The following is a 103,993-nucleotide window of genomic DNA, read 5'->3' as shown; positions in this document are numbered from 1 at the left end:
GCGCCGCAATACAAGCTGGGCGACCTGACCTATGCGCCGAACGTTGATTCGTCGATCACCGCCACCCAGAACCTGTTCCAGGACCAGAGCGTCCTGACCGCCACCGCCAACGATTCGGCCTTCGTCAAGGGCGTGCACGTGAACAGCCACGTGGATCAGAACGGCCAGAACAAGATCATCGGCTAGGCATCGCCGCCGCTGCGCGGTGCTTCAATCCACCGCGCAGCGTCCCACCATCATTCATTCAGGAGAACACCATGTCGTCCATCGCAATCCAAGACCTGGCGCACAGCGCCCCCCTCGACCACCAGGCCATGTCGTCCGTCCGGGGCGGCCATGCCTTCGGCAAGGACGTGAACGTCAATGTCAACGTGAACCAGCAGATCGGCCAGTTCCAGCAAATCGGCATCAACGTGCTCAACAACAATGGCGTGATCGGCGCCGGCTTCAAGGGCCCGGACATCGACCTGGACGCCTCGCTGTGGGCCCGCAACCAGGCCGTATTCTAAGCCAGACACCCTCATCCCCATCCATTCATTCAGGAGCAGCACATGAAAACCTTGATCATCAGCGACCTCTCGCGCAACGAACACCTCGACCGTCCGACCCTTGCCGCCGTGCGCGGCGGCTGGAAGATGGGTTCGCCTTCCTACCAGTTGGGCGACCTGGTTTATGCACCGCGCCACGACTCCTCGATCACCGCGGTCCAGAACCTGGGCCAGGCGCAGGAAGTCCTGACCGCCACCGCCAACGGTTCGGCCTTCGTGGGCGGCGTGCACGTGAACAGCCACGTGTCGCAAGACGGCGAAAACAAGATCGTCCAGCGCTGAGCGCAAAAAAGGCCCGGACGACCGCGCATTCTTGGTCTACACTGGGGAGACAGGCCTCCTGTCTCCCTCCCTCTCACGGAGATGCACCATGGCTAGCATTACCATCAAGGACCTTCCCGTCAGCACGCCGCTGGACCGCGAAGCGATGTCGGCCATTCGCGGCGCCGGCGCTCCCTGGGTATTCGGCTGGATCAGGCCTTTCGTGGACCGCTTGCCCTCCCAGGCCCCTGTCATCAACTTCTACCAGATCAACAATTTCGCCGACCAGATGATCAACCAGTTCCAGACGGTGTCGGTGATCAATTCCGGCGCGGGCGCCACGCTCGATGTCGTCGTGGATGAAAGCAGCGTGAACAACGCGCTGCGCTAGACCCGGAGGAAAGGAAAACCGGCGATGCGATGAGCTGCGACAGCGCCTTCCACTGGACCTCTGCCGCGCGCACGGACGTCGGCCCGGTCCGCAGCCGCAACGAGGATGCCTACCTCGTTCAGCCCGAGCGCGGACTGTGGGCGGTCGCGGACGGCATGGGCGGACACGCTTTCGGCGACCTGGCCAGCCGCGCCGTCGTGGATGCGCTCGCCGCCTTGCCCCCTCCCCTCGACATGGCGGATTTCATTGCCTCCGCCCGCGCCAGCCTGAGCCATGTGAACCAGGCCTTGCGCAGCAGCGCGCACGAACGCCACGTTCCCGTCATCGGCAGCACCGTGGTCGCCCTGCTCGCTTGCGGGCGGGACACGGCCAGCCTCTGGGCGGGCGACAGCCGCATCTACCTGTACCGCCAGGGCCGCCTGCAGCAGCTGACCCGCGACCACAGCCAGGCCGAGGAGCTCAGGGCGCGCGGCGCGGATGCCGCCGCCGCCGCGGTCGGCTCCAACATGATCACGCGCGCGATCGGCGCCTCCGATACGATCGAGATCGATGTCGCCCCGCTGGCGGTGCGCGACGGGGACGTGTTCCTGCTCTGCAGCGATGGCCTCAGCAACCCTGTCGACGAGCAATCCATCGCGACGGTCCTGGCGAATGCTGACTGCGAGCGCGCGGCCCAGGAGCTGATCGCGATGGCCCTGGCCAACGGCGGACGCGACAACGTCACCGCCGTCGTGGTGCGGGCCGAGGACTTGTCGGCGGACAGGACCGTCATCAACCCCGCCCTGTGAGCCGGGCTTCAGGACCCCTTGCGGAAATCCTTTGAGTGCAGGCCGTGCTTCTTCAGCAGGATCTGCAGGTGCGAACGGTTCATGTCCCAGCGCCGGGCGAGCTCCGCCACCGTGCCTCCCACCTCCTGCAGGCCGCGCTCCAGGCAATCGCGTTCCGCCTCGTCGCTGGCGGCACGCTTCGCCTCGGCCAGCGAGATCCCGGCCGCGGGTACGCCTGGCGCCGCGCTTGGGCGGGCCACGCTGGGACGGATGTCCTCCGGCAGGTGCGCCAGGTCGGCCGTTTCCCCGGCCAGGCAGGATAAGCGGTAGAGCAGATTGCGCAGTTCGCGAATATTGCCGGGATAGGAATAGCGCAGCAGGAAGCTGCGCAGGCGCGGCGTCAGCGCCACCGGCCGCCGCTTGAGCGCCTCGGCGGCTTCGTCGCCGTAATAGGCGATCAGCAAGGGAATCTCGTCCTTGCGGTCGCGCAGCGGCGGCAGGGTCACGTGGATCACGCTCAGCCGGTAGAACAGGTCTTCGCGGAAGCTCCCCTGCTCGATCAGCTTGCGCAGGTTCTTGTTGGTGGCGGCCACGATGCGCGCATCGACGGCGATGGTCTCGTCCGAGCCGACGCGCTGGATTTCGTGCGATTGCAGCACCCGCAGCAGCTTGACCTGTCCCGGCAGCGGCAGCTCGCCGATCTCGTCCAGGAAGATCGTGCCCTTGTGGGCGCTTTCGAACTTGCCCTTGCGGTCGTTGGCGGCGCCGGTGAAGGCGCCCTTCTTGTGGCCGAACAGTTCCGATTCGAGCAGGCTGTCGGGGATCGCGCCGCAGTTGACGGAGATATACGGCTTGTCGGCGCGCGAACCATTGGCGTGGATCACCTTGGCCATCAGCTCCTTGCCGGTCCCGCTTTCGCCGTCCACCAGCACCGGCAGGTCGGTGGGGGCGGCTTTCTCGGCGATCTCGAGCGCGTCGAGCAGCTTGGGATTGTCGCCGAAGGTGCCCTCGAACACGAAGCTGCGCGCCAGCAGCGCCTGGCGGCGTTCGCCGGTCGACAACTCGGCCGGCGCTTCGGCCGCTTCGCCGTCCCCCGTCCCTTTGCTGACGGCCTGCACGAAGCGCTCCTTGTGCGAGAGCTGCATGACCTCGTCGCGCAAGGTATTGGCCTGGCGCAGCAGCTTCTCGATATCGGGGCGTTCGATCCTGGTGGCCCAGCGCAAGGTCGAGCGCATGATCTCGATCTTTTCCAGCAGGCCGGCATACGACATCGCTGAGCCGCGCTCCCCTCCCGGATTGAACAGTTTCATGCCGCACCCAGCTGCTTCTGCACCAGCTCGTAGTACATGCCGCGCCGCGCCAGGAGCTCTTCGTGGCGGCCTTGCTCGACGACCTTCCCTTCGTAGAGCACCACGATCTTGTCGGCCCGCATGATGGTGCTGAGGCGGTGGGCGATGATGACGGCCGTGCGGCCCGCCAGGATCGCCTCCATGTTCGCCATGATATTGCTTTCGGACTGGGTGTCGAGGGCCGAGGTCGCTTCGTCGAAGACCAGCAGGCGCGGGTCGTGGTAAAGGGCGCGGGCGATGCAAAGGCGCTGCACCTGCCCGCCGGACAAACCCAGGCCGCGCTCGCCGACGACTTGCTCGTAGCCCAGCGGCATCTTGCTGATGAAGGCATGCGCGTCGGCCATCTTCGCCACTTCCTCGATGCGGCGCCGGTCCGGGCTCTCGTCGCCGCTGGCGATGTTTTCCGCAATCGTGCCGGAGAACAGCAGGTTGGTCTGCATCACATAGCCGACCTGGGCGCGGTAGTAGTCCTTGTCGATCACGGCCATGTCGTAGCCGTCCACGAAGAGCTTGCCCTCGCTGGGCGGGTAAAAGCCCACCAGCAGCTTGGCCAGGGTGGTCTTGCCGGAGCCGCTGCGCCCGACGATGGCCACCAGCTCGCCCGGCTTGATGTCGATGCTGATGTCTTCGAGCACATAGGGCGCGTCGTCGGCGCCGTAGCGGAAATACATGCGATCGAGCTTGAGCTCGCCCTGCAGGTCGGGGAGGACCACGCGCGAGCCGAGGTCGGCCGGTTTCTGCTCGGGCTCGATGTCGAGCACGTCGCCCAGGCGCTCCATGGCGACGGTGGCGTCCGCCATGCGGCTCCACAGCCCGACCAGGCCCATCAGCGGCCCCAGCACGCTGGCCATCAGGGCATTGAAGGCCATCAGCTGGCCGATGGTCAGTTCCCGGCTCAGCACCAGGGTGGCGCCCACCCACAGGATCACGATGGTGGTGGCGGCGTTGAGCAGCTGGCTCGCCAGCCCGACCAGGATGTTGAAGGACTGTGCGCGGTACTGCGTCTCCAGGGCCTTGACGTATTTCTTTTCCCACTTCAGGCGCACCGGGCGCTCGCTGCCCATGCCCTTGATGGTCTCGATGCCGCCCAGCGCTTCCATCAGGAAGGACTGGGCGTCGGTGGACGCGGCGAAGACTTCGCGCGCATACTCCTTGACCCGCGGCGTGGCCACGACGGTCAGCGCGATGATGGGGATCACGAAGGCGATCAGGAGCAGGGTCAGCTTCACGTTGTAGAAGAACAGGATCGTGAAGTAGATGAAGACCATCAGGAGGTTGAGCAGGGTCGTCACCGTCGATTCGGTGAGGAAGGCGCGGATGGTCTGGTTCTCGGAAAAGCGCGCGAGGATGTCGCCCGTCTTGCGCTTGGCGAAGAAGGAATAAGGCAAGGACATCGTGTGCTTGAAGAACTGCGCCATCATCGAGAAGTCGAGGTTGCGCACCATGTAGTTGGACAGGTAGGCGCGCACCGTCGTCATGATCTGGCTGAAGGCGGTGGCGATGACCAGGCCCAGGATCAGCAGGTGCAGCAGCCCGATGTTCTGGTGCACCAGCACCCCGTCGAGGATGTTCTGGATGATGATGGGCGGGACGATGCCCAGCATCTGGATCACGAAGGTGGCCAGGAACAGGTGCAGCAGGATCTTGCGGAAGGGCTGCAGGTAGCCGACGAAACGCAGCCAGGGAGAACGGGCCGCCTCCATGTGGACCATCTGCTGGCCCGGCGTGAACACCAGGCAGGTGCCGCTCCAGCCGCGCTCGAATTCCTCGACGCTCATCTTGCGGAAGCCTACGGCCGGGTCCGCTACCCATACCTGCTCCCGCGACACGCCGTAGACCACCACGTAGTGGTAGCCCTCCCAGTGCACGATGAAAGGGAGCTCGAAGCCGAGCAGCGCGTCGTAGGTGCATTGCACGCCACGGGTGCCGAAGCCGAGGGCCTCGCCGGCCCTGGCCAGGCTGTCCAGGGTCGCGCCTTGCGCGGTGACATTGGCCAGTTCGCGCAGCTTACCCAGCGTCATGTTGATGCCGTAGTGGCGGCACAGCATCGCCAGGCAGGCGGCGCCGCAGTCCATCTCCTCGGCCTGCTCGACCCAGGCGAAGCGCTTGATCACTTTTTCGCCGGACTTCGGTTGAGAAGCCAGGTCGAGCACGACGGGACGCTTGCGGCGCTCGGCCAGCTTCTTCTGGCGATGCAGTTCGCGCTCGAAGAAACGGACGCGGTCCTCGATCACCTCGCGGAAACGGGCGTTGCGTTCGAGGATGAAATGGGCGGACTTTTCCGGGATCACCAGCAGGGTCGCCTCGGACCCGGCCACCACCGAGGCCGGCTGTTCCTGGCGCATCAAACACGCCTTTTCGCCGAAGATCTCGCCCGGCCCCAGGGTTGCCAGCACGTACTCGTCGTTGGCGTCCTCGACCACGACCCGCACCTCGCCCTGGCGCACCACATAGAGGCGGCGCTCGTCGCGCGCGCCCTGCTTGAGGATTTCCTTGCCGGCGGCGACGCGCTTGACGCCGACGCTGTGCACGAACTCGTCGAGCTCCGGCTTGCTTACTTTCCCGCGCAGGTCGAACAGGCGCGCGACCAGCCCGCCGGCCGAGCTGATCGCCACCGCCTTGTTGATGAAGTCGAGGGCGGCCGGATCGCGCGCGACCACCAGCTCGATCGCGGTGCGCGGGATGAACCACAGCTCGGTCTTCAGGGCGGCGCGCGCCGACATCTCGTGGCGGCTGCTGCGCAGCATGGCGATCTCGGCGAAGACCTCGCCCGCCTTGCGCACCCCCATGCTGATTTCCTTGCCGTGCTCTTCGGTGAACACGCGCACCGAGCCGGACTTGATGATGTACAGCCCGTCGGCCGGATCGCCGGCCTTGCAGATGGTGTCGCCGAAGGCATAGGACCGTGTTTCGATCGCGGCGGCAAGCTGCTCCAGCTCCTCAGGCTTGAAGACGGACAGGATCTCGACCGTCGACAGGAACTCCGCGGAGGATTGCTGTTGGGGCGCAATGGATTCCATGTTTGTGCCTGCCGGGAGTCCCCGTCAATTGCGTGGTGCGCCTGGCCGGCGGGACGTGCGGCATCCAGCCGGTTCAGCGCGTGGAACAAGCCTCGATAATGTGCTCCTGCGCCCTTGCCACCAGCCACTCCTCACGCAGCAGGCGGCGCACTTCGACCGCGGTGTCCTCGTCCAGGGCCGCGGGGTGTTTTGCGTTGACCATATAGATTTCGTACAGTTCCCGGTCCTGCGAGGGAAACGGCCCCAGCAGTTCGCCGACGGCGGCGTTGAACACGCGCGCCTCGATGTGGGCCGGCAGCGAGCCGCGCAAGACCTTGCCGATCACGCCGTCGTTCTCGCGCGCGTTGCCGACGCCATACTCGCGCACCATCTCCGCGAAGCTGTCGGGGTCTTCTTCCAGCACCGACATCATCTCCTTGGCCTTGCCCTCGGAGTCGACCACGATGTGGCTGACTTCGACGCTGTCGAACTTGGGGGAGTTCAGCTTGAAATATTGTTCGACGGCCTGCTCGCTGCACACCTGGGCCATCATGCGCTCGTGGTACAGGCCTTCGGTGATGAAGTCCTCGAATTCGTCCAGGCTGACGCCGAGGGCGTCGAGGTAGTTGTTCATGTCGGCCGCGCGGTGCAGCCCCTGGATGCGGCGGAACTGGTCGGCGCGCTCCTGGATGTCGTCCGGCGCCAGGGCCAGCCCGGCCTTTTTCGCGGCGCGCACGGTCAGCTTCTCGCGCACCAGCTGTTCGACCAGGCCTTCGAACTGGCCGGTGAGCTTCAATGTCCTGATGAAGTAGTCGGTATCGATCACTTCGTCGTCGATACGCACGATTCCTGCCATGACGTCTCCTCGAGGTCCTCGCGTCGCACGGAAAGACAGCCGGGATCGCTCGACGATTGCCCCGAGCGTAAGCCCGCTTGGCAAGCAGCGACCAACGGCGTCACCTTTCAGTTTTAGCAGCTCGATCGGCGAAATACAATGCCGCCGCTGCCGGCGCGTGGAAATTGTTGGTATGCCGGTGGGAAGCCCGCGGTGGACCGCCGGCTTCCCCGTGGTGTGAATGCCTGCTAAGCCGCCTCAGACCACCCGGACGCCGATGTCGCCCTTGAAGATCGCCATCTGCAGCTGGAAGTCGTCGACCACGCCGCCGGGGCGGCCGTCGACGAGGACCGAGATGGCGCGTCCGCCTTGAACCAGCTTCATTTCCTTGCGCGACAGCGAACGGGCGGCGCCGCGCTGGCCGCGCTCCGTGATGGCGAGATCTTTGATGACTAGGGTTTCCATGATATTGCTCCTCAATGTGGGTTTGGGTGGGTGAGCTGGTGAGAGGCGCTCGCTCCTAGCAATGCATGGAATGTGCCAGCGCTATGAATTCGCGATGAACGAAGGCCGCAACCGGGGCCGCGGTTTTTCACTGGCGGAGGTACGGCGATAAGGGTGTTGGGTGGGAACCGACACTGGGCGGCGGGGGTGTTGCCTCTCTCCCGACTTTGCAGCGAGGGCCGAGACGTCGATCAATCCCCTTTTTCCCTCTGGCGAGCCGCATTCCGGGCGAAGCTGGCACGCCAAATGCTGTACGGACGTCGTGGGCCAATAAGTCGCTCCGCACTTTCCGAAACCAGCCAATGAAGGGGAACATCATGAACATCCACAAGCACATGGAAGCCATTTTCGTCGTCACGCTCGCCACCCTGGGAGCCGGCAAGTTCGCGCTCGACAGCCTGCCGGAAGCCAAGGCAAAGCCGTCGGTTCCAGTGGCGCGCAACGTGGCGAGCGGCGCGACGATGGCCGTCGTCATCGTGCGCGCACCGCGGCTCCCGCGTCAGCCGTGAATGCGGTGCGGGCGGCAGCGCTTGCGCTGCCGCCGCGCTGGCCTTACTTCTCCCGACGGGAGGTGGCTGCGAATGCGGCCCGTACCTTGTGCAGCTTCCGGTAGCTGTCGATCAGACGGTGGTGCCGGTCGAGGCCTTCCAGCTTCATGCTGGTCGGGGTCAAGCCGTGGAAGCGCACGCTGCCGTCCACCGAGCCCAGCACCGCATCCATGCGCGGATTGCCATACATGCGGCGGAAATTGACCACATAGTCGTCCAGTTCCAGCTCGTCGTCGAGCACGACCGACAGCACCGCATCCATCGCCTGGTAGAACAGACGGCGCTCGACGGTATTATCGTTGTACTGGAGGAAAGCGCCGACCAGCTCGTGGGCCGCCTCGAACTCCTGCAGGGCGAGGTTGATCAGCAGTTTCAGCTCGAGCACCGTCAGCTGACCCCAATCGGTGTTTTCGTCGAACTCAATGCCGATCAGGGTGGCGATGTCGGAGTACTCGTCCAACTCATTGTTTTCCAGGCGATCGAGCAGCGCCTCCAGGCTGTCCTCGTCCAGGCGATGCAGGTTGAGGATGTCTTCGCGGAACAGCAGCGACTTGTTGGTGTTATCCCAGACCAGGTCTTCCACCGGATAGATTTCGGAATACCCCGGCACCAGGATCCGGCAGGCGACCGAACCGAGCTGGTCGTACTCCGCCATGTAGACCTGCTTGCCCATGTCTTCGAGAATGCCGAGCAGGGTCGCGGCTTCCTCGGCATTGGAATTCTTGCCCTCGGCGCTGAAATCCCACTCGACGAACTCGGCATCCGCCTTGGCGCTGAAGAAGCGCCACGACACCACGCCGCTCGAATCGATAAAGTGCTCGACGAAATTATTCGGCTCGGTCACGGCATGGCTGGCGAAGGTGGGCGGCGGCAGGTCGTTCAAGCCCTCGAAACTACGTCCCTGCAGCAATTCGGTCAGGCTGCGCTCCAGCGCCACTTCGAAACTCGGGTGCGCGCCGAACGAGGCGAAGACACCGCCGGTGCGCGGGTTCATCAGCGTGACGCACATCACTGGATACGTCCCGCCCAGCGAGGCGTCCTTGACCAATACCGGGAAGCCCTGCTCTTCCAGCCCCTTGATGCCGGCCACAATGCGGGGGTACTTTTCCAGCACCTCCTGCGGCACGTCCGGCAAGGCCAGTTCGCCCTCCAGGATCTCGCGCTTGACCGCGCGCTCGAAAATCTCCGACAAGCACTGCACCTGGGCCTCGGCCAGCGTGTTACCGGCGCTCATGCCGTTACTGGCGTACAGGTTTTCGACAAGGTTGGACGGGAAATACACCACCTCGCCATCCGAGTGGCGCACGAAGGGAAGCGAAACGATGCCGCGCTCCACATTGCCGGAGTTGGTGTCGATCAGGTGCGAAGCGCGCAGTTCGCCATCCGGATCGTAGATTTCCACGCAATACTCGTCGAGGATACCGGCCGGCAGCGCATCGTCGGGACCGGGCTGGAACCAGCGCTCGTTCGGGTAATGGACAAAGTCCGCATTGGCGATATCCTCGCCCCAGAACGCGCCGGCATAGAAGTGGTTGCAATTCAGGCGCTCGATGTACTCGCCCAGGGCCGATGCCAGCGCGCTTTCCTTGGTCGAACCCTTGCCGTTGGTGAAGCACATCGGCGAATGCGCATCGCGGATATGCAACGACCACACGTTGGGAACGATATTGCGCCACGAAGCGATCTCGATCTTGATGCCCCAGCTCGCCAGCATGCTGGACATGTTGGCGATGGTTTGTTCCAGCGGCAAGTCCTTGCCTGGAATATAGGTGCGCGATTCTGCGCCCGGCTGCAAGGTCAGCAAGGCCTGCGCATCCGCGTCCAGGTTGTCCACCTCTTCGATGACGAACTCGGGTCCTTCCTGCACCACTTTCTTCACGGTGCAGCGCTCGATCGAGCGCAGGATGCCCTGGCGGTCCTTGTCGGAGATATCCGTTGGCAGCTCGACCTGGATCTTGAAGATCTGCTTGTAGCGGTTTTCCGGGTCGACGATGTTGTTTTGCGAGAGGCGGATATTTTCCGTCGGGATATCGCGCGTATTGCAGTACAACTTCACGAAGTAAGCCGCGCACAAGGCCGACGAAGCCAGGAAATAATCGAAGGGACCGGGCGCCGAACCGTCGCCTTTGTAGCGAATAGGCTGGTCGGCAATGACCGTGAAGTCGTCGAATTTGGCTTCAAGACGCAGCTTGTCGAGGAAGTTGACCTTAATTTCCATGGGGAATCCCGAATCTATATTCAAAATATAAAGCCCTGTCGGAACAGGGCTCTATGTGTGCATCAGTTACAGCTAGAACTATCTAGGCGGGGGCGTTAGGCGCCGATCCGGTGACGAACGGAGGAACTGACGATTGCATATGGTGCGCGCGCACGATGCCGCGCGCCAGCACTGTATCACGGACTGGCCCTTCGATGGCGGCAATCGCCTTCCTGCTGTGGTGCAAACGAGAACGCCTCTAAGCGAGATTCGATGCTGGCGACCGGCCCTCTCCTGCCGGTCCGATCGAAGGCCGCGACGCGGATCGTGCCGCGCTCCGCGATCGGCCCCGTCACCGGCGTGCTCGCCGCGGTCGGCTCGCTGCCGTCGCTGGTATAGCGCAGCATCATCCCCGGCAACACGTGGTTCGCGAGGACCTTGCCGCTGTCGAGCACCAACCCCGGTGGAGCAATGCGGTAAGCCAGAGCGCCCCCTTCCAGGTCGAGACGCGGCAGTACCCGCTGGCCAAGTGCGTTGACGAAGCCCGACCATGCGCTGCGGTGCAGGACCGCCGCCTTGACCGGATCGGCGGCGCCAGCCCATTCCGGATCGGCCGCCCAGGCACGCTCGGCCAGGGCCGCAAGGCGCGGCATCACCAGGTAATCGATGCGGGCGGGATCGCGCGCCGTCTCCGAGAACAGGTTGGCCTGGATGCCGCGCACACGGCGCTTGCCGTAGTCGGTCAGGCGGTCCTTCCCGACCCGTGCAGCCTCCGGCGCATCCTTCATGATGTCGAAGGGGATGAAGTCGTACACCGTGTCCAGTTCGACGTAGCCGCCCCAGTTGACGCCGTGCTCTTCGGGGTTGGCATTGCGCGCCATGTCGAAGTACATGCGGGTCACCGGCGTGAGCACGATGTCGTAGCCGGCGTTGGCCAGGCGGTAGGCCAGGTCTTCGGCGCCCACCGTGTTGTTCCATACGTAGGCGATGAAACCGTTGCGGGTAAAGCGGGGATTCGGGATCAGCTTCGATCCGCCATCGAGGGTCGTCTTGCGCGCGGCCAGTTCTTCCCAGCCCGAAGTGACCATGCCATGCTTGCGCACGATGGCGTCGACGCGATCATAAAAGTAGTCCCAGAGGTCGGCGCTGGTCTCGAGCCCGTGCCTGCGCATCATGGCATGGCTGGCGGGCGACTGTTCCCAGGCCCCGTTGGCCAGCTCGTCGCCGCCCATGTGGATGGTCTTCAAGGGCGCGCCGGCCTCGCGGTGCAGGGCCGCGATCTCCTTCACCACGCGCTCGATAAAGGTGTAGCTGGACTCGAGGCCCGGGTTGATCACATTGTCGTTGAACAGCTGGGCCGACACATACTCGGAGCGGTCATCCAGGTCGTTGAGCAGGTAGCGCGCGGCGTCGCGGCTGCCGGCCGCCTTCAGGCGTCGATAGCGCGCCTCCATCGCCTGCACGGCGGCGCGCGCGTGGCCCGGCATCTCGATCTCGGGAATCACCTCGATGTGGCGCGCCTGCGCATAGCGCACGATTTCCATGTAGTCCTCGCGGGTGTAATGGCCGCTGCCGTGGGGGTCGCGCGGATCGGGGCCGGAGCCATAGGCAGGATCCAGGCGCACGCCGGGCTTGGCGCTGTGGCCGCGCACGGCGCCGATCGTGGTCAGTTCCGGCAGGCCTGCGATCTCGATGCGCCAGCCCTCGTCGTCGGTCAGGTGGAAATGGAATTTGTTCAGCTTGAAGCGCGCCATCAGGTCGAGCCACTTGAACACCGTTTCCTTGCCGTGGAAATTGCGCGCCACGTCCAGCATGAAGCCCCGGTAGCCGAAGCGCGGTGCGTCGACGATCGTCAGCTCGGGCAAGTCCGGCGCCACGGCGCCGGGCAGCGGCATCAGGTCGCGCAGGGTCTGCAACCCGTAAGCAACGCCGGCTGCGCTGTTGCCGACGATGTCGATGCCGCCCGAGGTGCTGATCGCCAGGCGGTAGGCCTCGAGCGAGGCCTGGCCTTCGACCGCTCCCACGCGCAGGCGCAGCTGCGGCCCACCGCCGGCAGCCAGCGTCGCAGGGAACAGCGAGCGCGCCAGCGCGGCCTCGCTGGCCAGCGCCGCCGAGGCGTTGATGGTGGGACGGCCCGCCAATGGCAGCCGGCCGGCGCCGGGCTCCAGGCGCAGTGGCGTCGGCAGGACTGGCGGCAGCTTGGCCGCCGGCAGCAGCTCGGCACGCGCATTGCGCCAGTAAGTGTCTTCCGGCGTCACCTCCGAATGCGGGCTGCCGGTCTTGCCGCGCTGGGCAGGCTCGGTCAACGTGGCGACCGTGTACGGTAGCGGTACGCCGGCATCCGGCGCGGCGTCGTACACGAGGTAGGGTCCGCTCGGCGATCGCGACGGCATGAACACCGCATCGCGGTGGCGGTAGGCGAATTCCAGGGTCTGTCCCGGCGCCAGGCCCTTGAACTCCGCGGCAGGGCGCAGGCGGAACAGGCCGCCGGCCACCTGCTCCAGCACCAGCCCGTTCGACCGGACGCCGACCGGCATGCGGTCGATGCCGGTGAAGTACAGCGACCAGCCGGCCGCCGGAAGGGGCTGGCGGTCGCTATTGGTGAGGATGAAGCGCGCCGGGCTGCCGCCCTGCGGCAGTTGCTGGTCCGCCGGCTTGCGTTGCATTTCCCAGCGCAGTTGCATGCGGGCGCCGTTGGCCGGGGATACGACAGCCGGGACGGCCGGTTCCGCCAGGTCAGCCAAAGCCGCCGGCGCTGCCAGCAAGGCCAGCGCGATCGCAGCGCCACCAGTCCACATCTTCTTGCTCACGTGTTTCCCCCTGCCTTTACTCTGCCACCTGCCGCCCCACCGGACCACCCGAGCGGGCGAACAAGCGCTCGATCTCTTCCAAGGACTTGCCCTTGGTCTCGGGCAGGAAGAAGGCCGCCGTAATGAAATACACGGCGGTGCATCCGGCCCAGAACAGGAACATCATGTGGAAGCCGTAGTTGCCGACAATCGGCAGGAAGGCGCCGGCGATCAAGGTGCCGGTGCCCTGGTTGATCAGGAGCGCCACGCCCATCCCGACCGAACGGATTCGTGTCGGCATCAGTTCGGACAGCGCCAGCCAGACGCACACGCCCGGACCGATCGAATACGCGGCGATAAAGCCGGCGATGCAGAGCGCCGCCAGCAGGCCGCTGTCCTTGTCCGGGATCGGTCCGACGCTGGCGCGCACGATCTCGAGCGGGGCGCCATTGTCGGAGCGGATGGCGATGCGCTGGGCCATGTGGACGCGGCGGGCGGCGTCGATGGCCGCGCGCGCTTCCGGCGCCAGGCTTGCGATCAGCTGCTGCGCAGCTTCCGGCACCTCCTCGGCGCGCCCGCTCCACGCGGCCTGCGCCTGGGCCAGCAGCGCACGCTGATCGTCCGGCAGCGTGCGCACCAGCGCCTGCTCGCGCGCCAGCACGGCCTGCGCCTCTGGCGTCGGGGTGTAGGCTTCGGCCACCTGCTCCTTGTCGCCGTACTGGTACAGGACAGTCAGTTGCACCGGCCCGGCTGCGGACTGGGCGAAGCGGGCATCCAGCAGATTCAGGTCGAGCGCATTGCCGCGGACCAGCGCTGCCACCTCGGTGCGCACGTCGACGCGCTGCGATTCGAAGCGGTGGAACAGCAGCGCAAGCAGGCAGAGCGAAACCATGATGCCGGCGGTGCCGATCTTCAGCAGGAACACCCTGCCCTTGCGCTCGACCAGCATGATGGCGGCGACCGTCATCACCGAATTCAGAATCTTGATCGCCGTGCCATAGCTGGCCGTGCTCACCGGATCGAGCCCGGCGTGCTGCAGGATGGTCGACATGAATTGCAGCACCGAGTTGATGCCGGTGGCCTGGGTGCAGCCCAGGATCACGCAGGCCAGCACGAAGGGCAGCACATAGCGCCGCTCGGTCAGCATCTCCGCCAGCGCCGCTCCGCGGCTCAGCTTGGGACGCGCCCTCTCCTCGGCCAGCGCGGCGCCGATCTCGGCTACCTCGGCTTCGCATTGCGCCGCCGGGCGCAGGCGCGCCAGCACGCCCGCGGCTTGCTCGGCACGTCCCTTGCGCATCAGCCAGCGCGGCGATTCGCTCACGAACAGGCAACCGAGCAGGAACAAGGCGCCCGGATACAGCACCGTCAGGAACATGCCGCGCCAGGCGGTGTCGGCCGCGGCGGTGCTTGCTGCGGTATCGCTGCCGGCGGCCTGGATCGCCAGCTCGGCGTTGCTCAGGTAATAGTTGCCGATGAAGGCGGCCAGCACGATGCCGACCGTGAGCGCGAACTGGAACAAGGCAGTGCCGCGTCCGCGGAGGTTGGCGGGCAGGCATTCGGCCAGGTAAAGCGGCACCACGACGGCGATCACCCCGCCGCTCAGGCCCTGCAGCAGGCGCCCCAGCAGCAATGGGACGAAGGACTGCGACAGGTAGATCACGGCGACGCTGCCGACGAACAGCAGCGCACTGACGATCATCATCGGCCGGCGGCCCAGCCAGTCGGCCAGCATGCCAGCCACGACCGAGCCAAGGATCGAACCGGCCATCACGGCCGCCACTACGAGCGACAACTGTCCTTCGGTGAGACTTGTGGCGCGGTGCAGGTAGGGTAAGGCGGGATCGATGATGCCGATATCGATCCCGTACAGGAGTCCGCCCAGGCCGCAGATCGCGGTCAGGAACAGCAGGTGGATGCGTTGCTGGTTGTGTGTCGACATTGCTCGTCTCGGAAGCGCAGGTTGGCCGTCATCTAGGCCGGGATGATCGGCTCGTATCTTAATCGCAATAGTCAGCCTGGAGACGGTTTTGCCTTTCCGGAGGCGCAGTTTCGTGGAGGGCGCGCAAACGGCCCTCACCTGTCCTCATGAAATCGATCATCGGCAGTGGTAGGACAAGGATTCCTGGCGCCTGCACGAACTATTACAAATGCTTGCGTTTGAAACGATTTCTCACTTTCTCGTGCGCGGCCTTGCCTTTAGTCTTATGGGCTCGACAGTTGCCGGCGCTTGTTGCGGCTGGAATGCGGCCACGGCGCCGCACGCCGGCAGTCATCTTTTCCAAACGGAGTGTTCCTTGTCCGAATCAATATTTTCCCAACCGACAACGGTCATCAAGGTGATCGGTGTGGGCGGCGCAGGCGGCAATGCCGTCAGCCACATGGCGTCGGCTGGACTGGCCGACTTCGAATTCATCTGCGCCAACACCGATGCCCAGGCGCTGTCGAACACCAAGACCGAAAAGCGCATCCAGCTCGGCGAGGGCGGCCTTGGCGCCGGCAGCGATCCGGTCGTCGGACGCGAAAGCGCGCTGCGCGAGCGCGCCGCCATCGCCGATGCGCTCAAGGGCGCCGACATGGTCTTCCTCACCGCCGGCATGGGCGGCGGCACCGGTACCGGTGCGGCGCCGGTGGTCGCCGAAGTGGCGCGCGAGCTCGGCATCCTGACCGTCGGCATCGTGTCGAAACCCTTCGAGTTCGAAGGACCGCGGCGCATGCGCGTTGCCGAAGAAGGCATCGCGGCCCTGGCGCGCTGCGTGGATTCGCTGGTCATCGTCCTCAACAGCCGTCTCGAGGAAGTGCTGGGCGAAGACATCACGCAAAAGCGCGCGTTCGCCGCCGCCGACGAGGTGTTGAGCAAGGCGGTCACCGGCATCGCGGAAATCATCACCGTGCCCGGCATGGTCAACGTCGATTTCGAGGACGTGCGCACCGTGACGCGCCAGACCGGCATGGCGATGATGGGGTCGGCCCAGCACGCCGGCGAGGACCGCGCGGTCAAGGCGGCCGAGGAGGCGATCGCCTGTCCGCTGCTCGACGGCTCCAACCTGCGCGCCGCGCGCGGGGTCCTGGTCAACATCGCCGCTTCCGAAGAGACCCTACGGCTGCGCGAAACCAAGCTGGTGATGAACACGATCTGCGCACAGACCAGCGACGAGGCCATCATCAAGTTCGGCGCGGTGTTCGACGACAGCCTGGGCGACGCCATGCGCGTCACGGTGGTGGCCACCGGCCTGAACCGCCCCAGCGACTTTGGCGTCGGAAGGCGAACGCCGGGGACGCGCGCCGCGGCGCACGTGCAGCCCATCCTGCGCCAGGGTGGCGCTGCGGGCTTGCTCAGGCCAGCGCCGGCCCAAGCTCCGCCTCAGGGCTGAGCGCCAAGGTCCTGCTTTGCAGCGAGCACGCGTGCGAGGGCCGTCTCGGGGTCCAGGCCGGCCATCATCTGGTTGATGATCTCCTGCTTGTCCTCGGCGTTCAAGCTTTCGCAGGCGGACCGGTGCGAGCAGAAGTAAGCGTACCAGGCCACGTCCGCCGGCCGTTCCTTGCGCGGCTTGAACCGGGCCGGCACCCTGGCGCGCATTGTATCCACGTAGGCTGCCAGTTGCGTATCGGCCGCGCTCCAATCGAAGCCGGCGACGGCGCGCCGGTCGGCTTCCCAGTCGCCCTGGTAGCCAAGCCGGGGCCGCAGTATCTCCTTGCTCACCGCAAGGCATGCCAGATTGGGATAGCCGTGCTGGGCGCAGAAGGCTTCCACGAACAGCAGCTTGGGGCCGATGCCCACCGTTACCGCGCGGCCGAGGACCTCGTCCTTCGGATGCAGGGAACGCGCCAGCGTAAGCAGGTCGCCGTAGGTGATCGGCATGCCGCGCAGGGCGGCCGCCTGACGAACCAGGGCTTCGGCCAGGCGCGCGCCTATCTCGATGTCGTTGAAGGTGAAGGGAATCATATGACGAACTCCGCGGCACATAAAAACGCCGCCGACCGTTCGCGGAGAACGATCGGCGGCTTGCCTGATTTTCTGTACAAATCAGTTAGCTGTTTTACTCAAGTCATTCCCACTCGATCGTCGCCGGCGGCTTGCCCGAAATGTCGTACACCACGCGGTTGATGCCGCGCACTTCATTGATGATACGGTTCGACACCTTGCCCAGCAGCGAGTGCGGCAGGTGCGCCCACTGCGCCGTCATGAAGTCCAGGGTCTGCACCGCGCGCAGCGCCACCACGTATTCGTAGGTACGGCCGTCGCCCATCACGCCCACCGACTTCACCGGCAGGAACACGGCGAAGGCCTGGCTGGTCGCTTCATACCAGTTCACCGGCGCCTTGCCCGCGTCGATACCCGGCACGTGCGGCACTTCGAACGGGGTGTTGCGCAGCTCTTCGATGAAGATGGCATCCGCTTCGCGCAGCAGGTCGGCGAACTCTTTCTTGACTTCGCCCAGGATGCGCACACCCAGGCCCGGACCCGGGAACGGGTGACGGTAGACCATGTCGTGCGGCAGGCCGAGCGCAACGCCCAGCTTGCGCACCTCGTCCTTGAAGAGCTCGCGCAGCGGCTCCAGCAGCTTCAGGTTCAGGGTCTCCGGCAGGCCGCCCACGTTGTGGTGGCTCTTGATGGTCTGGCCCTTCTTGCCCTTGCCAGCCGATTCGATCACGTCCGGATAGATGGTGCCCTGTGCCAGCCAGCGCGCGCTGGTCAGCTGCTTGGCCTGTTCCTGGAACACTTCCACGAACTCGCGGCCGATGATCTTGCGCTTCTGCTCAGGGTCGCTCACGCCGGCCAGGTGGCCCATGAACTGGGCTTCCGCGTCGATGCGCAGCACCTTCACGCCCAGGTTCTTGGCGAACATGTCCATGACCATCTTGCCTTCGTCCTTGCGCAGCAGGCCGTGGTCGACGAACACACAGGTCAGCTGGTCGCCAATGGCGCGGTGGATCAGGGCCGCCGCCACGCTCGAATCGACGCCGCCGGACAGGCCCAGGATCACCTCGTCGGTGCCGACCTGCTCACGGATCTTGGCGACGGCTTCGCCGATGTAGTCCGGCATGTTCCAGTCCGACTTGCAGCCGCAGATCTCGTGCACGAAGCGGCCGATGATGGCCTCGCCCTGCGTGGTGTGAGTCACTTCCGGGTGGAACTGCAGCGCGTAGAAGCGGCGCTCTTCGTCGGCCATGGCGGCGATCGGGCAGCTGTCGGTCGAACCCATCAGCTTGAAGCCCGGCGGCATGTCCAGCACCTTGTCGCCGTGGCTCATCCACACCTTCAGCATGCCGTGGCCTTCGCTTGTCACGAAGTCGTTGATGCCGTTCAGCAGGGCCGTATGGCCGCGGGCGCGCACTTCGGCGTAGCCGAATTCGCGCACCTTGCCGTTCTCGACCTTGCCGCCCAGCTGGGCCGCCATGGTCTGCATGCCGTAGCAGATGCCGAGCACCGGCACGCCGGCCTCGAAGGCGGCCTGCGGCGCGCGCGGCGAGTCGCCTTCCAGGGTGGAGTTATGGCTGCCCGAGAGGATGATGCCCGAGGCGCCGTAGTTGCGCACGAACTCGTCGCTGACGTCGTAGGGGAAGACTTCGGAGAACACGCCGGCATCGCGCACGCGGCGCGCGATCAGCTGGGTAACCTGGGAACCGAAGTCGAGAATGAGGATTTTGGAATGCATGGAATGCGTCTTGTAATAGGAATTCGGTGATACAAAGCCTGCAACGGGATGCAGGCGTCACGCGTGGACGGCACAGCCGTCCACCCTACGAAAAGCGGCGCCACAGCGCCGCCTCGTCAGCCGGTTACTCGGAACGGTAGTTCGGAGCTTCCTTGGTGATCTGCACGTCGTGCACGTGCGATTCGCGCATGCCCGCCGAGGTGATCTCGACGAACTCGGCGCGCTCGCGCAGTTCGTCGATGGTGGCGCAGCCGCAGTAGCCCATCGACTGGCGCACGCCGCCGATCAGCTGGAAGATGATCGCGAGCACGCTGCCCTTGTAAGCGACGCGGCCTTCGATGCCTTCCGGCACGAACTTGTCGGCCTTGGCCGAGGCTTCCTGGAAGTAGCGGTCGGCCGAACCTTCGGCCATCGCGCCCAGGCTTCCCATGCCGCGGTAGGATTTGTAGCTGCGGCCCTGGTACAGGATCACTTCGCCCGGCGCTTCCTCGGTGCCGGCGAACATGCTGCCCATCATGACGGTGTGCGCGCCCGCTGCCAGCGCCTTCGAGATGTCGCCCGAGAAGCGGATGCCGCCGTCGGCGATGCAAGGCACGCCGGTGCCCTTCAGGGCTTCGGCCACATTCGAGATCGCGGTGATCTGCGGCACGCCCACGCCGGCCACGATACGGGTGGTGCAGATCGAGCCAGGGCCGATGCCGACCTTGACCGCATCCGCGCCGTGCTCGACCAGCGCCTTGGCGGCCGCCGCGGTGGCGATGTTGCCGCCGATGACGTCAACGTGCGGATAGCGTTCCTTGATCCATTTCACGCGGTCCAGGATGCCTTGCGAGTGGCCGTGGGCGGTGTCGACCACCAGCACGTCCACGCCAGCCGCGACCAGCAGTTCGATGCGCTCCTCGTCGCGCTGGCCCACGCCCACGGCCGCGCCGACCAGCAGCTTGCCCTGCGAATCCTTCGATGCCAGCGGGTGCTCGTGCGACTTCTGGATGTCCTTCACGGTGATCAGGCCGCGCAGCTCGAAGTTGTCGTTGACCACCAGCACGCGCTCCAGGCGGTGCTTGTTCATCAGGCGCTTGGCTTCGGCGGTGTCCGCGTCCTCCTTGACGGTCACCAGCTTCTCGCGCGGGGTCATCTTGGCGCGCGCTTCCGCTTCCAGGTCCTCTTCGAAACGCAGGTCCCGGTTGGTGATGATGCCCACCACCTGGTTGCCCTCGACCACAGGGAAGCCGCTGATGCCGTGCTGTTGCGACAGCGCCAGCACTTCGCGGATCTTCATGGTCGGCGGGATCGTGATCGGGTCGCGCAGGACGCCTGCCTCGAAACGCTTGACGCGGGCTACTTCGCGGGCCTGGTCGGCCGGGCGCAGGTTCTTGTGGATGATGCCGATACCGCCTTCCTGGGCCATCGCGATCGCGAGACGCGATTCGGTGACGGTGTCCATGGCTGCCGACAGCAACGGAATGTTCAGCGTGATATTCCGGGTCAGCTTGGTGCGGAGGGAGGTTTGGGCCGGAAGAACGTTGGAGTAGGCCGGGACGAGCAGCACGTCATCGAAGGTGAGTGCTTTTTGGAGGAGACGCATAGTATTTCCTATAGGCGCAAAAGTGAATTATACAGAAAGCTGCAAATTTCGTCGCAGGGGTGCCCAAAAATTTCTCTCGACGGTGCGTTTTGGAATTGACATCCTCTTTGCATCATGGCGAAATCGATAGCTCATTCAGGAAACAAACCATGCCTACCAGCACTTTTTTCCGCCTCCTTGGCGCTACCCTACTCTTCCTCGCCGCCCAGCTCGCCCATGCGCAGTACGTGTGGATCGATGCGAACGGCACGCGGCAATATTCGGACCGCCCGCCGCCGCCAGGCACGCCGCCGCACAAGATCCTGAAAGCACCGGGCCGGCTCGCCACCGCTCCAACACCGGAAGCCAGCCTCGACGCCGCCGCACCCGTAGCGCCGGCTGCCAAGCCAGCCGTTCCGAAAGGACCGCCCACCCTGGCCGAACGCGAGCAAGCCTTCCGCGAGCGCGCCAAGGAGCGAGCCGAGCAGGAACGCAAGGAGGCAACGGAAGCGGAACGCCGGCGCGAACTGGCCGAACGCTGCGAGGCTGCACGCGATGCCCAGGCGCAACTGGCCTCGGGCATCCGCATCGCCCGTTTCGACAAGGACGGCGAGCGCAGCTATATGTCGGATGAAGAAAAGGCCGCGAAAGCGGCCCAGGTGAATCGTGTATTGAAGGACTGCCGCTAGGCAGCAGCTCCCGGCGCGGCGGCTTCCTTCTTGGCCGCCCGCTTGCGGCGCGAATCCTTCGGGTCCGCCACGAGCGGACGGTAGATCTCGATGCGGTCGCGCTCGCGCAGCACGGTGTCCAGCGTTTTTTTCTTGGCATAGATGCCAACCGGCTGGGTAGCCAGGTTAATCTCGGGGAAATCCTGCAGCACCCCGCTCTGCTCGATGGCTTCGCCGATGGTCGTGCCCGGTTTTACCTGCATCGGGCGTATCCATTCCTGCTTCGCGTGGGCGTAGCAGACATAGACCTGTACCAGCTCGGTCACCTCAGTCATACAGGGCCTCCGCCCGCTTGCAGAAAGAGTCGACCATGCTGTTGGCGATCATCCCGAACACCGGCCCCACGATCTGCTCGAGGATAATGCTCGAGAATTCGTAATGCATGTCGAAGTCGATCTTGCAGGCGTCGGCGCGCAGGGCCTTGAAGGTCCAGGTGCCTTCGAGCATCTTGAACGGGCCGTCGACCAGGTGCATCTTCATCTGGGTCGGGCGCTGGTTGTGGTTGGACGTGGTGAAGCTCTGCTTCACGCCGTGGAAGTTGATCGACAGCGAAGCCACCAGTTTCTCGTCGGTGCGTTCGAGGATGTTGACCCCCCCGCACCAGGGAAGAAACTTCGGATAATCTTCCACCTTCGCCACCAGGTCGAACATCTGTTCTGCGCTATACCCGAGGAAAACTGATTTGTGTACTACTGCCATTGGTCAACCGTTTGTTATGATGTTAGATAAGTTGCATGTTGCGCCATAAAAGCGCGATAAGCAGTAGTTTAACCGACACGCGAATTTTCGCTATTTCATGAGTATCGCTGACAATAAAAAAGCATTTTTCGACTACTTCATCGAGGACCGCTACGAAGCCGGCCTGGTGCTGGAAGGTTGGGAAGTCAAGGCCATCCGGGAAGGCCGGGTGCAGATCAAGGAAGCCTATGTGATGGTGCGCAATGGCGAGCTGTTCCTGTTCGGCGCCCACGTGAGTTCGCTCCCGACGGCCTCGGCCTGGAGCCATCCGGAAGCCCTGCGCACCCGCAAGCTGCTGCTGCACCGCGCCGAAATCGACAAGCTGATTGGCAAGGTCGAGCGTTCGGGCTACACGCTCGTGCCGCTCAACCTGCATTTCAAGAAGGGACGCGTGAAGTGCGAGATCGGCCTTGCCAAGGGCAAGAAGCAGCACGACAAGCGCAACACCGAGAAGGACCGCGACGCCAAGCGCGAAGTCGCGTCGGCGATGAAGCAGCACCGCCGCTGATTCCCGACGGCCGGCAGCCCCGCCGCCGGCCGCGCGAAACTTATACGGCCGGCGTGGCGGCGCGCACCGACGCGCGCCATGCGATAAAGCTCAGCACCAGCCCCACGGCCACACCCAGCGCCAGCTTGAACGCGCTCTCGAACAGCAGCGGCGCCACCAGGCCCGACACCAGGGCGAAGGACATCATCTGGATGAAGCCCACCATCGAGGCGGCCAGCCCGCGGTTGTCCGGGAACAGGCCCATGGCCGTCAGCTGGATCGCCGGCATCGCCACCGCCAGGCCGAAGGTGTAGACGAACAGCGGCAGGACGGCCCAGGGCACCGCGGCCGGGAACAGCGCGTTGTAGCCGACGTTCAGCACGGCCGCCAGGCCCATCACGGCATAACCGATCCACATCAGACGCGCCGGCGGCAGCCAGGACGCGCGCTTGCCGCCCCAGGCGGAACCGATCACCATGCCGCCGATCAGCGGGATGAACATCCAGGCGAAGGCCGTCTCCGGCAGGCCCAGGATCTCCATGACGAAATTGGCTGCCGAGCCGATATAGAGCGACAGGCCGCCGAAGGCCATGCCCACCGCCAGCGACAGCAGCACGAATTGCGGACGGCGCAGCACCATCAGGTAGTTGCGGCCGATGGTCACCGGATGGAAGACCTGGCGCTTCTCGCGCGGCAGGCTCTCGGGCAGCAGGCGCAGGCAGAGCAGGATCATGGCCGTGCCGAAGATCGCCAGGAAGATGAAGGTGGAGCGCCAGCCGAAGCTCACGTGCAGCCAGCCGCCCAGCACCGGCGCAATGGCCGGCGCCAGCCCGAACACCATCATGATGTGGGACATGATCTTCTGCGCCTGCGGACCGGCGAAGCGGTCCTGGACGATGGCCTGGCCGATCACCGAGCCGGCGCCGGCCGAAAGGCCCTGCAGCGCGCGGCAGGCCAGCAGCGCGCCGAAGGTCGGCGCAAAGGCGGCGCCGATCGACGCCAGGGTGTACACCGTGAGCGCGGCCAGGATCACCGGCCGGCGTCCGAAGGAATCGGACAGGGTGCCGTAGAACAGCATCATGAAGGCGAAGCAGAACAGGAAGACGCTCAGGGTCTGCTGCACCGCCACCGGGCCGACGCCGAATTCGACGCCGATCGCGGGCATCGAGGGCAGATAGGTGTCGATCGCCAGCGCCCCGATCATGCCGAGGCAGGCGAGGATGACGGTCATGAGTCGCTGCATGTGCCATGCCTTTCCAAACAAATCCGGCACTGCACCATGCAGACATCCCGGGGACGGGATTTTACTTTATTTCAAAGAATTAATTTTCCGCGCCCTCGTTCCGCAGCGACATGCCGAAGCGGCTGGTGCGCGGCATCCAGTTGCCCTGGTAGTCGGCCGATACCAGGATGCGCTCGGCGCGGCCGATCAGCTTTTTGCGCGGGACCAGGCCAATGACGCGCGAGTCGCCGCTGTCGTCGCGGTTATCGCCCAGCATCAGGTAATGGTCGGCGGGAATGCGCACCGGGCCGAAGTTGCGCAGCGCCAGCTTTTGCGGCAGCACCTGGATGCGCTGGCGGGCGCCGCCGACGGTTTCCTCCATGCGGATGGCCTGCTGTTCAGTCCCGTGGGAACGCTCGCGGGTGACCTCCGACACCTGGTACCGGGCCGGCACGCCGTTGACGACCAGGCGCTCGTCGCGCATCTCGATCACGTCGCCCGGCAGCGCCAGCACGCGCTTGATCAGGCGGGTGCCGTCCGGCTGCGGCGAGGTGAAGGTGACCACGTCTCCCCGGCTCGGTTCGCCAAGGCGCGCCACGATCACATCGGTCAATGGTATCTTGAGGTCGAAGGCCAGCCGGTTGACGAAGACCACGTCGCCCTCCAGCAGGTTGGGCCGCATCGATGCCGATGGAATCGGATTCCAGTCGGCGACCGCGGTGCGGAACACGCCGAACAGGCACAGGAAAAGAATGAAGCCTTTGTTGGCGCGCAGCAGGTCTTTCACGGTCAGCCCCTGGTAGTCATGGTAGAGCTGTCTTTATACGCCGGCATTCTTTAACGATGCTTAAGTGTCAACTGAGGGTTAACACACCCGCCTGGAGCCGAGTCGAACGTGGATGTCACCAAGTTGTCATATTATCCATCTACACTGCCTGCGCGACTACTTCGACGCAGACATATGGACATGAAAACCAAGGCCATCGAGGCTGAGCTCAAACAGCTTCCGGACGGCGGGGCCTTCCTCAACCGCGAGCTGTCGCTGCTGGAATTCAACCGCCGGGTGCTGGCCCAGGCGGAGGATCCTTCGATTCCCTTGCTCGAACGCCTGCGCTTCCTGTGCATCGTGTGCAGCAACCTGGATGAGTTCTTCGAGGTGCGGGTCGCCAGCCTGCTCGCCCAGCACCAGTTCGATCGCGCCCAGGGCGGCCTGCCCGACCACCTTGCGGCCACCCTGGAACGCGCCAGCGCCGAATGCCGCCACCTGATCGCGCGCCAGTACAGCCTGTTGAACAACGAGATTCATCCCCAGCTGGCGGAAAACGGCATCCACCTGCTGCGGCGGGGCGACCGCAATGCCGCCCAGCGTGCATGGGTCAAGCAGTTCTTCGACCGCGAAGTGCGCCCGCTCCTGACGCCGATCGGCCTGGACCCGGCCCACCCCTTCCCGCGCGTGATCAACAAGAGCCTGAACTTCATCGTCGAACTGGAAGGCAAGGACGCCTTCGGGCGCGGCACCGGCATCGCCATCATGAAGGCGCCGCGCGTGCTGCCGCGCGTGATCCGCCTGCCGGACGAACTCTCGGACAAGAAAGGCGCCTCCTACTGCCTGCTATCCTCGGTGATCCAGGCCCACATGGCGGACCTGTTCACGGGCCGCGAGGTGGTGTCCTATTCCCAGTTCCGGGTCACGCGCAACAGCGACCTGTGGGTGGACGAGGAAGAGGTCAAGAACCTGCGCCAGGCCTTGCAGAGCGAACTCCACAGCCGCAACTATGGCTTCGCGGTGCGCCTGGAAGTGGGACGCGCCTGCCCCGAACACCTGTCGGCCTTCCTGCTCGACCAGTTCAACCTCGACCGCTCGCGCCTGTTCACGGTCGACGGCCCGGTCAACCTGGGGCGCCTGCTGGAAGTCGTCAACACCAACAACCAGCCGGAACTCAAGTTCCCGCCCTTCGTCGCGGGCTATCCACCCAAGCTGGCAGCGCCGGACATCTTCGCCACCCTGCGCAAGCAGGACGTGCTGCTGCACCATCCCTACGAGACCTTCCAGCCGGTCATCGACTTCATCCAGTGCGCGGCGAACGATCCCTGCGTGGTGGCGATCAAGCAGACCATCTACCGCGCCGGCATGAACTCGGAGCTGATGGAAGCCCTGATCGCCGCCGCGCGGCGCGGCAAGGAAGTGACGGTCATCGTCGAACTGATGGCGCGCTTCGACGAGGAAGCCAACATCAACTGGGCCGAGAAGCTCGAACAGGCCGGTGCCCAGGTGGTGTACGGCGTGGTGGGCCTGAAGACCCATGCCAAGATGGCGCTGGTGCTGCGCCGCGAGCCGCAGGGCCTGCGCCGCTACGCCCACCTCGGCACCGGCAACTACAACCCGACCACGGCCAAGTTCTATACCGACTTCGGCCTGCTCACGGCCGATGCCGACCTGACGGCCGACGTCAACGAGGTGTTCATCCACCTCACCAGCATGACCCGCCCCAAGCAGCTCACCAGCATCTGGCTGGCGCCCTTCTCGCTGCAGAAGGAGCTGGTGCGGGCGATCCGCAACGAAGCCGAGCTGGCGCGCCACGGCAAGCCGGGACGCATCGTGGCGAAGATGAATTCGCTCACGGACGAATCGGTGATCAAGGCTTTGTACGAGGCCTCCGAGGCCGGCGTGCGCATCGACCTGGTCGTGCGCGGCGCCTGCTCGCTGCGTCCCGGCGTGCCCGGCTTGTCGGAGAACATCAAGGTGCGGTCGATCGTCGGGCGCTTCCTGGAGCACACGCGGGTCTTCTATTTCCGGAACAATCTCAAGCACGACATCTGGCTCAGCAGCGCGGACTGGATGAACCGCAACCTGTTCCGGCGCGTGGAGATCGCTTTCCCGATCCGCTCGCCGGCGCTGAAGCGCCGCGTGATGCGCGAAGGCCTGCATCCCTACCTGAAGGACAACGTCAATGCCTGGGAGCTGGCCAGCGACGGCCGCTACCGCCGCCGCAAGCCGCGCGGCAAGCAGAAACCCCTGAGCGCCCAGCAGACCTTGATGGACATGCTGGGTGGCGCCAACCATCCGGCCAAGGAGAACGAGCATGGAACTGATCCTGTGGCGCCACGCTGAGGCCGAGCCGGGGGAGCCGGATGGCGACGACAATGCGCGTGCGCTGACCTCCAGGGGAAAACGCCACGCTGCGCGCGTGGGGGCATGGCTCGAGCGCACCCTGCCGGATGACTGCCGCATCCTTACCAGCCCGGCCAAGCGCTGCGTCCAGACGGTCAAGGCGCTTGGACGGCGCTACGAAGTGGTCGAGGCGCTGGGTACGGATTCGAGCGCCGAGGCGATCATCCAGGCGGCGGGCTGGCCGGGAACCCGGCAGCCGGTGCTGGTGGTCGGGCATCAGCCGCTGCTGGGCGAGGTGGCGTCCTCGGTGCTGTCCGGGCGCAAGCAGGACTGGCGGATTCGCAAGGCGGGAGTGTTCTGGATCGAGCACAAAGGCAGTGATGGTCTTCCCTACATCCGACTGGTCGTCGGACCGGACCTGATCGGAAAACTGCGCTAAAGCCAATAGGATCAGTAACCTCAGCACGTCATTCCGGCGAAGGCCGGAATCCAAGTTCTGCCAGCGTTATCGTGACGCTAAACTTGGGTTCCGGCCGAGGGGGACGCCGAGTCCCGGAACGACGGGTATGGGCTAACTGAGCGCTTTCAGCGCTGAGGCGTCTTGTCGCCATACTCCCAACGCCATGGCATGTCGTTCTCACCCAGCACCATGCGCACCAGCTCCGGAAAGATACGCTCGGCCCGCACGTCGTTCGCCAGCAGCACCACGCAACGCCTGCGCGCCTCCAGGCACACCACCATATTCCCGGTACTGTCATTGTGCCCGCCCTTGAACCACCCCAGCCCGCTGCGGTCCTGGAAGCTCACCAGCCCCAGTCCCGCCGCGATCCCCTCGTGCGGCGCCCCTGCCTCCGGAACCAGGGTCGGAAACTGGCTGCGCGACCGGATAGGCAGCTGCGGCCGCACCAGCTCCGCCCGCATACGCGCGCTCAAGCCTTCGCCGCGCTGGACGGCCGCCCAGAAGCGCGCCTGGTCGGCGATCGTCGTGTCCATCGACCCCGCCGCGCTCACCTTGCTGCGCTCGTCGTGCGGCTCCATCTTCCCGTCGATCGTATACCCATCCGCCAGGTTCGCCGCGAAGTCCGGCCGCCAGCGCATGCTGGTGTTGGCCATGCCGAAGCGGTCGAAAATCCGTCTCTGCATCTCCTGCGCCACGTCCAGCCCGAGCCCCTCCTCGAGGATGTACTGGAGCAGGTAAATGCCCTCGCCCGAATAGGCATAGCGGCTACCCGGATCGAAATGGATGCGGATCTTCTCGTCGGGCTCGAGCCAGCTGAAGTTGGCGAAGCCGCCGCTGTGGGTGAGCAGGATGCGCGGCGTGAGCTTGCGCCAGCGTTCGTCGCCGGCGAGGGGCGCGTAGTCGGTGCGCTGGTTGCGGTACTCGGGCAAAGGTTTCGGCAGCAGCCGGGTAACCGGCGTGTCGAGGTCCAGCCGTCCCTCGTCGACCAGCTGCAGCACCATGTAGGCGAACGCACTCTTGGTGAGCGAGGCGCCGTACATGATCGTGCCGGTTTCAAGCGGCAGATTGCGTTCGACATTGCGCTTGCCGTAGCTGGCGAGCTTCACGACCTTGCCGTCCTCGATGACGGCAAGCGCGAGACCCTGGATCTGTTCGCGCCGCATCAGGGCCGCTACCGCGTCGTCCGAAACCGCCGGTGCCGACGCACAGCCGCCCAGCGCGAGGGAAACGAGGAAGGCTGCGATCCATTTCATGGCTGCCTCCTCGCCCTGCTCACCGCACCTGGAACGGCAAGCCGATCTCGTTCCAGAACCCCTCTTCCTTCTCGAACCAGGGCGCCAGGGTCGGATGCTTCGCCAGCAGGTCCGGCGGCAGCTCGATCTCGACCCGCCCCTTCAGCCGCAGCCTCAGGCCCGCCAGGTCCTCGTCCGCGCGCGCATGCATGAACACCACGGCCAGGCGCAGCGCCAGCACCGCCTTGGCCAGGTCGGGTTCGCCGAGCGATTCGCGGATCTTGCGCAGGTTGCCCTTCTGCCCCAGCACCAGGGTGCTCATCAGGCGCTGTTCGCGGGTGGTGAAGCCCGCCAGGTCCGCGTTCTCGACAATGTAGGCGCCATGCTTGTGCGCCCCAGTCATCGACACGGCCAGGCCCACCTCATGCAGCATGCTGCTCCAGGCCAGGTAGTGATGCAGGTTGTCGCCCTGCGGCTGCAGCCGCTCGTACATCGCCGCAGCGATGCCTGCGGTGCGCATCGCGCGCTGGGGATCGACGTCGAAGCGGCGCAGGCAGGCGCGGATGGCGGCGTCGCGCCGGTCGCGGTGATTGGCGCGCAGCTCCAGGTCGGACAGCACGCCCAGGCGCAGGCCGGCGTTGATAGCGGTCAGGCGTGGAATCTTCAGTTCCTGCATCACGCCGATCAGCACCGTCAGCCCTCCGACCATGACGGGCACCCGTTCTTTTTTTACGCCCGGCAGGCTGAAGGCGTCGACGTGGCCCAGTTCAAGCAGGATGTCGCGCAGCGCATGCAGGCTGGCCTGCGACACCGTGCCGTCGCCGATGGTGTTGCGGTCGATGACCTCGGAGATCGCGCGCATGGTGCCGGAGGAGCCGTAGGCGGCGTCCCAGCCCTGGGCGTGGTACTGGGCGGCGGCGTCCTCGAAGCGGGCCCGCGCGGCCGTGACGGCGGCATCGAACGCGCGCGCGTTGATGCGGCCGTCGGCGAAATAGGCCGCCGTCTGGGGATGGGTGCCGATACCGAAAGACTCGACCAGGGTGATCTCGGCGCCGGTGCCGGTAATGACTTCGGTGGAGCCGCCGCCGATGTCCACCACGATGCGGCGCTCGTCCGGCTTGTCGATGGCGCGCGACACGCCCATGTAGATCAGGCGGCCCTCTTCCTCGCCGGAGATGATCTCGATCGGATAGCCGATGGCCTGCTCGGCCAGCGGCAGCAGCACGTCGGCGTTGCGCGCCACGCGCATGGTGTTGGTGGCAACCACGCGCACGGCGTCCAGGTGGTATTCGCCGAGGATCTTGCGGAAGTCTTCCAGGCAGCGGATGGCGGTGCGCATGGCCGCCTCGCTCAGCATGTTGTCGCTGTCGAGGCCCGCCGCCAGGCGGATCGGATCGCGCGCCGTGCGCACGATGTGCATGCGGCCGCCCGCCGGCTCGCCGATATGCAGGCGGAAGCTGTTGGAGCCGAGATCGACTGCTGCGAACATGGCGCCCTTTCGGATGAAAACGGGCGCATCCCAATGTGCGCCCTGCCGGGCCGAGTATACAGCTTAGCAGGGACCCCGGCCAACGTGCGCACGCTCCGGCGCGCGTTCCGGCTTACGCGCGGGAACGAGGGCGGCGCAGGCTGTACCAGGCGCCTGCCGCGACCGGCGCGCCAAGTGCGACGGCCGACACCAGGTCCCAGACGCCGTCGCCGAGCAAGGCCGCGATCAGGCCGACGATGGTGAGGACGGCGAGCAGCAGCGGCGCGCCCCAGATCTGCATGGTGCTGCGGGTCATGAAACCTCCTTGCGTACGAGCGCGGGCAGCTCGCGTTCCGGCGCCTTGACTGCTTGGCGGGCGGCCGCTTTGGCGGCGCGGCCCCGCTTGAGCCACAGGTACAGGCCCGTGACGAGGATGACGATGGTGGCGATGTCCAGCATCGCCCAGAAGAATTTCATCCACTGGCCGCCGTAGTCGCCGAAATGCAGCGGCTGCGACAGCAGCAGCGCGGTCAGGTACCACGGCAGCTCGCGGCGGTCGGTGATCTCGCCGGTCTCGGCATCGATCAGCACCGGCTTGTACAGGCGCGAGCTGAAGGCCTCGTCCCCGCGCATGTAGATGCCGTAATGGTGCGAGCTGGTGAAGGGCGTGCCCGGGAAGGCCACGAAGCCGACCTTCATGCCCGGCTCGGCCGCCTCGGCGCGGTGGATGGCGTCGTGGATCGACGCCATCCTGGTGGGCGGCGGACTGCCCTCGTAGGGTTTGAGCATCTCGGCGATCTCGGTGGTCTGCCAGACCTTGAGCAGCACGTCGGCCCAGGTGTTGACCATGCCGGTCGCGCCGACCACGAAGGCCCAGACCAGGGTCACGATGCCGAGCAGGTTGTGGATGTCCAGCCACTTGAGGCGCGGGGTGCGCCCGCGCCGCACGTCGCCGAAATCGAGCTTGCGCATGAAGGGCGAATACAGCACCGCGCCGCTCACGATGGCCACCAGCAGGAGCAGGCCCATGAGCCCCAGGAACAGCTTGCCGTACAGGCCTGCGAACAGGTCCACGTGCAGGCGGAACATGGTCGACATGAAGGCGCCGCCCTCGAAGGCCGGCTCGGTGATCACCTTCGTGGTGCGCGCGTCCACCGCGATCGGCCTGTAGTGCTCGTCATTCGCGTGGTCGCCCAGCGTGACGTTCCAGATCGCGGGCTCGTCGGCTTCCTGCGACATATACATCGCGATCTTGTTGGGATACAACTCCTTGGCCGAGGCGAGCACCGCGTCGATGTTGCCGCGCGGGGTGCCCGCCGGCATGGCCGGGGCTTCGACGTCGGTGCCGAGCAGGTGGCCGATTTCGTGGTGATAGATCAGCGGCAGGCCGGTAAGGCACAGCAGCAGCATGAACACGGTGCAAACCAGGCTGCTCCACTTGTGGATCCAGCTCCAGCGGCGCAGGGAAACGGAGGACATGAATATTCGGTCGGATGAGGTCGACAAATAATAATGGTTCTCATTTACAGAAGCAAGCGTTAGCGCTAAAATGATAAGCATTCTCATTTAGAAAAAGAGCAACACTCATGCGTTCGCACCGCTTCAGCCTCACTCCGGTGGCATTTGCCGCCGCCCTCCTCGCCATCTCCACCGCGCACGGCCAGGAATCCACCGATCAGCCGATCGCCACCGTGGTGGTGAGCGCATCGGCCGACGCCTCGGCCCAGGGCCTGCCCTCCGCCTACGCAGGCGGCCAGGTGGCGCGCGGCGGCCGCCTCGGCCTGCTGGGCAACGTGGACATCATGGATGCGCCGTTCAACGCCACCAACTACACCCAGGAACTGATCCAGGACCAGCAGGCGCGCGGCGTTGCCGACGTGCTGCAGAACGATCCATCGGTGCGCGTGGCGCGCGGCTTCGGCAACTACCAGGAGCTGTACATGATCCGCGGCTTTCAGGTGAACTCGGACGACCTGGCCTACAACGGCCTGTTCGGCCTGCTGCCGCGCCAGTTCGTGGCTTCCGAGCTGCTCGAGCGCGTGGAAGTGCTGCGCGGCGCGAACAGCTTCATCAACGGCGCCGCGCCGGGCGGCGGCGGCATCGGCGGCGCGGTCAACCTGCTGCCCAAGCGCGCGCCCAACGCACCGCTGTCGCGCGTTACCGCGGGCGTGGAAAGCGGCGGCCAGGCCTATGTGGCCGCCGACGTGGCGCGCCGCTTCGGCGCCGAGAACCGCTCCGGCATCCGCGTCAATGCCGTGCGCCGCGACGGCGACACCGCGGTCGACCGCGAGAACCGCGAGCTGAGCGTGTACTCGATCGGCATGGATTACCGCGGCCGCGGCTACCGCCTGTCGGCCGACGTCGGCCACCAGGACCATACCCTCACCGCCGCACGCCCCAGCGTGACCCTGGCTGCGGGTGTGCCGATGATCGCGGCGCCCGAGGCCGACCGCAACTTCGCGCAGCCCTGGACCACCTCCGAAGAGCGCGACACCTTCGGCACCGTGCGCGGCGAAGTCGACCTGCCGGGCGGCGCGACCGCCTGGGCGGCCTTCGGCATGCGCAAGGGCGACGAATTCAACATCATCTCCTCGCCGACAGTCACCGCCGCCGACGGCAACGGCACCATGAGCCGCTTCGACAACGTACGCGAAGACAAGGTGCGCACCGGCGAGGCCGGCGTGCGCGCAGAGCTGCGCACCGGCGGCATCAAGCACAGCCTGAGCGCGGCCGCATCCGGCTTCCATTCGGCATCGAAGAACGCCTATGGCATGAGCGACTTCGCGGGCTTCGCCGCCAATATCTATCGCCCCACCGAAGCCGTGGCGCCCTCCTCGCGCTTCTTCACCGGCGGCGACATGGGCAATCCGCTGCTGACCGCCAAGACCATCCTGTCGAGCTACGCGCTGGCCGATACGCTGTCCTTCGCCAACGATACCGTGCTGCTGAGCGTCGGCCTGCGCCACCAGAAGATCGAGGACTTCGGCTACGACTACAACAGCGGCGTCCAGTATTCGGCCTACGAGGCGAGCGAGAACACGCCGCTGGCGGGCCTGGTCTTCAAGCCGGCCAAGAACCTGTCGCTGTACGCGAACTACAGCGAGGCGCTGCAAAAGGGGCCGGTGGCCTCGGGCATCGACATCGTCAACGTCGGTGAAGTGTTCGCGCCCTTCGTCTCGCGCCAGAAGGAAGTCGGGGTCAAATACGACGGCGGCCGCCTGGGCCTGAGCGCGGCCCTGTTCAGCACCAGCCAGCCTTCGGCCTACATCGAGAACCGCCGCTTCGGCGTGTATGGCGAGCAGCGCAACCGCGGCCTGGAAGTGTCGGTGTTCGGCAGCCCGCTGCGCGGCCTGCGCCTGCTGGGCGGCCTGACCCTGCTGGACGCGGAACAGCGCCGCACCGCCGGCGGCGTCAACGAGGGCAAGGATGCGATCGGCGTGCCGAAGACCCAGCTGAACCTGGGCGTGGATTGGGACGTGCCTGGCGTGCAGGGCCTGGCGCTGAATGCGCGCACGGTCTATACCTCGGGCCAGTATGCGGATGCGGCGAACACCCAGAAGCTGCCGTCCTGGGCCCGCCTCGACATCGGCGCCAACTATACCGCCCGCCTGTTCGATCGCGACGTCACCCTGCGTGCGCGTGTCGACAACGTCACCGACAAGAACTACTGGGCGTCGGCAGGCGGCTACCCGGGCTACGGCTACCTGGTGTTGGGCGCGCCGCGCAGCGTCGTGGTGTCGGGATCGGTCGACTTCTGAGTTAGCGTTTGCCGCATCAGTGCGGGCGCTGTTCGTCTTTCACGGCGGCCAGCGCCATTTTTTCGACCAGGCCCGGGGCCAGCAGCTTGAGTAGGCGCCCCAGCTTGCCTTTCGTGGTCATCACGACCTCGCGCCGGCGGCCTTCCATGCCGTCGATGATCAGGCGCGCACACTCTTCCACCGGCATGGCGTCTTCCTCTTTCAGGCCGCTGACACCGGCCGCCTCTCCCTTGGCGTTGTAGCCGCGATAGCGAATCTGCGTCGCCACCACGCCCGGATAGGCGGTCGTGACGCTCACACAGGCGCCCTTGAGTTCCAGGCGCAGCGCTTCGAAGAAGCCGGTCATCGCAAATTTGGACGCGCTGTAGGCCGTGCGTCCCGGCACGCCGACCAGGCCCGCCAGCGAGGACACGGCCACGATGCTGCCGCGCGCCGCCTTCAGGTGCGGCAGCGCCGCCTGCGTGCACCACACGCTGCCCCACAGGTTCACGCGCATCAGGTCCTCGTACCAGCCCAGGTCCTCGACCTGCTCGAACAAGGCGTGCGCCGAGCGGCCCGCGTTATTGACGAGGACGTCGATGCGGCCGAAGCGGGCCACGGCCTGCTCGACCAGGGCACGGCAGTCTTCCTGCCGGCCCACGTCGGCCGGCACCGCCAGCGTCTGGGCGCCAAGCGCCTGGCATTGCCCGGCCACGGTCTCCAGCTGCGGGGCGCCGCGCGCCGCCAGCACCAGGGCCAGGCCCGCGCCCTCCTTCGCCGCCAGCTGGCGCGCCATCTCGGCGCCGATGCCGTCGGAAGCCCCGGTGATGACGACCACGCGCGTCATTTTTGCGCCTTCACGATCTGCAGGGCGCTGGCGATCACGCTGCTCATGTCGCCCATATTGGCCGGCACGATCAGCGAGTTGTTGGTCTTGGCCAGATTGCCGAAGGCGTCGACGTAGTGCTCGGCCACGCGCAGGCTGACGGCGTCCATGCCGCCCGGCTCGCGGATCGCCGCGCCCACCTGGCGCAGCGCCGAGGCGCTCGCCTCCGCCAGCGCGACGATGGCGCTGGCATCGCCCTGGGCGCGGTTGATGGCGGCCTGGCGCTCGCCTTCCGAACGGGCAATGGCCGCCTCGCGCTCGCCGCTGGCGATGTTGATCTGCTCCTGGCGGCGTCCTTCCGACGCCGCGATCAGGGCGCGCTTCTCGCGTTCGGCCGTGATCTGGCGCTGCATCGCGTGCAGGATCTCGGCCGGCGGGGTCAGGTCCTTGATCTCGTAGCGCAGGACCTTCACGCCCCAGTTGGCGGCCGATTCGTCGATCGCGTTGACGATGGTGGTGTTGATGTGGTCGCGCTCCTCGAAGGTCTTGTCCAGCTCCATCTTGCCGATCACCGAACGCAAGGTGGTCTGGGCCAGCTGGGTGATGGCCTGGATGTAGTTCGAGGAACCGTAGGAGGCGCGCATGGCGTCGGTCACCTGGAAGTACAGGATGCCATCGACCTGCAGCTGGGTGTTGTCGCGCGTGATGCAGACCTGGGGCGGCACGTCGAGCGGAATCTCCTTCAGGCTGTGCTTGTAGGCGATGCGGTCGATGAAGGGCACGACGATATTCAGGCCCGGCGCCAGGGTGGCGTGGTACTTGCCCAGGCGTTCCACCACCCAAGCGTGCTGCTGGGGCACGACGTTGATCGTCTTGAAGACGAAGACCAGGGCGATCCCGAAGACCACCAGCGCAACCATGCTGAACATTTCCATTGGCATCCCTTATTGTTGTGTGTGATGTATTCGCTCGTCTTATGCGTCCGCGACGATCAGGCGGTTACCGTGCACCTCGACGATGCGGAAGTCGCCCGGCTGGTCCGAGGCGCCGGGGCGCAGCTCGACGTCCCACAGCGCGCCGCGGTACATCACGCGCGCGCGCCTTCCCTGCCACTGCGGCACGCTGACGCGCTGGCCGATGTCGAGGTTCATGTTGGGGTCATTGGCTGCCTGGTCCCCCTTGCGTGCGGCCTTGCCGAAGCGGCTGCGGCGCAGCACCAGGGTGGCCGCGACGCCGACGGCGGCCGCAACCAGCGTCTGCAACGGACCGCTCAGGCCGGCCAGCGCCGCCAGCGCGCCGGCGCACAGGCCCAGCGCGATCATGAGCAGGTAGAAGGTCCCGGTGAAAAGCTCGGCAATCACCAGGATGCCGGCGCCAATCAGCCAGATCGTCCAGTCGGACATGTGCGTCTCCTCGTTCCAGGGCTGTAAATGAAAAAACCCCCGTCACCCGAAACGGGTAGCGAGGGTTTTGCGAATTCGTGCGAGTCGTTTTGATAGTGGTCTAAGCGGCAACGAAATCATTCTCCCCAGTGTAGCACCTGCAGCCACGACTGGGGAAGACTTGCCTTACTTAGAAGCAATACACCTGCGATCGCACGGCCTCGATTACATCGACGCCAGCTTCTGCCAGGTATCGATCACCGAGTCCGGGTTCAGCGACATCGACTCGATGCCCTGCTCCATCAGCCAGACCGCGAAGTCCGGATTGTCCGAAGGGCCCTGGCCGCAGATGCCGATGTACTTGCCTTGCTCCCGGCAAGCCTTGATCGCCATCGACAGCATGGCTTTCACGGCCGGATCGCGCTCGTCGAAGTCCTTGGCCAGCAGTTCCATGCCCGAGTCGCGGTCCAGGCCCAGGGTCAGCTGGGTCAGGTCGTTCGAGCCGATCGAGAAGCCGTCGAAGTACTGCAGGAACTGCTCGGCCAGGATGGCGTTGGACGGCACCTCGCACATCATGATCAGGCGCAGGCCGTTCTCGCCGCGCTTCAGGCCGTACTTGGCCAGCAGGTTCACGACCGCCTCGGCCTGGCCCAGGGTACGCACGAACGGGACCATCAGTTCGACGTTGGTCAGGCCCATCTCTTCGCGCACGCGCTTCATGGCCATGCATTCCATCTCGAAGGACTCGGCGAAGTCCTCGGCCAGGTAGCGCGCGGCGCCGCGGAAGCCCAGCATCGGGTTTTCTTCGTCCGGCTCGTAGCGCGAACCGCCGATCAGCTTCTTGTACTCGTTCGACTTGAAGTCCGACAGACGCACGATGACCGGCTTCGGCCAGAAGGCGGCGGCGATGGTCGCCACGCCTTCAGCCAGCTTGTCGACGTAGAAGGCGCGCGGCGAAGCGTGGCCGCGGGCCACCGACTCCACCGCCTTCTTCAGGTCGGCGTCGATGTTCGGGTACTCGAGGATGGCCTTCGGGTGCACGCCGATGTTGTTGTTGATGATGAACTCAAGGCGCGCCAGGCCGACGCCGCCGTTCGGCACCGACTGGAAGTCGAAGGCCAGCTGCGGATTGCCGACGTTGAGCATGATCTTGGTCTTGAGCGGCGGCAGCGCGCCGCGCGAGACTTCGGTCACTTCGGTTTCGAGGATGCCGTCGTAGATGCGGCCTTCGTCGCCTTCGGCGCAGGACACGGTCACGAAGGTGCCGTCCTTCAGCGCCTCGGTGGCGTCGCCGCAGCCCACGACCGCCGGCACGCCCAGTTCACGGGCGATGATCGCCGCGTGGCAGGTACGTCCGCCGCGGTTGGTGACGATGGCGGCGGCGCGCTTCATGACCGGTTCCCAGTTCGGGTCGGTCATGTCGGCCACCAGCACGTCGCCCGGCTGCACGCGTTCCATCTCCGACGGGTCGGTGATGACGCGCACCGGGCCGGCGCCGATCTTCTGGCCGATCGCGCGGCCGGAAGTCAGCACGGTGCCCGAGCCCTTGAGCTTGAAACGCTGCTGGGCGTCGCTCGCCTTTTCCTGCGACTTCACGGTTTCCGGACGCGCCTGCAGGATGTACAGCTGGCCGTCGCGGCCGTCCTTGCCCCACTCGATGTCCATCGGACGGCCGTAGTGGTTCTCGATGATGACGGCGTACTTCGCCAGCTCGACGACTTCGGAGTCGAGCAGCGAGTAGCGGTTGCGCAGTTCGATCGGTACGTCCACGGTCTTGACCGAGCGGCCGGCCTTGGCCTCGCTGGTGAACTCCATCTTGATCAGCTTGGAGCCGATGTTGCGGCGGATGACCGGCGACTTGCCCTGCGCGAGCATCGGCTTGTGCACGTAGAATTCGTCCGGATTGACGGCGCCCTGCACCACGGTCTCGCCCAGGCCGTAGCTCGAGGTCACGAATACCACGTCCTTGAAGCCCGATTCGGTGTCGATGGTGAACATCACGCCCGATGAGCCCAGGTCCGAACGGACCATGCGCTGCACGCCGGCCGACAGCGCGACTTCGGCGTGGGTGAAGCCCTTGTGCACGCGGTAGGAGATCGCGCGGTCGTTGTACAGCGAGGCGAAGACGTGCTTCATCGCTTCCAGCACGTTGTCGATGCCGACCACGTTCAGGAAGCTCTCCTGCTGGCCTGCGAACGAGGCGTCCGGCAGGTCTTCGGCGGTCGCCGAGGAACGCACGGCGAACGAGACTTCGGTACTCGAACCGGCCACCAGGCGCTCGTAGAAGGCGCGGATCTCCTGCTCCAGGCGCGGCTGGAACGGGGTGTCGATGATCCACTGGCGGATCTCGGCGCCGGCTGCGGCCAGCGCGCGCACGTCGTCGACGTCGAGCGTTTCGAGGCGGGTGGCGATGCGGTCGGCGAGCGACGGTCCGCCATTGACGCTATGGCTGAGGAAGTCGCGGAAGGCGTCCGCCGTGGTGGCGAAGCCGCCCGGCACGCGCACGCCGGCGCCGGCCAGCTGGCTGATCATCTCGCCGAGCGAGGCGTTCTTGCCGCCGACCGACTCGACGTCGGTCATGCGCAGGTTCTCGAACGACGCCACGTAGACCTTGTCCGCGCGGCCCGCCTGGTCAGGCTCCTTCAACACTCCAGTTGCTAGGTTAGTCATGGTAAAACACCCTTACTTGATGATAGAAACCTGTTGGCGCAAGTGCGGGGCAGCGGAGATGTGTTCTTGTTATTCTGTCCGCCGTGCAGCACAATGCATGTCCGTTGCCAAGCATTTTAACCTGTGACCGGATGATGTACAGCACATAAGCTTATATGCTTGTCACCTGGTTAGTCATTTCCACCTGCGTTCCGACCCATGACCGAAGAAATCCGCTCCTCCCTGACCCCTTCGTCGCGCACCGTGTTCTTCGTCTCCGACGGCACCGGCATCACGGCGGAGACCTTCGGCCATGCCGTGCTGAGCCAGTTCGAGATGCGTTTCCGCCAGATCCGCATTCCCTTCATCGACTCGATCGACAAGGCCTACGACGCAGCGCGCCGCATCAACGAAAGCTTCGCGCGCGACGGCCAGCGGCCGATCGTGTTCTCGACCCTGGTGAAGCACGACCTGTCGAGCGTGATCCGGGCCGCGAACGGCATGCACATGGACCTGTTCCAGACCTTCGTCTCGCCGCTCGAGCAGGAACTGGGCGTCAAGTCGACCCATACCATCGGGCGTATCCACAACGCGGTGGATACCGAGGAATACAAGAACCGCATCGAGGCGATCAACTTCTCGCTGGCGCACGACGACGGCCAGTCGCACAAGAACCTGGCCGAGGCGGACGTGATCCTGGTGGGCGTGTCGCGCTCGGGCAAGACCCCGACCAGCCTCTATCTGGCGATGCAGTACGGCCTGAAGGCGGCCAACTATCCCCTGATTCCGGACGACTTCGAACGCGGCAAGCTGCCTTCCTCGCTGCCGCCGTTCAAGAGCAAGCTGTTCGGGCTGACCATCACGCCCGAGCGCCTGTCGCAGATCCGGAACGAGCGCCGCGCCGGCAGCAAATATGCGTCGATCGAGAACTGCCGCTACGAGGTCAACGAGGCCGAAGCGATGATGAAGCGCGAAGGCATCCGCTGGCTGTCCTCGACCACCAAGTCGATCGAGGAAATCGCCACCACGATCCTGCAAGAGATCAAGCCCGACCGCCGGGAATACTGATCGATTGACAACAGGTGTGGTCGGAATGCCACGTGTTCCGGTTTTGAACCTGTGCCGGTTCGCCGAATTGGTGTTGCCTCTGAGATATAAAAGCAATCTACGTGTAAAATTCGTGCACGTATTGATTTAGAGGCATCCCATGAAAGGCATCGTTTTCAATCTCCTCGAGGAAGCGGTCACGACCGAGTTCGGCGAGGCCACCTGGGATCGCCTGCTCGACGACGCCGGGCTCGATGGCGCGTATACATCGCTCGGCAGCTACGACGACGCCGAGGTGTTCCGCCTGGTCGAAGTGGCCTCGGCGGCGCTGAACATTCCGCCCCAGGACGTGCTGCGCTGGTTCGGACGGCGCGCCATGCCCATCCTGGTGCAGCGCTATCCGGGCTTCTTCGCGCCGCACACCAGCGCGCGCAGCTTCCTGCTGACCCTCAACAACCTGATCCACCCGGAAGTGCGCAAGCTCTATCCGGGCGCCACGCCGCCGGTATTCGACTTCGACACCAGCAGCAACGAGACCCTGGTCATCGGCTACAACTCGCAGCGCAAGCTGTGCGCGCTGGCCGAGGGCTTCATGCAGGGCGCGGCTTCGCACTTCGGCGAGCAGGCCGACGTGCACCAGTCCCAGTGCATGCACGAACACGCCGACAAGTGCGTGTTCCACGTGCGCTTCGCCAAGTGAACGCAGCCATGTCCGGCGCCGGCGGCGCATCCGAGGTCGACGCGGCCGCCGAGATCGCGCGCCTGCAGCGGCGCCTGAAGCGCGAGGTCGCGGCGCGCCAGGAAGCGGAAGCCATCGCCGAGCGCGGCCTGCGCGACCTGTTCCAGCGCCAGCAGGAGATCGCCCTGCTGGAGAGCATCGCGGTCGCATCCAACGAAGCCGCCAGCGTGGAAGACGCGATGCGCCACGCGCTGGAGGCGGTGTGCCGCTATACCGGCTGGCCGCTGGGGCACCTGCTGCTGGTGACCACCCACGACGCGGCGCTCGATTCGACGGCCGTCTGGCACGACGACGGCGGCGGACGTTTCGACCGCTTGCGCGCGGAGACCGAAGCCAGTGTCTTCACGAGCGGGGTCGGTTTGCCGGGCAAGGTGCTGGCCACGGCGGCGCCGGCCACGGTCAACGTCGGCGAAGCGACGCTCGCCGACCTGCCGCGCCTGCCGGTGCTGGTGAACGTCGGCATGGCCTCGCTGTTCGCCTTCCCGGTGGTGATCGGGACCGAGGTGGTGGCCGTGCTCGAATTCTTCGGGCTCGAGCGCCAGACGCCGGCGGATGGCATGCTGCGCCTGATGGCCCAGGTAGGCACCCAGCTGGGACGCGTGATCGAACGGCGGCGCGCCCAGGAACGCCTGCTGCACGACGCCCTGCACGATCCGCTGACGGAGCTGGGCAACCGCAAGCTCTTCCTCGACCGGCTCGAGCACTTCCTGATGCGCTCCAAACGCATGCCCGAGTACCAGTTCGCCGTACTGTTCGTGGACCTGGACCGGTTCAAGGCGATCAACGACGGCCTGGGGCACAGCGCGGGCGACCAGGTGATCGTCGCCACGGCGCGGCGCCTGACGGCCTGCCTGCGCGAGACGGATATGGTCATGCGCGACATGGTGATGCGCGACGCGCTTGGCGGCGACCACCACGTCGTGTCGCGCCTGGGCGGCGACGAATTCACCATCCTGATCGACAGCGTCAGCGACGCCGCCACGCCGATCCGCATCGCCGAGCGCCTCCTGAAGGCCCTGGCGGCGCCGCTGCAGATCGGGCAGCACCAGGTGTATGTGACGGCCAGCATCGGCATCGCCATGAGTTCGAGCGGCTACAGCGACGTGCAGGTGATGCTGCGCGACGCCGACATCGCGATGTACCACGCCAAGCAGAACGGGCGCGCGCGCTGGATGATGTTCGACCAGACCATGCAGGAAGGCGCGCTGCGGCGCCTGACCCTGGAGGCGGAACTGCGCCTGGCGCTGCCGGGCCAGCAGTTCTTCCTGCAGTACCAGCCGATCGTCTCGCCGCAGGATGGCATGATCCGCGGCTTCGAAGCGCTGCTGCGCTGGCGCCATCCGGTGCTCGGCATGATCTCGCCGGTCGAATTCATTCCGGTGGCCGAGGAAGTGGGCCTGATCGGCCAGATCGGCGGCTGGGTGCTGGAGCAGGCCTGCCGCCAACTGCGCGCCTGGCAGGACGCCGGTTCAAGCTCGCTGAGCATGAGCGTGAACGTGTCCGCGATCCAGCTGACCGACGGCGAACTGGTGGACATGGTCACGCGCGTGCTGGCCGACACCGGCATTGCGCATGGCAGCCTGAAACTGGAGCTGACGGAAAGCGCGGTGATGGCCGACCCGGAGCATGCGCTGGCCATCTTCCAGCAGCTGAAGGCCCTGGGCGTGCGCCTGAGCCTGGACGACTTCGGCACCGGCTATTCGTCGCTGAGCCATTTGCGGCGCCTGCCGATCGACACCCTGAAGATCGACCGTTCCTTCGTGAGCGCGATGGACAGCCACGCCGACAAGCGCGAGATCGCCGGCGTGGTGGTCATGCTGGCGCGCGCGCTGGGGCTGGACGTGGTGGCGGAAGGCGTCGAAACGAACGCCGAGGTCGACATCCTGCGCGAGATGGGGAGCGACTTCGTGCAAGGCTACTACTTCTTCCGCCCCCTCGACCACGAAGCCGCGAGCCTCGCCCTCTCCCAGCAACTCCCTCCCCAGCCGCTCCGCGCCTGAACAGCGGGGAACACCGGGGTCAGAGTCGAATTGTTGAGCAATTACCCGAAGTTGCCAAACAATTCGACTCCGACCCTGCTTGTTGATGAGAAAAGCGAAGCCTGAACAAAGAGGGTCGGAGTCGAATTCTTTGGCAATTCTGAGAAATTTCCCAATAATTCGACTCTGACCCTAATTTATTTCGGCTGGTCTTAGCGCGATAAGCGCCCTTGAGCTTGGCTTATATTCCGGCTAGGAATTTTCCAGCCTGACGAGACTGCTTTAATGCGGCAAAAATAAATAGGGTCAGAGTCGAATTGTTGGGAAATTCCCCAATGTTGTCATTTAATTCGACTCTGACCCTGATTTATTGTCGGGGTAATGGAGTATGGGCAAATGGGGTCGGAGTCGGATTGTTTGGCAATTCTGGAGAATTTCCCAACAATTCGACTCTGACCCTATTTAGAAGAAGTGGCGCCAGTCTTCGAGCCAGCCGGGGAAGGCGGCGGCTTCCATGGGGTTGGCGATGTGGTAGCCCTGGGCGTAGGTGCAGCCCAGGTCTTGCAGGAAGTCCCAGTCCTGGCGCGTCTCGACGCCGACCGCGACCGACATGCGGTCCAGGCTGTGCGCCAGGCCCAGGCAGGAGCGCAGGACCGTACCCAGCGGGCGGCGCTTGGAGGCGCCGTCGACGAAGCTGCGGTCGATCTTCAATTCCGAGAAGGGGATGCGCGCCAGCAGCTGCAGGTTGGAACGGCCCGTGCCGTAGTCGTCGATCGCCAGGCCGAAACCCATCATCCGCAGACGCACCAGGCGCTCGATGAAGTGCGGGTCGGTGTTCAGCACCGAGGATTCGCTCATCTCGAAAGTCACGTAGTCCGGCATCACCTTGTGACGGCTCAGGCAACCCGTGATCTGGCGCACGAAGTTGGGATGGCCCAGCGTCTCGGGGGCAATGTTCAGCGAGATCGAGATCGGGATGCCCTTGTCGTGGAACACGCGGCACTGCTGCACCGACATCTCGATCATGCTCCAGTCCAGGAAGTCCACCCGCCCGCTTTCGACCAGCGCGTCGATGAAGGAAGTCGGCCCCAGCACGCCGTGCTCGGGATGGCGCCAGCGCGCAAAGGCTTCCAGGCCTTTCACCTGGCCGGTGGCGAGCTCGATCTTGGGCTGGAAGAAGGGTTCGAACTGGCGCTTCTGCAGGCCGATGCCGATCTCCTGGAAGGAAAAACGCGGCCCTTCGGCGCGCGCATCGTGCTTCGGCAGCGGCGCGTAGTTGTCGAGCAGGGGCTTGAGCTTGGCCGCCGTGACCGGCTTGGAGATCGTGCCCAGCAGGTCCACGCCATAGGCCTGGGCCAGGGTCTCCACCGAGAACAGCAGGCCGGCCGGCTGGGCCCCGGTGACAACCAGGCGCACCGGCGAGCCGGCCGTGCCCAGGTTGCGGATCAGCTCCAGCCCATCCATCCCGGGCAAGGCCAGGTCGACGACGGCGATGTGCACCGCCGGGCCCAGGGCCGGATCCAGGCTCTGCATGGCGATGTGCCCGTCGGGCACGTCCGTCACCTGACTGGCCCCCAGCTGCCCGAGCAGCTCCACCAGCGTCCGGCGCTGCGCCGTGTCGGCTTCCGCCACCAGAAAATGCAAATGCGCGATGTCCATCCTTACTCCAGTTCAGCTCGGTTCCACCCTCAGGTGCAACATTACCCCGAGCGCGCGCCGCCGTCTATGCCTGTCTGCCGTGCCGGCGCTGCCGCAGCTGCTCGAAGAAGCACACCGCGGCGCAGGCGGCCACGTTCAGCGATTCCACCTGGCCGTCGTGCGGAATGGCGACCCGGTGCGTGGCCAGCTCCAGCAGCTCGCCCGAGACGCCCTGCCCTTCATGCCCCAGCACCCAGGCCACCGGCGCCGCGAGGTCCATCGTGTACAGCGATTCGCTGGCGTAGCCGCTGGTGGCCAGCACCGGTACCTTCGCCTCCTTCACCAGCGCCGCGAGCTCGACGTTCTCGAAGATGTCGAGCACGAAGTGGGCGCCCATGGCCGCGCGCAGCACCTTGGGCGACCAGCAGAAGGCCGTGCCGGGGCTGCAGTACACCTGCTTGATGCCGCTCGCCGCCGCGCTGCGCAGGATCGAGCCGACATTGCCGGGATCCTGCACGCCGTCCAGCAGCACGCTGGCGTCCACAAGGCCGGCCGGCTTGGACGGGCGCGGGGTGGCGACCACGAACACCAGGTGCACGCCGTGCTCCACCTGGCTGACCGCTTTGAACAGCGCGTCCGGCAGCGCCGTCACCGGCGCGCGCAGGTCGTCGCAGCGGGCCACGATAGCGGCCACTTCCGGGTTGCCCAGCGCGGCTTCCGAGACCACGCAGTGGTCGGGTGCGCCCCGCAGGTCGAGCCAGGTCTGGCACAGGTGCACGCCGTCCAGCAGGCTCTGGCCGACCTTGCGGCGGGCCTGGGAGCTGGTGGCGAGCTGCTTGAGGTCCTTGTAGAAGGCGTTGTCGCGTGAAGTGATCGTCTTCATGCAGGAAAGCCTTCGGGCTCGGCGAAGAAATCCGCCTGCAGCAGAGAGCGCACCGGCGCAAACGAGCGGCGGTGCACCGGCGACGGACCATGGGCGCGCAGCTGCTGCAGGTGCAGCGGGGTCGAGTAGCCCTTGTGCTGGTCGAAGCCGTACTGCGGATACAGCGCATGCAGGCGCACCAGCTCGGCGTCGCGCGCGGTCTTGGCCAGGATCGAGGCGGCCGAGATGGCGTGCACTTTGTCGTCGCCTTCCACCACCGCGTGCGCGCGCACATCCATTGTCGGACAGCGGTTGCCGTCGATCAGGGCGATGGTCGGCAGGGTCTGCAGCGCTTCCACCGCGCGGCGCATCGCCAGCATGGTCGCGTGCAGGATGTTCAGGCTGTCGATCTCTTCGCACGAGCACTCGGCGATCGCCCAGGCCAGCGCATGCTCCTTGATCAGGGGCGCGAGCTCGTCGCGGCGCGCCTCGGTCAGCTTCTTGGAGTCGCGCAGGCCGTCGATCGGGCGCCTGGGGTCGAGAATGACCGCGGCCGCATACACGGGGCCGGCCAGCGGGCCGCGCCCGGCCTCGTCCACGCCGCAGACGATGTCCGCGTCGGTGAAGGGGCGCAGCCGCGGCGGCAGGCCGGGATACAGGTTGACTTTCTTTCTACTCATCGCTTTCTACTCAGCGTCTTGCGCTCAGCGCATGCCGATCACCCGGAGCACCGCTTCCGCACTCTCCTGCGCACTGTTGCGCAGCAGGCTGTGGTGCATGTCGGTAAAGCGCCGCGCCAGCCGCTCGCAGCCCGCCGGGTCGTCGAGCTGGCGCCAGACGGCGTCGGCCAGCGCTTCCGGCGTGGCGGCGTGCTGCAGGTATTCCGGCACCACGAATTCGCGCGCCAGGATGTTCGGCAGGCCGATCCAGGGCTGGTAGCCCATGTGCCGCATGATTTCCCACGAGGCGCGCATGACCTTGTAGGCAATCACCATCGGCTTCTTGAACAGCGCCACTTCCAGGGTCGCTGTCCCCGATGCTACCAGCACCGCATCGCCGGCCGCAATCGCCGCGTGCGACTCGCCGTCGACGAGTTGCAGCGGCACATCGCCCAGCCCGGCCTTGTTCACGATCTCGGTGAAATAGGCGCGCTGGCGCTCGCCCGCCATCGGGACGACAAAGACCAGCTTGGGGTCGCGCGCGTGCAGCAGCCCGGCCGCGCGCACGAAAGGCTCGGCCAGGTACTTCAGCTCGGCCATGCGGCTGCCCGGCATGACGGTGACCATGCGCGCATCCTCGGCGATCCCGAGCTGGCGGCGCGCCGCCGCGACATCCGGCTTCAAGGGGATCATCTCGGCCAGCGGATGGCCGATGTAGGTGGCCGGCACCCCGGCCTGGCGGTAGATCGCTTCCTCGAAGGGGAAGATCAGGAGCATGTGCGAGACCGCGCGCTTGATCTTCTTGATCCGCCCGCCGCGCCAGGCCCAGATCTGGGGACTGATGAAGTGGATGGTCGGGATGCCGCCCGCGCGCAGCTGCTCTTCCAGGCCGAGGTTAAAGCCCGGATAGTCGGCGCCGATGAAGGCGGCCGGCGGCTCCGCCAGCAGGCGGTCGCGCAGGGTGTTCTGGATGCGCTTGAGTTCGCGATAGCGCGGAATCACCTCGAACAGGCCGCGCACCGTCAGGGTCTCCATCGGCACGTCGCTCACCATTCCCTGCTCGATCATGCGCGGCCCGCCGATGCCCTGGAAACGGGCGTTCGGCAGGTGCGGACGCAGGCCGGCCAGCAGGCGCGCCGCCAGCATGTCGCCGGAAGCCTCGCCGGCGACCAGGGCCAGCGAACAGTTAGCGGACGATGCCACGGGTGGCGGTGTCGAGGAATTCGCGCATGGCGCGGATGTCGCCGGCGGCGCCGGTTGCCGCCGATTCTTCGGCGAGCAGCGCGGCCTTGGCTTCTTCCAGGGTCAGGTTGGAACGATAAATCAGCTTGTAGGAGGTGCGGATGCCGTCGATCTGCTCGCGGGTGAAGCCGCGGCGCTTCAGGCCTTCGATATTGACGCCGCGCGCGCCGGCCGGGTTGCCCGAGACCAGCACGAAGGGCGGCACGTCCTGGGTCAGGCTGGTGTACATGCCGACGAAAGCGTGGGCGCCGATCTTGCAGAACTGGTGCACGCCCGCATAGCCCGACAGGATGGCGTGGTCGCCCACGTGCACGTGGCCGGCCAGCTGGGCGTTGTTCGAGAAGATCGTGTGGCTGCCGACCTGGCAGTCGTGCGCCAGGTGGACATAGGCCGAGATCCAGTTGTCGTCGCCCAGGCGGGTCACGCCTTCATCCTGGGCGGTGCCCAGGTTCATGGTGACGAATTCGCGGATGGTGTTGCCGTCGCCGATTTCCAGGCGGGTCGGCTCGCCCTTCCACTTCTTGTCCTGCGGCGCGCCGCCGATGGAGCAGAACTGGAAGAACTTGTTGTCCTTGCCGACCGTCGTGTGGCCTTCGATGACCACGTGCGGGCCCACCACCGTGCCTGCGCCGATGCGCACATTGGGGCCGATGATCGAATACGGGCCGACCTCGACCGAGCTGTCCAGCTCGGCCTTGGGATCGACGATCGCGCTTGGATGGATCTTGCTCATCTTACTGTCCTGCAGATTCGTTGGCGCGGATGGTGCACATCAGTTCCGCTTCCACGGCCACCTTGCCGTCGACGCTGGCCACCGCCTTGTACTTCCAGATGCCGCGCGAGGTGCGCAGGATCTCGACGTCCATCTTGAGCTGGTCGCCCGGCTCGACCGGACGCTTGAAGCGCACGCCGTCGATGCCGACGAAGTAGACCACCGAATTCTCGTCCGGCTTCACGCCCATGGTCATGAAGGACAGGATCGCCGCGGTCTGGGCCAGCGCCTCGACCATCAGCACGCCCGGCATCACCGGCTTGTGCGGGAAGTGGCCGTTGAAGAATTCTTCGTTGACGGTCACGTTCTTGATGGCGGTGATGGTCTTGCCCAGTTCGTAGTCCACGACACGGTCGACCAGCAGCAGCGGATAGCGGTGCGGCAGGTATTCCTTGATCTGGGTGATGTCGAGGATTTTGGATTCAGTCGTCATTTTTGTTCTGTCAGGGTTTTGATTGTTTTTTCAAGCGAACGGATTTTCTCGCGCATCGCGCCCAGGTTGCGCACGATGGCGGCGCTGCGTTCCCATTCCGCGTTCTTGGCCAGCGGGTAGAAGCCGGTGTACTGGCCAGGTTCGAGCACCGAGCGCGACACCATGCTGCCCGAGGAGATATGGACGTTGTCCACGATCTCAAGGTGGCCGAGCACCATGGCGGCGCCGCCGAAGGTGCAGTGCTTGCCGATCTTCGCGCTGCCGGCCACGCCCACGCAGCCCGCCATCGCGGTATGCGCGCCGATGTGGCAGTTGTGGCCGATCTGGATCTGGTTGTCGAGCTTGACGCCGTCTTCGATGATGGTGTCGGCCAGCGCGCCGCGGTCGATGCAGGTATTGGCGCCGATGTCGACGTCGTCGCCGATCAGCACGCGCCCGGTCTGCGGGATCTTGATGTAGACGCCGCCTTCGACGGCGAAGCCGAAGCCGTCGGTGCCGATCACGGCGCCCGAATGCACGATGCCGCGCTTGCCGATGCGGCAGTGCGCATGGAAAGTCACGTTGGCGAAGAAGTGGGTGCCCTCACCGATCGCGGCTTCGCGCCCGATGTAGCAGCCGGCGTCGATCACCGCATGGGCGCCGATCACAGCGCCCTCCTCGATCGTCACGTTGGCGCCGACATGGGCCGTGGGATCGACCACGGCGCCCGGAGCCACCACGGCGCTCGGATGCACGCCCGGGCTTGGTGCGGCTTCGCTCAGCGAGACGAAGTACTGCGCGGTGCGCGCGAAGTAGGCGTAGGGGTTGGTGGTGACGATGCGCGCGCCTTCATAGGTCGCGGCCACGGCCGGGTCGTCCAGCGGCGACAGGATCAGGGCCGCCGCCTGGCTCTGCGCGGCCAGTGCGCGCAGCTTGCTGTTGCTGAGGAAGCTGATGTGCGAAGCGCCGGCGCTGTCCAGGGGAGCGATCGCTTGAACCTCGAGGTTCGGGTCGCCCGCCAGTTGTCCGCCGAAGCGCTCGACCAAATCGCCTAGTCGAATGCCCATCTCGGTCTTTCCTGTCTTAGTCAAACAAATTCAAATCGGTGCGCAGCCCGGCATCACTTCGAAGCGTCGAGCAGCTTGAGGATCTTGTCCGTGATGTCGATGCGCGGGCTGACCCAGGCCGCCTCGGCCAGCACGGCGTCCAGCCTTTCCTCGGCCGCGACCTGCTCCAGCAGCTTGTAGGCCCGCTGGGCGATCGCCGCGCGCTCTTCGTTCTTGCGCTGCATGAGGTCTTCCTGGAACAGGTTGTGCATCCGCTTCCAGTCGGCTTCCATGTTGATCAGGTCGCGCGTACGGCGGTTGCGTTCGCCCTCGCTCAGGTTGTTCGCCTCGGACTCGAACTTCTTGCGCGCCGCATTGAAGCGCTCCGCCGCTTCCTCGACCGTCTTCTGGCGGCTGGAGAACTCGGCGGCCAGCTTGGCGTCGGCCGCCTTGGCCATCTTCGATTCCGTCATCAGGCGCTCGGTGAACACGAAGCCGATGCGGCCGGTGGAGCCGTAGGCCTGCCCCTGGGCCTGCGCCTGGACCAGCGGCGCGGCGCACAGCGCGGCGATCACGAGTCCGCGCGGCAGCGAGGCAATCAGATTTTTCAGCATAAGTCTCTCGCAATCCTGGTTTTCGGTACGCCCTTGCGCCTCTTGGTCAGAAGCCGGTGCCCATCTGGAACTGGAAGCGTTCCAGGCGGTCGCCCGGCAGGGCGTTCAAAGGCTTAGCATAACTCAACTTGAGCGGGCCCACCGGGGAAATCCAGGACAGGCCGATACCGGCCGAGTAGCGGAATTCCGATGGACGGATCTTGGCCTCTTCCTGGAACACCTGGCCGCCGTCGAGGAAGGTGAACCAGCGCAGGCTGCGGTCGGTGCCGCTGCCCGGGAACGGGAACTGCAGTTCCGCGTTGCCGATCACGCGCTTGGAACCGCCGACCGCGTCGTAGAAGGTCGGGTCGACCACGCCCAGCGACGAGCTTTCGTAGCCGCGCACCGAGCCGATGCCGCCGGCGTAGAAGTTCTTGAAGACCGGGTAGCTGTTGCCGCCGATGCCCTTGCCGTAGTCGAATTCGCCGCGCAGGGCCAGGGTCATCCAGCGGGTCAGCGGACGGTACCACTGATGCTCATAGACCACCCTGTAGTACTTGGCGTCGCCCAGGGCGTCGATCTCGAGGTTGGCGCGCTGGAAGCGGCCGCGGGTCGGGGTCACCGCGCTGTCGCGGGTGTCGCGGCCCCAGGCGGCGGTCAGCGGGATCGCATTGGTGGTGGCCTTGCCGACACCGGTCGACGGGCCGCCGTTCTGCGCCACGAAGGTGCGGTACAGGACCGGCGAGGTGGTATCGGTCTCGATCTGGGTGCGCTCCAGGCCCGCGCCGAAGTAGACGGTGTCCGATTCCGAGAACGGCACGCCGAAGGTCAGGTTGCCGCCGGTCTGGCGCACGGTGTAGGAGCCGATGTTCAGCGCCGGCGGACGCGAGGTGCGCAGGTAGAGCTGGAAGGCGCGCGAAATGCCGTCGTCGGTGAAGTACGGGTTGGTCTGCGAGAACGCGATCGTGCGGTTGTACTTGCTGGTGTTCAGTTCCAGGCCGACGGTGTTGCCCGAACCGGCGAAGTTGGCCTGCGAGATCGAGGCCGTGAAGGTGAACTTCTCGGCCTGCGAGAACGCGCCGCCGATCATGAAGTTACCGGTCGGCTTTTCTTCGACCACGATGTTGACGTCCACCTGGTCCGAGGTGCCCGGCGACTCCGGCGTCTCGACCTTCACTTCCTTGAAGTAGCCGAGGCGGTCGACGCGGTCGCGCGAGAGCTTGACGCGGTTGGCGTCGTACCACGAGCTTTCGAACTGGCGGAATTCGCGGCGGATCACTTCGTCGCGGGTCACGGTGTTGCCCGAGATGTTCATGTGACGCACATAGGCGCGCTTGCCCGGATCGACGAAGAAGGTGAAGGCCACTTCGCGCTTCTCGCGGTCGATCTCCGGGTTGGCCGTCACGTTGGCGAAGGCGTAGCCGAAGGTGCCGAGGCGGTCGGCGATCAGCTTGTTGGTGTTTTCCTGCAGGTCGCCCGAATAGGTCTTGCCCGGCTGGAGCAGGATCAGCTGCTTGAGCTCTTCCTCGCGGCCGAACATCTCGCCTTCCAGCTTCACGCTCTTGACGGTGTACTTCTCGCCTTCGGTGATGTTGATGGTGAGGTAGATGTCCTTCTTGTCCGGGGTGATCGACACCTGGGTCGATTCCACGTTGGCTTCCAGGTAGCCGTGGTTCAGGTACCAGGACTTGATGGTCTCCAGGTCGCCGGTCAGCTTCTGCTTGGAGTACTGGTCGGCCTTGGAGTACCAGGTGAACCAGCCCGAGGTCGACAGCTGCAGCTGCTCGCGCAGTTCCTTGTCGCTGAAGGCCTTGTTGCCGACGATGTTGATGCCCTTGATCTTGGCGACGTCGCCCTCGTCGACGTTGAACATGATCGTCACGCGGTTGCGTTCGATCGGGGTGACGGTGGTGGTGATCTTGACGCCGTACAGGCCGTGCGACAGGTACTGGCGCTTGAGCTCCTGCTCCGCGCGGTCGACCGACGCCTTGTCGAAGATCTTGGTCTCGCCGACGCCGATTTCCTTCAGCGCCTTGACCAGCATGTCCTTTTCGAATTCCTTGGTGCCGGTGAAATCGACGGTGGAGATCGCCGGACGTTCCTCGACCAGCACCACCAGCACGCCGTTTTCTTCTTCCAGGCGGATGTCCTTGAAGAAGCCGGTCGCATACAGGGCCTTGATCGCCGCGGTCGCCTTGCCGTCGTCGAAGGTCTCGCCCACGCGCACCGGCAGGTAGCTGAACACGGTGCCCGCTTCCGTACGCTGGATGCCCTCGACCCGGATGTCCTTGACGACGAACGGGTTGACGGCCAGCGCGTTACCGGCGCACAGGGCCAGCACGGCTGCGCCGATCAGGCTGCGACGGATGAACGGCAGGGCGAAACGATCTGGTTGTGATTTCATTGGCTGGATCAAAGGGTCAGTCATTAATACATATTCCTTGGCGCAGTAAGCGCAGGGTGGACGGCTATGCCGTCCACGCGGTGATAGCTGGCGGCCAGATCATCGCGCATGGCGACGGAGCCGATAACGATCACCGCGTGGGCGGGGAACCCGCCCACCCTACGAATACCGCGGTAACAGCATTCTTTATTTTGCCGGTGGATTCAGCGTGCATGGGAGCTTCGCTAGAACAGCCGCACCAGGTCATTGAAGACGGCGAGCGCCATCAGCATGAGCAGCAGGCCGACCCCGGCGCGCTGTGCGAACTCGCCGACTCGCGCTGGAAGGGGACGCCCGGTCAAAACTTCCAGCGAATAATACAGTAAATGGCCACCATCCAGAACTGGAATTGGTAACAAATTCATTACTCCTAAGCTGATACTAATAAATGCAATGAACTGCAAATAGCTCACCAGGCCGATGCGCGCGGTCTGTCCCGCATAGTCGGCAATGGTGATCGGCCCGGTCACGTTCTTCCACGAGGCTTCGCCCGTGATCATCTTGCCGATCATCTTGAGGGTCATGACGCTGGTCTCCCAGGTGCGCTCGGCGCCCTTGGCCACGGCCTCGAAGGGACCGGAGGACACCGTCACCATCTCGGGCGCCTGGGCCACCATGACCTTGATCATGCCGCGGCCGTCGGGGCCGCGTTCCGGCGTGAGCGCGAGCTTCACAACGCCGGACCCGCGCTGGACTTCCAGCTGCAGCGCGCGGCCGGGCGCGGCGCGCACCGCTTCGATGAAGGCGATGCCGTCGTCCATGGCCTTGCCGTCGGCGCGCAGGACCAGGTCGCCCGCCAGCAGGCCGGCGCGCTCCCCTGCCCCGCCAGGCAGCACCTTGTCGACGCGCGGCTGCGGGCGCCACAGGTCGAGGCCCAGGCCGCCCAGCACGTCGCCTTCGACGTCGAGCCTGGCCACGGCCTCCTTCGGGATGGTGGCGCTGTAGGCGCCGCCATGCTTGCCGCGCATTTCCAGGCGCGCTTCGCGCTTCTCGATGGCGGCCTGCAGCACCTGCCAGCGCAGGTCGGGCCAGGAGCCGACCTGAGAACCATTCACCGCGACCACCGTATCGCCGCCGCGCACGCCCGCCTGGTAGGCGACCGAATTCTCCGGCAGCGCGCGCAGGCGCGCCGAGGGTTCCTCGACGCCGTGCATGAACAGCACCGCCATCAGGCCGATGGCGAGCAGGAAGTTGGCGATCGGTCCGGCGGCGACGATGGCGATGCGGCGCCACACGCTCTGGCGCGTGAACTCGCGGTCCCATTCGGTTTCGTCCTTGGGCGCGGTCTCGGGATCGCGGCTGTCGAGCATCTTGACGTAGCCGCCCAGCGGCAGCGCCGACACCGCCCATTCGGTCTGGTCGCGGCCGAAGCGGCGCGACCACACCACCTTGCCCATGCCGACCGAGAAGCGCAGCACCTTGACGCCGCACCAGCGCGCGACCAGGTAGTGGCCGAGCTCATGGATGATGATGAGCGGGCCGAGGGCCAGCACGAAGGCCAGCACCGTCCACAGCAGGTTCATGGCTTATCCCCGCAGGCGAGCAATGGCGGCGGCGGCGGCCGCGCGGGCGCGCGTGTCCTGGTCCAGCACCGCCTCGATCGAGGGCGCCGGGCCGTGCTCCACCTCGTCCATCACCTGGCGGATGACGCGGTCGATGTCGCGGAAGCCGATGGCGCGGTCGAGGAAGGCTTGCACCGCCACTTCGTTGGCGGCGTTCAGCAGGGCCGGCGCGGTGCCGCCCGCACGCAGGGCGTCGAACGCAAGGGCCAGGCAGGGGAAGCGCTCGAAGTCCGGCTTGTGGAACTGCAGTGCCGCCATCGTGGTCAGGTCGAGCTGGGCCACGCCGGATGCGATCCGCTCCGGGAAGGCCAGCGCGTGCGCGATCGGCGTGCGCATGTCCGGATTGCCCAGCTGGGCCAGCACCGAACCGTCGACGTAGGAGACCATCGAATGGATCACGCTCTGCGGATGGATCACGACCTCGATCAGGTCGGCCGGCGCGCCGAACAGCCAGTGGGCCTCGATCACTTCCAGGCCCTTGTTCATCATGGTGGCCGAGTCGACCGAGATCTTGCGGCCCATGACCCAGTTCGGGTGCTTGCAGGCCTCTTCCGGGGTCACGCCGCCGAGGGTCTCGACGGCGCGATTCAGGAAGGGGCCGCCCGAGGCGGTCAGCAGGATCTTGGCCACGCCCGCGGCGCCCGGCGCGCGCGCGTAGTGCTGCGGCAGCGACTGGAAGATGGCGTTGTGTTCGCTGTCGATCGGCAGCAGGGTCGCCTTGTGCTCCTTGACCGCGTCCATGAACAGCTGGCCCGACATGACCAGGGCTTCCTTGTTGGCCAGCAGGACCTTCTTGCCCGCGCGCGCGGCGGCCAGCGTGGGCGCCAGGCCGGCGGCGCCGACGATGGCGGCCATCACGGTGTCGGTGTCGTCGCTGGAAGCGATGTCGCACAGGGCCTGTTCGCCGTGTTCGACCGCGATGCCGAGGTCCGCGACCAGTGCCGACAGCCGGGCCGCCGCTTCCGGCGTGCCGACCACGGCGCGCTGCGGGCGGTGGACGCGGCAGGCCTGCGCCAGTTCCTCGACGCGGCTGTGCGCGCTGAGGGCGTAGACACGGTAGCGCTCCGGATGGCGGGCGAGCACGTCGAGGGTCGAGGCGCCGATCGAGCCGGTGGCGCCCAGGATGGTAATGCGTTGCATGATCTGCTTCCTTCTAGAGCCAGGCGCCGATCAGGGCAGCCAGTGGCAGGACCGGGACGAGCGCGTCGATCCGGTCCAGTACGCCGCCGTGGCCAGGCAGCAGGTTGCTGCTGTCCTTCATGCCGGCGCGGCGCTTGAGCTGGGATTCGAACAGGTCGCCGACGATGCTGGCGGCGACGATGAGGATGAGTACGGCGAACATGCCGAGCCAGCCGAGGCCGGCCTGCACGCGCACCGCGAAAGTATTGGCCAAGGCTTCCCCGCCGAACAGCACGGTGAGCGCGGCGATGATCAGGACGGCGATGCAGCCGCCGATCGCCCCTTCCCAGGACTTGCCGGGCGAGATGGACGGCGCCAGCTTGCGCTTGCCGAAGGCCTTGCCGGAGAAGTAGGCGAAGACGTCGGCGGCCCAGACGATGGCCATCACCGACAGCAGGTAGAGCGCCGAGTGCTGGAACATGGTGACGATGGCGGCGAAGCAGGACACCACCGAGATCGCGTAGATCAGGCTGAGCATGGTGTTGGCCGTGCTCTCGAGCGGCGGCAGGCCCAGCTTCAGCGAGGGCGCGAAGCGCAGAGCCCACAGCAGCACGCCGATGGCGAACCAGAAGGTCGAGGCACCGGTCGAGGGCGCCAGGAAGAAGGCGTAGGCGAAAGCTGCGGTCCAGAACAGCGCGATCGGCAGCGCGCGGCCGGAGCCCGGATTGAACAGGCGGAAGGATTCCCAGATCGCCGCCCCGAAGAACAGCGAAGCCACCACCGCGAACGCCGTGAAATTGTTGGAATACAGTACCGGCAGCAGGACTGCCAGCAGGACGAGCGCGGTGAGGATCCGGGTTTTCAGCATCAGTTGGTCTTCTTCGCTACTTGGTCGCCGGTCTGGCCGAAGCGGCGCTCGCGCTTCTGGAAGGATGCGATCGCCTCGTCCAGCGCTTCAGGCGAGAAATCGGGCCAGAAGGTCTGGGTAAAGTACAGCTCGGAATACGCGAGCTGCCAGAGCAGGAAATTCGAGATGCGCTCCTCGCCGCCGGTGCGGATGAAGAGGTCGGGCTCGGGGGCATAGGCCATGGCCAGGTGCGGGGCCAGCATGTCTTCGGTGAATTCGGTCACCCCGGGGTTGGCCTGCACCATCTTGCTCGTTGCCTGCATGATATCCCAGCGTCCGCCATAGTTGGCGCACACGCTGACCGTGAGGCGGGTGTTGTTGGCGGTGCGGCGCTCGGCGGCGGCGATCATCTCCTGCAGCTTGGGGTCGAAACGGCTCAGGTCGCCCACGACTTTCAGGCGAATATTGTTGGCGTGCATCTTCGAGACTTCGCGCTCGAGGGCGGTGACGAACAGGCGCATCAGCAGCGAGACTTCCTCGGCCGGACGGCGCCAGTTCTCGGACGAGAAGGCGAACAGGGTGACGTACTCGACGCCGAGTTCGACGCAGCGCTCGACGACGCCGCGCACGGCTTCCACGCCCTTGACGTGGCCGGCGACGCGCGGCAGGAAGCGCTTGGTGGCCCAGCGGCCGTTGCCGTCCATGATGATCGCGATGTGGCGCGGCACACTAGGCGTTTCGGGGACAGCGGTGGTCGAACTTTTGAATATCATGACTTCCAGTGGGCTGCGGCCGGCAACACATGTCGCCGGCAAGGAAAATGGTCAATCATAAGGTACACGGACCGGCCGCGGCAAGCTGCCGGGGCCGGTCCGCGAGAACTACCATCAAGCCGTATTTACACGGTCATGATGTCCTTCTCTTTTTCCGCCAGCAGTTTGTCGATCTCGGCGACGAACTTGTCGGTCAGCTTCTGGACTTCGTCCGATGCGCGGCGCTCTTCGTCTTCCGAAGCGGTCTTGTCCTTGACCATCTTCTTCAGCGCTTCGTTGGCGTCGCGGCGGATGTTGCGCACGGCGATCTTGGCGTCTTCGCCTTCGGTCTTGGTCAGCTTGACCATTTCCTTGCGGCGCTCTTCGGTCAGCGGCGGGGTCGGCACGCGGATGGTGTCGCCCTGGCTCGAGGGATTGAGGCCCAGGTCGGAGTCGCGGATCGCCTTCTCGATGGTGCTGGCCATCTTCTTTTCGAACGGGGTCACGCCGATGGTGCGCGCGTCGATCAGGGTCAGGTTCGCCACCTGCGACAGCGGGGTCGGCGAGCCGTAGTATTCGACCATGACGGAGTCGAGGATGCCGGCGTGGGCGCGGCCGGTACGGACCTTGGCGAGGTTGGCCTTCAGGGTCTCGATGGACTTGGTCATGCGATCCTGGGCGTTCTTTTTGACGTCAGCTAAGGACATGCTGCTCTCCTGTTCTTCTTTCGGATTGTTCAACTAAAACTTAAACGTGTACCAGTGTACCTTCGTCTTCGCCCATGATCACGGCTTTCAGCGCGCCCGGCTTGACGATGGAAAACACCTTGATCGGCAGCTTCTGGTCGCGGCACAGCGCGAAGGCGGTGGCGTCCATCACCTGCAGGTGCTTGGCGATCGCTTCGTCGAAGGAAATCGACTCGTAGCGGGTGGCGTGCGGATCCTTCTTGGGGTCGGCGCTGTAGACGCCGTCGACCTTGGTGGCCTTGAGGACGATCTCGGCCGAGATTTCCGAGCCGCGCAGGGCGGCGGCGGTGTCGGTGGTGAAGAAGGGGTTGCCGGTGCCGGCGGCGAACACGACGACCTTGCCCTCTTCCAGGTACTGCAGGGCTTTCGGGCGCACGTAGGGCTCGACCACCTGTTCGATGCTGATCGCGGACATGACGCGCGCGGTGATGCCGACATGGCGCATGGCGTCGGCCAGGGCCAGGGCGTTCATGACGGTGGCGAGCATGCCCATGTAGTCCGCGGTGGCGCGGTCCATGCCCTGGGCGCCCGGGGCCACGCCGCGGAAGATGTTGCCGCCGCCGATCACGACCGCCACCTGCACGCCCAGATTCGCCACTTCCGCCACGTCGGCCACCATGCGGTCGATGGTCGCACGGTTGATGCCGAACGCATCGTCGCCCATCAGCGCTTCGCCAGACAGTTTCAGAAGGACTCGTTGGTAGGCTGGTTTTGTCATGATGAAGCGGCTCCTATGTGATGTTGCTTACGAATTCGGTTCTGACGCGCGGCCTCGTGGGCTGCGGTCTCATCTGCGCTTGTTGCCAGATGGGGTGCTGCTCACGGGGCGCTGCGCGTGAGGCGCTGCCGGGTTGCCGCGAACTTGGGTTCCGGCCTTCGCCGGAACGACGTTGTTTGAGGTCACCGTTATCTCCTGCGCCGTCGTCCCGGCGCAGGCCGGGACCCAAGTTTGCCAGCGCAGCCACTAACCCAACCACGGCCACGCAACAAACCTTTCCCCTTAAAAAAACGGGCCTTGCGGCCCGCTTTTCAATTACTGCTTGCTAGCAGCCATCTGTGCTGCAACTTCAGCTGCGAAGTCGTCAACCTTCTTCTCGATGCCTTCGCCCACGACGTACATGGTGAACGCCTTCACGGTGGTGTTGGCGGCCTTCAGCATCTGCTCGATCGACTGCTTGTCGTTCTTCACGAACGCCTGGTTCAGCAGCGACACTTCTTTCAGGTACTTCTGCACCGAACCGTCGATACGCTTGGCGACGATCTCGGCCGACTGCGGCTGCTTGCCTTCGGCGACGGCCTTGTCGGCGTCTTCCTGGGCTTTCAGCTGGGCAACCGAACGCTCTTTTTCGATCAGTTCAGCAGGCACTTGCTCCGACGACAGTGCGACCGGCTTCATGGCAGCGATGTGCATCGCCACGTCCTTGCCGACTTGCTCGTCGCCGCCTTCGAACTCGACCATCACGCCGATGCGCGCGCCGTGCAGGTAGGAAGCCAGCTTGCCGGTGGTTTCGAAACGCTGGAAGCGGCGAACGGTCATATTCTCGCCGATTTTACCGATCAGTGCCGTACGCACGTCGTCGAAGGTCTTGCCTTCGTGTTCGATCTTCGCCAGGGCGTCGACATCAAGCGGGTTCTTTTCGGCGACCAGGCGTGCAGCCAGGTTGGCCATGGCCAGGAAGTCGTCGTTCTTGGCGACGAAGTCGGTTTCGCTGTTGATCTCGACCAGCGCGCCGACGTTGCCGGCGATGTAAGCCGCCACCACGCCTTCGGCGGTGATGCGCGAAGCTGCCTTCGATGCCTTGCCGCCCAGCTTGACGCGCAGGATCTCTTCCGCGCGGCCCATGTCGCCATCGGCCTCGGTCAGTGCTTTCTTGCATTCCATCATCGGTGCGTCGGTCTTGGAGCGCAGTTCGCCCACCATCGCTGCAGTAATCGCTGCCATGTGTATTCTCCTAAATGTTGGTTCAGGTGCCCGGCTGTCCGGCGGACAGTCGAACGATATATTTCTGCTAAATCTTGTGCTTAAAAAAAGGGGGGCACGTGGTACGGCTCCCCCTTTCTACTGCAGGCAGGCCGTGCGGCCTGCCGTCAAATTATGCCTGCTCGGAAACTTCGACGAAGTCGTCGCCGCCGGCCTTAACCATCTCAACGACTTCGTTGGTGGCGTTGGCGCGGCCTTCCAGGATCGCATCGGCGACGCCGCGCGCGTACAGGGTGATGGCCTTCGACGAGTCGTCGTTACCCGGGATGATGTGGGTAACGCCTTCCGGCGAGTGGTTGGTGTCGACCACGCCGATGACCGGGATGCCCAGCTTGCCGGCTTCGGTCACGGTGCCCTTGTGGTAGCCGACGTCGACGACGAAGATCGCGTCCGGCACGCCGCCCAGGTCCTTGATGCCGCCGATCGACTTCTGCAGCTTGACCAGTTCGCGCGAGAACATCAGCGCTTCTTTCTTCGACATCTTCTCGACCGAACCGTCTTCGATCGCGGCTTCCATGTCCTTCAGGCGCTTGATCGAGGTCTTGATGGTCTTGAAGTTGGTCAGCATGCCGCCCAGCCAGCGCTGGTCGACGTAAGGCACGCCTGCGCGCTGGGCCTCAGCGGCGATGATGTCGCGCGCCTGGCGCTTGGTGCCCACCATCAGGATGGTGCCGCGGTTGGCGGCGATCTGCTTGATCGTCTTCATCGCGTCCTGGTACATACCCATGGTCTTTTCCAGGTTGATGATGTGGATCTTGTTGCGGTGACCGAAGATGAACGGAGCCATTTTCGGGTTCCAGAAACGGGTCTGGTGGCCGAAGTGAACACCGGCTTCCAGCATTTCGCGCATAGTAACGGACATGTAATTCTCCAGGGTTGGGTCTTGAATGCGGCCAGTCACCTTATCGGCACCCTTTGGCGGCCACACTCGCGATTTCTATAAAAATTCAGTAAAAACGAGGCTGTTTTTACAACATTGCTCGATGCGAACACGAGCAACCCGAGATTCTAGCGGGATTCGGCCCATTTTTCAAGCGTGCACGCCTCCCCTCCCGTCCGCCGCCCCCTGGAGGCCATGCCACGGGGCTCGGCGACATCCTTTATAATGGAACGATATCGCCTGGACACGTTCCGGGCTTCACCGTTTTCAGAGTACGACACCCCTATTTATGTCCATTTCCATCAAGACCCCGGAAGAGATCGAAGGCATGCGCCTGGCCGGCCGCCTCGGCGCCGAAGTGCTGGACTACCTCACCCCCTTCGTCAAGCCGGGCGTGAGCACCGGCGAGCTGGACCGCCTGGCCCACGAATACATGCTCAACGTCCAGGGCACCACCCCGGCCCCGCTGAACTACGCCCCGCCGGGCTATACCCCGTTCCCGAAGTCGATCTGCACCTCGGTCAACGACGTGATCTGCCACGGCATCCCGGGCGACAAGGTGCTCAAGAACGGCGACGTGCTGAACATCGACGTCACCGTCATCAAGGATGGCTTCCACGGCGACAACAGCCGCATGTTCTACGTGGGCGAACCGTCGATCCTGGCGCGCCGCCTGTCGGAAGTGACCTATGAATGCATGTGGCTGGGCATCGCCAAAGTCAGGCCGGGCGCCCACCTGGGCGACATCGGCCACGTGATCCAGCAGCACGCCGAAAAGCACGGCTACAGCGTGGTGCGCGAGTTCTGCGGCCACGGCATCGGCCGCGTGTTCCACGAGGAGCCGCAGGTGCTGCACTACGGCCGTCCGGGCACCCTGGACAAGCTGGAAGCCGGCATGATCTTCACCATCGAGCCGATGATCAACGCGGGCCGCCGCGAGATCAAGGAAATGCAGGACGGCTGGACCATCAAGACCAAGGACCGCAGCCTGTCGGCCCAGTGGGAGCACACCATCCTGGTCACCGAGACCGGCTTCGAGATCCTGACCCAGTCGGCCGGCACCCCGCCGCCGCCAGGCATCGTGCTGCCGCTGCTGGAGCAGGCCGCCGCCCCGGCCGCCGCCTGAGGATCGCCCATGGGACAGGCCGCCCTCCTGGATTCCGCGCGCAGCGCGCTGCGCCAGCGCCTCAAGGCCGAACGCCAGGAGGTGTTCCAGGCCTTCCATGAAGACGGCAAGCCCGAAAAACTGCTGCGCAACCTGCGCCACTGCGTGGACGGCGTGCTGGCCGACGCCTGGCGCGCGGCCGGCCTGCCGGCCCATACCGCCCTGGTGGGCGTGGGCGGCTACGGGCGCGGCGAGCTTTTCCCGTATTCGGACGTCGACCTGCTGATCCTCCTGGCGGACCCGCCGGACGCCATCACCCAGGCGCGCCTGGAGTCCCTGGTCCAGCTGCTGTGGGACCTGGGCCTGGAGATCGGCCACAGCATCCGCACCGTGGACGAGTGCCTGGTGGAGTCCGCCGCCGACATCACGGTGCAGACCAGCCTGCTGGAAGCGCGCCTGGTGTGCGGCGACGAAGCGCTGTTCGGGGAACTGCAGCGGCGCTACCGCGAGACCATGGACCCGCAAGCCTTCTTCCAGGCCAAGACGGCCGAGATGCGCCTGCGCCACGCCAAGTACGAATTCACCGCCTTCGCGCTCGAGCCGAACGTCAAGGAGAGCCCGGGCGCGCTGCGCGACCTGCAGGTGATCCTGTGGGTGGCCAAGGCGGCGGGACTGGCCGAATCCTGGGGCCAGCTGGCCACGCGCGGCCTGATCACGCGCATGGAAGCGCGCCAGCTGATGGAAAAGGAACGCGCCTTCAAGGACATCCGCATCCGCCTGCACCTGCACACCAGGCGGCGCGAAGACCGCCTGGTGTTCGATGTCCAGACCGCGATCGCCAAGACCTTCGGCCTGTCCTCGAACGGCGACGGCCCCAACGCGCGCCGGGCCAGCGAATACCTGATGCAGCGCTACTACTGGGCGGCCAAGACGGTCACCCAGCTCAACACCATCCTGCTGCAGGACATCGAGGCCCAGCTGTTCCCGCACCCGGTGGCCGCCGTGCCGATCAACGCCCGCTTCAACGAGGTGGGCGGGCTGATCGACATCGCCGCCGACGACACCTTCGAGCGCACGCCCTCGAGCGTGCTCGAGATCTTCGTGGCCATGACCGAGCGCCCCGACATCAAGGGCATGACGGCGCGCACGACGCGCGCCCTCTGGCACGCGCGCACCCGCATCGACACGGGCTTCCGCGCGGATCCGGCCAACAAGGCCCTGTTCCTGCGCATCCTGCAGGCGCCCGTGGGCCTGGTGCACGCCCTGCGCCGCATGAACGAATTCGGCATCCTGGGCCGCTACCTGCCGGCCTTCCGCAAGATTGTCGGCCAGATGCAGCACGACCTGTTCCACGTCTACACGGTGGACCAGCACATCATGATGGTGGTGCGCAACCTGCGCCGCTTCACCATGCCGGAGCACGCCCACGAATACCCCTTCTGCAGCCAGCTGATCGCCGACTTCCGCGACCGCTGGCTGCTGTACGTGGCCGCCCTCTTCCACGACATCGCCAAGGGCCGCGGCGGCGACCATTCCAAGCTCGGCATGGATGACGCCCGCCACTTCTGCCGCGAACACGGGCTGTCGGAGGAAGACACCGAGCTGGTGGTGTTCCTGGTCGAGCAGCACCTGAGCATGTCCACGGTCGCCCAGAAGCAGGACCTGTCCGACCCGGACGTGATCGCGGCCTTCGCGGTCCAGGTACGCGACGAGCGCCACCTGACTGCGCTCTACCTGCTGACGGTGGCCGACATCCGCGGCACCAGCCCCAAGGTGTGGAACGCCTGGAAGGGCAAGCTGCTGGAAGACCTGTACCGCGTGACCCTGCGCGTGCTGGGCGGCGAACCGCATTCCGCCGACCGCGAGCTGCGCACGCGCCAGAAGGAGGCGCTGGCGACCCTGCGCCTGTTCGGCCTGCCCCAGGATGCGCACGAGCCCTTGTGGCAGCAGCTGGACGTCGCCTACTTCCTGCGCCACGACGCGTCCGACATCGCCTGGCAGACCCGCGCCCTGCACGACAAGGTCGACAGCGCAAAGCCCGTGGTGCGGGCGCGCCTGGCGCCGATCGGCGAAGGCCTGCAGGTGGCGGTGTACCTGAAGGACCACCCCGACCTGTTCGCGCGCATCTGCAGCTACTTCGACCGCAAGAACTTCAGCATCCTGGACGCCAAGATCCACACCACGCGCCACGGCTATGCGCTGGACAGCTTCCTGATCACGGCCGAAGGCTTCGAAGGCAGCTACCGCGACATCATCAGCCTGATCGAACACGAGCTGTGCGCCCTGCTGCTGTCGCAGGAACCGCTGCCGCCGCCGATGCGCGGCCGCCTGTCGCGCATGTCGCGCAGCTTCCCGATCACGCCCACCGTGGACGTGCGCCCCGACGAACGCGGCCAGTTCCACGTGCTGTCGGTGGCCGCCAACGACCGCGTCGGCCTGCTGTATGCAATCGCCAGCGTGCTGCAGCGCTACCGCATCAACCTGCACACGGCCAAGATCATGACCCTGGGCGAGCGTGTCGAGGACGTGTTCCTGATCGACGGCGCCGCCCTGAACAACCCGCGCGTCCAGGTCCAGCTCGAGACCGACCTGCTGGACGCCCTTAAAATCTGACTTTTTCCCTGTTTTTACCGATGACCGAACCGCTCCGCCTCTCCAAACGTATGTCCGAACTCGGCCTGTGCTCGCGCCGCGAAGCCGATGAATGGATCGCCAAAGGCTGGGTGCGGGTGGACGGCAAGGTGGTTTCCGAACTGGGAAGCAAGGTGCTGCCCACCCAGCGCATCACGGTCGAGCGCCAGGCCGCGGCCGAGCAATCGAAGCGCGTCACGGTCCTGATCAACAAGCCAGTCGGCTACGTCAGCGGCCAGGCCGAGGACGGCTACCAGCCGGCGGTCACCCTGATCAAGCCGGAGAACCGCTGGGCCGACGATCCGTCGACCGAACAATTCCACCCCACCCAGCTGCGCAGCCTGGTGCCGGCGGGACGCCTGGACATCGACTCGGTCGGCCTGCTGGTGCTGACCCAGGACGGCCGCATCGCCAAGCAGCTGATCGGCCAGGACACCTCGATCGAGAAGGAATACCTGGTGCGGGTGCAATACACCAGGCCGGGCAAGCTGCCGGACGCCGATCTCAAGAAACTGAACCATGGCCTGTGGATGGACGGGAAACCGCTGCTGCCGGCCAAGGTGCGCTGGCAGAACGATGACCAGCTCAGCTTTACCCTGAAGGAAGGCCGCAAGCGCCAGATCCGCCGCATGTGCGACATGGTTGGCCTGAAGGTCATCGGCCTGAAGCGGGTGCGGATCGGCAAGGTCAAGCTGGGCGATCTGCCGCAGGGGCAGTGGCGCTATTTGCGGCCGGACGAGCAGTTCTAAGGCTGTCGCCGGGAGCGCGCAGAATTCATTTTCCAGGTCAATATCGGCCAGAGCCGAACCTCGTGGAGCTTCGCCAATGAAAAGAATGTCTCGCCTGATAACGCGATCGCTGGTGCTCGCCGCGTCAATCGCTCCGGCCATCGCCGTGGATGCAGCCAATCCCATCGTTCCGGGCTGGTACGCCGATCCAGAGATCCGCATCTACGGCAAGACTTACTGGATCTACCCGACCTACTCGGACCATTTCGGCAAGCCGGAGCAGTCCAAATCCTTCACACCCGAGCAGATGCGGATGCGCGCGCAATCGAAGCTGATCTGGGAACCCTATCTGAAGCAAACCTTCATCAACGCGTTTTCCTCCCCGGACCTGGTGAACTGGACCAAGCACGAGCACGTGCTCGATGTCGAGAACGTCAGCTGGGCAGCGTATGCGGTCTGGGCGCCCTCCAGCATCGAGCACAACGGCAAGTACTACCTGTTCTTCGGGGCCAACGACATCAAGAGCGACGGACAGACCGGCGGCATCGGCGTGGCGGTCAGCGACCGGCCCCAGGGGCCGTTCAAGGATGCCCTCGGACGTCCCTTGATCGACAAGATCCACCACGGCGCCCAGCCGATCGACCAGATGGTCTTCAAGGACGACGATGGCCAGGTCTACCTGTATTACGGCGGCTGGAAGCACGCCAATGTCGTCAAGCTCTCTCCCGACCTGCTGAGCCTCGTCCCTTTCCCGGACGGCGTCACCTTCAAGGAAATCACGCCCGATCCCGAATACGTGGAAGGCTCGTTCATGGTCAAGCGCAAGGGCGTGTACTACCTCATGTGGTCGGAAGGCGGATGGACCGGACCGGACTACCGCGTCGCCTACGCCATGGGCAAGTCGCCTACGGGTCCTTTCAAGCGGGCCGGAACGATCCTGGCCCAGGACCGCACGGTGGCGAAAGGCGCGGGTCATCACTCGGTGATCAACATCCCGGGCAGCGACGACTGGTATATCGCCTACCACCGCCGCCCTCTCGGCACCGACAACGGCCACCATCGCGAGATGGCGATCGAGCACCTGGTCTTCAACGACGACGGCAGCATCCGGCCAGTCGTCATGACGAAGGAAGGCGTGGCGCGGCGCCCCCTGCCTCAAGGCGGCGCGCAATAAAAAAATGGCGCCCGAGGGCGCCATTCTTGTTGCTGCTGCCTTGACGATCAGCGCACGGTCACGCTGATGGTGCGGGTGGTCGTGTTGCCGGCACGGTCGCGCGAGGTGGCGGTGATGCTGTGGGTGCCCTTGCTCGACTTCTTGCTGTTCCAGCTGTAGGCCAGCGAACCGCCGGTGCCGGTCGCCTTGACGGCGCCATCGATGGCGATGCTGTTGGTGATGCCAGCCGCGCCGGCGTTGTCCGAGGCGCTGACGCTCACCGTCACCGAGCCGCTCACGCTGCCGCCGTTGACCGGGTTGTTGATGGCCAGGGTCGGGGCGGTGGTGTCCGCAGTCACCGTGGTGCTGGTGGTGCTGTTGGCGACGTTGACCGAGACGGTCGAGGAGCTGCCGGCGTTACCGGCGGCGTCGTAGGCAACGGCGACCAGGCTGGCCATGCCGTTGGCCACGCCGGCCGAGTTCCAGCTGAAGCTGTACGGAGCGGCGTTGTCGCTGGCGACCACGGTGCCGTTCACCTTCAGGTCGACGCGGGCCACGCCCACGTTGTCGCTGGCGCTGACGTTGACCGGCACCAGGCCCGACACCGAGCTGCTGCCCAGCGGCGCCGAGATGGCGGCGCTCGGTGCGGTGCTGTCGACAGCCGAGGCGTAGCCGCGCGCGGCGGTCATGGCGGCGGCGGCGTTCACACGGCCGTAGCCGAAGATCGGGTCGCGGCCGGCGGCGCCGAGGTCGACCGCGGTCTTGAAGATCAGCGATTCGATCTGGGCGGAGCTCAGGTCCGGACGGGCAGCCATCAGCAGGCCGGCCACGCCGGCGCTGATCGGGCTGGAGAACGAGGTGCCGCTCTTGGTGGTGTAGCCCAGGGTGCTGGTGGTGGTCCAGATGCCGGTGCCCGGCGCCGCCAGCGAAACGAAGCTGCCCCAGCTCGAGAAGCTTGCGCGGTTGTCGTAGTTGTCGGTCGCCGACACGATGATGTAGCCGGTGTCCGGAGCCACGCCCTCGTCGCGGTTGTTGTTACCCGCCGAGATGAACACCAGGCCGCCCTTGTTCTTCATGTAGTTCGACGCGCTGCGCACCGACGAGCTGTTGGCGATGCCGACGAAGCTGACGTTGGCGACGCGCGCGCCGTGGTCGGCGGCCCAGGTGATGCCCTTGGCGATGGTGCTGGCGTAGGCGTGGCAGCCGGTGCTGTCCTTGTAGGAGATCTGGATCGGCATGATGCGGGCCGCGCCTGCGATACCGGCAACGCCCAGGCCGTTGTTGGTGGTCGCGGCGGCGGCGCCGGCGGCGGCCGTACCGTGGCCGCACAGGTCGGTGACGTCGGTGCCGCCGTTGACGGCGTTGTAACCGGCGACCATGCGGTCCTTCAGGTCAGGGTGAGTGACGGCGACACCGGTGTCCAGGATCGCAATGGTCACGCCCGTGCCCTGGGAGCTGTCCCAGGCGGACGTGGCGCCGATCTTGCCGATGTGCCAGGCGCTGCCGATGTACGGATCGGTGACCGCCAGGGCGACCGTGGCTTTATAGTCGAGTTCGGCGAACTTGAATTCCGGACGGCGCGAGAACTTCTCGACGGCGTCTTCTTCCGACAGGCCCGGCGGCAGCATGACCACGTGCAGGTTGCTCTGGCCCAGCTTTTCAGCCGACTTGCCGCCGTGCGCCTTGACAGCTTTGTCGAGCTCGCCTGCCGACACGCCGGCGCGGGTTTCGACGATGATGCGGCCGCGCGCGAATTCACCCTTCGGTGCGGCGTGGGCGTTCGACGCGCCGATCAGGGAAACGAGGCCCGCTGCGAAAGCGATGGAGGTCTTGCGGAAGGTGGCGGAGGTAAATTGCATGACTAGCTAATCCTGTAAGTTGGCGACATCCAGGATTGCTAGCAAGCGAAGTGCATGTGAACCGGAGGGTTCACGGGTTGCACGGATCGACACTGGCAGTCCTGCCGTCATCGAGCCCGAAGGCTCATTAGACCGTTGACTTTGCGTCCTCCGCTTTCGCGGAGTTTGCCCTTTTCAGACACTGACCCGAGTATAAGCACGTTTTTTCCCAGTGACAATCGGTTTCAAACAAATGTTGTTGCGGATCGGCGATTTTTTGCTTTTCCTTGGGACAAAGATGTCTCCCTCGCTCTAGAGCTGGTGAGCTCATCAGCAAGCTTGTCGATTCGATCATGAGTAGTTCAATAATGGAAATGCTCTTGACCTGCAGTTACTATTGGTTAACTCATTGACATGCGGATTGCATAGACCGGGATACCGAAAAGTGCATCGCACACGCGATTAATTTCATTGGTGGCGCACCCTGCCCGCGCCTACCCTGGCTGGGCAGTACATACACAACCACAAGAACGGAGACCTCTATGAAAAACCTGCTGGCGGCCCTGTGCCTGCTGGTCTGCGCCGCTTCCGCGTCGAGCATCGAGCTGGCTGGGCTCAAGAACGCCCACGACCCGGGGACGATCACCAAGGACGGCGACACCTATTTCAACTTCACGACCGGTACCGGCATCTGGTATTCGACCTCGAAGGATCTGGTGACCTGGAGCGGCGGACCGGGACCGGTGTTCACCACCTATCCCGCCTGGATCAAGAACAAGATTCCGAACTTCAGCGGCTCGTTCTGGGCGCCGGACCTGATCAGGATGAACGGCTACTACTATCTGTACTATTCGGTATCGACCTTCGGCAGCTCGAACTCGGCCATCGGGGTGGCGCGCAGCGCTTCGCTCAAGAATCCCGCCTGGACCGACCTCGGCATCGTAGTCGAGTCGTTTGGCGGCAGCGGCGAGATCAACGCCATCGACCCCGCCCTGTTCCGCGACCACGACGGCAAGGTCTACATGTCCTGGGGTTCCTTCTTCGGCGGGATCGGACTGGCCGAGATCAACCAGGCCACCGGCAAGCTCGCCGGCAGCGTCAGCACGATATGGGGCGGCGGCCACCGCGACATCGAGGCGCCCTATATCACCCGCAACGGCAACGACTATTACCTCTTCGTCAACCGCGGCAGCTGCTGCAAGGGCGCCGACAGCACGTATTACGTCGAAGTCCAGCGCGCCACCAACATCCGCGGACCCTATTCCGGCACGCGCACGGTGCTGCCGGTCACCGATGGCAAATACCGCGGACCGGGCCACGTGGGTCTGCTGAAACAGGACGGTTGCCACTTCGTGTCGACCCATTACTACGACCTGAACGACGGCGGCAATGCCAAACTGGACATCCTGCGCATGAGCTATGCGAACGGCTGGCCGACCCTGTCCCGCAATTTCAGCAACTTCGCCGGCTGCGGCGGCATCAGCGATGGCCTGTACGCCTTCAGGTCGCGCCTGAGCGGCAAGGTCCTGGGCGTGGCGGGCGCCTCGAAGGCGGATGGGGCGCTGGTGCAGCAGGCCAGCGACGCCAACGGCAGGCACCAGCAGTGGTACCTGATCGGCCAGGGCGACGGTTACTACAGCATCATCAATGCCAACAGCCTGCGCAGCCTGGACAACTACGGGAACTCGACGACGGCGGGAACGAATATCGCCCAATGGGGCTACTGGGCGGGTGCAGGCCAGCGCTGGCACTTCGCCAGCCCGGCGGCCGGGTATTTCACGGTGGCGAACCAGCTGAGCGGGATGGTGCTGGACGTGCAGAACAAGAGCACGGCGGAGAATGCGCAGATCATCCAGTGGCCGGTGAATAACGGCAGTAACCAGCAGTGGTCGCTGGTGGTCAAATAGGGCCTGCGACCCGACTCCGAGTCCCGGAACGACGATGCTGTTTAACGGAGAACGTCAGCCAGGAACTGCTGCGCGCGCGGATGCTGCGGGTTGGTGAAGAACTCCTCCGGCTTGGCCTGCTCGAGGAGCTTCCCCTCGCTCATGAACCACACGCGGTCCGACACCTCGCGCGCAAAACCCATCTCGTGGGTGACGCACACCATGGTCATGCCCTGCCTGGCGAGCGAACGCATCACCTGCAGCACCTCGCCCACCATCTCCGGATCGAGCGCGCTGGTCGGCTCGTCGAACAGCATGATCGGCGGACGCATGGCCAGCGCCCGGGCGATCGCCACGCGCTGCTGCTGGCCGCCCGACAATTCGTTCGGGTAGGCGCCGTGCTTGTGCGCCAGCCCCACCTGGTCCAGCAGCTGCATGGCGTACTCGCGCGCTTCCTTCGCGGTGGCGCGCTTGAGCTGCACCGGCGCCAGGGTGCAGTTCTCCAGCACCGTCAGGTGCGGGAACAGGTTGAAGTGCTGGAACACGAAGCCGATCCCTGCGCGCAGGCTGTTGACGTCCAGGCCGCGCGCATGGATGTCGCGCCCGTCGATTTCGATGCGGCCGCCGTCGATTTCCTCGAGCCGGTTGAGGGTGCGGATCAGGGTCGACTTGCCCGAACCCGAGGGTCCGCACACGACCACCACCTCGTTCTTCTCGACCCTTTCGCTCACGTCGACCAGGGCGTGATAGTCGCCGTACCACTTGTTGACTTTATCGAGAACGATCATCGTTCACACATCCTTTTACAAAACCCGCAACGGCCGGCGCTGCAGGCGCCGCTCGAGCAGGAAGGCCAGCCGCGACAGGCCGAAACAGAGTACGAAATACGTCAGCGCCAGGATCAGGTAGACCTCGACCGCCTGGGTGAACACCAGGGTGTTGACCTGGGTGGCGATGAAGGACACTTCCGACAGGCCGATGATGTAGCCGAGCGAGGTCGCCTTGATGGTCGACACCAGCTGGCTCACCAGGGACGGCAGGCCGTTGCGCACGGTCTGGGGCAGCACCACGTGGCGCAGCGCCTGGCCATAGCCCAGGCCCAGCGAGCGGGCGCTTTCCAGCTGGCCCTTGGGCAGCGCACGGATGCCCGCCGCCACGATCTCGGCCAGGTAGATGCCGTCGAAGAGCACCAGCACCATCAGCATGGTGGTGGCCTGGCCGGTCTTCACCCCGGTGACGGCAGGCAGGAAGAAGTAGACCCAGAACACGACCAGCAGCAGCGGCACGCCGCGCACCAGCTGCACCAGGGCGGCCACCGGCCAGCGCAGCGCGCCATAGGGGCTGACGCGCGCGATGCCCAGCAACAGGCCGAGCGGCATTGCCAGCACCAGGGCCGCGCCGGACAGCAGCACGGTGAGCGCCAGGCCGCCCAGCGGGCCGTCGGGGTATTGGCCGACCAGGAAGTACAGCCAGTAGGTATCGATCAGTTCGAGCATCGCGAAGCTTCCATGTAGCTCAAGCCGGACGGACCGGATAGCGGCGCTGGTAGAGGTGGGCCGCCAGCGAGATCAGCAGCGACACGCTCAGGTAGGCCAGGGTCGCGAAGGTGAAGGCCTCGACGCTGCGGAAACTCGCGGTTTCCACGCGCGCAGCCTGGTACATCATCTCGGCGGCGCCGATCACGGTGGCCACGCTGGTGTCCTTCCACAGGTTGACGGTCTGCGACAGCAGCGGCGGCACCGAAGCGCGCAGCGCCTGCGGCAGCAGGACCAGGCGCACCGCGGCCACCCGGCCCAGGCCGAGCGAACGCGCCGCCTCCAGCTGGGTCGGCGGCACCGAGCGGATGCCGCTGCGGATGTCCTCGGCCATGTGCACGCCGCTGTACAGCGAGAGCGCGATCACGGCGCACACCGCTTCCGGATTGTGCGCATACAGGAAGTCGCGCGCGGCTTCCGGCAGCAGCTCGGGAAAGGCGAAGTACCAGAACAGCAGGTGGGCCAGCAGCGGCACGTTGCGGATGCCCTCGACAATGGCCGCGCCCGCGGCGCGCGCCAGCGCGAACGAGGACGTGCGCATCACGGCCACCAGCGCACCAAGGGGCAGCGCAAAGGCGAAGCTGATCACGGTCAGCTGGAGCGACAGGACCAGGCCCTGCACCAGCCAGTCATGGTACTGGCCGGATTGCAGGATGGATGGATCGAAGAACTGCAAGATTTAAATCTTGTCGGTGGCGATCTTGAACTGGCGCTTGGCGATGTTGGCGCGGGTGCCCGGACCGTACCACTTGTTGAACAGCTGTTCGGCCGCGCCGCTGGCTTCCAGCTCGCGCAGGGTCTGGTCGACCACCGCCTTCAGGCTCTTCTCGCCCTTGCGCAGGCCCATCGCGATCGACTCGTTGCCGATCGAGGTCGGCAGGATCGAGAAGCCCTTGGCGGCCGGGCCCAGCTTGCCGTAGTCGGCCAGCAGCGAGGATTCGTCGTTGACGTAGGCAACGCCTTTACCCTGGCGCAGTGCCTGGAAGGCTTGCTGGGTGTTCTCGAAGGTGACCACGTCGGCGGTCGGGACGGCCTTGCGGATATTGGTTTCCTGGGTGCCGCCGCGCACGGTGACAACCTTCTTGCCGGCCAGCTGGCCCAGCTGATTGATGCCGCTGGCGGCGCGCACCATCACCTTGGAGCCGGTGACGAAATGGGTCAGGGCGAAATCGACCTGCGATTCGCGTTCCTTGTTGTGGGTGAGCGTGGCGGCCAGGATGTCCACGTGGCCTTGCTGCAGTTCGGGGATGCGGGCCGAGACGGCCATCTGCTTGAACACCGGCTTGACGCCCAGCTTCCTGGCGACGGCGGTGGCCAGGTCGATCTCGTAGCCCACCAGCTGGCGGGTCTTCGGTTCGATGAAGCTGTTCGGCTCGTCGGTGCCGAGCACGCCGAAGACGATCTCGCCCTTCTTTTTGATGTCCGCCAGCTGGTCGGCCTGGGCGGCGCCGCTTAGCAGCAGAGACAAGGCGGTGGCGCTGATGACAAAATGACGGCGGCTGAGCATGGGTTACTCCAAAGCTAAAAATATTCGATCCCAGCAGTATATGACAAACGCATATATGCCAAAACGAATAAATAACCATAAGAAAATGCTCGTTTCGCTATAAAGGCCGTGTTTCACTCGGCAATGCGTGCGACGAAAGCGGCGCGGCACAGGCAAAATCCAACTCAACCACTCTTCCGGAAGACACCATGCTCGTCGTCACCTACAACGTCAACGGCATCTCCAGCCGCCTATCCGCCCTGCTCCAGTACTTGGAAGAACGCCAGCCAGACGTTGTCTGCCTGCAGGAACTGAAGGCCGTGCACGAAAAGTTTCCAGAGACGGCAATCCGGGACGCCGGCTACCACGCGCTCTGGATCGGCCAGAAAAGCTGGAACGGCGTGGCCATCCTCACGCGCGACGGCCCGGCCCAGGAAGTGCAGCGCGGCCTGCCGGGAGATCCGGCGGACGAGCAGAGCCGCTACCTGGAGGCCGCCTACCAAGGCATCCTGGTTGGTTGCCTGTACCTGCCGAACGGGAACCCGGCGCCGGGCCCCAAGTTCGACTACAAGCTGGCCTGGTTCGAGCGCCTGATCCAGCGCGCCCAGGGCCTGCTGGATACCGGCGTGCCGGTGGTGCTGGCGGGCGACTACAACGTCATGCCCACCGAACTGGACGTCTACAAGCCGGAACGCTGGCTGACCGACGCCCTGTTCCGTCCCGAGACCCGCGAAGCCTTCCACCGGCTGGTGGCCCAAGGCTGGACCGACTCTCTGCGCGAACGGCATCCGGGCGAAACGATCTATACCTTCTGGGACTACTTCCGCGACGCCTTCGGGCGCAACGCCGGGCTGCGCATCGACCACCTGCTGCTCAGCCCCGCGCTCGCGCCGGCCCTCAAGGCGGCCGGGGTCGACAAGTTCGTGCGGGCGCGCGAGAAGCCCAGCGACCACGCGCCCACCTGGGTCGAGCTCGACCTGGACGCGATCTCCTGAGCAAGGCCGGGAGTGCACGGAAAGGCAAAGCTGCGTTATCCTGTTTGCCCTTTTGTTAATTTCCCTGCCCGATGCTGTCGCCTGAACAATTTGCCGGCTTCCTGGCCGCCGCCGTCCTGATCACCCTGTCCCCGGGTCCCGACAATCTGATGGTGCTGAGCCTCGGCATCGCCAAGGGCCGCGCGCGCGGCATCGCCTTTGGCCTGGGCTGCGCGCTCGGCTGCCTCAATCACACGATCCTCGCAGTCATTGGCGTGAGCGCCCTGATCGCGGCCTCGCCGGCAGCGTTCACGGCGCTCAAGGTCGCGGGCGGCTTGTACCTGATCTGGATGGGGTGGCAGGCGATTCGCAGCCGAGGGGGCGCGAGGGTCGGTGCGGCCGGTGCAGGTGCGGACGAGACGCCGGGCAAGCTGTTCGTGAAAGGGCTGGTTGCGAACTCGATCAATCCGAAGGTGGTACTGTTCTTCCTGTCTTTCCTGCCGCAGTTCGTGGTGGCTTCGCGCGGCGATGCGAACTGGCAGACGGCGGCGCTGGGGGTGACCTTCACCTTGCAGGCGGCACTGCTGTTCGGGATGCTGGGGTATTTTTCGGGGGCGATCGGGCAGTGGCTGAATCGCACGCCGACGGCGGGAATGTGGCTGGATCGGGTGGCGGGGGCGATCTTTATCGGGTTGGGACTTCGGCTGATCGTGTCGCGGTAATTCCTTTCCCCACTATCATCAGCCCGTCGTTCCGGGACTCGGTGGCCGGATGAACGTTAGCTAGCTGCGCGCAGCCGGCTCGTGGATCGGGCACCGATTAAACTCCGACCGCAACTGCCTCGACGTCGCCATCACCTCCTTGCGCGCCCGATTGATCGCTCCAAGCGGCCGATGCGCGCGCAGGCAGTTCCACGGATCGAAGGCCATCCCATCCTCCTGGCGCGGCGACGCAGCCTCGTCCCAGCTGGCCTGCGGCTCCACGCGCAAGCGCGCCACCGCCACATAAGGACTCAGCTCCTCCGGCCACGCCACCGACGCATCCTCGACCGGCATCTTCTCCAGATCCGTGCACAGCTGCACCCGCAGTTCCCACTCCCCGCCATCGCGCAGGAAGTGCGCCGCAATGGCGTCGCGCTGTGCATCCGCATCGTTCGGCAGGCTTGAACCATCGAGCGCAAGCAGCCCTGGCGACACCGGCGCCAGCGAGAACTTCGCCATGTAGTCGCCATACAGGAAAGGCGTCTGCGTGAAATAGGTCTCGCCCAGCGGGTGATGCTGGGGCTCTCCGCCCATCCCCTTGATCTTGCCGCTCTTGCCGCCCAGCGCCTCGACCGCCGCTTCCGCCGTGCGCATCACCGCCGAGATGGCGGACTTGCCGGCCGGCGTGCGGTTGGTGGTGGCGGCCAGCAGTTTGACGTCCGGCAGGAAAGCCTGCGGGTCGGGGCGCGCGAAGGCCGGGCCGTTCACCATCAGGAAGTCCTGCGAGCTGCCCTCCTTTCCGCTATCCAGCCGTTCCCCCGGCACATCCAGGACCTTGAGCGCCACCGCGCGCGGCGTGGAAACGCTGTCGGGCAGCTGCTCCGCCGGCGGCGAGGACCAGCGCAGCAGCACCTCATAGGCGCCGGCTGCGGAGAACAGACCTTGCGCAAAGGGCGGCGGCAGATCGCCGATGACCGTGAGCCTGCCGCGCAGCAGCGCGTGCCCCTTGGCGTGGACGGCGCGGTGCGCATGCCCTTCGGCCACGGCCACCTTATGGGCCATGCCGGCGAAGACGTTTTGCAGGGAATGGATGGCTTCAGCCTCGTCCACGGCAATATGCTCGTAGCCGGGCTGGTAGCGCAGGGGTTCGAAAGCGGTCATGGGAAGCTCCGTCAAAGGAGCTTCCCACTCTAGCGAAATTCGCCTGGTGGCGACGTTCGCCTGGTCTTACAGGGTGATGACGACCTTGCTCGACTGCTGCTTGCGCGCCGGGACGGCCACTTCCAGCAGCTTGTGCTTGGCGTTCCAATTGAAGCGTGCCGCACGGCCATCGACGGTCACCGCGCGCGGCGAGGCCTGCACGTTGTGCACCTTCAGCGCGAAGCCGCGCTCGGCCGCCTGGTAGGCCTTGCCGGTCTCGGTCTCGAAGGCCACTTCCAGCTTGCCGCTCGCGTACTTGCTGGCGAAGCGCACGATCTCGTACTGGCCCTTTTCGTAGGCCTGCGCAGTCTCGCCGTCGTCGTCGTACAGTTTGCCGCTGGAGGCGGCAACCGAGGCGTCATGGTAGTAGTGCAGATCGATCCGGCGGCTGTCGTAGTCGCGCGTGGTCTGCGCCACCTTGGCCATCGGGATGAAGGCGCCGGCGCGCACATACACGGGGATGTGCGCCTCTTCCGGCTTGACCACCTCGATCACGCCGCCATTGTGGGCGGAACCGGTATGGAAGTCGAACCACAGCTTGCTCGAGGTCGGGAACACGACTTCGGTGCGCGTCGCGCCAGGCTCCACCACCGGCGCCACCAGGAAGTCCGGGCCCCACATATAGGTGGTCGAGCGGTCGGCAGGCGTGTCCGGATCGGGCTCGACGAACATCAGCGGACGCATCAGCGGCATGCCGGTCTGGTTGTTGTCGAAGGCGATGGTGTAGTTATACGGCAGCATCGCGTAGCGCAGCCATACCGCTTCGCGCGCCAGCACCTTGGCGCGCTCGCTGCGGAACACCGGCTCGGACGGCACGGCGTCCTGGGCATGCGGACGGAACACCGGCTGGAACACGCCGTACTGCAGCCAGCGCACATACAGCTCGTCGTCCAGCACCGCCCCGGCGAAGCCGCCCAGATCCGAGTGCATATAGGCCAGGCCCTGCATGCCCATCTGCAGCGAGATCTCCATCTGCGACTGCAGGCCGCCCCAGCTGCGGCTGACGTCTCCCGACCACGGGATCATGCCGAAGCGCTGCGAGCCCGAGTAGCCCGCGCGCATCAGGATGAAAGGGCGCTCGTTCGGGTAGTCCTTCTGGTAGCCTTCCGCGATCAGGCGCGCCCAGTCATGGCCGTAGATGTTGTGCACCTGGTCGGCGCTGCCGGCCGCGTGCAGCAGCGCACTCGGATGCACCTCGGGTTCACCCAGGTCGCCCCACCAGCCGCCCGCGCCGCCCTGCTTCAGGCCCTTGTAGATATTCCAGAACCACTCGCGCCCTTCCGGCTTGTACAGGTCGACCAGGCCGGTGTTCCCGAAGTAGAAGTCGTACACGAAGGGCTTGCCGGCGGCGTCCGTGGCCAAGACCTTGCGGTCGACCGCCTCTTGCCAGCGCTTGGAGGTGGTCAGGATGAAGGGCTCGGTAATGAGGATGGTCTTGACGCCCTTCTTCGCGAAGTCCGCCATCATCTTCTCGGCGTTCGGGAAGGTGTCGCGGTCCCAGTCCAGGTTGCCCATGGTGCCCTTGACGGTCTTGCCGAACCAGTACAGGTCGAGCACGACGGCGTCGAGCGGAATCTTCTCGGCGGCGAACCTGTCGACCACGGCGCGGGTTTCGGCTTCGCTCTTGTAGCCGAAGCGGCTGGCGAAGTTGCCGAAGGCCCAGCGCGGCGGCAGCGGCTGGCGGCCGGTCAGGCTGGTGTAGCCGGCCATCACCTGGTCCCAGTTGTCGCCCGCGACCACCTGGTAGGTCTTGCGGCCACCGCCCACTTCGTAGCGCAGGGTGCCGTCGCGGCGGCTGTCGAAATCGAGCCAGCCGGTCTGCGGGTTGTCGAAGTGGATCGCATACAGCTTCGAGGACAGCGCGACCGGAATCGTGTAGTTCAGCAGCTGCGAGGTCTTGCCGTAGCCGTAGTCGGCGCGGTTATACAGGCGGAAGCGGTTGCCGCGGCGGTTCATGCCGACCGCGCGCGCGCCGGCGCCGTACAGGGCTTCGCCGCCGTCCAGCGCGAACTCGATCGATTCCAGCGCTTCTTCCTTCATGCGCGCGTAGCCGCGCTTTTCCGCCACCAGCGGCTTGCCCTTGTAGGCATAGCTGATGCGGAAGGGCTGCTTGTCCACGGTGACGCTGATGCCCTCGGTGGCGTAGGTGATGCGGCCGCCCTCGTCCTTCAGGGTCGCGGCGATGGGCGCCGGGGCCAGCACGACCGCGTGCGAGGCAGAATCAGCGCGTTCGCCCTTCGGCACGAAGGTGGTCTCGACGATGTTGGCGGCATACGGACGGATCAGGTAGCGGCCGTCGTTGGTCGCGATCTCGAGCGTGTTCTGGTTGCGCGTGACGCCTTCCAGGTGGCGGTCGGCATTCTGGGCGAAGGCAAGCGGGCTGGCCATCAGGCACAGCGCCAGGCGGGCTAGCGTGGTCGTTGTCATGGGTTGTAGTCGTTGTTCTGGTTGTCGTGAACAGGCGGCGGGCTACCCGGCCGCAAGTGAGAGCATGACACAAAACCAGCCACGCGATGTAGTTTTGTTTCATCGGAGCGCGCATACCGGCTAGTGCGGCAAGGCTCAGCGTCCATACAGCTGTAATCCGGTAACATGGACACCGATCCTATCGTGCTGGCTGGAAGGCGCGCCTTCCCACCGGCTGGGTCTCCCCGGGCGGCACCGGCCGCGAGAAGAAGTAGCCCTGGCCTTCGTCGCAGCCCAGGGTCTGGAGCAGCTGCATCTGCCTCTGGTTCTCCACGCCCTCCGCCACCACGCGCATGCCCAGCGCATGCGCCATCGCGATCATCGACGCGATCAGGGTGTCGCCCTCCGGATGCTCGATGCGCAGCACGAAGGCGCGGTCGATCTTGAGCACGTCGAAGCGCAGCCGCTGGAGCTGGGACAGCGAGGAATAGCCGGTGCCGAAATCGTCGATGCACAGCTTGATGCCCAGCTCGCGCAGCGCGCCGAACACCCCTGACTCGCCGATCCCCTCCTGCATCATCGACGACTCGGTGAGCTCGATCTCCAGCAGCGCCGGGTCGATGCCGTGGCGCGCGATCGCATTGCGGAACAGCGCCAGGATGTCGCACTGGCTGAACTGGCGCGGCGAGACGTTGACCGACACCGGCACCAGCACCGCGCCATTGCGGGCCCAGTGGGCCAGCTGGCGGCACACGCTGTCGACCACCTGCTCGCCCAGCCGCACGATCAGGCCGGTCTCCTCCGCCAGGGGGATGAAGCTGTCCGGCCCGATCAGTTCCTTGCCCGGACGCTCCCAGCGCACCAGCGCCTCCATGCTCGACGCCGTCCCCGCGCTCAGGTCCACGCGCGGCTGGTAGTGCACCACGAACTGGTGCTGGTCGAGCGCGCGCCGCATCTCCATCTCGGTCTCCAGGCGGGTGCGGATCGCCTCGTAGAAGCGCGACTGGAAGAAGCGGTACTGTCCCTTGCCCTCGGTCTTGACCGAATACATCGCGATGTCCGCATGCTTGAGCAGGGTTTCCGCATCGCCGCCATGTTCCGGGAACAGGCTGATCCCGATCGAGGCGTTGAGCACATGGGTGCTGCGCTGCAGGTGGAAGCCGTCGCGGAAGGCGCCCAGCACCCGGCCGGCCACCTGCTCCACGTCGGCCGGGCCGCCGGTCTGCTCCAGCACCACCACGAACTCGTCGCCGCCCAGGCGCACCACGTGGTCGCGCGGGCGCACCGCGGTCTTGAGGCGCTTGCCGACGGTGCGCAGCAGTTCGTCGCCTGCCGCGTGCCCGAGCGCGTCGTTGACGGTCTTGAAGCCGTCCAGGTCGATGAACAGCACCGCCAGTCCCTGCCCGGCCGCCTGCGCACGCTCGATCGCCTTGGGCAGGAATTGCTGGATCCAGTAGCGGTTCGGCAGGCCGGTGAGCTCATCCGCGTTGCTGCGCCGTTCCAGCTCGGTCAGGTGGGCCTTGCTCTCGCTGATGTCGCGGATCGTGACCGCCAGGTCGCCGCCGGCCCGCACCGCCTTGTAGCGGATCCAGCGCGCCCGCAGGAGCTGGTCCGGGCCGGCGTGCACCTCGAGCTCGCGGTCGTACATGCCGGTGTCGAGCGCCTGGCACAGGCGCGCGCAGGCCGCGTCGAACAGCTCGCCCTGGTAGAACTCGGACAGCCGGTGCCCGATCAGTTCCTGCGGGCGCTTCCCGAACATGTCGGCCCCAAAATGATTGCAGTCGGCGATCTCGAAATCCCGGACCACCCCTTGAGCGTCGCGCACCGGGCGGTTGATGAAGAATCCTTCTCCCGCCTCCTCGGTCGCGAGACGGTAGGTGGAGCGGATCGCCTCCATCTGGTAGCGCCTCCACTTGGCGTGCACATAGAAGCTGGTGACCAGCAGCGTGACCAGCACGATCCATGCGGTATTCCACCATGCGCCGCCGATGGCGCTTTGGCGGTGCTCCCGGTAGGGCGCCATGGCCGAGTATTCGTCGACGCCGACGATGCCGACCAGACCCAGGTCGGGAAAGCTCCGCCAGCCCAGCACGCGGCTGCGCCCGTCGGCAAACCAGTCCTGGCCGCCGACGCGGCGGACGCCCGCGGCCTCGGCCGGCATGGCCGTGCGCAGGAAAGGCGCGCGGAAGGAATGCACCGCATTACCGCTGCGGGTCGCCACCACCGCGCCATCGATCCGCGTCAGGCCGACCATGCCGAACTCGCGCAGGATCGGTTCGGCGTAGTGCTGGGTGAAAAACGACGGGGATACGGAAATCAGTACGACGCCTTCGAACTGGCCGTCCGGCGCCAGCAGCGGACGCGAGAAAGCGATGACTTCGCGCTTCGACAGCCGCCCGTCCAGCGGTCCGCTCAGGTACAGCTTGTCGCCGGCGGCGCGCTGCTGTTCGACGAAATAGGCCTGGTCGCCGACATACATGCCGACCGCCTGCGGATGGGTGCTGGTGACGATGCCGCCAAAGCGGTCGATCAGGGCGACCGCGGCAATATACTGCCTGGAAAATATCCCCGTCTCGATGGTGCCGGCCAGGTCCATCCGGTGTCCCGAGCTCGCCCACTGGTGGCGCAGCAGCAGCAACAGCCGGTCGGTATCGCCGATCGAGCGCCGCGTGCGGATGACGTAGCTGCGCGCGTAGGCGTCGACCTGCTGCTCCAGCTCGGCCTGGCGGTCGATCCGTTCATGCTCGAGGTCGAACAACACATAGCCCCACAGGACAATGGCGGCCGCCAGCGCGAGCGCCGGCCACACGAGCAGCAGCGACAAGCGCTGGCGCAGGAAGGCCAGGAAGGGACGCAGGTGGCCGAGCGCCCCGCTGCCGGTCCGGGCGCCGGCCGACATTGCCTTGTCGGGTTGCTGGTTCATGCATTCCTGCAGGGATGGGTCATGAAAGCGGCGAGTCCAGTATAACGCGCTGACTACAGGCACAGAGGCGGGCACGGCAGCCGATTCGCATAAACAACTCGACAATGTTGTTACAGCTCGTGACAAATTGACGAAATTTCCACATAACAAATGCGGCTACACTCGCTGTTTTTGAAAGCAGGGAGCAACAGCAATGGCCGTGAGATATACAAAATGCAGCCATATGCGCTCACTCGACGCGGTCATTCCGGATTGCCAATGTCCCGCCTGCGTCGTCCGCTACGCCGGGTTCGAGCGCCGTGCCGCCGTTCCATCGCATCCCGCTCGCCATTTGCTGGCTGGCCTGCGGCGCGGCCCGGCGCCGGGCACGGTGTTCAAGATCGTTGTGCTGGCGGCGCTGGCATGGGGCCTGAATCAGGCCATCAAGCACAGGCAGATCCTCGCTTCCCAGGAGGCCAGCGCCCCGCCCGCCGCGATGCTGCACATGCCCCAGCAGGAGGCGCACCTGCTGCGCAGCATGCCGGACCGCCTCGAAGCAGCCTGCGAGCGCACCAAGGACGCGTTCAGCCAGCAGGAATGCCGTGCCCGCCTGCATGAACGGGGCGGCGCGTGCGTCGCGCATGTCGCGCAGGCCTACCCACGGGAAGCCGGGGGGTTCGATCGCATGGCGGTGATCGTCCACGCCTACCAGGACTGCGTTTTCGGGACCTAGTCGCGACATACCGGGCCTTTGCCCAGCCGGGCCCGCGTGACAATGCGCGGAATTTCCCCTAGGCAAATGCCGCTACACTTGCGGTTTTGACAGCAGGGAGCCCCAGGCAATGCCGGTGATTTGTCCAAAGTGCAGCCACGTACGGCCCGCCGATGCGGCCAACCCGGATTGGCAATGTCCCGCCTGCGGCATCTGCTACGCCAAATTCGGCGCCCCTCCCACCGAGCCGCAAAGGCCTGCGCGCGAACCTGGAGCGGGCGCCAGGCACAGCTGGGACCTGGGCATGCTGTTCAAGATCGTCCTGCTGGTGGTGCTGGGCTGGGGGCTGAACTACGCCATCCAGCGCAGGCAGAACGCCGAACCCGAAGAGGCCGTGGCCGTGGCCGAGCAGCCCCGGTCCGGCGACGGCGCCGGTGTGGCCTTCGCCGATGCGGTGCTGAAGATGTCCGAGGTGGACGCCACCGTGCTGCGCACCCTGCCGGACCGCCTCGAAGAAAGCTGTGGGCGCAACAAGTACCGGCTCAGCGCACAGGAATGCCGGACCCGCATCCAGGAACGGGACGAGCGGTGCCAGGCCCAGGTCGCGCAGCGCTACCCCGGGCAGATCGGGAATACGGAGCGCATGGCGGCGATCGTCAACGGCTATATGCACTGCGTGTTCGAGCAGTAGCCGTGACGCCGGTCCATCATAATGGCGCCAGGTCGGCGCCTGGCTCGACCATGAGATCGAGTTGGGCGCACGACGCTACCCCTTGCGCATCTATGCCAAGCCCGGTGCGGGCGGCTACATGATCTCGAACGTCTGCCGGGGATTCGAGATGGCCGTGCTCCGCAATACCTCCTGCTGCTGATCTGTCCGGAGGACAGGAAGTTGCGCATTCTCGCAACACGCTGCCGCAGCGCACCATTTGTCAAGATTGATTGTTGCCGGCAAGGCGCGTAGGATCGCCGCTTTATTGCCGGGTTACCCCGGGCTAACATCTTCAGGAGACATATGGACAGGCATCTTCCGCCAACGGTCGGCCAGGGCCCCAGCCAGACCCGATCCTTCCTCACGCTCGCGCTGATCGAGCTGTGGGAGCGCTTCGGCTACTACGGCATGCAGGCGCTGATCGTGTATTTCATGGTGCAGCGGATCGGCTTCGAGGACAGCCGCGCCAACCTGGTATGGGGCGCGGCCGCCGCGCTGATCTACGTGGCGCCGGCCATCGGCGGCTGGATCGGCGACAAGGTGCTGGGCACCCGCCGCAGCGTGCTGCTGGGCGGCGCCATCCTCGGCCTGGGCTATGCGCTGATGGCCGTCCCCACCACGAATACCTGGTTCACCTTCTCCGCGCTGGGCGTGATCGTGGTCGGCAACGGCCTGTTCAAGCCGAATAACGCCAACCTGGTGCGCAAGATCTACGAAGGCGACGATTCCAAGATCGACAGCGCCTTCACCATCTACTACATGGCGGTGAACGTCGGCTCCACCATCTCGATGCTGGCCACCCCGTGGATCAAGGACTACGTCAACGCCACCTACGGCAACCAGCTCGGCTGGCACGTCGCCTTCGGCGTGTGCAGCGTGGGCATGATGATCGGCCTGATGACCATCACCGTGCTGCGCCATACCGTCAACCACATCGGCTCGCCGCCGGACGCCCAGCCCCTGCACATGGGCAAGCTGATGGCCGTGCTGGCCGGCGCCGTGGTGGCCGTCGGCGCCTCCGCCGTGATCCTGGAATACCAGGCGCTGGCGCGCGCCTTCGTCTATGTGGCGGGCATCGTGGTGCTGGGCATCTTCTTCCACCTGATCCGCTCCAGCCAGCCGAGCGAGCGCGCCGGCCTGGTGGCGGCGCTGGTACTCACCCTGCAAACGGTGTTCTTCTTCATCTTCTACCAGCAGATGTCGACCTCGCTGTCGCTGTTCGCGCTGCGTAATGTCGACCTGGAGTTCAGCCTGTTCGGCATGCACCTGTGGACCTGGTCGCCGGCCCAGTTCCAGGCGCTGAACGCGATCTGGATCATGGTCCTGAGCCCGGTGCTGGCCTGGATCTACACCCGCGCCGGCAAGAGCGGCAAGGACTTGTCGATCGCCGCCAAGTTCGCGCTCGGCTTCACCGTGGTCGCCGCCGGCTTCTTCACCTATGGCGTCGCCGGCCAGTTCGCCGTCAACGGCCTGACCTCGTCCTGGATCATGATCGCGGGCTACGGCCTGTATTCGCTGGGCGAACTGCTGGTGAGCGGCCTGGGCCTGGCCATGATCGCGCGCTACGTGCCGGCGCGCATGGGCGGCTTCATGATGGGCGCCTACTACGTAGGCGTGGGCATCTCGCAATACCTGGGCGGCGTGGTGGCCAACCTGGCGGCCGTGCCGAGCGACATGGTCGATCCGGTCCAGACCCTGCCGGTGTACACCAGCCTGTTCAACAAGCTGGGCATCGCGGCTATTGCTTGTACACTCATTGCGCTGGCGGCCCTGCCGCTGATGCGCAGGCTGACGGCTACCCATAATTCACATCAATAAGCTCATCAGTAAGCATCCCCGTGGGCAGGCCCGTGCGAACGGACCTGCCCACATTCTTGTAAGATGGCTGGATTCGCCAACACGCAATCCACCAGCATGTCATTCACCACTTCCCCCGACTCCCAGGCCGCGCGCGCCCTCCAGGTCGCCCAGCGCGTCCACGCCATCGAACCCTTCCGCGTCATGGAAATGGTCAAGGCCGCCGGCGAACTCAAACGCGGCGGCGCCGACGTCATCAGCATGAGCGTGGGCGAGCCCGACTTCACCGCGCCCGACATCGTGGCGTCCGCCGCCATGGAAGCGATCCGCGGCGGCGTTACCCAGTACACCGATTCGCTCGGCCTGCGCGAGCTGCGCGAGGCGATTTCCGGCCATTACGCGGCGGTCCAGGGCCTGGACATCGATCCGCGCCGCATCGTCGTCACGGCCGGCGCCTCGGCCGGCCTGCTGCTGGCCTGCGCCGCCCTGGTGGCCGAAGGCGACGAAGTGCTGATGCCCGATCCTTGCTACCCGTGCAACCGCCACTTCGTCTCGAGCTTCGGCGGCACCCCGGTGCTGGTGCCCTCCCCGAGCGAAGACCGCTACCAGCTCAGCGCCCGGCACGTGGCCGAGCGCTGGAACGCGCGCACGCGCGGCGTGCTGGTGGCCTCGCCCTCGAACCCGACCGGGACCTCGATGACGCCGCAGCAGCTGCGCGACATGCTGGCCGCGGTGCAGGCACGCGGCGGCTTCGCCATCGTCGACGAGATCTACCAGGGCCTGAGCTACGACCACAAGCCGCTCAGCGCGCTGGCCGTGAGCGACCAGGTCATCACCGTCAACAGCTTCTCCAAGTACTTCAACATGACGGGCTGGCGCCTGGGCTGGCTGGTGGTCCCGGACGAACTGGTGCCGGTCTTCGAAAAGCTGGCCCAGAACCTGTTCATCTGCGCGCCTACCGTGGCCCAGCATGCGGCCCTGGCGTGCTTCCACCCGGAGGCGCTGGCCATTTTCGAGGAACGTCGGCGCGAGTTCCAGCGCCGCCGCGACTTCCTGGTGCCGAGCCTGCGCAAGCTGGGCTTCCAGGTGCCGGTGATGCCGGACGGCGCCTTCTACGTGTATGCGGACATCCACGAAGTGGCGCACCGCGACCGCGCCGACAGTGCCGCCTTCAGCATGGCGCTGCTGCGCGACGCCCATGTGGCCATCGTGCCGGGCGACGACTTCGGCTTCGCGGCGCCGGCGCGCCATGTGCGTTTTTCGTATGCGACCAAGTACGAACGCATCGAGGAAGCGCTGGCGCGCCTCGAGCGCCAGCTCGGCCACGCCTGAGGAAGATCACTGCCTGGCGCCGAGCGCCTCCAGCAGCGCCGCCGGCCCCACCGGCTTGACCAGGTAGCGGTCGAAACCGGCCGCGATGGCCCGTTCGCGGTCGCTGGCGTGCCCGTAGCCGGACAGCGCCACCGCCAGCGGCGCGGCCCCCGCGCTGCCCTCGCGCAGGCGCGCGATCAGCTCGTAGCCGTCGATGCCCGGCAAGCCGATATCGCATACGATGGCGTCGTAGTTACCCGCCAGCGCCAGCGCCAGGCCGGCATGGCCGTCGGCGGCGACGTCGACCTTGTGGCCTTCGATGTCGAGCAGCATGCGCAGCACTTCACAGGCGTCTGCGTTGTCCTCCACCACCAGGATGCGCTGGCCGCCGGCCTGCGCCGGCGGCGCCGAAGCCTCCGGCTCCGCCGGCGCATGGTCCGGCGCGAGCGGCAGGCGCACGGTGAACACGCTGCCCGCGCCGATGCCGGGGCTGGACACGCCCACCGCGCCGCCGTGCATGCCGACCAGGTTGCGCACCACGTTCAGGCCGACACCGAGCCCGCCTTCCGAACGGGCCAGCGTACGCGGCCCCTGGGTGAACAGCTCGAACACGTGCACGATGGTTTCGGGAGCCATGCCGCTGCCGTTGTCGGCGATCGTGACCACGATCTCGTCGCCGCAGTCGACCGCAAGCCGGATCCAGCCGCCGTCCTGGGTGTATTTCGACGCATTGCTCAGCAGGTTGGTGAAGACCTGGGTCAGGCGCACCGGATCGCCGTCCACCGCCACCGGCTCGGGCGGCAGCCGCAGCTCGAGCCGCTGGCCGCGCTCGCGGATGCGCGGCTGTACCGTCTCGACGGCCTGGTCGATGACGGCGTTGATATCGAGCGGCTGGATGTTCAGGGTGATCTTGCCCAGGCTGAGGCGCGCCGCATCGAGCAGGTCGTCGAGCAGGTGGGCCATGTGTTCGACCTGGCGCTGGATCACCTGGCTCAGCCGGGCCTGGTGGCCGACCCCTGCGCCGCGGTCCAGCAGGCTGGCCGACATACTGATCGGCACCAGGGGATTGCGCAATTCGTGGGCCAGCATGGCCAGGAATTCGTTCTGGCGCCGGTTGGTTTCCTCGGCGTCGTCGCGCGAGGCCTGGGCGTTGACGGCGGCCATGACCAGGTTGCCGTTCGCTTCGCGCAGTTGTTCCACCAGGACTTCCAGCTCCTGCCTGCGGACGGCTTGCGCGCGCAGGGCCTCCACCTCGGCCTCCAGGGCGCCGATGCGGCCCAGCAGCATCTCCTCGCGCGTATGCGCCCCGGCAAATCCCTCTTCGTCGTTCGACAGACGCCGCAGTGAGCCGTGCTCTTCCTCCTGAAACGTCGTCATCGGCGGCCTCAGTATCCGCTGCTGCGCGCTTGCGGCAGGCCGTGCAGCACGCCCTCGAACTCGGTGCGCTGCGGATGGATGTCGAAGCCTTCGTCGTCGATGGCGTACTCGCGCAGTTCCTGGCTGTGGCCGGACCCGCGTACCTTGACCACCGAGAGGAACTTGCGCAGCTGGCCGTCGGCCTCGCCGTAGCGCATGATGACGATGGCGTCGGTCAGGTAGGCAATCTCGGCCTGGCTGATCTGGAAGCGCGTGAACTGGTCGTCCAGTCCCATCGTCACCACGGCGCTGACCCCGCGCTTGGCCAGCGAGGCCAGCATGCGGAACACCACGGTGCGCAGGCGGTCGCGGCTTTCCGGCGCCAGGTACAGGCCCAACTCGGACAGCGAATCGACCACCACGCGGGTGGCGCCGGTGCGGTCGATGGCCTGGTTCAGCTCATCGAGCAGCTCGTCGATCGTCAGGTCGATCATGCGGCTCTCGACCACGGCGACGTCCCCGGCCTGCACCAGCTGCGCCAGCTGGGCGTTGCGCAGGCGCGCCGTGCCCTTCTCGAAGGACATCACGACGCCCTTCTCGCCCTGGCGCGCGCCCTCTTGCAGGAAGCGGGTGCCGAGGATGGTCTTGCCGCAGCCGCTGGGGCCGGTCACCAGCACCGAGTGGCCCTGGGGCAAGCCGCCGTGCAGCATCTCGTCCAGGCCCGGGACGCCGGTCGAGATACGGCGCGGCTCGCGGTCCACCCCGGCGCCGGGCTGGCGGTCGTCGGCCAGCGGCGGCAGCACGCGCGGATAGACGCGCACGCCGTCGTCGGTGATACGGAAGGTGTGCGAGCCGGCCATGTGGGCCTGGCCGCGCATCTTGACCACGCGGATCTTGCGCACCACCGAGTCTTCCTCGTGCAGCTGGGCCAGCGCGATCATGCCGTCGGCCACCGTCATGATGGGATTGGCCTCGACGTCGCTATGCAGGTATTCGCCGATCAGGAAGGTGGTCGCCTGCCAGCTGGTCATGCGCGTGCCCAGCTCCTGGATGAAGTGCTGGAGGTCGGCCACGCCTTCGTTGCCGGCGCGCGCGGTCTGCGCCACCGAGCGGAAGGAATCGACGAACACCAGGCTCGGCGCGAAATCCTCCACCTCTTTCATGATGCGTTCGAGCACCCCGGAAAAGTCGCCCGCGCGCAAGTCATCGGCCAGGTTCACGTAACGGATTGCGGTGCCGACCTTGTCGAACTGGAAGAAGCTGTACTGCTGCTGGTAGCGCAGCATCTTGAGCGGCGGCTCGCCCAGCACGGTGAAGAACAGCGCGCGCCGGTCGGCGTTGGCCAGCGAGAACATGATCTGGTGGGCCAGCGTCGTTTTCCCGCAGCCGGGCGCCCCGGCGATCAGGTTGAAGGAGAATTCGCTCAGTCCGCCCCCCAGCAGCATATCGAGTCCGGGCACCCCGGTGCTCAATTTCCCGAGGCTTACTTTATCCGTCATTACATATGCTCCTGTGCATTCTGCGCATTCCCGTCGAGCAACGCGGCGTCGACTAAACGTGTGGCCAGCGCCTGCCCGATCAGGGCGGCAAGCAGCTCGGTGAAGGTCTTGAGCAAGGCGGCGTGCGCCGCCTCGGCCTGCTCGGGGGTAACGCCGGCCAGCATGGCGTCGAGCGCGCCGACCTGCGCGTCGCAGGCCTTGCACGCGGGCGTTCCGGCAAGCCAGCGGAAGTCCGGGCCGACCAGGCGGCAAGCGCGTCCGAACAGCGCGCAAAAACCGTTGTCGCCAATCAGCGGCCCGAGCTGGACAGCCAGGCGCCGCCAGGCCTGGATGAGATGGGCGTGGCCTTGCGGGCGGCCCGTGTCGCCCTTACTCGTCATCATGTCTGGGTCGCGAAACAAATTGCTGCCGTGATTGTCATTGATGGTCCATGCACGCGCGCGCGCTGTTGGTGTGCGGTGCCGTGCAATGCGGTGATCTTCTGTTCCGCGGACGGGCTCGCGCCATTATAGCCCCTGTCGTCCTCCCGCATGACAAAACTTCATGATGCACACCTGCCAAGGCTACGAAGGGGCGTCACAAACCGGCGGCCGTGCGCGCCTCGGCCACCATGGCCAGCAGCGATTCCGGCGCGGCCGGCTTGACCAGGTAGCGGTCGAACCCAGCCGCCAGCGCCCGTTCCCGGTCCTCGAGCTGGCCGTAGCCGGACAGCGCGATGGCGAATGGCGCCTGGCCGCCCGGCACCGCGCGCAAGCCCTCGATCACGCCATAGCCGTCGATGCCCGGCAGGCCGATGTCGCACACGAGCACGTCGAAGCGGCCGCCGCGCGCCCGTTCCAGCCCGGTGATGCCGTCGGACGCCGTCTCGACTTCGTGGCCGGATATTTCCAGCAGGGTGCGCAGGGTCTCGCAGGCATCGATGTTGTCTTCGATGACCAGGATGCGCGAGGGCCGCTCGCCCGCTGCGCGCGTTGGCGGCGCCTGCCATGCGGGCCGGCCCTGGGAGAGCGGCAGACGCACGGTGAAGGTGCTGCCCTGCCCCGTCCCCTGGCTGGCCGCCTCGACCCGGCCGCCGTGCATGCCGACCAGGTTGCGCACCACGCTCAGGCCCACGCCCAGCCCGCCTTCCGAACGCGCCAGCGAGCGCGGGCCCTGGGTGAACAGGTCGAAGATCTGGGGCAGCATGGCCGGATCGATGCCGGCGCCGTTGTCGCTGACGGTGACGACGGCCTGCCCGTCCTCGCGCCGCGCATTGAGCGCGATGCGGCCGCCGTCGCCGGTGTATTTCGAGGCGTTGCCCAGCAGGTTGGTGAACACCTGGGTCAGGCGCACCGCGTCGCCGTCCACCACCAGGGCTTCGGGCGCCAGGCGCACCTCGAGCTGCTGGCGGCGCTCGCGCAGGCGCGGGCCTACTGTTTCCAGCGCCTGTTCGATGGCGTCGGAAAGCAGCAAGGGTTCCAGCTTCAGGGTGATCTTGCCGCTGCTGAGGCGTGCGGCGTCGAGCAGGTCGTTGAGCAGGTGCGCCATGTGGTCCACCTGGCGCCGGATCACGCGCGAGACCTGGGCCATCTCGCCCGAATGGCCGGCCACGCTGTCGAGCAGGCTGGCCGACATGCTGAGGGGCGCCAGCGGATTGCGCAGTTCGTGGGCCAGCATGGCGAGGAATTCGTTCTGGCGGCGGCCGGCGCCGGCAACCTGCTCGCGCAGCTGCGCCGCCTCGCCTGCATGGCGGCGCAACTGTTCTACCTCGCGCGCCAGCTGGTGCCGTTCGCGCACCATGGCGCGCGTGCGCGCGAGTTCGGCCTCGAGCGCGGCCACCTGCTGGCGCAGGGCGTGCTCGGTCAGGCCGGCCGGCAGCCCGCCTTCGCCCATCTGCGCCCGCTGCTCCGAGCCGGGGCGCGATTCGCCGGAATTCGCCATTCTCTTTCGTCGTCTACTGGTTACTCGTGAGCTGTATCCATTCCCCGTTTTCCCGGCTAAGATGCATACCGCCGGGCAATAATGCTCTTTTCAAAGCGGGTGGAGAATGGATATCAAGCTGGGCGCCGTCGTCACGACGGCTTGTGTACTGCTGGGTCTTGCGATGGGGCCTGCGATGGCTCCCGCCGCGGCTGCCACGCAGGCGGACACACGGTTCAAGACAATTTACACCAAAGAGTGGAAATGGCGCGTCTCGGAAAAGCTGGCGCGCGCCGACGACGAACGCGGGGTCAGCCCGGACATCGCGCGCGTCGACGGACCGGCCCAGGAAGCGCGCCGCCTCTACTGGGAAGGCATCCTGAAAGAACTCGACGCGATCCGCCCGGCCAACCTGTCGCCGAACGAGCGCATCAATTTTGCGGTCTACCGCGCCCAGATCGCGGCCTTCGTCGAGGCCCAGCGCTTCCGCGAATACGAGCAGCCGGTGAACGCCGACAGCGCATTCTGGACCGACGTGACCTTCGGCGCACGGCGCCCGTTCAAGAACGTGCAGGACTACCGCAACTATGTCCGCCAGCTGGAAAATCTGCCGGGTTATTTCGACCAGGAACTGGCGAACATGCGCGCAGGCCTGGCGCGCGGCTTCACGCCGCCCAGGGTGACCCTGGCCGGGCGCGAGAGCACCATCGTGTCAGTGGCCCAGGCCAGGTCGCCGCAGGAGACCGTGTTCTACACCCCGTTCAAGGACATGCCCGCGACGATTCCGGCGGCCGAGCGCGAGGCCCTGCGCGCGGCGGGCGCGGCGGCGATCCGCGACAAGGTGCAGCCGGCCTACGGCAAGGTGCTGGACTTCTTCGTCGGCGAGTATGTGCCGAAGGCGCGCACCACCCTCGCTGCCGAGAGCATGCCCGGCGGAAAAGCCTATTACCAGTCGAAGATCGTCGAGTACACCACGACCAGTCTGAGCGCCGACCAGATCCATGCGATCGGGCTGGCGGAAATGGCCAAGATCCGGGCCGAGATGCTCGAGACCATCAAGAAGACCGGCTTCGAGGGGGACCTGCCGGCCTTCCTGCAATTCCTGCGCACCGATCCGCGCTTCTACGCCAAGACGCCGGAAGAACTGCTGATGCGGGCGGCCTGGATCGCGAAGAAATTCGACGCCAAGGCGGACCAGTATTTCGGCTACCTGCCGCGCCGCCGCTTCGCCATCCTGCCGGTGCCCGACGACCAGGCGCCGTATTACACGGCGGGACGCGGCGGTCCGGGGGCCTACTGGGTCAACACCTACAACCTGCCGGCGCGTTCGCTGTACAGCCTGCCGGCCCTGACCCTGCACGAATCGGCGCCGGGTCACGCCTTCCAGATGCCGGTGGCCCAGGAGCAGAAAGGCGTGCCGCATTTCCGCCGCGCCTACATCTCGGCCTTCGGCGAGGGCTGGGCACTGTATTCGGAGCGCCTGGGAACGGAGATGGGGATGTACGAGACTCCCTACGAGGTGTTCGGCATGCTCAGCTACCAGGCCTGGCGCGCCTCGCGGCTGGTGGTCGATACCGGCATCCACGCCAAGGGATGGACGCGGGAGCAGGCGCAGGCTTACCTGATGGAGAATACGGCGCTGGCGAAGCATGAGGTGGAGACCGAGGTCGACCGCTATATCTCGTGGCCGGGGCAGGCGCTGTCGTATTACCTGGGGCAGATGGCGATCCAGGAGGCGCGGGCGCGGGCGGAGAAGGCGCTGGGACCGAAGTTCGATATCCGGAACTTCCACGATACGGTGCTGCAGCTGGGGTCGGTGCCGCTGCCGGTGCTGCAGCAGAGGATCGATGCGTTTATTGCGGCGGGTGGGAAGAGTCCGTATCCGAAGGAAAGCTGAGCTGCTGGTGTTCTTGCAAACTTGGCCGGAACGACGGTTTTTAGGCCGGCGGTTCGCGACCGCAGTTTCAGCCTGCTCCCTCAGCACGTCGTCCCGGCGAAGGCCGGGATCCAAGGTAAGCCCACATAAAAAAACGGGATGCCTCGCATCCCGTTTTTTTCACTTGGCGCCGTCAAACAGCTTAAACTTCAGCTGCACCGACACCCCGCCATACAGCCGATCCTTATACGACGGAATAATCCCCACATTCACCCCCACCCGCTGGTATTCGTAGGTCAGCGTCGGAATCGCGGCCGGAAACCACCCGCCATGGCGCATGTTCGGATAGCCGTCGAAGGCCGCCAGCGCCAGCCCGGCGCGCACCGGGCCGATCGCATACGGTTGCCAGATCACGCCCGCGTAGTTGGACCACGCCCGGTCGCTGTTATAGAAACGCCCCGCCGTCGCCGCCATGGTGCCGCTGAAGCGGTATTCCGCCGCCAGCCCCTTGTTGGCTCCGTTCAGGTCCTTGTCATTATCCCAGTGCGCCGTCGCGAAGCCGGTATCGAGCCAGAACTCGCTCTTCGGCGCCGCATCGATCTTGGTGAACCACTCATCCGCCTGCGCGGGGAGCGTGGCGAAACAGGCCGCGCACACGGCGGCCACATGCAGGGAAAGACGCTTCAATCGTCGGCTCCGGGGTCGAGATGGGGGAACATCACTTCGGTGAAGCCGAAGCGGGAAAAATCCTTGATGCGCATCGGGTACAGGATGCCGAGCAGGTGGTCGACCTCGTGCTGCACCACGCGCGCATGGAAGCCCTCGGCGTCGCGCACGATGCGCCGGCCGAACTGGTCGAAACCTTCGTAGTGCAGGCGCGTGTAGCGCGGCACGCTGCCGCGCAGGCCCGGCACCGACAGGCAGCCTTCGAAGCCCTCTTCCATCTCTTCGGAGAGCGGCGTCAGCACCGGGTTGATCAGGACCGTCTCCGGCACCGGCGGCGCGTCCGGATAGCGCTGGTTGTTAGCAAAGCCGAAGATCACCAGCTGCAGGTTGATGCCGATCTGCGGCGCCGCCAGGCCGGCGCCACTGGCGGCGTGCATGGTCTCGAACATGTCGGCGATCAGCGCGTGCAGCTCGGGCGTGTCGAACTCGCGCACCGGCTCGGCCACCCGCAGCAGGCGCGGGTCGCCCATGCGCAGGATCCCGCGCACGCTCATGGCGCGCCCCGTCCTTCCAGCAGGCTGGCCAGGCAGGCGCGGAAGCCTTCGGCCGTCTCCGGATGCTTGAGGCCGATGGCGGCGGTCGCTTTCAGGTAGCCCAGCTTGGAGCCGCAATCGTAGCGCTGGCCCGCGTAGCGGTAGGCCAGCACGCGCTCCTGCTTCATCAGCGAGGCGATGCCGTCGGTGAGCTGGATCTCGCCGCCCGCGCCCGTGCCCAGGTTTTCCAGGTGGTCGAAAATGGCGCCCGACAGCACGTAGCGGCCGACCACGGCCAGGGTCGACGGGGCGACCTCGGGCTGCGGCTTCTCGACGATGCCCGACACCAGCTCCAGGTCGGTGCGGTAAGCCGATGCGCTGACGATGCCGTACTGGCGGGTATGCTCGCGCGGCACGTCCTGCACCGCCAGGATGCTGCTGCGCTCGTAGGCGTAGACGTCGGCCATCTGGGCCAGCACCGGCTTGTGGCCGGCCGCGCTGTCCATGAAGTCGTCGGCCAGCAGCACCGCGAAGGGTTCGTTGCCAATCACCGGGCGCGCGCACAGCACCGCGTGGCCCAGGCCCAGGGGCGCGGACTGGCGGATGTAGATGCAGGTGACGTTCTTCGGGATCACATTGCGCACCACTTCGAGCAGCGCGTGCTTGCCGGCCTGCTCGAGCTCCGATTCGAGTTCGTAGGCCTTGTCGAAGTGGTCCTCGATGGCGCGCTTGTTGCGGCCGGTGATGAAGACCAGCTCGGTCACGCCGGCGGCCACCGCCTCCTCGACCGCGTACTGGATCAGCGGCTTGTCGACGATGGGCAGCATTTCCTTCGGTTGCGCCTTGGTCGCCGGCAGGAAGCGGCTGCCCAGGCCGGCGACGGGGAAGACGGCTTTGCGGATCAGGCTCATGGCGATACCTTCATGTGTTCAGCAGGGCCAGCAGGCCTGCTTCGTCCAGGACCGTGACGCCCAGTTCCTCGGCCTTGGCGAGCTTGCTGCCCGCTTCAGCCCCGGCGACCACGTAGGAGGTTTTCTTCGACACCGAACCCGAGACCTTGCCGCCGGCCTGCTCGATCAGCGCGCCGGCCGCATCGCGGCTCATGGTCGGCAGGGTGCCGGTCAGCACGAAGGTCTTGCCGGTGAGCGGTCCCGTGGCTTCCTGGGCCGCCTCGGGCAGCTGGGCCAGCAGTTCCTGGCGCAGCGCGGAGAGCTTGCCGAGCATCTCGCGGTTGGCCGGCACCGCCATCCATTCCTCCAGCGAGGCCGCCACATTGGCCGGCAGGCCGAACACGCCGAATACCTTCAGGTGGGCCAGCGACTCCAGGGTCTGGCCTTCCTGCACCAGCTGGCGGGCGCGCGGCTCGGTCAGCTTCGGGATTCCCAGCGCGGCCAGCAGCGTGACCTCGTCGAGCTTCTCGCGCAGCTGGGCCTTGGGGGCATGCTCGCCTTGCGGCGTCACGCCCGCGGCCAGCAGCGCGTCGATGGCTTTCTGGTTCTTTTCTTCGGCGAAGAATTCGGCGATGGCCTCGGCCACGGTGCCGCCGATGTCGGGCAGCACGCGCAGCAGCGCGGCCGGGGCGCGGCGGACCAGCTCGAAGCGGCCCAGCCAGTCGGCCAGGGTCTTGCCGGTCGATTCGCCGACGTGGCGGATGCCGAGGGCGAACAGCAGGCGCTCCAGCGGCGGCTGCTTGCTGGCCTTGATCGCGTCCAGCAGGTTGTCGGCCCACTTGGTTGCGACCTTGCCGCTCTTGACTGTCTCGGGCGTGGTGCCGTCGCGCTCGTCCGCGAGGCGCTTCATCTTGAGCAGGTCGTCCAGGGTGAGCTTGTACAGGTCGGATACGCCGTGGATCAGGCCGCACTCGACCAGGCTGTCGATGTAGCGGTCGCCCAAGCCTTCGATGTCCATCATGCGGCGGCCGGCGAAGTGGCGAATCGCTTCCTTGCGCTGGGCGGCGCAGGTCAGGCCGCCAGAGCAGCGCGCCACGGCCTCGCCCTCTTCGCGCACCACGTGCGAACCGCATACCGGGCAGGTCCTGGGCAATTCGTACATCGGCGCCAGCGGCTGCGGACGGCGCTCCAGCACCACCGACAGCACCTCGGGAATCACGTCGCCGGCGCGGCGCACCACGACCGTGTCGCCCACGCGCACGTCCTTGCGGCGCACTTCGTCTTCGTTGTGCAGGGTGGCGTTGGTGACGGTCACGCCGCCCACCGAGACCGGGGTCAGGCGCGCCACCGGCGTGATGGCGCCGGTGCGGCCCACCTGCACGTCGATGGCCTGCACCGTGGTCAGGGCTTCCTCGGCCGGAAATTTATGGGCCAGGGCGAAGCGCGGCGCACGCGAGACAAAGCCCAGGCGGGCCTGGTCGGCCACCTTGTCGACCTTGTAGACCACGCCGTCGATTTCGTAGGGCAGCTGCTTGCGCTTGGCGCCGATCGAACTGAAGTAGTCCAGCATGCCTTTGCAGCCGGTGACCACCGCGCGCTCTTTCGACACCGGCAGGCCGAGGCGGCCGAACCAGTCCAGCACCGCCGAATGCGATGCCGGCAGCTCGGCGCCTTCCAGCAGGCCGATGCCGTAGGCGAAGAAACGGAGCTTGCGCTGGGCCGTGATGCGGGCGTCGAGCTGGCGCAGGCTGCCGGCGGCGGCATTGCGCGGGTTCGCGAATTCCTTCTGGCCGGCGTCGCGCTGGCGCTGGTTCAGGCTGTCGAAGTCCTGCTTGAACATCAGCACTTCGCCGCGTACTTCCAGCACCTCCGGGAGGTCGGCGCCGTGCAGGCGCAGCGGAATCACCTTGATGGTGCGGATGTTGGCCGTGACGTCCTCGCCCGTGTAGCCGTCGCCGCGGGTGGCGGCCTGCACGAACACGCCGTTCTCGTAGCGCAGGCTGATCGCCAGGCCGTCGAACTTCAGCTCGGCCGCATACTCAACCTGGTGCTTGTCCAGGCCGTCGCGCACGCGGCGGTCGAAGTTGTCGATGTCTTCATCGGAGAAGCCGTTGTTCAGCGACAGCATCGGCAACGCGTGCGTCACCTGCTTGAACTCGGGGATCGGCGCCGCGCCCACGCGGAAGGTGGGCGAGTCGTTGGTCACCGCCGCGGGGTGGGCGGCTTCCAGCTGCTGGAGCTCGACGAACATGCGGTCGTACTCGGCGTCCGGAATCGTCGGCGCGTCGAGCACGTGGTAGTTATAGATGTGGCGGTTGAGTTCCTCGACCAGCCACTTCATGCGGGCAATCGGATCCAGGTTGGCCGTCACGGTTCACCCTCAGCTGAACAGGCGCAGCGCGCGGGTCGAGCCGGCCGGGATGTCCGAGGCCTCCATCTCCTGGTAGAACTCGTCGACCTGGCCCTTGATCGCTTCCAGCGCTTCGTCCATCAGCGGCTGGTCGCTGTCGTCGACGATGGTCGCATCCAGGCGCGCGGTCAGGGCCTTGGCGCAGGCGACCATGGCGCCGAAGCCGTCGCGGGCCGGGGCCACGCAAGGCACGTCCAGCAGCAGGGTCAGGCGCGAGGTGGTGTCCGCGCCCAGGGTCACGTTGGTCGACAGGGTGAACAGCACACCGCCCTCGCCGTCGGGCATGGCGAAGCGGCCGTCCGGACGCACGTCGAAGCCCTGGTTTTCCAGCGCCCCGATCAGGGTCGAGATAGCCCAGGGCGCGCCGTTGGCGGCCAGGTTCACGCCCAGCTGGGCGTCGTGGCCCGCCACGAAGCGGTGCAGGGTGCGCGCCTCGCTCATGACCTCGATCATGTCCGGCACTTCCGGGGTGGCGCCGATTTCGTCGGCCACCGCGTGCAGGCGGGTGACCAGCTCGGAGTATTCGATCTCGTTCAGGGCCGTGGTGCGGGTGGCCATCTGCACGCCGGCCTGCAGCTTGGTGTAGACGCCGCCGTGCACGATCGGCTCCCAGTCGCCGCTGACGGCGAAGCCGATGTAGTGGATCGGCTTGCTGCCGACGCGGCGCAGCTTGTGCAGCGAAGGCAGGATCTTGTCGCCGCGAACAGGCGCTTCCAGGGTCAGCGGGATCAGGCAGTCGATCAGCGGATCGACCAGGCATTCCGCCAGCTCGGCGGGCGGCATGTCGGGCTTGGTGCCCGGCAGCGTCACCGCGGGCGCAGACGAGGACGACGCGGCGGGAGCGGCGGACGGCGCTGGCGCGGAGGGCGCGAGCGGCGCGCCGGCTTCCGGCGACAGCGGCGACAAGGGGGCCAGGGGCGGCTCGGCCGACAGGTCGAGCACGGGCTCCTGGCGCTGCCGGCCGTCGGCCTCTTCCTCGCCCAGCGCCGGCTCGGCGCCACTGCGCATCAGGACATCGTCATGGTCCGAGGCGAACGCGCGCTCGACGCTCTTCCTGGCCTTGTACTCCTGCCATTTGTTATAGGTGATGACGCCGACGACGAACACGCCGCCGGCCGCGATCAGGCTCATTTGGAAATCTGTCATGCTGCTTATGCCTCAGTAGCGAATGCTGCGATTCATTCATTAGGATGGCCCCGCCGCGTCATGCGGAATATGCGGGACATGCCATCATACCAACTCCCCGTGCCCGGCGCTACGGCGCGGGCGCACGCTCCAGCGGCAGGCTGACCACGACCGTGCAGCCCTTGCCCTCCCCTTCGCTGTGCAGCGCGACCTGCCCGCCATGCAGCTGGACCAGGCTGCGCACCAGCGCCAGGCCGATGCCCAAGCCGCCCTGGGAGCGGTCGGGCGTGCGTTTTCCCTGCCGGAATAGCTCGAAGGCGCCGGCGGCCAGCTCGGGCGACATGCCGATGCCGTTGTCGCGCACCGCGATCCGCGCCGCCGCGCCGTCCAGCTCCAAGGCCAGTTCGATGCGGCCGCCTTCCGGCGTGTACTTGGCCGCGTTCGACAGCAGGTTGGACATCACCTGCACCAGGCGCTTGCGGTCGCCGTGCACCATCGCGTGGCCGGCATGGTCCGCCACCGCCAGCCGGTGTCCGCGGGCCTCGATCAGCGGACGCGCCTGCTCGACCGCCTCGTCGGCCAGCAGGCGCAGCGCGACATGTTCACGGTCCAGGGTGATCATGCCGCGCGTCACCCGCGACACATCCAGCAGGTCGTCGATCAGGCCGGTCATGTGGGCGGTCTGGCGCGCGATGACGCGCCCGATGTGCTCGATGCGCGCCGAGTCGCCCTTGACCAGCGGCAGCAGCGAGGCGGCGGTGCGGATCGGCGCCAGCGGATTGCGCAGCTCGTGGCTCAGCATGGCCAGGAACTCGTCCTTGCGCTGGTCGGCCACGCGCAGGGCGTCCTGGGTCAGCTTCTGTTCGTGGATGTCGGTGCAGGTTCCCATCCAGCGCCGGATCGCGCCGTCCTCGCCATAGACCGGCAGCGCGCGGCCCAGCACCCAGCGCCAGGCGCCGCTGTGGTGGCGCAGGCGGTACTCGACCTCATAGGGCTCGCCGGTGGCGAGCGAATGGCGCCAGCGCTCCCAGGCCAGCCCCTGGTCCTCGGGATGGAACATGCCGTTCCAGCCCTCGCCATCGGTGTCGCCCGGCGTGGCCCCGGTGAACTGGTACCACTGGTCGTTGTAGTAGTCGTGGTAGCCGTCCGGCAGCGTGCTCCAGACCATCTGCGGCATGGCGTTGGTGATGGCCCTGAACTTGGCCTCCATGTCGGCGAACGCGCGTTCGGCGTGGCGCATGGCGGAGATGTCGAGCACGAAGCACACTCCCTGGCCGGGGTCGTCCTGGTCGGCTGCCCCGCCCACGAACACCGGCACGCGCGAACCGTCGCGGTGATAAAACTCCTTCTCGAAGGGCTCCACCGCGCCGTCCGCGCTGAGCCGGGCCAGCGATGCTTCGTCGGCGGCCACCCACTCGTCGGGCGTGAGGGCGCGCCAGGACAAGCCGCGCGCCATGTCGGCGCGGTCCAGTCCCAGCATGGAAAGAAAGGCGTCGTTGCAGTCGATGACGCGGCCGTCCTGGTGGTAGCGCACCACGCCGATCAGGCTCGTTTCGCCCAGACGCCCCAGGGCGTCCTGCTGCGCCGGCTGGCCCACGCACAGGGCGCCGGCAATGGCGCCGCCGGCGTCGCGCACCGGCGATACGGTCAGGCGCAGGCGGCCGCCGGGCAGCTCGAGCAGGACCGCGCCGTGGGGCAGCCGGCCTTCCATGACCGCCTCCAGCAGCATGCGCAGCGATGCGCATTCGCCCTGCCCCAGCGCCGCCGCCAGGGCGGCATTCGGCGCCAGGTCCATGGAGCCGCGCGCCGCCACGCCCATCGGCATGGGCGAATCGAGCGCCAGCCGCAGGGCGGACTGCAGCGCTTCCGGGCTGGCGGCAAGTGGGGATACGGCAAAGGTCATCGAGGGATCAGGAGCGGACGGGGCGCGGCGAGTGTAGCACAGCGGACAACACATCCCGAACACTGCAGTCCTCCCCGAGCCCCTTTTCTCAGGCGGCGGCCAGGTCGGCGGCCGACTCCATGTCCACCGCCACGATGCGCGACACACCCTGTTCCTGCATGGTCACGCCGATCAGCTGGCTGGCCATCTCCATCGCGATCTTGTTGTGCGAAATGAAGAGGAACTGGGTGTGCTCGGACATGCGCTTGACCATGCGGCAGAAGCGCTCGGTATTGGCGTCGTCGAGCGGCGCGTCGACCTCGTCCAGCAGGCAGAACGGGGCTGGATTCAGGCGGAACATCGAGAACACCAGCGCGGTCGCGGTCAGCGCTTTCTCGCCGCCGGACAGCAGGTGGATGGTGGCGTTCTTCTTGCCCGGCGGCTGGGCCATCACCTGCACGCCCGCATCCAGGATCTCGTCGCCGGTCATCACCAGTTTCGCGTTGCCGCCGCCGAACAGGATCGGGAACAGTTCCGAGAAGTGGCCGTTGACGCGGTCGAAGGTGTCCTGCAGCAGCTCGCGGGTTTCGCGGTCGATGCGGTGGATCGCGTCTTCCAGGGTGGCGATGGCTTCCTGCAGGTCGGCGTTCTGCGAATCGAGGAAGCGCTTGCGTTCGGTGGCCGTAGCCAGTTCCTCGACCGCCGCCAGGTTGACGGCGCCCAGCGCGGAAATGGCATTGGTCAGGCGCGTGACCTCGCCCTGCAGCCAGGACGGTTTCATCTCGGGGTCGAGCTTTTCGGCCAGCGCGGCGATGGCCTCGGCATCGGCGCCGGTGGCGGCCAGGGCCTCGGCATACTGCTCCTGGTTCAGGCGCGCGGCCTGTTCCTTGAGCTGCATCTCGGTGATGCGGTCGCGCTGCGGCTGCAGGCTGCGCTCGGCCTGCATGCGGCTTTCCTCGGCGTGGCGCAGCTGCTGTGTGATCTGGTCCAGCTCGTGGCGCGCGTCGGCCAGGGCGCGCTCCTGGGCCGTGCGGCGGTCCAGCAGTTCCTGCAGGCCTTCGTGGGCGGTGCCGGCTTCCAGCGCCTCCAGTTCCAGCTTGCCCTGGGCCAGGCTGGCGGCCACCTGCTCGGCCTGGGTGGCGGCGGTGGCGATATTGCGGCGCAGTTCCTCGATGCGGGCGCGCTGCGAACGCTCGGCGAACTGGGCTTCCTGCGCGCTGCGCTCGAGCTCGCGCAGTTTCTCGCGCGCCTCGGTCAGCATGCGTTCGCGGTCGAGGAAGGCGGTCTGGCCGTCCTCGTGGGCGCCCTGCAGCTCGGCCAGTTCCATGTCGAGCTGTTCGAACTCTTGTTCCGCCTCGGCAGCGGCCTGGCGCTGCTCGGCTTCCTGGGCGGCGATCTCGGACAGGTCGGCCGCGATCTGGCCGCTGCGCTGGTTGAAGCGGGCTTCGATCTCGCTCTGCTTGAGCACTTCGATCTGCAGCGCGTGCACGTCGCGCGTCAGGCTGCCGACGCGCTGGCGCGCATCCTGCAGGCGGCGCTGCAAGTCGCTGACGGCGGCGTCGGCGCGGGTGGCGCGGGCGCGCGCTTCGTCCGCCAGCAGGGCCTGGGCGCGCAGCTGTTTACCGATGTTGTCGATCTCGTGCTGGCGCGCCAGCATGCCGTCCTGCTCGGCGTCCGGGGCGTGGAAGCGCACCGCCGACTGGGTCACGATGTGGCCCTGGCGCGTGACGAAGCAGCCGCCCCGCGGCAGGCGCGCGCGCTCGGCGAAGGCGTCCGCCGTGTGCTCGGCCACGAAGACGTGGTGCAGCCAGTCGTTCAGCACGCCGCGCACGCCCGGGTCGTTCAGGCGCAGCAGGCTGGCCAGGGGTTTCAGGCCCGGGACCTCGGCGGCCGACGGGGCGCCCGGCTGGGGCGCATACAGGGCCAGGCGCGCGGGCGGCGCATCGCTGAAGAAGGCCTTGGCCCAGTCGATGTTCGACATCTCCAGGGCGCCGGAGCGTTCGCGCAGCACGGCTTCGAGCGCGGTTTCCCAGCCCTCTTCGATGTCGAGCTTCTGCCACAGGCGCGGCAGCTTGGACAGTTCGTGCTTTTCCAGCCATGGCTGGACCTTGCCCTGGGTCTGGACCCGGTCCTGCATCTGGCGCAGCGCGCTCAAACGCGCTTCCAGCTGGGCGCTGGCGGCGCTTTCGCTGGTTACCAGCGCGTGGGCTTCCTTGCGTTCCTGCTCGACCGCATCCTGGCGCGCCGTGGCGTCGTCCAGCAGCATGGTCTGCTCTTCCAGCGCCAGCTGCTTTTCCTCCAGCTGCATGCGCAGGTTGTCGAGGGTGGCGCTGTCGGGCAGGTTCAGGCCATTGCGTTCCTGCTGCAGGCGCTCGCGGCGCGCGGCCAGGCTGGTGAGGATATTGGCGGCGTTGCGCTGGTGGGCCGAGGACAGCTCGATGCGCTGCTGCACCTGCATGATGCGGGCGCGCGATTCGGTCGACTTTTCCTGGGCTGCGCGCCAGGCGCTTTCCAGCTCGGGCAGGCGTTCGTTGTGGACCTCGACCGCGATCTGGGCGCCTTCCGCGCGCGCGGCCAGTTCCTCCAGCTGCATCCCGGCTTCCTCGAGCTGCTCGCGGGTTTCCTGCTCCTGCGCCAGCCACTGGTCGCGCTGGGCGGCCAGGGTGCCGAGCTGGTTCTGCAGGCGGGTGCGCGACTCGACCACGAACTTGATCTGGGCTTCCAGGCTGCCGATCTCGGAATTGGTCTGGTACAGCGCGCCCTGCGCCTGGTGCAGGCGGTCGCCGGTGGAAAAGTGGGCCTGGCGCATGTGCTCGAGCTCGAGCTCCACATTGCGCAGCTTGGCGGTCTGTTCTTCCAGGCCGGTCTGGGCTTCTTCCATGTCCTTGAAGAAGCGCGCCTGCTCGGCCTTGGCTTCGTTCTTGCGCAGCAGCCACAGCAGCTTCTGCTTTTCTTCCTGGTCGGCCTGCAGCTGGTGGAAGCGCTTGGCCACCGCGGCCTGGGCTTCCAGCTTTTCCAGGTTGGCGTTCAGCTCGCGCAGGATGTCTTCCACGCGCAGCAGGTTCTCGCGTGTGTCCGACAGGCGGTTCTCGGTCTCGCGGCGGCGCTCCTTGTACTTGGAGACGCCGGCGGCTTCCTCCAGGAAGACGCGCAGCTCTTCGGGACGCGATTCGATGATGCGGGCGATCATGCCCTGGCCGATGATGGCGTAGGCGCGCGGGCCCAGGCCGGTGCCAAGGAAGATGTCCTGGATGTCGCGCCGGCGCACCGGCTGGCTGTTGATGTAATAGGTGGAGGTGCCGTCGCGCGTCAGGGTGCGCTTGACCGCGATCTCGGCATACTGCCCCCACTGGCCGGCGGCCTTGCCGGCGCTGTTGTCGAACACCAGCTCGACCGAGGCGCGGCCGGCCGGCTTGCGGTGGGTCGAGCCGTTGAAGATCACGTCCTGCATCGACTCGCCGCGCAGCTCCGAGGCTTTCGATTCGCCCAGCACCCAGCGCACCGCGTCGATGATGTTGGACTTGCCGCAGCCGTTCGGGCCGACCACGCCGACGAGTTGTCCCGGTACCTGGAAATTGGTGGGATCGACGAAAGACTTAAATCCCGACAATTTAATGGAAGAGAGGCGCACGTTTCTTCGGCAGCGAGGCTAGCGATAAAACATGAATCATATCACTGGTGCTTGCTCTGGGAGCAAGAATCGTGCGTCCTAAGCCACTGCGGCGCCCGGGTCGTTGACGGCGCCCTGTCCCACGGCCTCGCTCAGCACGCGGCCGACCACGCCCTCCGGCGCCAGGACCTTGATGCCGCCGCTGCGGAAAGCCTCGGCCAGGCGCTCGGCCGGCAGCGAAAACGCTTCCTGGCGGCCCGCGCCCGAGAAGATGAACAGGGTGCGCAGCGGGCTGACCCAGGCCAGCTTGACCTTGCGCACGCCGCCGCCGGTGGCGAACTCCAGGCGCATGCCGCGCTCCAGGGCGGCCAGGGCGCTGGCGGCCGGGTCGGCGTCTTCCTGGGCCGCCAGCTCGGCCTCGGCCGCCTCCGCTTGTTCGTGGGCGATGCGGCGCAGCGCGTCCTGCTGGGCGGCTTCCATCGCCAGTTCCAGCTGGCGCTCGGGCGACAGCTCGATCGGGGCGCGCACGATGGAGGCGTGGTATTCGGCCAGCCCGGCAAAGAATTGCAGGCGCTCCGCATCCTGCCAGCGCAGCGCGTCCAGCCATTTATTGAGCGTCGTGAGCAGGCCAGGCAAGGCCTTGATCAGGGCCTTGCGCTGCTCCTGGGTGGCCTTTGGCTTGACGCTCCAGATCAGGTCGTCCATGGCGCGGGTGGCATTGTCGACCGCGCCCGGCTTGCTTTCTTCGATGCTGTAGGCCAGCGCCAGGACCGGGGTCCAGCGCTGCTCCAGGAAGCCGGACACCAGGGCCACCACGTCTTCGCCGGCCAGGCGCACCGAGACCGCGCGTTGCGCGGAGCGCTGGGCGGCCGCCTGCTTTTCGATGCGCGTGGCCTGGGCGATGGGGCCGGCGATGGCCGCCTGCTCGGCCTGTTCGCGGGCGGCCAGGCCGGCTTCCAGCTCGGCCAGGGCGGCCGCGAACTCGGGCTGGTCCTGGGCGGCGATGCGGCCGACGCTGCTGCGCATCGCGTTCAGCAAAGGATCGTCGCTGGACAGCGGCTGCTCCCAGCCGGCCCTGGACAGCAGGTCGAGCATGCGCCGCGCGGGGTGGGCTTCCTCGAAGAAGAAGTTGCGGTCGCGTAGCGCGGCCTTCAGCACCGGCACCTGCAGGAACTCGATCAGCTTGCGGGTCTCGGGCGGGATGCTGTCGTCCAGCAGCACGGTTTCGAAAATGCGCGACAGCAGGTCGAGCGTAGTTTCGTCGCCGCGCGACAGGCTGCCTTTGGGGAGATCGGCGCGCAGGCGCGGCAGGTAGAAGACCTTGTGCGCAGCCGCGCCGGCCGTGTCGCCGGCCGGACCGGCCGCAGCGCCCGCCGGGGCCATCCTGGCCAGGACCTCGAG

Annotated in this window: 86 protein-coding genes and 1 riboswitch; of the genes, 27 read left to right on the top strand and 59 right to left on the bottom strand. The window is 66.1% G+C overall.

Annotation, left to right across the window (positions count from 1 at the left end; translation table 11 throughout):
- From J8847_RS12585 to J8847_RS12565, 5 genes are all read left to right on the top strand, one after another.
- Positions 1 to 186: hypothetical protein (locus J8847_RS12585; RefSeq protein WP_211525055.1), on the top strand; the 186-nt coding region annotated here is incomplete at its 5' end.
- A 71-nt stretch (positions 187 to 257) separates the two neighbouring features.
- On the top strand, positions 258 to 509 hold the full coding sequence (locus J8847_RS12580) for a hypothetical protein (protein ID WP_211525054.1): 252 nt from the start codon (positions 258 to 260) through the stop codon (positions 507 to 509).
- A gap of 42 nt (positions 510 to 551) precedes the next feature.
- Positions 552 to 830: a hypothetical protein gene (locus tag J8847_RS12575; RefSeq protein ID WP_211525053.1), complete on the top strand. Its 279-nt coding sequence runs from the start codon at positions 552 to 554 to the stop codon at positions 828 to 830.
- 88 nt (positions 831 to 918) lie between these two features.
- Complete coding sequence (locus tag J8847_RS12570; RefSeq protein ID WP_211525052.1) at positions 919 to 1,200, top strand: hypothetical protein; 282 nt, start codon at positions 919 to 921, stop codon at positions 1,198 to 1,200.
- Positions 1,201 to 1,229: 29 nt separating this feature from the next.
- Positions 1,230 to 1,988 (top strand): PP2C family serine/threonine-protein phosphatase, encoded by a 759-nt coding sequence (locus tag J8847_RS12565; protein ID WP_211525051.1) that lies wholly within the window; start codon positions 1,230 to 1,232, stop codon positions 1,986 to 1,988.
- An 8-nt stretch (positions 1,989 to 1,996) separates the two neighbouring features.
- Here the strand turns inward: J8847_RS12565 and J8847_RS12560 are convergent, their stop codons facing one another.
- The 4 genes from J8847_RS12560 to J8847_RS12545 all read right to left on the bottom strand — a co-directional run bounded on the left by J8847_RS12560 (position 1,997) and on the right by J8847_RS12545 (position 7,615).
- A complete protein-coding gene (locus tag J8847_RS12560) occupies positions 1,997 to 3,277 on the bottom strand; it encodes a sigma-54-dependent Fis family transcriptional regulator (RefSeq protein ID WP_211525050.1) in 1,281 nt (426 codons plus the stop codon).
- Positions 3,274 to 6,336: a peptidase domain-containing ABC transporter gene (locus tag J8847_RS12555; protein ID WP_211525049.1), complete on the bottom strand. Its 3,063-nt coding sequence runs from the start codon at positions 6,334 to 6,336 to the stop codon at positions 3,274 to 3,276. Before J8847_RS12555 ends, J8847_RS12560 begins: the two co-directional genes overlap by 4 nt.
- 73 nt (positions 6,337 to 6,409) lie before the next feature.
- The gene (locus tag J8847_RS12550; RefSeq protein WP_211525048.1) at positions 6,410 to 7,171 is read right to left on the bottom strand and encodes a peptidylprolyl isomerase; all 762 of its coding nucleotides are present in this window, start codon (positions 7,169 to 7,171) and stop codon (positions 6,410 to 6,412) included.
- A 237-nt stretch (positions 7,172 to 7,408) separates the two neighbouring features.
- Positions 7,409 to 7,615, bottom strand: a complete 207-nt coding sequence (locus J8847_RS12545) for a hypothetical protein (RefSeq protein WP_211525047.1) — start codon at positions 7,613 to 7,615, stop codon at positions 7,409 to 7,411.
- Between the two features lie 356 nt (positions 7,616 to 7,971).
- Between J8847_RS12545 and J8847_RS12540 the strand changes: the two genes are divergently transcribed.
- Positions 7,972 to 8,163 (top strand): hypothetical protein, encoded by a 192-nt coding sequence (locus J8847_RS12540; protein WP_211525046.1) that lies wholly within the window; start codon positions 7,972 to 7,974, stop codon positions 8,161 to 8,163.
- A 43-nt stretch (positions 8,164 to 8,206) separates the two neighbouring features.
- Here the strand turns inward: J8847_RS12540 and J8847_RS12535 are convergent, their stop codons facing one another.
- The 3 genes from J8847_RS12535 to J8847_RS12525 all read right to left on the bottom strand — a co-directional run bounded on the left by J8847_RS12535 (position 8,207) and on the right by J8847_RS12525 (position 15,127).
- Positions 8,207 to 10,420 carry an OsmC domain/YcaO domain-containing protein gene (locus J8847_RS12535; protein WP_211525045.1) on the bottom strand — a complete coding sequence of 738 codons (2,214 nt, stop codon included), beginning with the start codon at positions 10,418 to 10,420 and terminating at the stop codon, positions 8,207 to 8,209.
- 176 nt (positions 10,421 to 10,596) lie between these two features.
- Positions 10,597 to 13,209, bottom strand: a complete 2,613-nt coding sequence (locus tag J8847_RS12530) for a family 20 glycosylhydrolase (RefSeq protein ID WP_373999896.1) — start codon at positions 13,207 to 13,209, stop codon at positions 10,597 to 10,599.
- A gap of 16 nt (positions 13,210 to 13,225) precedes the next feature.
- Positions 13,226 to 15,127 carry an MFS transporter gene (locus tag J8847_RS12525; protein WP_211525044.1) on the bottom strand — a complete coding sequence of 634 codons (1,902 nt, stop codon included), beginning with the start codon at positions 15,125 to 15,127 and terminating at the stop codon, positions 13,226 to 13,228.
- Positions 15,128 to 15,482: 355 nt separating this feature from the next.
- On the opposite strand from J8847_RS12525, the gene ftsZ reads away from it, so the two are divergent.
- The gene (gene ftsZ, locus J8847_RS12520) at positions 15,483 to 16,559 is read left to right on the top strand and encodes a cell division protein FtsZ (RefSeq protein ID WP_373888793.1); all 1,077 of its coding nucleotides are present in this window, start codon (positions 15,483 to 15,485) and stop codon (positions 16,557 to 16,559) included.
- Here ftsZ and J8847_RS12515 read toward each other — a convergent pair.
- From J8847_RS12515 to guaB, 3 genes are all read right to left on the bottom strand, one after another.
- Complete coding sequence (locus J8847_RS12515) at positions 16,550 to 17,131, bottom strand: hypothetical protein (protein ID WP_229429725.1); 582 nt, start codon at positions 17,129 to 17,131, stop codon at positions 16,550 to 16,552. The two genes, ftsZ and J8847_RS12515, sit on opposite strands and share 10 nt — an antisense overlap.
- Positions 17,132 to 17,234: 103 nt before the next feature.
- A complete protein-coding gene (guaA, locus tag J8847_RS12510) occupies positions 17,235 to 18,845 on the bottom strand; it encodes a glutamine-hydrolyzing GMP synthase (protein WP_211525041.1) in 1,611 nt (536 codons plus the stop codon).
- Positions 18,846 to 18,969: 124 nt separating this feature from the next.
- Positions 18,970 to 20,430 carry an IMP dehydrogenase gene (gene guaB / locus J8847_RS12505; protein ID WP_211525040.1) on the bottom strand — a complete coding sequence of 487 codons (1,461 nt, stop codon included), beginning with the start codon at positions 20,428 to 20,430 and terminating at the stop codon, positions 18,970 to 18,972.
- Between the two features lie 149 nt (positions 20,431 to 20,579).
- Between guaB and J8847_RS12500 the strand changes: the two genes are divergently transcribed.
- The gene (locus tag J8847_RS12500) at positions 20,580 to 21,098 is read left to right on the top strand and encodes a DUF4124 domain-containing protein (protein ID WP_211525039.1); all 519 of its coding nucleotides are present in this window, start codon (positions 20,580 to 20,582) and stop codon (positions 21,096 to 21,098) included.
- Here the strand turns inward: J8847_RS12500 and J8847_RS12495 are convergent.
- Positions 21,095 to 21,412, bottom strand: coding sequence for an RnfH family protein (locus J8847_RS12495; protein WP_211525038.1), 318 nt, complete (start codon positions 21,410 to 21,412; stop codon positions 21,095 to 21,097). The genes J8847_RS12500 and J8847_RS12495 overlap by 4 nt on opposite strands.
- Positions 21,405 to 21,836, bottom strand: a complete 432-nt coding sequence (locus J8847_RS12490) for a type II toxin-antitoxin system RatA family toxin (RefSeq protein ID WP_211525037.1) — start codon at positions 21,834 to 21,836, stop codon at positions 21,405 to 21,407. The genes J8847_RS12495 and J8847_RS12490 overlap by 8 nt, the downstream gene beginning before the upstream one ends.
- Positions 21,837 to 21,933: 97 nt before the next feature.
- On the opposite strand from J8847_RS12490, the gene smpB reads away from it, so the two are divergent.
- A complete protein-coding gene (smpB, locus tag J8847_RS12485; protein WP_211525036.1) occupies positions 21,934 to 22,383 on the top strand; it encodes an SsrA-binding protein SmpB in 450 nt (149 codons plus the stop codon).
- Between the two features lie 40 nt (positions 22,384 to 22,423).
- On the opposite strand, the gene J8847_RS12480 is transcribed toward smpB, so the two are convergent.
- Positions 22,424 to 23,605: a multidrug effflux MFS transporter gene (locus J8847_RS12480; protein ID WP_211525035.1), complete on the bottom strand. Its 1,182-nt coding sequence runs from the start codon at positions 23,603 to 23,605 to the stop codon at positions 22,424 to 22,426.
- Positions 23,606 to 23,684: 79 nt separating this feature from the next.
- The gene (gene lepB, locus J8847_RS12475; RefSeq protein WP_211525034.1) at positions 23,685 to 24,371 is read right to left on the bottom strand and encodes a signal peptidase I; all 687 of its coding nucleotides are present in this window, start codon (positions 24,369 to 24,371) and stop codon (positions 23,685 to 23,687) included.
- A gap of 174 nt (positions 24,372 to 24,545) precedes the next feature.
- Between lepB and ppk1 the strand changes: the two genes are divergently transcribed.
- Both ppk1 and J8847_RS12465 read left to right on the top strand, forming a co-directional pair.
- Complete coding sequence (ppk1, locus tag J8847_RS12470) at positions 24,546 to 26,696, top strand: polyphosphate kinase 1 (RefSeq protein ID WP_211525033.1); 2,151 nt, start codon at positions 24,546 to 24,548, stop codon at positions 26,694 to 26,696.
- Positions 26,668 to 27,135, top strand: a complete 468-nt coding sequence (locus J8847_RS12465) for a histidine phosphatase family protein (RefSeq protein ID WP_211525032.1) — start codon at positions 26,668 to 26,670, stop codon at positions 27,133 to 27,135. Before ppk1 ends, J8847_RS12465 begins: the two co-directional genes overlap by 29 nt.
- A 146-nt stretch (positions 27,136 to 27,281) precedes the next feature.
- On the opposite strand, the gene J8847_RS12460 is transcribed toward J8847_RS12465, so the two are convergent.
- From J8847_RS12460 to J8847_RS12445, 4 genes are all read right to left on the bottom strand, one after another.
- Positions 27,282 to 28,409, bottom strand: coding sequence for a serine hydrolase (locus J8847_RS12460; RefSeq protein ID WP_211525031.1), 1,128 nt, complete (start codon positions 28,407 to 28,409; stop codon positions 27,282 to 27,284).
- A gap of 19 nt (positions 28,410 to 28,428) precedes the next feature.
- Positions 28,429 to 29,877: a Ppx/GppA phosphatase family protein gene (locus J8847_RS12455; protein ID WP_211525030.1), complete on the bottom strand. Its 1,449-nt coding sequence runs from the start codon at positions 29,875 to 29,877 to the stop codon at positions 28,429 to 28,431.
- Between the two features lie 112 nt (positions 29,878 to 29,989).
- Positions 29,990 to 30,172, bottom strand: coding sequence for a hypothetical protein (locus J8847_RS12450; RefSeq protein WP_211525029.1), 183 nt, complete (start codon positions 30,170 to 30,172; stop codon positions 29,990 to 29,992).
- Positions 30,169 to 31,335 (bottom strand): PepSY domain-containing protein, encoded by a 1,167-nt coding sequence (locus tag J8847_RS12445; protein WP_211525028.1) that lies wholly within the window; start codon positions 31,333 to 31,335, stop codon positions 30,169 to 30,171. Before J8847_RS12445 ends, J8847_RS12450 begins: the two co-directional genes overlap by 4 nt.
- A 107-nt stretch (positions 31,336 to 31,442) precedes the next feature.
- Here J8847_RS12445 and J8847_RS12440 point away from each other — a divergent pair, with 107 nt between their 5' ends.
- Positions 31,443 to 33,614 (top strand): TonB-dependent siderophore receptor, encoded by a 2,172-nt coding sequence (locus J8847_RS12440; RefSeq protein ID WP_211525027.1) that lies wholly within the window; start codon positions 31,443 to 31,445, stop codon positions 33,612 to 33,614.
- Positions 33,615 to 33,630: 16 nt separating this feature from the next.
- Here J8847_RS12440 and J8847_RS12435 read toward each other — a convergent pair whose 3' ends face one another.
- The 4 genes from J8847_RS12435 to ppsA form a co-directional block, all read right to left on the bottom strand.
- Positions 33,631 to 34,440, bottom strand: coding sequence for an SDR family oxidoreductase (locus tag J8847_RS12435; RefSeq protein ID WP_211525026.1), 810 nt, complete (start codon positions 34,438 to 34,440; stop codon positions 33,631 to 33,633).
- The gene (locus J8847_RS12430; RefSeq protein ID WP_373888796.1) at positions 34,437 to 35,348 is read right to left on the bottom strand and encodes an SPFH domain-containing protein; all 912 of its coding nucleotides are present in this window, start codon (positions 35,346 to 35,348) and stop codon (positions 34,437 to 34,439) included. The genes J8847_RS12435 and J8847_RS12430 overlap by 4 nt, the downstream gene beginning before the upstream one ends.
- Before the next feature lie 45 nt (positions 35,349 to 35,393).
- Positions 35,394 to 35,822 (bottom strand): NfeD family protein, encoded by a 429-nt coding sequence (locus tag J8847_RS12425; RefSeq protein WP_211525024.1) that lies wholly within the window; start codon positions 35,820 to 35,822, stop codon positions 35,394 to 35,396.
- Between the two features lie 204 nt (positions 35,823 to 36,026).
- Positions 36,027 to 38,471, bottom strand: coding sequence for a phosphoenolpyruvate synthase (gene ppsA, locus J8847_RS12420; RefSeq protein WP_211525023.1), 2,445 nt, complete (start codon positions 38,469 to 38,471; stop codon positions 36,027 to 36,029).
- A gap of 198 nt (positions 38,472 to 38,669) precedes the next feature.
- Here ppsA and J8847_RS12415 point away from each other — a divergent pair, with 198 nt between their 5' ends.
- The 3 genes from J8847_RS12415 to J8847_RS12405 all read left to right on the top strand — a co-directional run bounded on the left by J8847_RS12415 (position 38,670) and on the right by J8847_RS12405 (position 42,236).
- A complete protein-coding gene (locus J8847_RS12415) occupies positions 38,670 to 39,518 on the top strand; it encodes a pyruvate, water dikinase regulatory protein (RefSeq protein WP_211525022.1) in 849 nt (282 codons plus the stop codon).
- Between the two features lie 139 nt (positions 39,519 to 39,657).
- Positions 39,658 to 40,197 carry a heme NO-binding domain-containing protein gene (locus tag J8847_RS12410; RefSeq protein ID WP_211525021.1) on the top strand — a complete coding sequence of 180 codons (540 nt, stop codon included), beginning with the start codon at positions 39,658 to 39,660 and terminating at the stop codon, positions 40,195 to 40,197.
- Between the two features lie 8 nt (positions 40,198 to 40,205).
- Entirely contained in the window at positions 40,206 to 42,236 is a 2,031-nt protein-coding gene (locus J8847_RS12405) for a bifunctional diguanylate cyclase/phosphodiesterase (RefSeq protein ID WP_211525020.1), read from the top strand.
- Positions 42,237 to 42,677: 441 nt separating this feature from the next.
- On the opposite strand, the gene J8847_RS12400 is transcribed toward J8847_RS12405, so the two are convergent.
- The 17 genes from J8847_RS12400 to rpsB all read right to left on the bottom strand — a co-directional run bounded on the left by J8847_RS12400 (position 42,678) and on the right by rpsB (position 59,751).
- Positions 42,678 to 43,874: an EAL domain-containing protein gene (locus J8847_RS12400; protein ID WP_211525019.1), complete on the bottom strand. Its 1,197-nt coding sequence runs from the start codon at positions 43,872 to 43,874 to the stop codon at positions 42,678 to 42,680.
- 64 nt (positions 43,875 to 43,938) lie between these two features.
- The gene (locus tag J8847_RS12395; RefSeq protein WP_211525018.1) at positions 43,939 to 44,736 is read right to left on the bottom strand and encodes an RNA methyltransferase; all 798 of its coding nucleotides are present in this window, start codon (positions 44,734 to 44,736) and stop codon (positions 43,939 to 43,941) included.
- Positions 44,733 to 45,395: a ribonuclease HII gene (rnhB, locus tag J8847_RS12390; RefSeq protein WP_211525017.1), complete on the bottom strand. Its 663-nt coding sequence runs from the start codon at positions 45,393 to 45,395 to the stop codon at positions 44,733 to 44,735. The genes J8847_RS12395 and rnhB overlap by 4 nt, the downstream gene beginning before the upstream one ends.
- A 24-nt stretch (positions 45,396 to 45,419) precedes the next feature.
- A complete protein-coding gene (gene lpxB, locus J8847_RS12385) occupies positions 45,420 to 46,577 on the bottom strand; it encodes a lipid-A-disaccharide synthase (protein WP_211525016.1) in 1,158 nt (385 codons plus the stop codon).
- A complete protein-coding gene (gene lpxA / locus J8847_RS12380; RefSeq protein WP_211525015.1) occupies positions 46,561 to 47,349 on the bottom strand; it encodes an acyl-ACP--UDP-N-acetylglucosamine O-acyltransferase in 789 nt (262 codons plus the stop codon). Before lpxA ends, lpxB begins: the two co-directional genes overlap by 17 nt.
- Before the next feature lies 1 nt (position 47,350).
- On the bottom strand, positions 47,351 to 47,821 hold the full coding sequence (gene fabZ / locus J8847_RS12375) for a 3-hydroxyacyl-ACP dehydratase FabZ (RefSeq protein ID WP_211525014.1): 471 nt from the start codon (positions 47,819 to 47,821) through the stop codon (positions 47,351 to 47,353).
- A complete protein-coding gene (gene lpxD, locus J8847_RS12370) occupies positions 47,818 to 48,867 on the bottom strand; it encodes a UDP-3-O-(3-hydroxymyristoyl)glucosamine N-acyltransferase (RefSeq protein ID WP_211525013.1) in 1,050 nt (349 codons plus the stop codon). The genes fabZ and lpxD overlap by 4 nt, the downstream gene beginning before the upstream one ends.
- Before the next feature lie 53 nt (positions 48,868 to 48,920).
- Positions 48,921 to 49,460, bottom strand: a complete 540-nt coding sequence (locus J8847_RS12365; protein WP_211525012.1) for an OmpH family outer membrane protein — start codon at positions 49,458 to 49,460, stop codon at positions 48,921 to 48,923.
- A gap of 46 nt (positions 49,461 to 49,506) precedes the next feature.
- Positions 49,507 to 51,843, bottom strand: coding sequence for an outer membrane protein assembly factor BamA (gene bamA, locus J8847_RS12360; RefSeq protein ID WP_211525011.1), 2,337 nt, complete (start codon positions 51,841 to 51,843; stop codon positions 49,507 to 49,509).
- Positions 51,844 to 52,067: 224 nt separating this feature from the next.
- A complete protein-coding gene (gene rseP / locus J8847_RS12355; protein WP_211525010.1) occupies positions 52,068 to 53,405 on the bottom strand; it encodes an RIP metalloprotease RseP in 1,338 nt (445 codons plus the stop codon).
- 3 nt (positions 53,406 to 53,408) lie between these two features.
- Complete coding sequence (ispC, locus tag J8847_RS12350; protein ID WP_211525009.1) at positions 53,409 to 54,584, bottom strand: 1-deoxy-D-xylulose-5-phosphate reductoisomerase; 1,176 nt, start codon at positions 54,582 to 54,584, stop codon at positions 53,409 to 53,411.
- Positions 54,585 to 54,597: 13 nt separating this feature from the next.
- Complete coding sequence (locus J8847_RS12345; RefSeq protein ID WP_211525008.1) at positions 54,598 to 55,431, bottom strand: phosphatidate cytidylyltransferase; 834 nt, start codon at positions 55,429 to 55,431, stop codon at positions 54,598 to 54,600.
- Positions 55,431 to 56,183 (bottom strand): polyprenyl diphosphate synthase, encoded by a 753-nt coding sequence (gene uppS / locus J8847_RS12340; RefSeq protein ID WP_211525007.1) that lies wholly within the window; start codon positions 56,181 to 56,183, stop codon positions 55,431 to 55,433. Before uppS ends, J8847_RS12345 begins: the two co-directional genes overlap by 1 nt.
- Before the next feature lie 125 nt (positions 56,184 to 56,308).
- The gene (frr, locus tag J8847_RS12335) at positions 56,309 to 56,869 is read right to left on the bottom strand and encodes a ribosome recycling factor (RefSeq protein ID WP_211525006.1); all 561 of its coding nucleotides are present in this window, start codon (positions 56,867 to 56,869) and stop codon (positions 56,309 to 56,311) included.
- A gap of 40 nt (positions 56,870 to 56,909) precedes the next feature.
- Positions 56,910 to 57,626 carry a UMP kinase gene (gene pyrH, locus J8847_RS12330; protein WP_211525005.1) on the bottom strand — a complete coding sequence of 239 codons (717 nt, stop codon included), beginning with the start codon at positions 57,624 to 57,626 and terminating at the stop codon, positions 56,910 to 56,912.
- A 315-nt stretch (positions 57,627 to 57,941) separates the two neighbouring features.
- Positions 57,942 to 58,850 carry a translation elongation factor Ts gene (tsf, locus tag J8847_RS12325; RefSeq protein ID WP_211525004.1) on the bottom strand — a complete coding sequence of 303 codons (909 nt, stop codon included), beginning with the start codon at positions 58,848 to 58,850 and terminating at the stop codon, positions 57,942 to 57,944.
- Between the two features lie 151 nt (positions 58,851 to 59,001).
- Complete coding sequence (gene rpsB / locus J8847_RS12320) at positions 59,002 to 59,751, bottom strand: 30S ribosomal protein S2 (protein ID WP_211525003.1); 750 nt, start codon at positions 59,749 to 59,751, stop codon at positions 59,002 to 59,004.
- Between the two features lie 307 nt (positions 59,752 to 60,058).
- Between rpsB and map the strand changes: the two genes are divergently transcribed.
- From map to J8847_RS12300, 4 genes are all read left to right on the top strand, one after another.
- On the top strand, positions 60,059 to 60,895 hold the full coding sequence (gene map, locus J8847_RS12315) for a type I methionyl aminopeptidase (RefSeq protein WP_211525002.1): 837 nt from the start codon (positions 60,059 to 60,061) through the stop codon (positions 60,893 to 60,895).
- Between the two features lie 9 nt (positions 60,896 to 60,904).
- The gene (locus tag J8847_RS12310; RefSeq protein WP_211525001.1) at positions 60,905 to 63,487 is read left to right on the top strand and encodes a [protein-PII] uridylyltransferase; all 2,583 of its coding nucleotides are present in this window, start codon (positions 60,905 to 60,907) and stop codon (positions 63,485 to 63,487) included.
- Positions 63,488 to 63,507: 20 nt separating this feature from the next.
- Positions 63,508 to 64,254, top strand: coding sequence for a pseudouridine synthase (locus tag J8847_RS12305; RefSeq protein WP_211525000.1), 747 nt, complete (start codon positions 63,508 to 63,510; stop codon positions 64,252 to 64,254).
- Between the two features lie 76 nt (positions 64,255 to 64,330).
- Positions 64,331 to 65,407 (top strand): glycoside hydrolase family 43 protein, encoded by a 1,077-nt coding sequence (locus J8847_RS12300; protein WP_211524999.1) that lies wholly within the window; start codon positions 64,331 to 64,333, stop codon positions 65,405 to 65,407.
- 47 nt (positions 65,408 to 65,454) lie between these two features.
- Here J8847_RS12300 and J8847_RS12295 read toward each other — a convergent pair whose 3' ends face one another.
- The gene (locus tag J8847_RS12295) at positions 65,455 to 67,245 is read right to left on the bottom strand and encodes a S8 family serine peptidase (protein ID WP_211524998.1); all 1,791 of its coding nucleotides are present in this window, start codon (positions 67,243 to 67,245) and stop codon (positions 65,455 to 65,457) included.
- 91 nt (positions 67,246 to 67,336) lie between these two features.
- Positions 67,337 to 67,425, bottom strand: a riboswitch (cyclic di-GMP riboswitch).
- A gap of 341 nt (positions 67,426 to 67,766) precedes the next feature.
- Between J8847_RS12295 and J8847_RS12290 the strand changes: the two genes are divergently transcribed.
- Positions 67,767 to 69,131, top strand: coding sequence for a family 43 glycosylhydrolase (locus tag J8847_RS12290; protein WP_211524997.1), 1,365 nt, complete (start codon positions 67,767 to 67,769; stop codon positions 69,129 to 69,131).
- 41 nt (positions 69,132 to 69,172) lie between these two features.
- On the opposite strand, the gene J8847_RS12285 is transcribed toward J8847_RS12290, so the two are convergent.
- The 4 genes from J8847_RS12285 to J8847_RS12270 are packed head-to-tail and all read right to left on the bottom strand — an operon-like array spanning position 69,173 to position 72,152.
- Positions 69,173 to 69,898, bottom strand: coding sequence for an amino acid ABC transporter ATP-binding protein (locus tag J8847_RS12285; RefSeq protein ID WP_211524996.1), 726 nt, complete (start codon positions 69,896 to 69,898; stop codon positions 69,173 to 69,175).
- Positions 69,899 to 69,913: 15 nt separating this feature from the next.
- Positions 69,914 to 70,606: an amino acid ABC transporter permease gene (locus tag J8847_RS12280; protein WP_211524995.1), complete on the bottom strand. Its 693-nt coding sequence runs from the start codon at positions 70,604 to 70,606 to the stop codon at positions 69,914 to 69,916.
- Between the two features lie 19 nt (positions 70,607 to 70,625).
- Entirely contained in the window at positions 70,626 to 71,321 is a 696-nt protein-coding gene (locus J8847_RS12275) for an amino acid ABC transporter permease (RefSeq protein ID WP_211524994.1), read from the bottom strand.
- Between the two features lie 3 nt (positions 71,322 to 71,324).
- Positions 71,325 to 72,152, bottom strand: a complete 828-nt coding sequence (locus J8847_RS12270; RefSeq protein WP_211524993.1) for an ABC transporter substrate-binding protein — start codon at positions 72,150 to 72,152, stop codon at positions 71,325 to 71,327.
- 188 nt (positions 72,153 to 72,340) lie between these two features.
- Here J8847_RS12270 and xth point away from each other — a divergent pair, with 188 nt between their 5' ends.
- Together xth and J8847_RS12260 are read left to right on the top strand one after the other, a co-directional pair.
- Complete coding sequence (gene xth / locus J8847_RS12265; RefSeq protein WP_211524992.1) at positions 72,341 to 73,126, top strand: exodeoxyribonuclease III; 786 nt, start codon at positions 72,341 to 72,343, stop codon at positions 73,124 to 73,126.
- Between the two features lie 71 nt (positions 73,127 to 73,197).
- Positions 73,198 to 73,827, top strand: a complete 630-nt coding sequence (locus tag J8847_RS12260) for a LysE family translocator (RefSeq protein WP_211524991.1) — start codon at positions 73,198 to 73,200, stop codon at positions 73,825 to 73,827.
- A 60-nt stretch (positions 73,828 to 73,887) separates the two neighbouring features.
- On the opposite strand, the gene J8847_RS12255 is transcribed toward J8847_RS12260, so the two are convergent.
- The 3 genes from J8847_RS12255 to J8847_RS12245 form a co-directional block, all read right to left on the bottom strand.
- Positions 73,888 to 74,967, bottom strand: coding sequence for a catalase family protein (locus J8847_RS12255; protein WP_211524990.1), 1,080 nt, complete (start codon positions 74,965 to 74,967; stop codon positions 73,888 to 73,890).
- 66 nt (positions 74,968 to 75,033) lie between these two features.
- The gene (locus J8847_RS12250) at positions 75,034 to 77,433 is read right to left on the bottom strand and encodes a TIM-barrel domain-containing protein (protein WP_211524989.1); all 2,400 of its coding nucleotides are present in this window, start codon (positions 77,431 to 77,433) and stop codon (positions 75,034 to 75,036) included.
- A 178-nt stretch (positions 77,434 to 77,611) separates the two neighbouring features.
- The gene (locus tag J8847_RS12245) at positions 77,612 to 80,335 is read right to left on the bottom strand and encodes an EAL domain-containing protein (RefSeq protein ID WP_211524988.1); all 2,724 of its coding nucleotides are present in this window, start codon (positions 80,333 to 80,335) and stop codon (positions 77,612 to 77,614) included.
- Between the two features lie 223 nt (positions 80,336 to 80,558).
- Between J8847_RS12245 and J8847_RS12240 the strand changes: the two genes are divergently transcribed.
- The 4 genes from J8847_RS12240 (at position 80,559) to J8847_RS12225 (ending at position 84,867) form a co-directional block, all read left to right on the top strand.
- The gene (locus tag J8847_RS12240) at positions 80,559 to 81,047 is read left to right on the top strand and encodes a hypothetical protein (protein ID WP_211524987.1); all 489 of its coding nucleotides are present in this window, start codon (positions 80,559 to 80,561) and stop codon (positions 81,045 to 81,047) included.
- Between the two features lie 115 nt (positions 81,048 to 81,162).
- Positions 81,163 to 81,717, top strand: coding sequence for a hypothetical protein (locus J8847_RS12235; protein ID WP_211524986.1), 555 nt, complete (start codon positions 81,163 to 81,165; stop codon positions 81,715 to 81,717).
- 324 nt (positions 81,718 to 82,041) lie between these two features.
- A complete protein-coding gene (locus tag J8847_RS12230; RefSeq protein ID WP_211524985.1) occupies positions 82,042 to 83,556 on the top strand; it encodes a peptide MFS transporter in 1,515 nt (504 codons plus the stop codon).
- 96 nt (positions 83,557 to 83,652) lie between these two features.
- Positions 83,653 to 84,867, top strand: a complete 1,215-nt coding sequence (locus J8847_RS12225) for a pyridoxal phosphate-dependent aminotransferase (RefSeq protein WP_211524984.1) — start codon at positions 83,653 to 83,655, stop codon at positions 84,865 to 84,867.
- Positions 84,868 to 84,873: 6 nt separating this feature from the next.
- On the opposite strand, the gene J8847_RS12220 is transcribed toward J8847_RS12225, so the two are convergent.
- The 4 genes from J8847_RS12220 to J8847_RS12205 form a co-directional block, all read right to left on the bottom strand.
- Positions 84,874 to 86,223 carry an ATP-binding protein gene (locus J8847_RS12220; RefSeq protein WP_211524983.1) on the bottom strand — a complete coding sequence of 450 codons (1,350 nt, stop codon included), beginning with the start codon at positions 86,221 to 86,223 and terminating at the stop codon, positions 84,874 to 84,876.
- An 8-nt stretch (positions 86,224 to 86,231) separates the two neighbouring features.
- Positions 86,232 to 87,701, bottom strand: a complete 1,470-nt coding sequence (locus tag J8847_RS12215; RefSeq protein WP_211524982.1) for an ATPase domain-containing protein — start codon at positions 87,699 to 87,701, stop codon at positions 86,232 to 86,234.
- Positions 87,701 to 88,084, bottom strand: coding sequence for a hypothetical protein (locus tag J8847_RS12210; protein ID WP_211524981.1), 384 nt, complete (start codon positions 88,082 to 88,084; stop codon positions 87,701 to 87,703). Before J8847_RS12210 ends, J8847_RS12215 begins: the two co-directional genes overlap by 1 nt.
- 193 nt (positions 88,085 to 88,277) lie before the next feature.
- The gene (locus tag J8847_RS12205) at positions 88,278 to 89,621 is read right to left on the bottom strand and encodes an ATP-binding protein (protein ID WP_229512763.1); all 1,344 of its coding nucleotides are present in this window, start codon (positions 89,619 to 89,621) and stop codon (positions 88,278 to 88,280) included.
- A gap of 106 nt (positions 89,622 to 89,727) precedes the next feature.
- Here J8847_RS12205 and J8847_RS12200 point away from each other — a divergent pair, with 106 nt between their 5' ends.
- Entirely contained in the window at positions 89,728 to 91,497 is a 1,770-nt protein-coding gene (locus tag J8847_RS12200) for a DUF885 family protein (RefSeq protein ID WP_211524980.1), read from the top strand.
- Between the two features lie 159 nt (positions 91,498 to 91,656).
- Here the strand turns inward: J8847_RS12200 and J8847_RS12195 are convergent, their stop codons facing one another.
- The 8 genes from J8847_RS12195 to J8847_RS12160 all read right to left on the bottom strand — a co-directional run.
- Positions 91,657 to 92,163 (bottom strand): hypothetical protein, encoded by a 507-nt coding sequence (locus J8847_RS12195; protein WP_229429968.1) that lies wholly within the window; start codon positions 92,161 to 92,163, stop codon positions 91,657 to 91,659.
- On the bottom strand, positions 92,160 to 92,696 hold the full coding sequence (gene def / locus J8847_RS12190; protein ID WP_211524979.1) for a peptide deformylase: 537 nt from the start codon (positions 92,694 to 92,696) through the stop codon (positions 92,160 to 92,162). Before def ends, J8847_RS12195 begins: the two co-directional genes overlap by 4 nt.
- A complete protein-coding gene (gene galU / locus J8847_RS12185; RefSeq protein ID WP_211524978.1) occupies positions 92,693 to 93,586 on the bottom strand; it encodes a UTP--glucose-1-phosphate uridylyltransferase GalU in 894 nt (297 codons plus the stop codon). Before galU ends, def begins: the two co-directional genes overlap by 4 nt.
- A gap of 10 nt (positions 93,587 to 93,596) precedes the next feature.
- The gene (gene ligA, locus J8847_RS12180; RefSeq protein WP_211525056.1) at positions 93,597 to 95,906 is read right to left on the bottom strand and encodes an NAD-dependent DNA ligase LigA; all 2,310 of its coding nucleotides are present in this window, start codon (positions 95,904 to 95,906) and stop codon (positions 93,597 to 93,599) included.
- 39 nt (positions 95,907 to 95,945) lie between these two features.
- A complete protein-coding gene (locus J8847_RS12175; RefSeq protein WP_211524977.1) occupies positions 95,946 to 97,121 on the bottom strand; it encodes a cell division protein ZipA C-terminal FtsZ-binding domain-containing protein in 1,176 nt (391 codons plus the stop codon).
- Positions 97,122 to 97,230: 109 nt separating this feature from the next.
- Positions 97,231 to 99,003, bottom strand: a complete 1,773-nt coding sequence (locus tag J8847_RS12170; RefSeq protein ID WP_211524976.1) for a PAS domain-containing sensor histidine kinase — start codon at positions 99,001 to 99,003, stop codon at positions 97,231 to 97,233.
- Positions 99,004 to 99,091: 88 nt separating this feature from the next.
- On the bottom strand, positions 99,092 to 102,613 hold the full coding sequence (gene smc, locus J8847_RS12165) for a chromosome segregation protein SMC (RefSeq protein WP_211524975.1): 3,522 nt from the start codon (positions 102,611 to 102,613) through the stop codon (positions 99,092 to 99,094).
- Positions 102,614 to 102,691: 78 nt separating this feature from the next.
- Positions 102,692 to 103,993 (bottom strand): DUF1631 family protein (locus tag J8847_RS12160; RefSeq protein ID WP_211524974.1); only part of this gene is annotated, 1,302 nt, incomplete at its 5' end.

The organism is Massilia sp. AB1 (genome assembly GCF_018119385.1).
GTDB lineage: Bacteria > Pseudomonadota > Gammaproteobacteria > Burkholderiales > Burkholderiaceae_D > Telluria.
This window is presented reverse-complemented; position numbering and strand designations above follow the sequence as displayed.

Excerpts from the sequence above, each read along its gene's own strand:
- J8847_RS12205 (WP_229512763.1), bottom strand. The coding sequence starts at position 89,621 with ATGGCGAATTCCGGCGAATCGCGCCCCGGCTCGGAGCAGCGGGCGCAG.
- J8847_RS12490 (WP_211525037.1), bottom strand. The coding sequence starts at position 21,836 with ATGGCAGTAGTACACAAATCAGTTTTCCTCGGGTATAGCGCAGAACAG.
- J8847_RS12295 (WP_211524998.1), bottom strand. The coding sequence starts at position 67,245 with ATGCAATTTACCTCCGCCACCTTCCGCAAGACCTCCATCGCTTTCGCA.
- J8847_RS12305 (WP_211525000.1), top strand. The coding sequence starts at position 63,508 with ATGACCGAACCGCTCCGCCTCTCCAAACGTATGTCCGAACTCGGCCTG.
- J8847_RS12245 (WP_211524988.1), bottom strand. The coding sequence starts at position 80,335 with ATGAACCAGCAACCCGACAAGGCAATGTCGGCCGGCGCCCGGACCGGC.
- J8847_RS12580 (WP_211525054.1), top strand. The coding sequence starts at position 258 with ATGTCGTCCATCGCAATCCAAGACCTGGCGCACAGCGCCCCCCTCGAC.
- rseP (WP_211525010.1), bottom strand. The coding sequence starts at position 53,405 with ATGAACCTGCTGTGGACGGTGCTGGCCTTCGTGCTGGCCCTCGGCCCG.
- J8847_RS12515 (WP_229429725.1), bottom strand. The coding sequence starts at position 17,131 with ATGATTCCCTTCACCTTCAACGACATCGAGATAGGCGCGCGCCTGGCC.
- J8847_RS12175 (WP_211524977.1), bottom strand. The coding sequence starts at position 97,121 with ATGACAGATTTCCAAATGAGCCTGATCGCGGCCGGCGGCGTGTTCGTC.
- J8847_RS12540 (WP_211525046.1), top strand. The coding sequence starts at position 7,972 with ATGAACATCCACAAGCACATGGAAGCCATTTTCGTCGTCACGCTCGCC.
- lpxD (WP_211525013.1), bottom strand. The coding sequence starts at position 48,867 with ATGGGCATTCGACTAGGCGATTTGGTCGAGCGCTTCGGCGGACAACTG.
- fabZ (WP_211525014.1), bottom strand. The coding sequence starts at position 47,821 with ATGACGACTGAATCCAAAATCCTCGACATCACCCAGATCAAGGAATAC.
- J8847_RS12395 (WP_211525018.1), bottom strand. The coding sequence starts at position 44,736 with ATGAAGACGATCACTTCACGCGACAACGCCTTCTACAAGGACCTCAAG.
- J8847_RS12445 (WP_211525028.1), bottom strand. The coding sequence starts at position 31,335 with ATGTCCTCCGTTTCCCTGCGCCGCTGGAGCTGGATCCACAAGTGGAGC.
- J8847_RS12575 (WP_211525053.1), top strand. The coding sequence starts at position 552 with ATGAAAACCTTGATCATCAGCGACCTCTCGCGCAACGAACACCTCGAC.
- J8847_RS12560 (WP_211525050.1), bottom strand. The coding sequence starts at position 3,277 with ATGAAACTGTTCAATCCGGGAGGGGAGCGCGGCTCAGCGATGTCGTAT.
- ligA (WP_211525056.1), bottom strand. The coding sequence starts at position 95,906 with ATGAAGTGGCTGGTCGAGGAACTCAACCGCCACATCTATAACTACCAC.
- J8847_RS12220 (WP_211524983.1), bottom strand. The coding sequence starts at position 86,223 with ATGACGACGTTTCAGGAGGAAGAGCACGGCTCACTGCGGCGTCTGTCG.
- J8847_RS12455 (WP_211525030.1), bottom strand. The coding sequence starts at position 29,877 with ATGTTCGCAGCAGTCGATCTCGGCTCCAACAGCTTCCGCCTGCATATC.
- frr (WP_211525006.1), bottom strand. The coding sequence starts at position 56,869 with ATGTCCTTAGCTGACGTCAAAAAGAACGCCCAGGATCGCATGACCAAG.
- J8847_RS12495 (WP_211525038.1), bottom strand. The coding sequence starts at position 21,412 with ATGACTGAGGTGACCGAGCTGGTACAGGTCTATGTCTGCTACGCCCAC.
- J8847_RS12410 (WP_211525021.1), top strand. The coding sequence starts at position 39,658 with ATGAAAGGCATCGTTTTCAATCTCCTCGAGGAAGCGGTCACGACCGAG.
- J8847_RS12440 (WP_211525027.1), top strand. The coding sequence starts at position 31,443 with ATGCGTTCGCACCGCTTCAGCCTCACTCCGGTGGCATTTGCCGCCGCC.
- J8847_RS12500 (WP_211525039.1), top strand. The coding sequence starts at position 20,580 with ATGCCTACCAGCACTTTTTTCCGCCTCCTTGGCGCTACCCTACTCTTC.
- ppsA (WP_211525023.1), bottom strand. The coding sequence starts at position 38,471 with ATGACTAACCTAGCAACTGGAGTGTTGAAGGAGCCTGACCAGGCGGGC.
- J8847_RS12450 (WP_211525029.1), bottom strand. The coding sequence starts at position 30,172 with ATGACCCGCAGCACCATGCAGATCTGGGGCGCGCCGCTGCTGCTCGCC.
- J8847_RS12345 (WP_211525008.1), bottom strand. The coding sequence starts at position 55,431 with ATGCTGAAAACCCGGATCCTCACCGCGCTCGTCCTGCTGGCAGTCCTG.
- J8847_RS12310 (WP_211525001.1), top strand. The coding sequence starts at position 60,905 with ATGGGACAGGCCGCCCTCCTGGATTCCGCGCGCAGCGCGCTGCGCCAG.
- J8847_RS12535 (WP_211525045.1), bottom strand. The coding sequence starts at position 10,420 with ATGGAAATTAAGGTCAACTTCCTCGACAAGCTGCGTCTTGAAGCCAAA.
- galU (WP_211524978.1), bottom strand. The coding sequence starts at position 93,586 with ATGAGCCTGATCCGCAAAGCCGTCTTCCCCGTCGCCGGCCTGGGCAGC.
- ppk1 (WP_211525033.1), top strand. The coding sequence starts at position 24,546 with ATGGACATGAAAACCAAGGCCATCGAGGCTGAGCTCAAACAGCTTCCG.
- J8847_RS12555 (WP_211525049.1), bottom strand. The coding sequence starts at position 6,336 with ATGGAATCCATTGCGCCCCAACAGCAATCCTCCGCGGAGTTCCTGTCG.
- J8847_RS12210 (WP_211524981.1), bottom strand. The coding sequence starts at position 88,084 with ATGATGACGAGTAAGGGCGACACGGGCCGCCCGCAAGGCCACGCCCAT.
- J8847_RS12480 (WP_211525035.1), bottom strand. The coding sequence starts at position 23,605 with ATGCAGCGACTCATGACCGTCATCCTCGCCTGCCTCGGCATGATCGGG.
- J8847_RS12260 (WP_211524991.1), top strand. The coding sequence starts at position 73,198 with ATGCTGTCGCCTGAACAATTTGCCGGCTTCCTGGCCGCCGCCGTCCTG.
- J8847_RS12405 (WP_211525020.1), top strand. The coding sequence starts at position 40,206 with ATGTCCGGCGCCGGCGGCGCATCCGAGGTCGACGCGGCCGCCGAGATC.
- map (WP_211525002.1), top strand. The coding sequence starts at position 60,059 with ATGTCCATTTCCATCAAGACCCCGGAAGAGATCGAAGGCATGCGCCTG.
- J8847_RS12290 (WP_211524997.1), top strand. The coding sequence starts at position 67,767 with ATGAAAAACCTGCTGGCGGCCCTGTGCCTGCTGGTCTGCGCCGCTTCC.
- J8847_RS12225 (WP_211524984.1), top strand. The coding sequence starts at position 83,653 with ATGTCATTCACCACTTCCCCCGACTCCCAGGCCGCGCGCGCCCTCCAG.
- J8847_RS12365 (WP_211525012.1), bottom strand. The coding sequence starts at position 49,460 with ATGCTGAAAAATCTGATTGCCTCGCTGCCGCGCGGACTCGTGATCGCC.
- J8847_RS12285 (WP_211524996.1), bottom strand. The coding sequence starts at position 69,898 with ATGATCGTTCTCGATAAAGTCAACAAGTGGTACGGCGACTATCACGCC.
- J8847_RS12545 (WP_211525047.1), bottom strand. The coding sequence starts at position 7,615 with ATGGAAACCCTAGTCATCAAAGATCTCGCCATCACGGAGCGCGGCCAG.
- ispC (WP_211525009.1), bottom strand. The coding sequence starts at position 54,584 with ATGCAACGCATTACCATCCTGGGCGCCACCGGCTCGATCGGCGCCTCG.
- def (WP_211524979.1), bottom strand. The coding sequence starts at position 92,696 with ATGAGCGTGCGCGGGATCCTGCGCATGGGCGACCCGCGCCTGCTGCGG.
- J8847_RS12465 (WP_211525032.1), top strand. The coding sequence starts at position 26,668 with ATGGAACTGATCCTGTGGCGCCACGCTGAGGCCGAGCCGGGGGAGCCG.
- J8847_RS12250 (WP_211524989.1), bottom strand. The coding sequence starts at position 77,433 with ATGACAACGACCACGCTAGCCCGCCTGGCGCTGTGCCTGATGGCCAGC.
- J8847_RS12565 (WP_211525051.1), top strand. The coding sequence starts at position 1,230 with ATGAGCTGCGACAGCGCCTTCCACTGGACCTCTGCCGCGCGCACGGAC.
- J8847_RS12270 (WP_211524993.1), bottom strand. The coding sequence starts at position 72,152 with ATGCTCAGCCGCCGTCATTTTGTCATCAGCGCCACCGCCTTGTCTCTG.
- J8847_RS12200 (WP_211524980.1), top strand. The coding sequence starts at position 89,728 with ATGGATATCAAGCTGGGCGCCGTCGTCACGACGGCTTGTGTACTGCTG.
- J8847_RS12570 (WP_211525052.1), top strand. The coding sequence starts at position 919 with ATGGCTAGCATTACCATCAAGGACCTTCCCGTCAGCACGCCGCTGGAC.
- uppS (WP_211525007.1), bottom strand. The coding sequence starts at position 56,183 with ATGATATTCAAAAGTTCGACCACCGCTGTCCCCGAAACGCCTAGTGTG.
- J8847_RS12460 (WP_211525031.1), bottom strand. The coding sequence starts at position 28,409 with ATGAAATGGATCGCAGCCTTCCTCGTTTCCCTCGCGCTGGGCGGCTGT.
- J8847_RS12425 (WP_211525024.1), bottom strand. The coding sequence starts at position 35,822 with ATGTCCGACTGGACGATCTGGCTGATTGGCGCCGGCATCCTGGTGATT.
- J8847_RS12430 (WP_373888796.1), bottom strand. The coding sequence starts at position 35,348 with ATGTTCAGCATGGTTGCGCTGGTGGTCTTCGGGATCGCCCTGGTCTTC.
- J8847_RS12280 (WP_211524995.1), bottom strand. The coding sequence starts at position 70,606 with ATGCTCGAACTGATCGATACCTACTGGCTGTACTTCCTGGTCGGCCAA.
- J8847_RS12400 (WP_211525019.1), bottom strand. The coding sequence starts at position 43,874 with ATGGACATCGCGCATTTGCATTTTCTGGTGGCGGAAGCCGACACGGCG.
- J8847_RS12525 (WP_211525044.1), bottom strand. The coding sequence starts at position 15,127 with ATGTCGACACACAACCAGCAACGCATCCACCTGCTGTTCCTGACCGCG.
- J8847_RS12240 (WP_211524987.1), top strand. The coding sequence starts at position 80,559 with ATGCGCTCACTCGACGCGGTCATTCCGGATTGCCAATGTCCCGCCTGC.
- pyrH (WP_211525005.1), bottom strand. The coding sequence starts at position 57,626 with ATGACAAAACCAGCCTACCAACGAGTCCTTCTGAAACTGTCTGGCGAA.
- J8847_RS12415 (WP_211525022.1), top strand. The coding sequence starts at position 38,670 with ATGACCGAAGAAATCCGCTCCTCCCTGACCCCTTCGTCGCGCACCGTG.
- J8847_RS12215 (WP_211524982.1), bottom strand. The coding sequence starts at position 87,701 with ATGACGGATAAAGTAAGCCTCGGGAAATTGAGCACCGGGGTGCCCGGA.
- rnhB (WP_211525017.1), bottom strand. The coding sequence starts at position 45,395 with ATGAGTAGAAAGAAAGTCAACCTGTATCCCGGCCTGCCGCCGCGGCTG.
- J8847_RS12435 (WP_211525026.1), bottom strand. The coding sequence starts at position 34,440 with ATGACGCGCGTGGTCGTCATCACCGGGGCTTCCGACGGCATCGGCGCC.
- guaB (WP_211525040.1), bottom strand. The coding sequence starts at position 20,430 with ATGCGTCTCCTCCAAAAAGCACTCACCTTCGATGACGTGCTGCTCGTC.
- xth (WP_211524992.1), top strand. The coding sequence starts at position 72,341 with ATGCTCGTCGTCACCTACAACGTCAACGGCATCTCCAGCCGCCTATCC.
- J8847_RS12230 (WP_211524985.1), top strand. The coding sequence starts at position 82,042 with ATGGACAGGCATCTTCCGCCAACGGTCGGCCAGGGCCCCAGCCAGACC.
- rpsB (WP_211525003.1), bottom strand. The coding sequence starts at position 59,751 with ATGTCCGTTACTATGCGCGAAATGCTGGAAGCCGGTGTTCACTTCGGC.
- J8847_RS12255 (WP_211524990.1), bottom strand. The coding sequence starts at position 74,967 with ATGACCGCTTTCGAACCCCTGCGCTACCAGCCCGGCTACGAGCATATT.
- J8847_RS12550 (WP_211525048.1), bottom strand. The coding sequence starts at position 7,171 with ATGGCAGGAATCGTGCGTATCGACGACGAAGTGATCGATACCGACTAC.
- bamA (WP_211525011.1), bottom strand. The coding sequence starts at position 51,843 with ATGAAATCACAACCAGATCGTTTCGCCCTGCCGTTCATCCGTCGCAGC.
- guaA (WP_211525041.1), bottom strand. The coding sequence starts at position 18,845 with ATGCATTCCAAAATCCTCATTCTCGACTTCGGTTCCCAGGTTACCCAG.
- lpxA (WP_211525015.1), bottom strand. The coding sequence starts at position 47,349 with ATGAGCAAGATCCATCCAAGCGCGATCGTCGATCCCAAGGCCGAGCTG.
- tsf (WP_211525004.1), bottom strand. The coding sequence starts at position 58,850 with ATGGCAGCGATTACTGCAGCGATGGTGGGCGAACTGCGCTCCAAGACC.
- J8847_RS12300 (WP_211524999.1), top strand. The coding sequence starts at position 64,331 with ATGAAAAGAATGTCTCGCCTGATAACGCGATCGCTGGTGCTCGCCGCG.
- smpB (WP_211525036.1), top strand. The coding sequence starts at position 21,934 with ATGAGTATCGCTGACAATAAAAAAGCATTTTTCGACTACTTCATCGAG.
- J8847_RS12170 (WP_211524976.1), bottom strand. The coding sequence starts at position 99,003 with ATGACCTTTGCCGTATCCCCACTTGCCGCCAGCCCGGAAGCGCTGCAG.